Source organism: Clostridioides mangenotii TR (genome assembly GCF_000498755.1).
Classification (GTDB): domain Bacteria; phylum Bacillota; class Clostridia; order Peptostreptococcales; family Peptostreptococcaceae; genus Metaclostridioides; species Metaclostridioides mangenotii_A.
Window position 1 is genome coordinate 1 of record NZ_AXUS01000014.1, and the last position, 92,434, is coordinate 92,434.

A 92,434-nucleotide genomic window follows, 5' to 3' on the forward strand; every position below is an offset into this window, starting at 1 on the left:
TCATCACGTATTAGTAAACCTTTCGGTATGTTATCCGTGTGTACAGGGTAGGTTACCCACGCGTTACTCACCCGTCCGCCGCTCTCCCCCGAAGGGTTCGCTCGACTTGCATGTGTTAGGCACGCCGCCAGCGTTCATCCTGAGCCAGGATCAAACTCTCAATAATAATTTGACCTGCTCAGATACTATCGTTATCTTTAATATCTGGCTTTATATGGTTTGTTTCTTGTTTTCTTATAAATTAACCTACTGTTTAATTTTCAATGTTCTTTTATACTCTTTAAGTCTTTCTTTTGTGTTTTGTTTGCGTCTCTTTCGAAGACAAGTATTACTATATCAAAATCTAAAATCTAAGTCAATACTTTTTTAAAAAATAATTAAAAAAGGTTATAATTTCGTTATTGAAACCCCCAAATACACACAATATCAGTATAACCTTTTAATAAATATTTAATATTTTTGAGTATATTTTTATTTTGCTATTTTCTCCATATAGTAATTTGCCGCCGTTTGATCGCTTCTAACGCGAACTTTAGCTTTCTTTTTAACGTTGACACTGCTATTAAATATATTTATTGCATCTTTACAGATAAAAACCAAAACGTCCAGTACCAAAAAACTTATACATAAAAAGCATAATAGATTAACAATTTGAAACATATCCGTTCCTCCACCCAATATATTATTTATTATGTATAAACAATTCTTATAATTATTCCAACTTCCTTTACAAAAATTCCTTCAAATAGCATCACAATAAAATGACATCTTCTAAAATTTTTCAGTATAAAGTCACAACCCCCAAAAACACATATCAATTTATAGGACATGTTGTTTAATTGTAAAGTAAAATATAACATGAATACAGCACTAATATATTGCGAATAAAAAAAGGCGCCTACATATCTGCGTATTATCAAACAGTATAGGAGCCTTTATTAAAAATTATCTACAATCATTGTAAAATATTATAATCATTATATAAACAACAATACTAATGAAAACTCTATTTTATAATGGTTTATTTTTTACTTTTCATCGTCGTTGTCATTGTCATTATTGTCTATTGGTTTCATAGTTGGGAATAACAATACATCTCTTATAGATGGAGAATTAGTAAGTAGCATTACAACTCTATCTATACCTACTCCAAGTCCTCCTGTAGGTGGTAGACCTACTTCAAGAGCGTTTAGGAAATCTTCATCAGTTTCAAATGCCTCATCGTCCCCTAGCTCTCTCTTTCTCTCTTGATCCATAAATCTCTCTCTTTGATCTATTGGGTCATTTAGCTCAGAGAAAGCATTCGCTAGTTCCCATTTGTTAGCGAAAGCTTCAAATCTGTCTGTTCTTCTTGGATCTTCTGCATTTCTCTTAGAAAGCGGAGATACTTCAACTGGATGGTGAGTTATGAATGTAGGTTGGATTAATTTATCTTCACCAAATTCCTCGAAGAAAGCATTTATAATCTCTCCTCTTCTCATACCAGGTGTTATTTCTATACCTTTTTCTTTTGCAACTGATAAAGCTTCTTCGTCAGTATTTATAGTAGAAAAATCTACTCCAGTGTACATTTTAACACAGTCTTCCATTGTCATTCTCTTCCAAGGAGGAGTAAAGTCTATTTCAGTTCCTTGATAGTTTATTACCATACTACCTGTAGTCTCTTTAGCCATATGGGAAATTAAATTCTCTGTTATGTCCATCATATCTGTATAATCACCATATGCTTGGTATAATTCCATAGCAGTATACTCAGGGTTATGCTTTATAGACATCCCTTCATTTCTAAACATCCTACCCATTTCGTAAACTTTATCAAACCCACCAACTATTAATCTCTTTAAATAAAGCTCATTAGCTATTCTTAAGTACATTGGTATATCCAAAGTATTGTGGTGAGTAACGAAAGGCTTAGCATTTGCTCCACCAGCTATAGTGTTTAGGATAGGAGTTTCAACTTCTAAGAACCCTCTCTCGTCTAAGAAACTTCTAAGCGCTTTTAAAGCCTTAGTTCTAGATAAGAATGCTTGCTTAACTTCTGGATTTACTATTAAATCCACATATCTTTGTCTATATCTAAGCTCATGATCCTTTAGTCCATGGTATTTTTCTGGTAGAATTTGCAGTGATTTACTAAGTAATACTACATTTTTTGCTTTTATAGATATTTCACCCTTTTGAGTTCTAAATATATCTCCTTCAATACCAATAATATCTCCAATATCATACTTTTTAAAATAATCGTAGTCTTCTTCGCCTATATTATCTTTTCTGACATAAGATTGAATCCTACCATTTTGGTCTTGTATATCGATAAATCCAGCTTTTCCTTGGATTCTTTTGCTCATAATACGACCTGCTATTTTCGCAGTTTGACCTTCTAACTCGTCAAAGTTGTCTTTTATTTCGTTTGAAAAATGAGTTCTATCATATCTAGTCTCTTTAAATGGATCTCTACCATTGTCTTGTAACTCACTTAATTTATCTCTTCTAACTTGAAGAACTTCACTAAGGTTCTCTTTTACTTCTGATTCTCCATTGTTTTGTCCATTGTTATTCATTTCGTACCTCCAATTTATCTTATTTATCTTTTGATATCTAAAATTTCGAACTTAATAACTCCATCAGGAACTTGAACTTCGACTGTTTCGCCAACACTTCTTCCTAACAAAGCTTGCCCAACTGGAGATTCGTTTGATATTTTTCCATCATAAGGATCTGCCTCAGCTGAACCAACTATAGCGTATTCTATATCTTCATCAAACTCTAAATCTTTTAGCTTGATTATAGAACCTATAGTTACAACGCTAAGATCTATGTTGCTTTCATCTATTATTACAGCTTTTCTAAGCATGTTTTCTAACTTAACTATTCTTTCCTCTAATTGTGCTTGTTCATTTTTAGCTTCATCGTACTCAGCATTCTCAGATAAATCTCCGAATGAAATCGCTACTTTTATTCTTTCAGCAACTTCTTTTCTTTTAGTAACCTTTAAGTACTCTAACTCATCTTCTAGCTTATGATATCCTTCTTCCGTCAATAATGTTTCTTTAACATCTATCATCATTTCCACATCCCTTTCGCATACTTTTAGGAAAATCCTAATTTATTTTAAATAGTTATAATCTTTTATAATTTATTCGCTATATTATAAGTCACTCTTATTTTTATGTCAAGGAATCCTCTAAATAGCGCTGTAGTTTCAATACTACATCATCATAAGATTCTATCTTATTTATTTCGTCTCTGAGTCTCGCTGAATTTTTAAGCCCTTTTAAATACCAAGCGATGTGTTTTCTCATTTCTCTAACAGCTACATACTCACCATCTTCTTCAAGTGCTAAGTTTAGATGTTTAATCGCTGTATTTATTTTTTCTAATGCGCTTGGCTCTGGAATGGCTATACCATTATCTAAATAACTATTAATTTGACTAAAAATCCACGGGTTACCCTGAGAACCCCTACCTATCATTATAGCATCACAACCTGTTTTGTCTAACATTTTTATTGCAGATTTTATATCAAAAACATCCCCATTACCTATCACGGGGACTTTGACTGCTTCTTTGACCTGTTTTATTATATCCCAGTCAGCAGCCCCTGAATAGTACTGTTCCCTCGTTCTACCGTGGACTGCAATTGCAGATATACCTGCATCTTCTGCTATTTTCGCTATTTCAAGTGCATTTATGCTATTGTCGTCCCATCCTTTTCTAATTTTAAGAGTCACTGGTTTAATTGAATTTTTGACTACTGCTTTCAAGACTTCTCCAGCTAGCTTTGGATTTCTCATAAGCGCTGACCCATCTCCATTTTTTATTACTTTAGGAGCTGGACATCCCATATTTATGTCCAAAATTTCATTTGGGTATTCATTTAGTATATCTGCAGCTCTACCCATATAGTTTGGATCTGATCCAAAATTTGCACAGATACTGGATGTTCCTCTTCTCTAATATTCAGCATTTTTTTGGTTTTTTCATCATCATAACACAGAGCTTTAGCGTTTATCATCTCTGTGTACAGTAAATCGCATCCTTTTTCTTTGCATATAAGTCTAAAAGCAAGGTCCGTAACTCCAGCCATAGGAGCTAAAAACACTCTCCCTCCAAGCTCAACATTTCCTATTTTCATATTTATCTCCTTACTACTGTATTCACATTATTGCAATTTAATTATAAATAATCTTAAACAGGGAACTAGATATTATCCAATTCCCTGTTTCTCTATTCTTTATTTTTTCGTAAATTAGTCTTAATCCTTCTAGTGTTAATAACGAATCTACATAATCTATACTATCGGTTTCAGATGCAATTAGATTTGCAAGACCTCCTGTAGCTATTACTTTTATATCCGGATGATTTAACTCTTTTTTCATCATATCGATGATTTTGTCAACTAGTCCAACATAACCGTAAATTATGCCAGATTGCATAGCTGCAACAGTATTTTTACAAATTGTAGCTCCTGATTTAATAAGCTCTACTCTAGGCAACTTTGATGCTCGTTGGAAAAGCGCCTCACTAGATATCTTTATACCTGGTGCAATAGTTCCACCTAAATACTCATTATTTTCTGATATTGCACAAAATGTAGTCGCTGTACCGAAATCAACTAGTATAAAAGGTGATACATACTTTTCTATCCCTGCGACAGCATTTACTATTCTATCTGCACCAACTTGTTTTGGGTTGTCATATTTTATATTTAACCCAGTCTTAACCCCTGGTCCAACTACAAGAGGTTTTTTGTTGCAGTATTTGAAGCAAAAATTTTCTAATGAGTGCATAACATTTGGAACTACAGAAGATATTATTATATCTTCTACTTTCTTTATATCCAAACCATCTCTCTCAAATAAACTACTTATAAGTATTCCGTACTCATCGGATGTCTTTTCTTTATCTGTATTGATTCTCCAATTTTTTATCAACTTTTTACCTTTGAAGACACCTAAACCCATGTTTGTATTTCCAATATCAAATACTAGAAGCATATGTCACTAACCTTCTTTCCTTTTTTTAAATGCAACAGCAATTGAGGAAACAACTAAAGCCGCAACTACAGCTTCTGGTATTCCATTGGTCACAGCAAGTCCAAATAAAACTTTACCTCCAGAACCGCTTAGACCTAATGCATGCATATATTTATCAGCATACAAAAGATATACAAGTCCTAATACTCCACAAGTGTTGATCAAAGATCCAATTAGACCTGTCACGAACCCTGATAAGTATACCTTTTTTGTAGCTTTTAAAATCAACTTGTACACATAATAAGACAGGACTCCCATAAGTACTCTAGGAACTAATGCTACTATCGGATTCATAAATACGAAAGACACTATTGTGGGCGCTGTTATAGCTCTAATCAAACTCGTCACTCCAAAAATAAGTCCTATAGCAGCTCCAACTATTGGACCTTCTACAATAGCTCCTATGATAACTGGTAAATGCATTATTGTGGCATTTACTGGACCTATAGGTATAAATCCTAAGGGCGTCATAGATAACATTATAGATACTGCCGATAATAACCCTATAACCGTCATCTGTCTTAAATTAATCTTGTTCCTTGTTGATACATTTGTATTCATTTTTAAATACACCTCCGTTTCAGCTCTGTAAAGATGCCGAACTATTTTTGAACCTTATTGAATTTATCTTCTAAAACGTTGTCTTTAGTCAAGCTTTTAGAATTCTAAAATGCTAGCTAGACAAAACAATTTTATCAATTCAATATTTCGTTGTCAATAATTTTATAAAAATAGGTTATTTGTTCAAATTGAATCATAATTCTAAATTTATTTTATTTTTAATTAATTTTACCTAATTTATCATTTATTTTTAATTTTAATTTTAGTATTTTTATATGCTTATTTATTCTTTAAATCTCTGTAAGACTCTAGTCCTCCTAAACTTTTTGCATTTTTAACAGCATTTACTATACTTTTTTCCACTACTTCTACTGCTAGAGATCCTACAAGTGTGACATCCGCTTCAATTTTTCCTGTAGACATTGTAAAAATAGTATCTCCATCATGTTGTGTATGAATAGGAAAGATTGCTCTAGCATATCCATCATGAGCCATCTGTGATACCTTTTTACATTCAGCTTTAGTAAATATTGCATTAGTTGCTACAACACCAATTGTAGTGTTATCTATACTAAATCCTCCACTAGAAACACCTTTTTTCATCAATTCATAGCTATTTAATTTTGTTTTCTTGTCATCATCTAAAACTCCAGCTATAATATTTCCGCCTTCATAAATATCACCAAAAGCATTTACTGCAACCATAGCCGAAACAACTAGGCCATTATCCAACTTTATTGAGTGGCTTCCAATTCCGCCCTTCATTGAAAACTCTTGTCCACGTGATTTTCCCACAGTCGCACCACATCCTGCACCGTAGTTACCTTGTTTTAATTCTTTGCTCGTCGCCACTTTACACGCTTTGTACCCCATTTTCTTGTCAGGCCTACATTTAGAATCTCCAACGCTTAAATCGAATAAAACTGCACCAACAACTATAGGCACTTTCGTAATTCCAACATCAAATCCAATGCCATGTTCTTCTAAATAGTTGCTTACTCCACAAGAAGCTTCAAGCCCAAATGATGAACCTCCAGATAAAACTACTGCATGTACCTTCTGTACCATATTGATAGGATCTAATAGATCCGTTTCTCTGGTGCCTGGAGCAGATCCTCTAACATCTACTCCACAAGTAGCTCCTTCTTCACACAGAACGACTGTACAGCCTGTCAAACCTTTTTCATCTTCTACCTGTCCAACTTTTAACCCTTCTACATCGAGAATATTGTTATACATATCCGCCTTCTCCTCTCACAGAAACTTCTCCAGAATTAACTTCAGTAATGCTTCCATCTTCATCTTGAACTAAAAGATTACCATCTTCGTTTATATCAAGGCATATTTTTAACTTTCTTACACCGCTTTCTATTATATAAACATTCTTACCAATTATAGCTGAGAATCGTCTGTTTAAAGCTAAGGTTTCATGTTTATCACAGGCATTGACATAGTTTTTATAAATTTTTTCAAATTCTTCTAATATATTTAAAATAATAATTTCTCTATCTATTTTATATCCCTCTTTTAAAATTGATGTAGCTTTAGCTGATATTTCTTTATCAAAATTTAAAGTATTAACATTTATACCCATTCCAAGTACAATATAGCTTACACTCTCATTTTCTGCAGATAGCTCAGTCAATATACCACATATTTTTTTATTATTTAATGTAATATCATTAGGCCATTTTATAAGAGCTTCTAATCCCAAACTGTTCAACGATTTTGCAACTGCGGCTCCAGCTACTAATGTCAAAAATGGTGCATTTTGTATTTTGATTTCAGGCTTTAATATTATAGTCATCCAGATTCCTTCACCGAAATTTGAAGTCCAATTTTTACCTAATCTACCTTTTCCAGCAGTTTGTTCTTCACTAATAATTAAAGTTCCATGTGTATTTTCTTTTGCAATTTTCTTTGCATACAAATTTGTTGAGTTCACGGTATCCAAGTACAATATGTTTTGTCCAATAAAATCTGTACCTATGTTATTTTTTATCCTTTTAATATCCAACTAAATCCACCACCAATTCTTGTTAAGTCTACTAAAATTCTAATATAAGTTACTCTAAAAAACAAATAAAAAAAGAGTTACATCATAGCGAACTTTAAACCGCCTTTGATATAACTCTTTATAATCTTAATACACTTGACCTAATCGTCTTTATTTGAATCATCATCTTTAACTGATTCATCACTCTTTTTAAATTCGATTACATTTTTTGATTTATTTTCTTCTTTAAGATTTTCTACATCGCTTGTATCTACTGTAGTAGCTTCTTCACCACTGCCTAGAGACAATTCTTTGTTGAAAGCCTTTAAGAATTGATCTGCATCAAGAGTTTCGTAAAGTAGTAAAGCCTTGGCTACATACTCTAGTCTATCCATATTATCTAGTAATATTTTTTTAGTCATTCCATATGCTTCATCTACAATCTCTTTTACTTCTTTGTCTATTTCAAAAGCAACAGACTCAGAGTAGTGTCTAGTACTTGAGAAACTGTTTCCTAAGAATACTTCATCTTGACTGTCAAATGACATAGGTCCAAGCTTAGTGCTCATACCGTATTTAGTAACCATACCTCTTGCAGTTGCAGTTACTCTCTCCAAGTCATTAGAAGCTCCTGTCGAAATATCTTTTAGTATCAACTCTTCAGAAACTCTTCCTCCAAGTAAAACTACTATGTTTTCTTCCATCTCATTCTTAGTTGCGTAGAATTTGTCTTCTACAGGTAATTGCATGGTGAATCCACCAGCCATACCTCTTGGAACTATAGTAACTTGATGAACAGGGCTTACGTTTTCTTGTACATGTGCACATATTGCATGACCTGCTTCATGGTAAGCTGTAAGTCTTCTTTCCTTTTCACTTATTACTCTAGACTTCTTGGCTGTACCTGCAATAACTTTTGTTATAGCCTCTTCTATAGTTTCCATCTTTATTTTCTTTTCTCTTTTTCTAGCAGTTAATATTGCTGCTTCATTCATAAGATTCTCTATATCCGCTGGAGTAAATCCAGGTGTTCTTCTAGCTAGCACATCCATCTTCACAGATTCATCAAGAGGCTTGTTTCTAGAGTGAACCTTGAATATAGCTTCTCTACCTTTTACATCAGGCGTACCAACTACAACCTGTCTATCAAATCTACCAGGTCTAAGTAACGCCGGGTCAAGAATGTCTGGTCTATTTGTAGCAGCCATAATTATTATTCCTTGATTCACACCAAAACCATCCATCTCGACTAACAATTGGTTAAGAGTTTGCTCTCTCTCGTCGTGTCCACCGCCAAGGCCAGCACCTCTTTTTCTACCAACCGCATCTATCTCATCGATAAATATTATAGCCGGTGAACTCTTCTTAGCTTGATCAAATAAATCTCTAACCCTTGAAGCCCCAACTCCAACAAACATTTCAACGAAGTCTGAACCACTTATACTGAAGAATGGTACTCCTGCTTCTCCAGCAACAGCTTTTGATAAGTATGTCTTACCTGTACCTGGAGGTCCAACCATAAGCATTCCCTTTGGAATTCTGGCTCCAAGCTCAATATATTTTTTTGGATTCTTTAAGAAATCGACAACCTCTTGTAAATCCTCTTTTTCTTCTTCTAGTCCAGCTACATCTTTAAATCTGACTCTCGTCTTTTCATCATCTTTATGAACTTTGGCTTTTGATTTACCAAAACTCATAACTTTTCCGCCACCGCCTTGAGACTGGTTCATAAATACAAACCAAAGCACAACCATAAGGAAAAGTATTAACATAGTCGGTAACATTTCAACAAACCATGGTGTTGTCGGACGAGGCTCCCCAGTAAGTTTTAATGTTCCTGCCTCTGCCTGGTCTAATACCTCATCGGCAAGTTTATCACCCATAACTTCTGTTGGAACATATGATTTAAACTTATAACGTTTTTCTTTAACGCCTTTAGCAGTTTTCTCATTTTTTTCATTTACTATCTTTCCTTCTTTATCTGCTTTTATTACTTTATTTTTGTCATCTAGTTTAACTCTTTCACCTTCGACTTGAGTTCCACTAATAAATTTAATTTCTCTTATTTGCCCTTTTGTCAGCTCACTGTAAACTGTAGAAAATTTTAGATTCTCTACATCTTCTTGTGGCTTATTATAAAGCTGTGCAACCCCAATTATAACTACGAAGATAATTATATAGAATCCAAACCCTTTAAGCTTCTTATCCAATATAGAAGTCCTCCTCTCACTGTTGTTTTTTCTATAAATTGTTAAAAGTAATTTTTAAGACTTCTCGTGTATTCTCATCAACTTTATAATCTTCACTGAGCCTATAATCACCTACACACATAACACCATTTTCATCTAGAACTATAGGTATCCTACATCTATCTTCCTTAGGTATTTTTAAATCTATGAACAAATCTTTAATTTTTTTACTACCTACGGCTAGTTTTACTTTATCACCTTGTTTTCTATTCCTAATTACTACCCCTCCCTTTACCTTGTTAAAATCAAATCCTTTAGAATTTTTTCCAAGCCTCATGCTTTTATATCTTTCAATACTGATAATTTCTGTCTGAACAACTTTATTTATCTCTTTTATTTTAATAAAGCCATTGTAAGGAACATTGTAACAAAACTCTACTTCATCAGTTACAAGTTCTTTATCTGTTAGTATTATACTATCTTTTTTCCTATATGCAAACATACCTCTTGGAAGTATTATCATTTTATCTATTTTAGAATTACTCTCTAGAGACATAACATCGTCAATATGTACTTGATCGATAAAGTTAGTATCACCTAGAACTTTTTTTATACCATATCTAATTACTCTAGATTTCATTGCATTTTGGAGTTTTGAATAAATCTGTATATCTATTTCTATGCCGTATTCGCTCTCTCCATGCTCTAAAACATCATTAAATACATTTTGCGCTTCACATTCTATAAAATCGCTGTCGCTTTTTAAGTTTTTACCCATTCTAACTATAGACTCTACTATATTAGAATTGAAGTTTTCCTTCATATAAGGCAATAATTCTAACCTGATTTTATTTCTAGTATATATGCTTTCTAAATTTGTCTGGTCTATGCGCGGATTTAAATTGTGCTCTTCACAGTAATTTTCTATCTCATCTCTGCTTAAATCGAGTATCGGTCTAATTAAACAACCATCTCGCATATACTCTATACCTCTTAAGCCTTGAAGTCCTGTGCCCCTCATCATACGCATTAGAATAGTCTCTGCTTGGTCATTCATGTTGTGACCTAGAGCTATTTTGTCTGCTTGAGTTTTTTCTCTTATTTCGTAGAACATTTCATAGCGTTTTCTTCTAGCTCCATCTTCCAAAGATATTCCATTATCTTCGCAGTATTTTGGTATATCAATTGATTTCACAAAAAAAATAATGCCTAATTCCTCGCATAATTGAGATACAAATAAAGCATCCCTTTGAGCTTCTAAACCCCTTATTTGGTGGTTTAAATGGGCTGCATATATTTCTATATCTAATTCTTCTTTTAATCTATTTAAAACGTGCAATAGACACACTGAATCAGGTCCACCAGAAATGCCTAAAACAATCTTATCACCTTTTTTAATTAAATTGTGATTTTTTATTGTATTCATAACTTTTTCAAATACCATATCAATCCCTCTTATACTTAGTTTTTATTAACTTAAAGTATGTTTTCTATAAAAAACTCTTAAATCCTTGTTTTTTAAGATTTTTAAAGTTTTATATAAATACAATAATACCAAATAAATTAATTAATAGGTAGTTTTTTAACTACCTTTATAAAATTTCTCAAAATAATTAGAGCAATTAAGCTTTAAAAATCTTTATATTTATATCATTTACTCCAGAGAATAAATCTTGTATCTCAATATTATAATTTATATTTACTTGTATACTATTGTCTTCATTAAATGCTATCGACAAGGAATTAGTCTTAACTTCCATGAAAAACACACCTTGTGGAGTTTTGTATTTAGTAGTAGTTAAAACACCTTCATTGAATGTCATAAGCGAATTAACATGTCCAAATTTCTTTATACTTATCTCGCCTTCTTTAATTTTTATTGTGTTAGTGACTTCAAACCCTTCATCTGCTTCTTTATAGATTACATATACCCCGTCTTTTTTATAGTATATCTTGCCTGAAGTCTTTAATCTAATAATATCTACTTCATTATCTCCGATTTCTTGTCTCGTACTAATATCTATATTTACATTCAAAATACTTTCCTCCAAATATTTACATGACAAATTAGTATTTTTGTATTTCTACTTTGTTTACATCTGTTATCTCTTTTTTCAAGAATTCATTTGCTATTGATGAAAACTTCTCTGGTATATCAGATACATAGTATTCATACTTTACATCTTCCCCGTTTCCATGGTTTAAGTCACCTTGATCCTCTAGTACTTTTTTTAAATCCATTGCTGTTTCTTTTGCCGGATTTACTAATTTTATATCCATGCCTAATTCTTCCCCAATAGTTCTTTTAAGTATTGGGTAGTGTGTGCATCCCAACACAAGGCAATCTATATCTTGATCCTTTAATTCTTTTAGGTATCTCTTTGCAGTAAGTTTAGCTACATCTGTATTTGCCCAACCTTCTTCTGCAAGAGGAACAAATAGAGTACATGCTTTGTCTACTATTTTTATATCTTTATTCAACTTTGCTATTTCTTTATTGTATGCCTTTGACCTTATTGTACCTTCAGTCCCGATTATTCCCACTATATTATTTTCAGTAGTATTTGTAGCTGTTCTAGCACCGGCTTCAATTACTCCTAGTATTGGAATATCATAATGCTCTTGAGCTTCTATTAAAGATCTCGCTGTAGCTGTATTACACGCTATTACAATAGCCTTTACATCCTTACTTCTAAGGAAGTTTATAGCTTGAAATGTATATTTCATAACAGTTTCTTTAGATCTCGTTCCATATGGTACTCTTGCCGTATCTCCAAAGTAAACTATATTTTCATTTGGCAATATCTTTGTTATCTCTTTTAAAACCGTCAATCCCCCTAGTCCCGAGTCAAATACTCCTACAGGTCTATCACTCATTCACTACACCCACTTTGCTTTTACATTATGTTTTCCATTTATATTTTTTTAGATATTTATTTTTGTATTTAGTGATATATTATATTGATATTCTAATTTATTATCGTTTCTTATAAAATTATTACCTAAATGATAATTATAGATTATTTTGACAAAAAAATAAAGGAGCTATCCTTAAATAGAAAAAATTTTCTAAAAAAGATAGCACATAATTTACTTCCTTATTTTTATTTATATTTTTTATTATTTATCTAAAGAATAAAGAGTCTATGAATCAATACTTAAAATAGCAAAATAGGTATCTATTCTGTCTACTTGGGTTTTACTTTTATTTCATAAAATAAATTTAAAATGATTTTTCTATTTTTTCCATTATTTCAACAATCTTAAATTTCATCTTAGTTTTACCTACACTATCTCTATCTTTTTGTGTTATAAGCTTATACTCATCATCAGTTAATACACTTCTAAGCTTCTCATCCGTCTCCTTATCTATAACTCCATTTTCCTCATCTACAAAACATAGTGGTGGAAACATCACACACCACCAATTTTTACCCTCACCTTTTCCAATCACAACTTTTAATGCCTTATACTCTCCCGCTGGTAATACCATGTTAGAATACTGTTTTGTAGGGAATTTACTGTATGTAATACCTACCTTCACATTGTAGTCATAGTCATTTTCAACTATAACTTTATTGCTTATATTCGTTAAGTTCTCGTACTCGCTTTTTATTATTTTTTCACTTTCTTCTATGCTTTTAGATTTTTCTAGTTTAGGTTGAAGGTATGATATTATCTCATCTCTAACCTTTAGTTTAAGCGCTTGATCTTCATCAGAATCGCTATTTGCTATTACATGGAATCTGATCAACTTTTCCTTGTAGTTTTTAGATATATTATTTATTTTAAGAGCTTCACCACTTATAGTAACGGTCATTATTGTTATAACTGATACTAATCCAAGTATTAAAACTACTAATCTCATCTTTCTTATCTTCATCAAACTGCCCCCTTTATGATTTTACTATCTTGGAGTATAACCAGAAGCAGCTGAATTATTCATATTTTAATTCGACTTTGTCAGTTAATTTATAATTAAAAGAAATAATACATATAATAAAGAAGAACCTGATTAAGAGTTTAGATGCTTTAAAACTCAAGTAATAGTCAATATTCTTAAAATTGTTGGTATAAAAATTATAATGAACTTATTCTTGGTTTAAGAAATCAACTGCAAATTGCGAATGAAGCGCTGCACCATATTTTAAAAAGACCTCGTCAACTTTGAACTTCTCATGGTGAGGTGGATAAATACATCCCTTCTCAACATTTTTCGAGCCTAGCCAAGCTGTTACTCCCTTTGCATACTCTAAGTAAAAAGACATGTCTTCTGATGCCATCAGCTTATTAAATTCAACCACCCTATCTTCACCGAATAACTCAAAAGAAGATCCTCTTGCAACATCTGCAAGTACTTCATCGTTGTATACACTTAATGCACTTTCTTCTATTTTTACATCTACCTTTAATTCATAAGCATCTGCAATTGCCTTGGCATGTCTTTTTATTGCTTCATGAGCTCTGGTTCTAGCTTCTCTTTCAAATGATCTCATCGATATATCTAGTTCTGTGTACTTAGCTATTATATTTGCTTTTGTGCCTCCATTAAATTTTCCTACCGACACAACTATAGGTTCTTGAGCATTTACATTTTTAGTAATAATTCCTTGAATATCTGTGACAAACATAGCTGCTGGGTGTATTGTATCTTTTGCTAGATGTGGAGTTGATCCATGACCTGATACCCCTTCGAATTTCACGTATATAGTATCACATCCCGCTTGTATATATCCTTTATTTATGGCTAATTTTCCTACTTCTATTTCCGGATAATTGTGTATTCCAAAACATGCGTCTACACCTTTCATCCAACCATCTGCTATTATTCTCTTGGCTCCTTCAAAAGTTTCTTCAGCTTCTTGGAAGAAGAACCTAACTTCTCCTTTTATCTGATCCTTCATCTCTGATAAAAGTTTTACAGCACCCATCAACATTGAAGCATGCGCATCATGACCACAAGCGTGCATTCTTCCATCCACATTTGATTTAAAATCCACATCTGATTCCTCTTGCATTGGGAGTGCGTCTATATCCGCTCTAAGCACTACTGTTTTACCTGGCTTATCGCCCTTTATCCATGCTACAACAGACGTTCTGCCAGCTTTCTTATACTCGACACCTATTTTTTTTAATTCTTCAATTATTCTTACTTGTGTTCTAACCTCTTGACCACTTAATTCAGGATTTTCGTGAAGATCTCTCCTAAATGCTATTATATAATCTTCAATTCCTATTGCCCTACTTAGTATATCCGACATATTAATACTCCTTTCTTAATTGTATTTTCTATTTTCACTTATCTTACTTGAATTTTTATACAATAAAGTACTAACTTCTATATTGAATAAATGTTAGTACTTTATTGTTGCTGTTTGTTAGATTTATTTTTGGTTAAGGAAGTCTAATGCATATTGAACATGTAGTGCTGAGCCGTATTTTAAGAAATCTTCATCAACTTTAAATTTTTCATGATGAGGAGGATAAACACAGTCTTTAGCTTTATTGCCTGAACCGATCCATGCAAATACTCCTTTTGCATGTTCAAAATAGAACGACATATCTTCTGATCCCATAAGTTTTGGCATGTCATCAAGACAGTCATCTCCAAATACTTCATGAGCTGATTTTCTAGCTAGTACAGTTAAACCGTCATCATTGTATACACTTAATGTACTTGGTATTATCTCTATATCAACTTTTATTTCGTATGCCTCTGCTATTGCTTTAGCATGTCTTTGTAAAGCTTTAAGGACTAAATCTCTTACGTCTTTATTGAAATACCTTAATGATATATCGAGTTCTGTATATTTCGCTATTATATTTGCTTTTGTACCTCCTGAAAATTTACCTACTGATATTACTATCGGCTCTTGAGCATTTACATTTTTAGTAACTATACCTTGTATATCTGTAACAAACATTGCTGCTGGATGTATTGTATCTTTTGCTAGATGTGGAGTCGATCCATGTCCTGAAACACCTTCAAATTTAATGTGTATAGTATCACATCCTGCAGATATATACCCAGGATTAATAACTATTTTGCCTATTTCAACATCTGGATAGTTGTGCATTCCAAAGCAACCGTCTACACCTTCCATCCCACCATCTGCTATTATTAATTTTGCTCCTTCAAATGTCTCCTCTGCTTCTTGGAAGAAAAATCTTACTTCACCATTTATTTGATCTTTCATTACCGATAAAAGCTTTACTGCCCCAAGTAGCATAGCTGTATGTGTATCATGACCACAAGCATGCATTAAACCTTGTTTAGTTGACGCATATTCAACACCTGATTCTTCTAATACTGGAAGAGCATCTATATCTCCCCTAAGCATTACAGTTTTACCTGGCTTGTCACCTTTTATCCACGCTATAATTGAAGTTCTTCCTGCTTTTCTATATTCTACCCCAAGTTTTTCTAATTCTTCGATTATTCTTGCTTGTGTTCTAACCTCTTGACCACTTAACTCTGGATTTTCGTGCATTTCCCTTCTAAAAGATACAATATAATCTTCAATCCCTTTTGATTTATCTAGTATATTTGACATAATATCACCTTATCCCTTATATATATTTTTCGCTTTTGTCTCTGTTGCAAATAATGCAAACACAAATGATACTAAAACTGCTATTACCGGAACAATAAATGCCCCTCTATATGAAGCTGCAAGGTCTAAACCTTTAGCTAAATTTGCATCAACAAATTTACCACAAATTACTGGCAGTATTGCTGCAAAGAAGAATCCACAAACATTAACTATCGACATTGACATTCCCGCTAGCTTTGGATCGTTAACTTCTTTACCAAGCGACCAGCAAATAACTCCTATTGATCCTGCTACACCTATCATTATTGAAGCTGCTGTTACTAACCATAATGGTAAGTTTGAACCCATAAACACTAGAATAGCCCAACCGATTATTCCTGTTGCTGAAAGCACCAACATAGGTATCCTTCTATTTTGCATTGTATCTGAGATCTTACCAACTAATAAACATGCTACTCCTGAACCCAATAGAGATAGAGAAACTATATTTGCCGCTGCTGTTTTAGTTATATCAAATGCTTCCATTAAGTATGGAACACCAAACGTACCTGAAAATAATAACGTTGAACCATTTATCGTTCCAAATGCTACTGCTGGGAACCAAACTTTAGGGTTTTTAATTATTTCAAATAATTGTTGCATTATACTTTCCGATTGCTCTGTAGGAGCTGATTGAACTGGATTTACTTCTGGTAGACCTTTTTCACTAGGAGTATTCTTGATGAATACCATCACTAGAAAAGCAAGAGCTACAGATATAACGCCCATCGATAAAAATGAAGCCCTCCAACCTACTAAACCTACTATTATTAAAAGTGGTGTCTGTGCAAGTAATCCACCTAAACTTCCTATAAAACTTGTAACTCCACTCATTGTAGCGAAATCTTTTGATGGGAACCAGTTAGCTTGTATCTTAAGTATTGATAAGAATACAACTGATACCCCTAGCCCAACAAGAAGTCTACTTAGGTACGCAAACATTATAGTACCTGAGAACGAAAATAATATTGAACCAACAGCGGCTACAATACTACCGGCTATAACTGTTTTTTAGGTCCTAAATAATCGACTAAAATCCCTGTAGGCACTTGCATAAATGTATATGCGTAGAAGTACATTGCACCTAAATTTGCTATTTGCGTTGCAGTCATCCCAAACGACTGTTCTAAATCTCCAACTATAACTCCAACTGACATTCTATGGAAGAATACTGTAAGATAAATAACTACTAATATACCCCATACTACCCACCTATACGAACTTGCCTTAGATTCATTTGCTATAATACCGTTTTCTTTCAACATTTTTTTCGCCCCTTTCGAATATTTATTTTGCAATTTATAATTTAATTTATAAATAGTTTAATTTATTCTGAAAAATCTTTCATCGTTCTTTGATAACAAATAAAACCTGTTTTTTTGTATCTATAGGACATATGAATTTTAATATTGCCGAGCATAACCGAACATTAACAAACTTATCAGAAAAAATAGATCGTACAGTTGCTTTTAGAAATAAATATTGAAAACAAAAAAAGCCAGGTTAATTTCCCAGCTTTAAATAAACTATTGAATTTTTTAAAATCAAGCTAATCAAACAACTGATATATTCTAACTGCCAATAACAGGTTCATTTTAGATTCTGAATTATTTAAATCATCTTCCATCAATTCACAAATTTTCTTATATCTATACTTCATTGTATTGTAATGTACAAACATATCTTTAGCTGAATTTTTTAAATTCCAATCATTATCTATAATACACAAGAGAGTCTTTAAAAGCTCTGAATTATAATTTTTATCGTGTTCTAAGATAGCAGATAATTTTTCTTTATAAAATTCTTTCGTCTCTTCATTTTTATAAATTGTATATAAAAGTCTGTACACCCCTAGCTTATCGTATAAAATAGTAGCATCATGGCCTTTGTGAATTATCCTACCTATCTTTATCGACAAACTAGCTTCTTTATAGCTTTTATGCGTTTCCATTACATCGGCCTTTGTGCTTCCAAACCCTACTGTTGCAGTGAACTTATGTTTGCTGGCAATAGCTACTCTTAAATCATCACCCAACTTTTTTAAATACTTATCTAAATCATTTTCTTTCTTTTCGCCTAACTGTATCACAAATACAATGCTATCACTGAATTTAACATATGCTGTGTCATTGTACATTATTTTCATAAAGTCGATACAAGTCTGCAGTATTTTTTTACTTTCATTCTCAATTCTATCGATATATGATCTATTTTCGAGCTTTATATACTCATCTTTAAAATCATCTATATCCACGACCATTGTACATATATCCCCTGAAAAATTCCATCCGTATATTGATGCCCTACTTTTAATCTCGTCTTTAAACTTGATATTATTCATAATAAGATCTTGTACGAATTCATTTTTGTGTCTCTCTTTTATCTGCATACTTGATATCTTTTTTTGGATATCTAGTATTATCGCTGTATTGACATGTGTCAACGCATTGTTTGCATCACTATTTATGATAAACCCATTATCATTTAAAAATATGATGTACCCATACGTCTCATTATTCACACCAATTCTATAATGATCGTATTTCTCAAGTATTGATTTTATATTAAATTTTTTTATACTTTCGTACAAATGATTCTTGTTATTAGAAAAATACATCTTTTGGAAATGTAAATCGTAGTAGAGTACATCTTCCTTCAGCAAACCAGCCAATACATCTATTATCACTTGCATTCCTTCATTGTTTATAACTATATTAGAAAACTTATTGTTTATTTCTTCTGATATCTTAAGTGATTCTGATTGGTGGTCTATTATTTGTATAAGGACAGGGTTTATTACATCTATAAATGCAAACCTTATGGGCACATTAATTATTGGAAAGTTTAATTCGTTTGCGACTTGCTTAACTTCGTCTGGTAAAACTTTTATAAATCTAGATAGTTTCAAAAACATCGATGACATCCCGTTATTGTGTAATTTTCTAATTGTATTTGCAAACAGATCTGGATTTACTTTAAATATATATCCACTACACAATACTATTTCATTGCCTGTTGTCCATGGAAACGGATCAGGTGCATCCATAACTGTTATAGATTTTACAATTCTGTCCAATCCCTTTTCTCCAGCAATAACCTCCATACCTTCAAACTGTGGGTTATTTAAAATATCTCTTACAGTCGTTTTCTCTCCCAAAATACTCCTCCTTAATATAAGTTTATACAATTCTAGTATTTGAATAAAAGAAAAAGAAGGTTTCCCTTCTTATAATTCTACGCTTTTGAGTGTTGCATTATTAATTATATACTCTTCGCTATTTTTAATATGATTTAACGCATATTTTTCAGCTTCTGTGACATCGCCTTCTATTATCGCTTTTATCAATTTTTCATGTTCGTCAGCTATTCTAAGCGACATATCATAGTCACTCATATAGGACAATCTAAATTTATATTCTTTTTCCCAAATAATCTTAGTCGTCTTAGTTAGAGATTTATTGTTTGCTATATTAAATATGAAGTGGTGAAGCTCTATGTCAATTTCCGAGATTGTCACCATATCATTCTTGTTTCCTTTTTCACTGAGTTTTTTAAATTTTTTTAAAATCTGTTTTAAATTTTCAATATCTTTTTCATTTCTCTTTTTAGCTGCCAATTTTGCCGCTAAACTCTCTAAAGTTGCCCTCACTTCTAGCACATCTAGAATCTCTTTTAAAGACATATTGGTTACATACGCACCTTTTCTAGGCAACATCACTACTAAGTCCTCAAGTTCCAGTTTTCTTATAGCCTCTCTTACAGGCGTCCTGCTCACTCCTAAACCTTCTGCCAATTGTATTTCCATTAGTCTTTGACCCGGTTTTAATCTCCCTGTTAAAATTGATTCTCTTAAATTTTCAAATACTACATCTCTCAATGGTCTATAGTTGTTCAAATCTAGCTTAAGCAAGTTATACATTGATTTCAACCCCTTTATCACTATTATTAGTAAAATATACTTGTTCATACCTTTTCAATAGTTCCAGTTTACAGTTCAATGCATCCTCTTCATTTTTAAATATCCCAAAAACTGTAGGACCACTACCACTCATCAAAGTTCCTAAAGCATTGGCATCCATAATAATACGCTCAATTTTTTTTATTTGTCTATGCTTCTTTGATGTTACACTTTCTAATACATTTACCATGTTTTTAGATACGGATTCTAGATCTTCTTCTTCAAGTTTATTTAGCAAAAACTTTGTATTAGGTCTTGACTTTATAACTTCCATATTTAAATCTTGGTATACATCTTTTGTAGATACAAATATATTCGGTTTGCAGACCACGATGTTTGTCCCATTTGGAAGACCCTTTATATCAGTCAACTCTTCTCCTATATTTTGAGCAAGAGCCGGTCTTCCAGATATACAAAACGGTACATCAGCACCCAATTTAACCCCTATATTTTTAAGTTCAGTTTCTGTTAGGTTTAGATTCCATAAATTGTTGAGTCCTACTAACACTGCTGCTGCATTAGAACTTCCTCCAGCCAGACCTGCCGCTATAGGAATATTTTTTTCTATATATATTTCTAAACCTTTAGAAATACCAAACTCATTTTTAAACAATTCTGCAGCTTTATAAGCTATATTACGTCTATCTAAAGGCATATTTGAGCTATTGCTTTTGATTTTTATGCTATTATTATCTATTTCTTTTATTTTGATAATATCGTACAAATCTATCGACTGCATGATCATCTCTACTAAAGAGTATCCATCTTCTCTTTTTCCTACAACATCTATAGATAAATTTATCTTAGCCCTACTCTTTAATTGTATAAACCCCATAACTGCCTCCTGTATCATGAATACAAATTCAATTTGTTATATATTAATTATACTATAAAATATCCGTATTCTTCATTACCTTTTAAAGATTTTCAAAAAAACCGCTTTTTATGCAGAATTTTGTAATTTTTACATTTAGGTATAATTAAAATTGAAATAAAAATAAAGGGTAGAAAATATGAAGTACACTTCATATTTTCTACCCTTTTAATAAATCATAAATTTTATAGTTTTAGCTTTTCGCTCGATTGAGAGCAGTTCATTATTCTGAGACAATCCCCTAGTAAAACTATTCTTCTTATAGTTTACTACAGATTATACTATATATATCATCTACCCTAGCATAGCAACTTTCTTTTCAAGTATCAGGCATTTACCCTCTTGAATTGGCTCTTCTAGGCTAATCTCATTTAAATCTGCTATTTCGCTTTCAGTCGTGTTGTACTTTTTAGCTATGTTCCAGAAAGTATCTCCTTTTTTACACATATACACGATTATACTTGGAGCATTTGACAAGTCGTATGGACCTTGATCTTCCCCTTTTACTATAAAGCTCTCTGTATTTTTATCTAAGGCTTCTGTAACCCTTTTAAGTCTTATTGTTAAGTCTATTTGGTCTCTATTTAAATCGGCATCTATCTTATCGATTGTCGCAGTATTAAACACACTAGATACATCTGTCATATTTTCTATTGCCATGTCGTGTTCAAAAGGAATTTCTTCGCTTATTTTGTATACCATTTTTAATCCTTCAACTGGTATATACAGAATGTCGAGTTTTATTATTCCTTGTATAAAGCTTTTATTTTCTTCTACAAATGAATTTTCTATAGATGTTGTACAGCACACACTAACTAGATCTTTTATCTGTATGTCGTCGTTATCATTTCTAAGCGTCTCTCTAACTGTAAATGTATCTTCAAAGTTGCTTAAGACTTTGTTTAATTTAATTGGTCTCTGATCAAACTTAATCATTGTATGTGGAGAATACGCATCTTGTAATACCTCTCTTGTTACTTCATCGGTTACTTTTACTTTGCAAAGGGCAGTACAGTCTATTTCAAGCACTCCATTAGTACTGTCTGAACTCTGTCTAAAGTTGTGACTAAAGTCGGACATTGTAAGTAAAACTTCCTCTTTCATTCCATCGCTAACTCCAGCCATCTCTACAAATTGAGTAAAATCTATGCCTATTCTATCAAGTTCAACTAACTCGCCTTCATAAGTGCTTGCTAGAGGGTTTATTTCTAATACTCCACCTACAATGACTTTGTTGTCTGTTACTCTGCTTTCTTTTACTCTAATACAAGGGTTTAAGCTTATAATTGATTGTATTTCATCAGTATTTATATTTATAGTATCCCTTATCGAACTTTCAGACTGTTCAAGACCCACAATATCTTGGAATTTTATTTCTTTTCTGTGCTTTTGTATGCCTTCTACTTGAGCGACATCTTTTACTATGTCTAGTGCCTGCTTTTCAAATAAGCTACCTCTAACATTCATAAGAGCTCCTATTTTAAGCTTTCTTTCATTCATAATAGTACAATCCATATGCTCGACCTCTGGGAAAATCATGTGATCCATATTGTGAAGCACATTGTCCTTTTCTACGACTTCATTTATATCTATCTTTCCATCTACATTTGATACAGTCTTTTTATCATCAGCTATGTAAATAACATTGTAGTTAAAGCTTCCTCTAAAAAGTACCTTTCCATCAGTTGCCTCTACCTTTCTAAACGATATGTACCCTTCTGTTTTGACAATTTCATAAACATCCATTTTTTTATCTGGCACAACTGTTTCCGCTTCAATAAAAGTTTGGAATTTCCCAAAGTCTATTCTATTATCAAGTTTGATTACATCTTTAATAAGTTCCATAGTTTACCCCCCTAATACAAAAATAAAATATCACACTATATTTATATTAAAAGGACAACAAAAAATTACACCTATTTAAAATAGGTGTAATTTTTAACTTATCTGTAAATTATCTTGATCTCTGTATACTTGCAATTTAACATTAGATGTCAATAGGTCCGAATAACTGTATGATACCCTTGGGTATCCATTACTTTCATCATCCAATTTTATAACAAACACGCTTGGATATACTTTCTCAAGTATACCTTCTTTAGTAATAATCTGCTTTCTTCCTTTATTGGCCTTCAATAAAATTTTCTTGCCAATGTGTCTTTCTAAGCTCATTCTGATCTTATCCAGAGTTTGAACAGTAGCCACAAAATCACCTTCTTTAACGTTTATATGTTTACATAATATCATAAATAAACATACTTGTCAAATCCATAAACAATAATTTTATATTTTTTTGAAATAAAAGTCAATACTTTTTCAAAATTTTATTAAATTATTGTGATTTTTTTACTAAATCATCGTTTTTGGCATGGCCCATCTAAATTTTCCTCTAGTTTCTGATCCTCCTACTCCCTTTACTCCTGTGACAGTTTGATCTATTACTTCTTCTATAGGAACTACCACATCGATTCTAGAACAAGCTATTTTTTCAACAATAAAAACAGGGTCTAACGCGTGTATCATTATTCTTCCAGGAGAACTCGCATAGTTAGCCCCTGCTCCTATTATTTTTTCATAATTTGATTGGCAAGCGCCCGCAAAGATAACCAAGCTATCTAAATTAGGTTGCCATTTCCTCGCTTCTTTTACTGCCTTTATAAAATTAAGTGAATTTCTATAGTTGTTTATATTCTCTATATTACCTCTCTTAAGCGTCATAGAGTCGTGACCAGTTACTACAAGTATATCTGGATTATACTTCTCTAGCAGCCCTCTAACCTCTTTATATTGATTAGATTCTGGAATTGCTACTCCAGCAGCTGGAATTCCCAATTCTGCGTATACATCAAGACATATATTTAAATACTCCTTATCACCATCGATTTGGAGAACTTTTCCCGGTATACCATATGCGTTAGAATTAGATTGAAGTTTAGGGAGAGCTCTTGTCATCTTCTTTTCTCTATCTCTAGCCTTTTTTACTGATCTGGTTAGCCTAGTCTCGACTTCTTTATCTATTAATATCTCCCTCAAATCAGGAGCTGTAACCGATACTAAATCATCTAATTTAGCGTCTGCTATTATTCTAAATGCAACCCCCTTTAAAATAGCTATTTTATCCCCTGTTTCGTCTAAACCAAAAGATACTATTTTGAAGATTATATCTTTATTATATGATTCTCTAGCTACAACGTCTCCTATCTTCATAGTAAATAAACCTCCAATAAATTATTCTTAGTCTATACTATGTTTAATGCAAAGATTTGTTTACAGCTACTCCTTTTACTCTTTATAAAACATCCTTGATTACTCTAAGTACATTTTTATTGTAAATTTTCTCTATTTGGTCGTCTGAGAAGCCTTCTTTTTTTAATGGATCGTACAATTTATACATTTCAGATACATCTTTTATTTCTACGTTTGATTCTATACCATCAAAATCAGATCCAATTGCTATTACATCAATTCCTCCGACATTGTATATATGTTTAATATGATTTACCATATATTCAATCTTACTTTCAATTCCGTTAGCATCACTCAAAAACGAATGGAAGAAGTTTATTCCTGTCACCCCTCCACTATCAGCAAGTATTTTAATCATATTATCACTCAGATTTCTAGTATGATTAGTAACTTTCCTAGAGTTTGAATGAGTAGCTATAAATGGTTTTTTAGATAACTCAGCTACTTCATAAAAACCTCCATCCGATATATGTGAAACATCAATAAGCATACCGTACTCATTCATTTTACAAACAACTTCTCTCCCAAAATCAGTAAGTCCTTTATCTCTGTATTTTGCATCATTGTGAGGGTAACAAATTTCATTTTTATGATTCCAGCTAAGAGTCATCATCCTCACACCTAAATCGTAAAACTTTTTAAGATTTACAATATTTCCTACCAATACAGCCCCTTCTTCTATAGACAATAGTGCCGTAACTTTTCCATCTACTTTATTTTTCATTATTTCATCGTAGTTTGTAGCTATTTTTATAATATCCTTATTTTTATCCATTTCGTTATGAAACTTTTTTGCCATCCTCATACAGTATTCGTATGGATTTTTTATTTCATCAATATCTACATAAAGTGCAAAAGTTTGGGCTAAACAATTGCCTTTTACTAGTTTTTCAATATCTACATGAAAATTATTTGATCTAAGTCCGTATTTTTCTATATCTTCCATAAGTTTTGAGACTGTATCGCAGTGTAAGTCTATGAACTTCATAATTGATTTCCCCCACTTCTCTCAAATGTTTTTATTAATTCTCTAAGGCAATTCTCAAACTTGCTATTATCTGCTTCTTTTCTCTTCTTAGGGTTAGAGGTTCTAAACCCTCCTCTTCTTGCTGTACTATTTAAATGCCTTTCAAATAACATTTGATCTATATTATCTAATGTATATAAAAATCCATTTTGATGTATGACAAAAGCTTTTTTTGCTAGAGCCATAGATGCCAATCCGTAATCTTGAGTCACCAGTACATCATTTCCTTTAAGCTTGTTAACAATTGCAAAATCAACCGAATCTGCTCCTTTGTCTACCACTACAACTTTACTGTATCCATCGTTGATCTCATGTGTTGTATCTGTAAACATATATACTTCTAATCCAAACTCTTTTGCTACTTTAACTACCTCTTTTTTAACTGGGCAGGCATCTGCGTCTACAAAAATTACCATAATCTCTCCAATCTATACTTCTAATTTAAAAAACTATCTCACCATAATTCTATATTTAAAATTATATTGAGATAGTTTCAGTTGACAATATTAAAATTTTATGCAAAATAGCTATTACTTACCACAACATTTTTTGTATTTCTTCCCACTTCCGCACGTACATGGATCGTTTCTTCCTATTTTTTCTTCTTTAACTACAGTCTTAGATTTTTTGTAGTCTTTGATAACTTGTTTTCTATGATCTAATGAAAGGATATCATCCCAACCTGGAAGCCCGTATAGCCAATGAGCTTCTACGTTTACCATATTAAAGAATAGTTTTTCCCATTCTATTTTTAAAGATATTTCAGAGTCACCTTCTACATTCTCTAATACTATCTCTTCTTTTAAACTTTCACTTATTCCATCTATGAATCCCATAAAGTATTCATTTGATGTATTAAATTTTTCAGCAAGTTCACTTACCTTACCTTCTACAACATCCATTTTTTCATTTAAAATTTCGTTATATATACTAGCCTCAATTTTTAAATATTCTTCCCAAAATTTAACTTCGGCGTCTTGGCTATCATGATTATCACTTAAATCATTCCAAGATTCAAATAAACTCATAAGTTTTCCTCCTAAATTACCTTATATTTATACATTATATTTTGATTTATTTTACAAAATTTCTGTATTGGCTTTATTAACTATTACATTATATCATAATTAAACAATTCTTTTAACACCTTAATAGCATAGTTTTGATCTATAAAGAAAGGACTTGTAGCTACAGTTATAACAGAAGCTTTAGCTATATATCCTTTTATTTTACTTATCTTAAAATCGTAGTCAATATAGTTCATATCTTCTGAAAATATATCGAGATCAATATCCAGTACAAATTCACCACTTATGTCTAGATCAAATCCGTACAAGCTATCTATTATTATAGCTTCTGAAAACAAATTGAATTCTAGCGCCGGTTTAATAAAGCTACCTACATTTAACACTTCATTTGTATATCTAAATACATCATCTATATCTTCTATATTTACGTTATAATTTTCGGGAACTCGAGTATCTTTATGTTGGTCTACATGTACTAATTTACACCCTTTTGCAAATGCTCCTGATAAATAGCTCTTTATCCAGAAATAAAACGCATGGTTATGGTTATCAAATATATATATTTTTTGCCTTCATAAATATATTCCACTAAATTTTTAAGTCCTTTGCAAAGCAATTCTTTCCCGCATTCAACTTCATCAAAGCATACTTCATCACCTAGTACAACATCGTTTAAACCACCTTTTATAAGTTTTGGCACATATATTTTTTTATTTTTTCTTTTATTAAATGAAAATTTATTGTTACCTATGGGCTTATCTATATAAAAACCAGTGTATCTATCCATAAACAATTCACCCCTCTTATTTTATCTACTATAGTATACAATCTTTTTTATATTATTTAAATATATATGATTTAATATTAAAGCATAAAATAATCACCTATAAGTAATCCTAACCAATGCAAATTCATTTATAACTATAACTAATAATGGGGATGAACTAAAAATTTTAGATCATCCCCATTATATTGTATACACAATAAATTAATTATGTTTTATATTAAGTTAACTTTTATGCTTCTTTTGTGCTGTCTTTTTTATTCATTTTTATAAGTGTGTAAGTCGAGAATATCCCTACAAATGCACAAACTACTGAAAGTATGAATATATAAGTGTATCCAGTTTGTCCGTACTTATCTAGCCAGTTACCTGCTATTGTATAGTAGAACGCATCTGGAGAAAATCCTAAGAATGATGCAAATCCAACTATAGCACCTGTAGTTTCAATAGGTATATTTGATTCAGATACTGTAGCAAAGTATATCCCTCTTGCACCAAATAGTATAACACTAAGTATTACCATGTTGATTACTGCTATCCACATGAACGATGAACTCTTTGGTATTACTAGGAATGCTGCTGTACTTACAGCCATTAATAAGAACCCTACAAATAATACCTTTATTGAAGATCCTACTTTATCAGTTACTATACCAGTAATAGGAGAAGCCCCATTTTTATAACATAAGTTCTGATTATAGATAATGCAGAAACTACAGTTAAGGGCATAACATAAACTTCTGATAAGTAAGGACTTAAGTATGTCAAACTTGAGAATACTAAATAAACTGAGAATATTGTCAATCCTATTAACCAAGCTTTTGGCATAGCTATTACTTTTAAGAATGATGATATACTCATTCCACCATCTGATTTCTCTGTTTCTTTAACATCTTCGATTAAGAAGTACAGTATTATTCCGCACACTATTGAAGATATTGAATATAGCCAAACAACGTATTTAAAACCTACTGTTATAGTAGCGAACTTGCCAAAGAAGTAAAGTCCTATAAATGATATTAATGTTCCAGCTATACCAGATAAACCTTCATAGAATCCAAACAGCCTTCCTTGCTCTGACTCATCTCCAAGCATTCTTATAACTTTAACTGAAGCTGGGAAAAATGTCATTATTGTAGTGAATCCCCATAAAACAAATATTACAACTAACATGCTGTAAGATGGGAATGTTGCAAAGTAGAATCCTAATAATCCCGATATAACAAGTGAAAGCGTGATAAGTTTTTTAACTGAGAATTTATCTGCAAACCAGCCACCTACGAAATATGATACCATAGCTACCATACCGTAAGTACTAAGTAAGTTACCTATTTGAGTATGACTAAGCGATAATGCTTGTTGCATCGGATCGTAAAATGCCGACTTCATATATGGCAAACTGTACATTGCAGTCATACCAAATGCCAAGATGAAAATAATTGAAAATCGTTTAATATTGCTCTTTTTTCCATTGTTTATCTCCTAATAATATTTAGTATCAGTGGATATTTACCTTTGCTTTTACGAGTAGGTATCCATTAATTATCTTTAAATTTATTTTATTTTTCCAATAGATTGTACAAAGTCATTTATTATATCTTTAGATGATTCAAGCCCTAAGGCTATTCGAATAAGGTTTTCTCCATCCATTTGAACAAGCGTATGCTCTTCACCTAAACTTGTAGCTATAGTACATACTTCTAGTGAATTCATTAATTTTCTACTAGCTTGATCTCTAGTAAGTCCGTTTATTCCGTCTTTTAATTTAAACGAAACAACCCCGCCTCCAAGACCGTTCATTTGAGTTTGGCATAAATCATGTTGAGGATGTGATTTTAGGGCTGGATATTTAACTGTCTCAACGTTTTCATTGCTATCTAGGAATTCAGCTACTGCTAAAGCATTTTCACAATGTTTTTTAATTCTCATATCTAGAGTCTTCATTCCTCTTAATATCAACCAGGCATTTAGTGGAGACATTGAAGCTCCTGTGAAACAACATAGGCTTGGCCATCTTACAAGGTCTATTAATTCTTTTGAACCAACAACAGATCCGCCTAACGCATCACCATGACCATTCATATATTTTGTTAAACTGTGTATTACTAAATCAGCTCCTAAATCTAACGGTCTTTGAATTATAGGAGTTCCAAAAGTACTATCTACTATTAATAAACTCTTATTTTCATGTGCTATATCAGCAACCGCTTTTATATCTACTAAATCTAAAGATGGATTTAAAGGAGTTTCTATATAAACTATTTTAGTGTTTGCCTTTAGCTCATCCTTTATGTTTTGAGGATTTATAGCATCTACAAATGTAACCTCTACACCAAATTTAGCTAGTAACTCACTCATAAATAATTTAGTGTGTGAAAATATACCATTAGAACTTATTATATGGTCCCCACTTTTAACTAAAGCTAGTAAAGTAGATGTTATTGCACCCATACCAGATGTACTTGAGATAGCGCTTTCTGCATTGTCAAGCATGGCTAATTTAGCTTCTAATTCTGTTAAAGTAGGATTGCATTCTCTAGAATATACATAGCCCCAATTCATGCATAACTCTTCAAAGTGCTCAACCGATTTAGCTGCGAAAGTAGCAGTTTGGTAAATCGGAGAAGCTAAAGATCCTGTTGTTGGATCTGGTTCGTGACCCCAATGAATTATTTTTGTTTCTAGCTCATGATTTTTATTCATACTCATTTCCATTCCTCCATACTATTAATAAATATCGTTTTCACAATTAGTATTTCTTAACTTTTTTATAAAATCCATTTTTCAAAAAAATACCATATTATAAAAACTTATTCTGCAAATGATTTTATTCATTCGACATATAAATACTTTTTTCTCCTGTGTTATAATTTATTATAAACTCTATAGTTACTATAGAGTCAATCTCTTTTTTGTATAATATTTTTATAATCTAATGGTATTTTTATATTTTTTCCCATAATATGTATTAAAACACTATATTGACAATAGAGTTCTTAATTCTAGACAAAATTTAAGACAGTACAGGTTGTTTAATCCATATCATCGGATGTCTACATTATTTTAATTTACCTTCATACTGTCTTATTTACATTTATGATAATTAAATTTTATTTTTTATTCTATAACCCCAACTCCCCAAGTTCCACAAATATCAGGGGATATGGTTTCCATTACAGAATTATCACTTCCTCTAATAACTGAAATATCTCCCGAACTATAATTAGCAACATATATTATGTTTCTATGAACATCTAAGGCTATGTCATAAGGTGCTACCCCTACCCTAATAGATCTTATAACTTCATCCGACGCCCCATCAATAACCGATACTGTTCCGCTTGTAGCATTTGAAACATAGACAAGATTAGTAGCTGGATTTACTCTTAAAAACTGGGGTCTTTTATCAACTACAACTTTATCTATAATTTTATTGCTCTCTCCGTCTAACACTGTAACATAATCTGTACTAGATGAATTGTACCCAATGTATAATTTATTGTTATTAGGATTCACAGCAATTCCCGATGGAGCTGAGTCTACATCTACATATTCAATTACCGAATTTGTAATCCCATCAATAACAGTAATATTATTGGATCCATTGTTTGAAATATATATTGTGTTTGTATTTAAATTTATATCTATTTTAGCTTGCAAGCTTGCTTTCGGAGTCTTAATATTCTTTATTACTTTATTAGTTATCCCATCTATAACAGATACAAATCTCGAACCTCTATTAGCTACATATACAAGATTTGTATTGGGATTTACTCTTACAAAGAAAGGTGAGTCTCCAACATCGATTTTTTTTACAACTTTATTGCTCTTTGAATCAATTACTAACACATTATTTCCGGTAATATTTGCAACATAAACTAACTTAGTATAATTGTTTACATCAATACCTCTGACATCTGATGAAACTTTTATTTTTTCGATTATATTGTGGTTTTCGCCATCTATTACTGAAATAACTCCTTTAGATGACTCTATTCCAAGTCCAGAAATATAAATATTGCCTCTTTCACTTTTACACTCATTCTCAATATCACACTTCAATTCGCAATCATTCATTGATAACAACCTCCTATCGAAGTAACCAAATAAATATTTAACTAATATTTATTTTATGTAAAGTGATTATATATGTTCTTACTAAGATCGGCTGTAAATTATTAAACTTGGCATTTCAAAAACTGAATAAATATAGTTGATTAATAAAGACTGCTTCAAAAAATAAAAAAGGGGGTATCTCTATTTCCGAGATGCTCCCTTTTTTATAAGTTTATACTAGACATCTAGTATCTATTTCTCTCTTTTTAACCTGTATTTGTATTTCGGTTAATAAATCATCCTTATCACTGACAGATAAAGGATCTATTATTGGAATTTCATAAATATAATCCTCTACAGGTATTCTCTTGTACTCTACGTAATCTACAAGTTTTTTTATAGGTTCATAGTTTTCACTGTAGTCTCCTTTATATGTCATACAAATAAAGTCTCCAGAAGAAATCTCTGAAATGTACTTTTGTGATTTTTCATTAAATAAATCTCTTTCAACTGTCACAAAGCTGTTTTCATAATTTACTCTCTCTTCTTTTAGAAAATTATCTATAGAGATAAGCCCACTAACTCCTCCGTAAAAAACTGATATATTTTCTTCTAAAATATTAGCGATCTGTCTTCTCGACAGCTCTAATGTTTCTTCGTGAGTAAGCCCTTCTTCATAGTTGATAGATAGAATGCTTCTTTTAGTCATATGTTTTCTTACAATTTTACCGACTTCATCGGATTTAAAACCTTTTTCGATAGTATCCTTTTTAGAACTTAAAACTTTCTTAATAAGCTCTAACTCTTTTATTTTATCTTCAACCATTCCTATTTTACTATTTAGTAGTTTAAGTATTTCTTCATTGCTGTTGTCTAGATTTATCTTAATCTCTTTAAGCGACATCCCAAGATATTTTAAATACTTAATCAAATCAAGCTGTGAGAATTGATCTATAGAATAATACCTATAACCACTATCGTAATCGACATGTACTGGTTTAAATAAGTCTATTTGATCGTAGTATCTAAGTGTCTGAATGCTAATCTTATGAAGTCTTGCCATTTCGCCTATAGAAAAGTATTTACTCATGTGATCCACCCTCAATCATTTTAAAATAAATTCCATGGATACTCATTAGGTTCTAAAGATTCAAATTCCATCTTTTCTTTAGTAGTAGGGTGAACTATCTCTATCTTTTGTGACCATAATGCCAACTGTTGCCCCACTTTATTGACCTCTTGTCCATATCTCTGATCGCCAAATAGCGGATGCTTTCTGCTAGCAAACTGTACTCTGATTTGATGTGATCTTCCAGTTTTTAGATCTATTTCTACAAAACTTAAATTATATTTGCTAGATAATAATTCAAAGCTTAGTTCTGCGTTTTTGGCTTCTTTATGATCTTTATTTACAACACTGACCATATTTGTCTTTTTATTTTTATATAAAAAATCTTTGTATATATCATTTTCCTTGTTAAAACAGCCATGCACGACAGCCCTATAAGTCTTTTTAAATGTTTTATTTCTCACTTGCTCCGATAACCTCGAAGCCGCTTTAGAGGTCTTGGCAAACACCATTACCCCTCCAACCGGTCTATCAAGTCTGTGAACAAGCCCAACAAAAACATTGCCTGGCTTGTTATATTTATCTTTCAAATATTTTTTAAGTAAATTTACCATATCTTTATCATTAGTCTGATCAGACTGAGAAAGTATGTTTACTGGTTTTTCTACTACTAAAAGATGGTTGTCTTCGTATATAACTTTTACCACTATACACTCTCCCATCTTCCAAATATTCCACACGGCAATGTTTTTCCGTCTCTAGATGCCGGTATTCCAAGCTCTCCGCCGTATATTTTACCACCCTTTACTTGCTTCCCTACAGTTGTAGATAACACATTTTCAAGAACTATAGGAGAAAAACCTGTAGTATAAGAGTTTATTAAGAAAAACAGAGGATCATCAGAAAGAACTCCCATGCAAAGCTCAACAAAACTAAATAATTTCTCCTCTATTTGCCAAACTTCACCTTTTGGACCACGCCCGTAAGAAGGAGGATCCATTATTATAGCATCGTACTTCTTACCTCTTCTAATCTCTCTTTCAACAAATTTTACCACATCATCTACTATAAATCTAACTGGTCTAGATTTAAGTCCAGTTAACTCTATATTGTCTTTAGCCCAGTTTACCATTCCCTTGGCAGCATCGACATGACAAACTTCAGCTCCTGCATATGAGCATGCAACTGTAGCCCCACCTGTATAGGCAAATAGGTTTAATACCTTAATCGGTCTATTTGCTCCTTTGATCTTTTCCATCATCCAATCCCAGTTTGCCGCTTGCTCTGGGAAAAGACCTGTATGTTTAAATCCAGTCGGCTTTATATGGAACTTTAAAGCTTTGTAATTTATAGTCCATTGCTCAGGATACTTCTTTTTATGTTCCCATTCTCCCCCACCTTTATTACTTCTGTGGTAGTGCCCATGAGGGTTTTTCCATAGAGCCCACTCAGTTTCCATAGGCCAAACTACTTGAGGATCTGGTCTTCTAAGCACATACTGTCCCCAACGTTCAAGCTTTTCTCCATTTCCCATATCTATAAGTTCATAATCTTTCCATTTATCTGCAAGTAATAACATTTCTTCCTCCTGTATAGTACATCTAATATTCAGTATTATACCATAATTTTATACGATTTATGTTCTTTTTATTAACACAATTGCATCTTAATTCATACTCTATTATATCTTAAATTTATGTAGAGAGGAGCATTTGCATGATAAATAATCGCGCCACTGGAAATTGTAGCCATAATATTTTGTACGTCAGATTTAATGAAGACTTCGGAAGGGAAGGTTTCTTTTCCTTTGACATGCAGTATCCATCATTGTTTAATATTGCAGGTCAGCCAAATGCAGGAAATCCAGCAGTTTTAAGAAATGTCAGTAGTGCTATAGAAAAATCTGTAAATTACTACAAAGAATCTATTTCAAGGGAGGCTGCTAATTTTAATAAAGTTGCTGAAGATAATTCACAAAGTCCAACACGTTTTGATGTGACTTCTACTTATGCAATAACTTTTAATATGAATTCAGTCCTAAGCTGTATACTTGATTTAAAAGGTCAAGCGCTTTCTATCGGTATTTTGTATAATACTCTAAGCAATTACAATGTCGATCTAATTACAGGGAGGGAGCTTACTCTAGCAGATGTTTTTAACACGAATGTAGATTATATAAATCTTGTATCTGAGTACATAAAATCTACAATTACCGAAAATGTAAGTTGGTATTATGCACTTGATGATTTTAAAATCCCTGCAGAACAAGCATTTTATTTAACGTTTGACGGTGTGGTGATCTACTTTGGGGTCGATGAAATAGCACCAAAAGAATTAGGCATACCTAAGTTTAAAATGAAATATGCCGATTTTGCAACCGATATAAATCCTCGACTATTCTGTGCTTTTTAAATTTTAGTAATCAAATATTTACTTAAATAATAGTGTAAATAAAAAACTGGAAAAACTTTATCGGATATTTCAGCATAATTTGCTCTTTTTTCGATAAACGTATTTCCAGTTTTACTTTTTTATTATTTTCTATTGTTTTCAACTCTAATATTCTATCTAACTTTGTATATTATCTAACCCTTAATAATATCTAGGTATATATAGCATCTAGCCTATTATTATTTTATTCGCCTAAGTTATAAACTTTTAACTTATCTTCATCTATCTTTTCTTTTCTTACCCCTACCATAGCTTTTAGAGTATCTAGAGACGTCATTACTTCTGTTGAGAACTCAATTGCTGTTCTTCTTATCTTAAATCCATCTCTCGTTGAATCATTACCTTTTGTAGGTGTATTTATTACTATGTCTACTTGTTTGTTTCTTATTACATCTAGGATATTTGGTCTAGCCTCTTCAACTCTATTAACTGTTTCAGCTTCTATACCATGAGCTCTTAGACTGTTTGCAGTACCTTCTGTAGCTACAAATGTATATCCAAGATCCCTCATGTCTTTAGCTATATTTATAAACTCATTTTTGTCGTTATCGTTTATAGTTGCTAGAACAACTCCTCTTTCATCTGACATGTGTTTTCCAGCTGCTATAAAACCTTTGTAAAGGGCTTCTTCTAGATTTTCTCCTACTCCAAGAACTTCTCCTGTAGATTTCATCTCAGGTCCAAGACTTACTTCAACCTTAGATAACTTCGACATAGAGAATACTGGAACTTTTACAGATACTAATTTTGGTTCTTTATATATTCCTGTACCGTAGCCTATATCTTTTAATTTTTCACCTAACATACATTTAGTAGCTATATCTATAATTGGAACATTACTAACTTTACTGATGTATGGAACTGTTCTACTCGCTCTAGGATTCACTTCTATTATATATAATTCACCGTGGAATTCTATAAACTGTATGTTTACCATCCCTATTACATTTAGATCAATTGCTATTTTCTTAGTATAATCTAGTATTTTCGCCTTTATTTCATCAGATATATTTTGACTTGGGTACATTGTAATACTGTCTCCAGAGTGAACTCCCGCTCTCTCTAAGTGCTCCATTATTCCTGGTATAAGTATATCTTCTTGATCACATATTGCGTCTACTTCTATCTCTCTACCAGTTAGATATTTATCTATTAGCACAGGGTTTTTTCTGTCTCTATTAAATGCATCTTCCAAATACTGAACTAATTTATCTTGGTTGTAAGTTATCTCCATACCCTGACCCCCAAGTACATAAGAAGGTCTAACTAGCACTGGGTATTTAAGCTCATTTGCAACTTCAATACCTTCTGCTACAGTCCAAACACCTTTTCCCTTTGGTCTATTTATATCCAACCTTTCAAGAAGTTCATCAAATTTTTCTCTGTCTTCTGCTGCATCTATATCTTTAAAATCTGTACCAAGTATCTTTATATTTTTCTCATTTAAGAACTTTGCAAGCTTTATTGCAGTCTGACCTCCAAATTGAAGTATTACTCCCTCTGGATTTTCTTTTTCTATTATATTTAGTACTTCTTCCTCTGTTAACGGTTCAAAGTATAGTTTGTCTGAAGTGTCAAAATCTGTACTTACTGTCTCTGGATTGTTATTTATTATTATAGTCTCAATCCCTTGTCTTCTAAGAGATTTGATACAGTGAACTGAGCAGTAATCAAACTCAATTCCTTGCCCTATTCTTATTGGCCCTGACCCAAGTACTATTACTTTCTTTTTGTCGCTAACTTCTACCTCATCGTATTGCTCGTAAGTTGAGTAGTAGTATGGTGAAAGCGCATCAAACTCTCCTCCACATGTATCAACCATCTTATACGCTGGTTCTATACTGTAAAGTTTTCTAAGTTCGTAAAGTCTCGCTGGGCTTATTTTCATTAAATCTGAAATCCCCTTATCCGAGAATCCTTTTTTCTTTAACTCAAGTAGGTAATCTTTATCTAAATTTTCTATTTTAAGTTCCTTTAATTTCTCTTCTTGCTCCACTATCCATTTAAATTTATTTATAAACCATTTGTCTACACCAGTTATCTCTTCTATCATCTCTAGCTTATATCCTCTTCTAATCATCTCAGCTAGATCAAAGAGTCTCTCATCATCTGGAACAACAACCCTTTGTTTTAATTCTTCTATAGTTCTCTCTTCAGAAACTCTGTGAACTAATGAATATTTACCAGTTTCAAGGGATCTTATTCCCTTTAATATAGCAGCTTCAAAGTTGCTACCTATACTCATTATTTCACCAGTCGCCATCATCTTAGTTCCAAGCTTTCTATTTGCATGTCTAAATTTATCAAATGGCCACTTTGGTATCTTTACTACTACATAGTCTAAAGTCGGTTCGAAACATGCGTAAGTCTTCTTAGTTACTGCATTTTCTATTTCATCCAATGTGTAACCGAGCGCAATTTTTGCAGAAACTTTTGCTATCGGATAACCTGTGGCTTTTGATGCAAGCGCTGACGATCTACTTACTCTAGGATTAATTTCTATTATCGCATACTCTAAACTGTGTGGATTAAGCGCTATTTGAACATTACATCCACCTTTTACTTCTACAGCATTTATTATATCTATTGATGCTTTTCTAAGTAATTGGTACTCTTCATCGCTTAAAGTTTGACTAGGAGCCACAACTATACTATCTCCAGTATGAACTCCTACTGGGTCTACGTTCTCCATATTACAAACTGTTATACAGTTTCCATTTCCATCTCTGACTACTTCGTACTCTATTTCTTTCCACCCTTTTATACTCTTCTCTAGAAGTACTTGTCCTACTGGGCTTAATTGAAGTCCGTGTTGAAGTATCTCTCTCAGTTCTTCTTCAGTATCTGCGATTCCTCCACCAGTTCCTCCTAATGTATAAGCTGGTCTAACTACTACCGGATATCCTATCTTATCGGCAAATTTTATACCAGATTCTAAATCAGTAACAATATCACTGATTACTACTGGTTGCTTTATTTCTTTCATCATCTCTCTGAATAAGTCTCTATCTTCACCTTTTTTGATAGATTCCACTGATGTTCCTAAAACTTTTACATTATATTTTTCTAGTATTCCTTTATCGTGTAGCTCAACTGCAAGGTTAAGGCCTGTTTGTCCACCCATTCCTGCAAGTAGACTGTCTGGCTTTTCTTTTTCTATTATCTTTTCTATAAATTCTACTGTTAATGGCTCTATATATATTTTATCCGCTACTTCTTTGTCAGTCATTATAGTAGCAGGGTTACTATTTATAAGTACAACTTCTACACCTTCTTCTTTCAAAGCTTGGCAAGCTTGTGTTCCCGAGTAGTCAAACTCTGCTGCTTGCCCTATTATAATAGGTCCTGAACCTAGTACTAAAGTCTTTTTCACATCTTTTAATTTAGGCATAATTATATCTCCTCGCATAACAAATTTTAATCGGTCCTAACTCAAATTTCATTTAAGTCCATCGCTTCTTTATCTATACTTATATCCGAGCTTTTATCTGTATACTATTATATCAGGTCTAAAAACTTGTCAAATATATAGTCGTTGTCTTTAGGCCCTGGGCAAGCTTCTGGGTGATACTGCACGCTGTATATTGGGAGTTCTTCATGTCTCATTCCTTCTACAGTATTGTCATTTAAATTTATCTGTGTTACTTTCACCTGTTTAGGAACATCTGAAACATAGTATCCGTGATTTTGAGATGTAATAAATACTTTTTCCTCTTCCAAATCTTTTACCGGATGGTTACCACCTCTATGTCCAAACTTAAGTTTAGATGTCTTTCCTCCAAGTGCCAGTGCTAATAATTGGTGCCCTAAACATATACCAGCGATTGGTTTTTTGCCTATTAATTCTTTTATATTTTCTATTACACCCTCTAAATCTTCAGGATCTCCAGGCCCATTTGATAAAAATATTAGATCTGGATTTAAATCTATTATTTTTTGAGGTTTTGTCAAAGCTGGAAATACAGTTATATCGCAATCTCGTTTTTCAAATGATCTAATTATATTTCTCTTTACTCCAAAATCCATTATCGCAACTTTTTTACCCGAACCGCTTATATGCTCAACTTCTTTTCTAGTAACTGTATTTACTGCTTCTGTATTTGAATACTGCTCTAATTTATGTTCTATATCTTCCAGCTCATTGTGTTCTAGAGTTATTATACCCTTCATACTTCCGTTATTTCTAAGTATCTTTGTAAGTGCTCTAGTATCTATTCCTTCTAATCCTATAACTTTATTTTGTTTTAGGTATGTCTCTATATCCATTTCACATCTAAAGTTGTTTGGGAAGTCACATTTTTCTCTAACAATAAGTCCCTTAACATGAACCCCTGATGACTCAACTGATTCTAAGTTTATCCCATAATTACCTATAAGTGGGTAAGTCATCGTTACTATTTGTCCATAGTAAGAAGGATCTGTCAATACTTCACCATAACCTGTCATTGAAGTGTTAAAAACTACTTCTCCTACACTATCCTTTAAGTATCCAAATGCTTTACCTTCAAATACTGTTCCATCTTGTAAAATTAATCTTGCCTTCACATTAACTACCTCCTAAGCATTTTCTATTTGTCTTACTATGTTAATAGCTGATTCCTTTGGGTTTTCTGACTTAGTTATAGGTCTTCCAACCACTAAATAATGAGCTCCTCTTCTTATTGCATCTTCTGGAGTAACAACTCTCTTTTGATCCCCTACTTCAGCTGCCTTTGGTCTTATTCCCGGGCAAACTGTTATAAAATCTTCTCCACAAGCTTCTACAATCTTATCTACTTCTTGTGCTGAGCATACTACTCCATCAATTCCAGCTTCTTTAGCTAACTTCGCTCTCTTAATAGCTAATTCCTCTGTTCCTAAGTTACATCCTATATCTTTTAAATCTTGGTCGCTAAGTGAAGTAAGAACTGTTACTCCAACTATTATAGGTTTTTCTATATTTAATTTTTCAGCTTCTTCTTTTGCTGCTTTAGCACACTGTCTCATTCCTTCTAGGTCAGATACGTGAATTGTCATCATCCATACCTTGTCTCTAACCCCTGCTCTAACAGCACTTTGCATAGTGTTAGGTATATCGTGAAACTTAAGGTCTAAGAATATTTTTTTATTTTTCTCTTTTAAATAGTCTACAACTCTACCTCTAGTAGTTAGATATTGCTCAAGCCCTACTTTAAATATATCTACACTGTCCTCTAAACTGTCTATCATATTTTTAGCTATATCGAAGTCGTCAGTGTCAATTGCAGCTATAAGTTTTTCTTTACCATTTACCATTTCATTTCCTCCTAAACTATAAAGCCTAATCCTCATAATAAAAAATCCTCCTACCAAAGAGGTAGAAGGATTCATCTGCATTCTAAATTCCACATAAGTGTGGTATGAGATATCTTTCCCAGTCTCTCTGGACTAGTTTAAAAGACTTTATGTATTTATTTTTATTATCGATAGTAGTTAATCAACTTATCTGCTTAGCCTCTCTGGACTTAGAAAATTTATTGATTTAAATTATGATAGTTTAATTCCTATATCGATAGTTAATATTTTATTTGATCTTCTAATTATTAAACCACTTATTGCTCTTTCTGTCAATAAATCTTTTAATTTTTAACTTTAAATCAACATTATGATACATTCCGTTTGCTATAATATTGTTTTTAATCTTTCTTATAAGAAAAATTTATCTCATACTCAATCTTAGGAATGTATTTGGAGTTATTAAAGGATCGATTTTTTGTTGTCTTCTTCAGTAAATTATAAGTATTAAAAATAGACTATACTTTAATAGTCTATTTTTATATTATTTTGGTGCATTATAATTATTTTTTTATATTTACGTACAGCGTCCGATCAAAGTGTGTTGAATCTTAGAATTTCTTAGAGATAAGGTCAACTGTATTTTCATGATTAAATTTTGTATTTAATATTATATTTTTAATACTTTGGGGTAAATCAACATCCAAGGCATCTGTATACACGTTTGCATCAACTATTATTCCATCTTTGACTAAAAGATCAATGTCTACTCCGCCCCATGTAAATCGTTTTGAAATTTGATAATTAAATTCAGGTGAAGATCCGAAATTCCATTCCCAGCTTTCGTAAGTATTCATTAGTTTGTATATATCAGCTAATCTTATATGATCATCTTTAATAACTTTTTCGTCAACCATAAAAACTGATGAATTATTGCCCAATGATGAGAATGTATTTATTAAATCAGTTTTTAAACTCTCAGTTGTAATTTCACTATTGAGCTTATTTATATTTATTACTCTAGAGTTTACTGAATCAATTCCTTTAGATTTTAACTTATTTTCAGAAACAGTTAATATACGGCTCAATTTTTCTATATTAACATCAACTAATAAAGTACCGTGGTGACACAGTATATCGTTCTCAACAAAGAATGCATTTCCTGAGATCTTATTGCCATTTACTAAAATATCATTTTTTCCACAGAATTCAGCTTTAATCTCATTTAATGATAGTGCCTCAATAATAATTTTTATATTATCTTTTAATTTGCCTTCACAATAATCTGAAATAAATGTAAAGTTCAAATTCCCTTTATCATGAAAAACAGCTCCCCCTCCAGAAAGTCTTCTTACTAGCTTCCCTTTTTGGAGATTCAGTTCTTTTATATTACATTCCTTCCAAGGATTTTGGTTTATGCCTATAACTACAGTATTCTGATTCTGCCACAAGAATAAAATATCATCTTGGTGCGAATGATGCTTAACCAGGTACTCTTCAAATGCTAAATTAAAATATGGATTATAACTATTTGATATATATATTTTATGCAAAATGAATTGCCTCCCCAGTTATACCCAAGATAGCTTCATTGATAGACTCCGCTGTAGTTGGATGAGCAAATACAGTTTTGTTCAGTGTTCTGTAATCAGTCTTATTTTCAATAAAATGAGTGAAATTTGAAATTAGATCTGTGGCTCCAGGACCAATCACAGCAGCGCCCAAGATAACGTGATCTTCTTCACAATAAAGAACTTTTACAAACCCTTTACCTTCACCCTGACTTAGAGCCTTGCCGTTTGCAGCAAATGGGAACTTACTTATTTTATAAGGAATCTCACCCTTCTTAGCTTCTTTCTCGCTAAGCCCGACTACACCAATTTCTGGAGATAAGAATACTGCACTAGGAATAGCTGTATAATCCATAACACTTGTTTTACCCATACAATTTTCTGCCGCAACAATTCCTTGATGGCTGGCCACATGAGCAAGTTGTATTTTATTTGTAATATCTCCGATTGCATAGATAGATGGATTTGTAGTAACCATACTACTATTTACTTCTATTCCATTCTTTCTCTCATTTAACTCTACATCAAGTTCATCTAAATCAATAGAAGATAAATTAGGTTTTCTCCCAACTGACATTAAAACAGTATCACTAATTACAAAGTGCTTATTATCATCTTTTGAAAAAGCTACTACTGTTTCATCATCTTCGGACATAAATATTTCTTCTACCTTTGAATTTGTACAAATTTTAATACCACGTTGATTGCATTCATCTACAACTATATCTATTATATCGTTATCAAGACTGGATAAGATATTATCCATATACTCTACTACCGTTACTTTACAACCATATGAATTAAAAATAAATGCAAATTCCATTCCTATAACTCCACCACCAATAACAGTAAGGGTCTTAGGTATACTGTTAAGGTCTAGAATCTCTTCATTGGTTAAAACTGATTGTAGATCTGAACCTGGAACATTTAATTTTGCAGGTGATGAACCTGTCGCTATAATTATATTTTTAGCTTTAATAGTAGCGTCTATTTTATTGTTATTAACAGTTATAATATCTTTTGAAACCTTTGCTTCACCTTCGATATACTTTACCTGCCAGTGCCCTAAAAGATGTTTTATACCACCAGTTAAGTTTGAAACTACTTCATTTTTTCTTTCTACAATTTTATCTAATTGTATATCTAATTGATTAGTTTTTATTCCAAATTCAGAACACTTTTTCATTTCATCATAAAGGTGTGCACTTTTGACAAAGCTTTTTGTCGGTATACAACCATAATTTAAACATGTTCCACCAAGCTTGTCCTTTTCAATTAGCACAACACTAGCCCCTAATTGAGCAGCACGAATTGCTGAAACATATCCACCTGGTCCTCCACCAATGATTGCAATATCACAAACAATATCTTCTTTCTTAGGTTTTGCTAAACCAAAGTTATATTTAACATTAGATTGTGCCGGCTCTTTATTAACTTTTTCCCCTTCAATTTCTGCTATAGCTTCACCAATTTTGATATTCTGACCTTCCTCTATCAGAACATTTAGTATCGTTCCTTCATATTGTGATTTCACTAGAAAGTTTCCTTTTGCAGATTCAGCGTTAAAAAGTCCATAGCCCTCTTGAATTTGCTGTCCTTGCTTTATTAAGATTTTGCCAACTTTTGCATTTTTATCCTCGCCAGATAATTTATTTAGTATAATATTTGTCATATCATTCTCCTTAATAAAGAGGTTAAGTTAGATATCCTCTTCCCCGATTTAAATACATTTTATTTATTTGAAATCGTTTTCAAACTCGTTAATGCAATCCTTTAATATTGTTACTGAATATGCCATAGAAGGCCCTCCACCAAAAGCCACTGAAACCATAGCTGCTTCTATAATTTCTTCTTTAGTAGCCCCTGCTTCAAACGCTTTGTAAGAATGGTAAACTATACAGTATTCACATCTATTATAACAAGCGATTCCAACACTAATAAGTTCTTTTGTTTTAAGATCCATCGCATTTGGTTCATACGCAGAACCTAATAATCCCATAAATGCTCCAACCATCTGCTCGTTTGTTTCACCAAGGGCTCCAATCCCACCTACAAAATCATTTAGCATCTCTCTAACATTCTTCGCCATTTCATTACCTCCTAATATTTTTATTATTTTTAAAATACTTTAATTAAATATTGATTGCTATACTAATTATTAGTATAGCAATCAATATTTTTAATGTCAATAAAAAAAGAAATGATATAATTATTATCATTTCTTAATATTATTTGACATTTTATCTAAAACTCTATAAAAAGTTACTAGTTCTTCCTCTGTTATATCCTCTAAAAGTAAATCACTAAAATATTTTCCTTCAGGCAATAATATCTCAATCTTATTTCGACCATCGTTAGTCAGCTCAAGAAATTTTACACGTTTATCTTTTGGATTTTCAACCCGATTAATTAATCCATCTCTCTCCATCCTATCTACAAGTCTAGCAAGAGAAGAATCTTTTATGTTCATCAAAGTAGCTAATTCCTTTTGGCTTATAGATTTGTTTTCTTCATTCAAAAAATATAAAGCAATCCATTGTATTCTAGTTGATCCTTTAGCTTCTAAGCGTCTATTGAAATCTTCTGAAACAAACTTCATTGTTGTATTAGTTATAAATCCAATACATTCAGACAGATTAAATTTCATTATTATCATTCCTTCCATATACATCATTTTGGTGAGTTTTTTTGATTAGTTAAATTTACATAGGTCTATGATGCTTAACAAAGTTTACAGCTATTTAGTTGATTCTATATATTATATAATACATTACTAAGAAATATTTATGTAGATATTTTAGAATTATTCAATTAATAAATCATCGATAGTTTGATTATGAAATCTTTTAATTCCTTTATTTAAATTTAATCTGCCTCTGTAACTGTATAGCGTAAAATAGTTTTCATCTTTAATAGGTCCGCTTTACGGGGATCAGATAGGTATATTTCTCTATGTTGAGTTCTATTTCTAACTAAGTTATTACTCTTCATAAAATCCTCTATCTTTTCAAAACTAGCAAGTTCATCATCTTAGAAACTAATATCATCTAGTAAAGGAGAAGGCTTTTTCTTTTTTGTAATTTCAAGTGCCTTCTCAAACACTTCCTCAGATGCGAACTTGTGCTTTCTCCTTTCATGTTTTATCCTTATTATCTCACCTAAAGTGTATAATATGACATATATATGTCTAGTTTAATTTTTATATCTTAAACACCTCTGAATATAAAAAAACAGACAATTAATTATTTAAATTTAATGTGTAAAATATAAATAATTAATTACCTGTTAAGTATGCGTAATCTTTTGTATCTTACCGACCTTTATCTTTACTTCCAGCCTCTATACCCTCTTCACCAGATTCTAAATTAACGCCTGATGTTTTAATACTAATAAAGTACTCCTTACCCCTTCTATCCTTATGCTCTGCTTTTTCATAAATAACGTTTACTTCATGGTATTTACAGGCAATATCAAAATGCCTTAGAGCAGCTCCCACGCTTATCTTAGACATTTCCTCTAAATGTTGCTTTTGTTTTTTTTCACATAAGTGCACCAATTCGCCCTCTTTATAAAAAAACCAGGGCTGACAATTATTTATAGATGGAGCTCTTCTAGCCATCTCCAATATACAATCCCACTCAGAACTCCCTTTAAAGCCTTTCGTTATATCCTTAAGCGATTTTCTATCTGGGTTTGCATCTCTTCTCCTAAATAGTTCCTCTCCTTTAGCAGGATATCCAAATGCGATTATTACGTAAGGTGATTCATCTATTTCTTCTTCTTCTTCTTCAAAAAAGTCTATCTGAGAATCCTCTCTATCGCTTTTCTCTTCGCTATCTATTATATCTTTCATATCTTCTTTATCTAAATTGCTTTCTATGTAACACGTCCCTATTCCCAAAGATGTAAGCTGAAGAACAACACTTTCAATTGCAAAGCCAATATTTTGTAAATAGTCAGTACCTTTGTCAGATGACACAACTATATAATGAGGAGCTTTTACCTTACACTCCTTCCCCATTAAAAAGTGTATAATGTGGCCTCTATCTACAACATTAGCTTTTATATTCAAATCCTCATTGAGGTATGTTATATTCTTACATATTCTCTTGATATCTTCTATCATAGGTTGTTTAACTTTTTTTACAGAATACTTTTCTACAGTTTTTCTATAAAAAATCGCTTCGTATAACTCCACCTATATCCCTCCTAATAAAATCTTCCATATTCTATTCTATAATAACTATGTATTTCATGTATCCTTTTAAATAGCTGGTATTACCGTTTTATAAAATATATAAATGTCAGCTAATGTCAGTTTGTGTTAGTTATCCACAACCCACAAGAATAATTTTATCATATTTATACCTAATTTAAAATAGAATTAAGGGCTATACTGAAACCATTTTTATTAGTATATAGGAATTTTTATTTTAATAAAAAAAGAGTTAGATATTATTTTTATCTAACTCCTCTTTTTTTCCTCGAATTACCATATTTTTTATCTAAATTGAAGGATGTATTACATGTTCTTTTCATAGGGTTTATTTGTGATAATTCTGTGTCAACCAGTCATATTCCTCGTTAAACTGCATAATGCCCGAATCTATATATAAGTTTTTTTCATCGTTTCTTTTTTACTTCTTGTCTCTTATAATTCTTAATATACAATATTTTAAAATCATAAAAAGAGACCTTAAGCAATTATTGCTTGTAGGTCCCTTTAAATATTATAAATTATTCTATTTTAAGATAAAATTTAAAACTATTTTTTAATACCTTGATATTCCCAAAGCTGAATTTGAAATCAGTTTAATAAACTGAGTCTTACATATAAAACTCTATATATTATTTTAAAATCCTTCATTTTTTAACAAAATTCTTCTAATCAAAATATTATTACAGTATGGATAATAAGTAGTCGATCTTAAGCATAAAAAGGGCACTTAAGTTATTTAAACCAACTAGCTCTAATTATTGTATTTTTTATTGCTAAATAATATCTTTTGCATTATTCTTTACTTTGTAGTGTGGGAAATTATATGTCATGACAACAAAACTTGGTAAAAGAGTTGACAATAAAACTTGGCATGTTATAATAAACTTAACAAGTATACTTGGCAAATAATAGGAGGTCTTTCTATGGATAAACAAGAAATCTTAAATAAGAGTCGTAATTCAAGTACTGATGAAGGGTTTGAATATTTTGAGAATAAAGGACTAAGAATAGGATATACTGCGTTCTACTTTGTAGCTATTTTCATTATTATATTTAAAAATTATATTGGCGAAGAAAGCGATTCTATATTTACATTATTATGGATATTTTTTTCAGTTGGCTCTATTTCTAAATTTAAGTTCACGCATAAAAAGATTTATCTATTCGGTTCTATAATTTCTTTAATACTTATGATTTATTCTTTTGTTAATTTTATTTTAGGATCATTGGGTTAAGCATATGAATGAAGAATTAGTATTAAAAAATCATTTAAAAGAAGTTCGAGCAGAAAAGAAATTGTCTCAAACTCAATTAGCAGAGATGGTCGGCGTGTCAAGAAATACTATTAGTTCTATAGAAACAGGTCAATTCAACCCAACAGCAAAGTTAGCACTTATTTTGTGTATTGCTTTAGATAAAAAATTTGAAGAATTATTCTATTTTGGAGAATAGTAAAATATTTGTTAAAATAATTAAAAGAAACAAAAGAAGACCTGAATTAGTTTTCGGGTCTTCTTTATTTATACACTCTTTAGATGCTTTAAAACTGGTTGCATTAATTCACTTTGCCTTTTTCATAATATCTTTTCTTCGATAAATGTAATAATAATACGTATATAATTTATGTATAACACTATTAACGTCTTTATTATCTAAATTTATATATCTAATATTACAAATACTTTTATTAAATTCTTTATCAGCAAAACTCTTTCTATATTCTAAAGGAGTGCAGTTATATTCTTTCTTAAAAACCTTATAAAAGTAACTGGTACTAGAGAAGCCATTAATTAGAGCTATCTCTGTCATATTTTTATCGCTGTGTAAAATCATAATTGTTGCTTTTTCCAATCTTATTTTATTTAAATAATTTTGAAACGACATCCCAATATTATCTTTAATGCAATGGGACATAAAATGATAATTAAGATTGAATTCATTTGCTACTACGCTTAATGTAATATCGGTATTATATTTTTCTTTAATATAGTTTGTAATATTGTCAATTCTATTATCTTTTCGAACTTCAAAATACTTTGATCCTCTTTTAACCTCAAAATTATTATATAAATATTCTCCTATTAAACAAAGATAACTACAGGCTTTTAACTCAAAACCATTCTCTCCTTTTACTAAAACCAATAATAAATTAGAAATTAAATTTCTCGCTTTATCATAAATATACTTATTATTATCATTCTCATAAATAGAGTTACATTTAAAATAGATATAATTATAGCTGGGGAGATAGTTTATTAATACTTTTGCATTAATTTTAATAGATATATATTTGTTTTTACTTAAACTCATAATTGAATGTGTTTCATTCCCGTTTATTAATATAAAATCATCTTCTTTGAGAATGCTTGCTTCTTTTCTAATATTCACTTTTAAACTTCCTTCTATAACTAAAAAAATAAACTCTAGTTCTTCATGACAGTGAATGCTGCAACAGCTATCTTTATGAAAAACTACATCAATTGGAAAAGTATTCTGGTCTATTTTGTTAATAAATTTATCATCGATTACGACCCACTCCTTGTTATTCATTAAGAATAATAATTTGCGATCTATAGATTCGTCTTTATTTGCAACATTAATATATATTAAGGATTTCGTTGTTAAATTAAAAATACCCATTGCTATTAAATATGAAACGAATAAACAGTAAAATATATTAGTTAAATATTTCCATGAACTACATTTTAACTATAATGAATACTTTAATCATACTTATAATTAAATTACATCTCCACTATTCTATTTTCCAACCACTCAATTATTGTATTAACATTGGTTTAATTCCTTTTTTATCGAATATCTCCATACTATCACCATTCTATGAGTAGTATGATCAATGATGTAATATTAGCTTAATTTTATTAATGTGTCCTAAATGTTAATTAGAGCATATATCTATAGTAAAACATTTAGGAGGTCCATTATGAATGAAGACAATTACCCAAGTCCTATTCAATTAGAAAATGCAATATACACAATAGGAAATTCTGTGGAATCCGAGGAGATAATTAATAGATATTACCAATGGTTAATTGACAATATTCCAGAGTCTGAACTTACTCCAGGACAGAATGATCGAATAAGGAATATCCTTGAAACTATACAACAAGATAAGATTAATCATAATAGAATTTTAAAAAATATATATTATGAACTTACAGGTAATGTTGTAACTATAGTAGAAAAAGAATTTGCTGAACCTAAAGACTTTAAAATGGAAATTATGTATGAATATATCAGAGCCTTAGAGGGAATCCAGAAATACAGACTCGTTATGTTCGGAATGCCTAATCTTAGTTATAGAGACTTAATTTATATCATTATATCTGACGAAATAAGGCATGCAAGTTTATATAATTATATTACAGCAAGCTTGAATAATTTAGTTTAGCTCCATATTCTGTTTCTAAAAAGCCAGATGATATTACGTCATTTGGCTTTATTTTTATCTCTAAACATTGGTTTGATTCCTTTTTCATCACTATCACACCTTAGGGATAGCATGGTCAATTATGATTAATTTTAAGCATAAAAAAGAACTAGACTACTTATACACTAACAGCACCAGAACCAGGTTTACCTTCTAATCCATGTCCACCGTGTATTGCTCTAGTTTGTCAAGCCTCTCTGAACTAGCCCCCCTTTATGTTAAATTCTTTTGGGATCTAAGCTCTGATAGAGTTTTTAAATCTTTCACTAATATCAACTTCTTTTTGCTTTCATATTGTGAACTTAATTATACTCTACTCGCTTTGTGTTAGCAAGCCAATATATTTTTCCACACTTTGAGAGCATATGTATTTTAGCTCACTAAATGTGATATACTTATTTTAAAAAAAGAAATGGGTGATCAATATGTTGGGTAAAAAAATATCTTATCTTAGGAAAAAAAGAAAACTAAGCCAAAGAGAATTAGCTAAGGATTTAAATATCGGGAATAGTACACTTGCAATGTATGAATTAGAAAAACGAGAACCAGACTTTGATACATTGCAAAAGATTGCAGATTATTTTGATGTATCTACTGATTATCTTCTAGGAAGAACAGATATAAAAAAATCAGAATTAGAAAATGAAGATGAAGAAAAAGACATAGAAAAGGCGATAGATGAATTACTGCAACAAGAGGGGCTTATGTTATGCGGTGATGAATTAGATGATGAAGCGTTATTACTACTAAGAGATTCTATACGAACTACTATTAAACTAATGCGTGCTAATAAAAAGTAATCCTGGGGGTGGATATGTGAGAGATATTAAAAATCTTGTTTGAAATTTTATAAATATCTATAAAACAACTAATGTCTATGAATTATGCTCACAATTAAATATCCGAATTTATAAAAGCCATTTAAAAATATAAAAGGAAGGATATTTTTTAAATATTTCTGAGGGTATCTCTATAGTTATTGATTATGATTTGGATGAGCATGAGGAAAGATGTGTGATAGCTCATGAACTTGGACATGTAATGTTACATCGAAGTTCATATATATGTTACTTGAAAAATTACACATATTCAGATACTAATAAATTAGAAAATGAAGCTAATGAGTTTGCATCGGAATTACTTATTACAGATGGAGAGATAAAGGAAGCATTAGAAAAACAATTTTCTATGTAGCAGATAGCGTGCTACTTCGAAGTTCCTTTGGAGCTTATAGAATATAAATTTAATCATAAAATATAAGTGATTATTGAAAATCATTAAATAAAGATTAACAGGAGTAGCAAACACTACTCTTTTATATATAAATTTAAACAAACATATATTCTGCAAGGAGGGAAGATTTTATGAATGTAAAATCTTGTTTTATAAGGAAAAGAGGTCAAAGATATTGTGTAGTAGTTGAATACCTAGATAATGAGACTGGCATATATAAACAGAAAATAGATGAATCTTTTATTTTTAAAAAAGAAGCTGAAAATCATCTAATTGAAGTCAGATATTACATAAATAATAATAAATATAAGAAGCAAACAGATATGACATTTGTGGAAAGATGTGTTTTGTATGTAGAAAATGCTAAAAATCGTATAGAACATAGCACTTTAATTAATTACAATTCCTATATTAAAAACCATGTAAAACCTTATTTTAATGATTTTAAACTAGTTGATATAACTCCAACATATTTACAAACCTTTGTTGACTACATTTATAATAAACATACCAAGGGTTGTGCAAGCCAATACGTAACGTTTACAATGGTTGTATTAAAAGAAGCGTTTCGTTTAAATGAAATACCTAATAATGTCTGCGATTATGTAAAAAGGCCTGTTATTAACTCGAATGACGATTACAAATTGTCTAAGGGAGAAACTGTTTATCGAAATGACATAAATCCATACATAGAAGAAGAAGCTAAATTCGTATTAAAAAAAATACACACTAGTGTTGTGGAATTACCAGTGACATTGATATTAATTCTCGGGCTAAGAAAGACAGAAGCAACGGGACTCGCTTGGGATTGCATAGATTTTGAGAATAATAAAATAGTAATAAAAAGAAGGTTGGTATACGAAAACTATAACGGATTTGTTTTTGGACCTACAAAAAATAAAAAAAGAAGGGCTTTGAAAGCTCCAAAATATTTAATGGATTTATTAAAAAATGAAAAGATAAGACAGAATAAATTAAAACTAAATGGATTATTAAAAAATGAATTAAATCTTGTATGCTTAAACTCTGCATTAAAACCATTCCATCCTTCTAGTGTAAATGACGCATATAAATCATTTTGCAAGAAAAATAATATAAGAGAAATAAAAGTTCATGATTTAAGACATACTAATGCAAGTATCTTAGTTGCATCTGGAACAAACTTTAAAACTATTTCTGAAAGATTAGGTCACAGTGATATAAAAATAACTCTTAATCGATATTCGCATCTTTTAGATTCAATGGATGAAGAGGCTAATAACAATCTCGAGAATATATTGTTTAAATAAATGTCAGTTAATATGTCAGCTAATATGTAAAATGTCAGGCAAATGTCAGCTATTTCTATAAACCCCTTTATCATATAAAAGAGCATTCTCATATTGGAAACATACGAATACAATTATAGATTATTATGTGTAGTTATTATATTCTATAATAATTAGACATAATTATCACGATAATTTGTATTTTTTAAAGGTTTTTTATAAATAATTATTTATGGGTATAAAATCATATATTATGTTCCAAAATTTAACTAGTGGTATAATATATATAGATTACTTTTTTGAGGAGGTAAAGAGATGGATTTTGAAAGAAATTTACAGAAATACGCAGAACTATCAATAAAAGTTGGAGTTAATATACAACAAGATCAAGACTTACTTATAAGATCACCTATAGAATGTGCAGAATTCGTTAGACTTGCAGTTAAAGAAGCTTATAAATGCGGGGCTAAAAATGTACACGTTGAGTGGTCAGATGAAGAGACTGCTCTTATCAAGTACTTAAACGCTCCGGAAGAAGTCTTTAACGAATTTCCTAAGTGGGTAGCAGATCAATATACAGATATAGCAAAACGCGGTGGCGCATTTCTATCAGTATATGCTCAAGACCCAGATTTACTTAAAGATGTAGATCCTCAGAGAGTTGCAAATTACCAGAAAGCTTCTGGAGCAGCCTTAAAAGAATGGCGTTCTTACACACTTACAGATAAGTGTAAATGGAGTATAGTTTCTATACCTACAAAAGCATGGTCAAAGAAAGTTTTTCCTGGAGTATCTGAAAATGAGGCAATAGACAAAATGTGGGATGCTATATTTAAGTGCACTAGGGTTGATGGTCAAGATCCTATCAAGGCTTGGGAAGAACACAATAAAAATCTTAAAGTCAGAATGGACTTCTTAAACAGTAAGAACTTTAAAAAATTAGAGTATAAATCACCAAAAACTGAACTTATAATTGAACTTCCAGACAATCATATTTGGCTTAGTGGAGCTTCTAAAGACCCTAATGGCGTGGACTTCAATCCAAATATTCCTACTGAGGAGATCTTTGGTATGCCTCATAAACACAAAGTAAATGGTACTGTTTACAGCACTAAACCTCTAGTATACGGTGGTAATGTAATAGACGACTTTTCAATTACTTTTAAAAACGGTAAAATCATTGATTTTACAGCAGAAAAAGGACTTGAGACCCTTACTAAATTAATCGAGACAGATGAGGGTTCTCATTATCTAGGAGAGGTCGCTTTAGTTCCATACGATTCACCTATATCTAATAGCAATATAGTATTTTTCAACACTCTTTACGATGAAAATGCCTCTTGCCATTTAGCAATAGGGTCAGCATACAAAACTTGTATGAAAGGCGGAGATCAAATCAAAGAAGAGGACTCAGACAAATACGGAATCAATGAAAGTATAACTCACGTAGACTTTATGGTTGGTTCAGCCGAATTAGATATAGTGGGAACAACTGAAAGCGGAGATCAAATACAAATATTCAAAGACGGAAACTGGGCTTTCTAAATATACAGATAGTACATTTTATATTTTATAATAGATAAAGTATAAAACATCCTTTATATGAAATACAAAAACGTTCTATTGAACCCGTTTTTTGTAATTAATTTTCAACTAAAGTTTCAACTTCCGATCCTTCTTTTGACACATTCTTAGAGATATTTCCACATATAAATATTGCAATTCCAATCCATATACTTATAAATCCAGATAACTGTGCAATTGAGAATATCTCTTTAAACAGAAATACTGCCGAAATGAGCATAAGAGTAGGACTTACATACTGAATAAACCCTAAAGCTATATAAGAAACCCTTTTAGCTGCTATTGAGAATAATAAAAGCGGTATAACCGTTACAATACCCGTTCCTATAATAGTAAGTATAATTCCCAAATCAAAACTTATAAATCCAGTTGAAGAATAAAATGCTAAATAGCAAAGTGCAAAAGGAGCGAGAATAAATGTTTCCATAAATAAACTTGTCGATGAAGATATATCTACTTTCTTTTTTGTTAAACCGTACAAACTAAAAGTTACAGCAAGCAATATTGCCGTCCAAGGAAATTTTCCTGTACTGATAGATAATATAATGACTCCTATTACTGCAAATATACATGCTATAATTGCTGGCTTTGTAATCTTTTCATTTAGAATTATTACTGCAATAATTACGTTTACAAGCGGATTCATATAATATCCCAAACTAGCATCGATTACATTTCCAGAAGAAACCGAGGTTATAAACAACAGCCAGTTCATAGAAATAAACAATGCCCCTAAAGACATATACATAAGTTTAGTTTTATTGTGAAGGATATCTTTTATCTCAAAACTAGTCTCTTTTATCTTACCAAGTGCGATGAGCGCTAAAAATATAAATAAACTTGAAAAAAGTATTCTATATGCCAATACTTCTTTTGAATCAATATGCTGCAGAATTTTCCAATAAAATGGAAGTATACCCCAAGCTATATATGCTATAAAACCATATAGGTAACCTTTGTTATCTTTATTCATGATACTACCTCTTTCTGTATACATTATTTTGATCTTTTACAAATTGTCCTTATCCAATTCTACTCTATAAATTCTCCTTTGCTATCTCAACAGCTGACTTCGCATCTTTAGAATAAAAATCTGCACCGATTTCTTTTGCATAGTTTTCTGTTAAAACAGCTCCTCCAACGAACACTTTTGTATCGATATTATTTTCCCTTAAATATTTAATCGTATCTTCCATACTTTGAACAGTTGTAGTCATAAGAGCACTTAGACCTACTAATTTTACATTATGCTCCGATGCTACTCTTACAACTTCCTCAATAGGAACATCTTTTCCTAAATCTATAACCTCATATCCATAGTTTTCAAGCATTATCTTTACGATATTTTTTCCTATATCATGTATATCACCTTTAACTGTTGCAACTATTATCTTTCCTTTAGTTACTGTCTCTATATTTTTTTTAAGAGATATAGATTTTATGATGCTCAATGAATTTTTCACGGCTTCGGCAGATTGTATAAGTTGTGGTAAGAACATTTCCCCCGTATCAAACTTTTTTCCTACTTTATCTAGCGCTGGTATTAGTATATTATCTATTATATAATCCCCGTTGTTAGTCTCAAGAAGTCTTAATGTTTCCTTTTCAGCCTCATCTTTTAGACCTCTCTGAACTATTGTATCTAATGAAATCTCTGCGGAAGTGTTATTTTCTACTTTTGGCATTTCAACATTTACATTGCTGTATTTATCTATGTAGTCTACACTTCCTTTATCTATATTGTACAAAACTCTAAATGAGTCTATTGCTTCCATCATACTAGTCGCATTAGGATTTATTATAGCTAGGTCTAACCCTGCTCCTAAAGCTAGTGTTAAAAATGCAGTATTTATTGCTTTCCTGTTAGGAAGTCCAAATGAAATATTTGATACTCCTAAAATAGTTTTAGCTCCAAGTTTTTTAACTTCTGTAAGAGCCGTCAAAGTCTCAGCAGCTTCTTCTTGTTGTGCTGATACAGTAAGAGATAGACAGTCTATAAATATATCTTCTCTCTTTATTCCGTATTCCTCTGCTCTTGATATAATCTTCTTAGCTATTTTCAATCTTCCCTCTGCGCTGCTAGGTATTCCATTTTCATCTAAGCTAGACCAACTACGCCCGCTCCATACTTCTTAACTATAGGTAAGATACTTTCTAGAGATTCATCTTTTCCGTTTACCGAATTTACTATTGCTCTACCATTATAGTATCTAAGACCCGCTTCTAGTACCTCAGGGTCTGAGGAATCTATAAGCAACGGTATATCTATTACTGCTTGGATTTCTTTTATAAATTTTATCATTACCCTTTTTTCATCTATACCTGGAAGACCCACATTTATATCTAATATTTGAGCTCCAGAGCTAGCCTGCTCTAATGCTAGGTTGATTGCGTATTCAGCGCTTTCTTTTTTTATAGACTCTTGAAGTAATTTTTTACCAGTAGGATTTATTCTTTCTCCAACAACTATCGGAGCACTTATCTCTAAGTTCTGAGAATAAGAACAGACTCTGCTCTTGAATTCATTATCCAATACAACCTTTTTTAATGAAGGTAAATTGTCAGAAATTTCTTTTATAAATTCTGGATTTGTACCACAACAACCGCCAACTATACTTACACCCATCTCCACAAATTTTTTAACTCCATCAAAAAATTCTTCAGGTGTAATATCGTATACAGTTGCTCCATCTGCAACTTTTGGAAGTCCTGCATTTGCCTGAACCATAACTGGTATTGATGAGAGTTTTGTAATCTTTTCTACGATCGGAACAAGTTGTATAGGACCCAATGAACAGTTGACACCTATTGCATCAACGCCAAGTCCTTCTACTGCAACAACCATACTTTCAGGAAGACATCCTGTAAAACTTCGTCCACCTTCATCAAATGTCATTGTACAAAATATTGGAAGGCTTGTGTTTTCCTTAACTGCAAGAACAGCAGCCCTCACTTCTCCCAAGTCCATCATAGTCTCTATTACAACTAAATCTGCTCCGGCTTTTTCACCCTCGATTGCTTGTCTTTTAAATATCTCATAAGCTCTATCAAAGCTTAGCGTCCCCATTGGCTCGAGCATCTCACCTATTGGCCCTATATCTAGTGCAATATATCTTGGCTTTGTATTATCCTTGGGAAGTCTATTTATCGCTTTTTGGGCAACACTTACAGCATTATCTATAATCATTTCTACAGTGTACTCACCCGTCAATTTTAATTCATTACATCCAAAAGTATTAGTCAAAATTACATTTGATCCCGAATTTAAATAACTAAAATGAATATCTGAAAGTTTTTCTGGATTTTGATATCCAAATATTTCAGGATTTTCCCCCAGTTTTAATCCTTTTTGTTGAAGCATAGTCCCCATTGCTCCGTCAAACAGTAATATATTATTCTTTATATACTCTAATATTTGCACAGCCCCCATCCTCTCTTTTATAGACACAAGTGTCTCTATTCTGACAATTACTACAAGATTTCTTTACTTCTTTATTATTATATTTTAATTCGCTTACCCCCATAATTGCAACAACTGATTTTCTAGGTATCATAATTCCGTTATCATTTATAGTGACCCCAATATTTCTTTGAGCACTCAAAACATCTAAGATACCTTTATTATTTTCTATTCCCAAATCTCCATATCCAGGACTGTACCTCATAGTAGTTGTTTTCTGCTCCTTTTTTAATCCATTATTAACAGACTCTTGAACTCTGTTGCAAATTTCCTCAATTGCAGTGGTTGCACATGAGTCTATGATGATACTTTTAGTTAGATCAGAATAAGAATATTTTCTTGTGAGTCTCTCTATTTCAACACCTAAAGTAGATGCCATAACAAATACTCTATCACAATCTTTTAATAGCTTGTAAATATCTTGGCTACTGTAGATTAAATTTGTGTTTTTTAATTTTATTGTACCTTCTTCGCCGCTATCTAAAATACATGAAGAGTATATAAACCTTGGATTTATCGTGCTCAATGTTAACTCCACGCATTCATCTATAGTGTTTTTTAAATCATCCTCAATATTTTGGCCTTTATACTGTAGATATCTTAGTACTTCATTTTTATCAATCTCGATATCTTTAATTACATCGTTATTCGTAAATTCATTAAAAACACTCTCCATGTAGATCTCCTCCTCCTGATTTAAAAATCATTTATTATAAGTAAACTATATATATTGTCAAAAAACAATTTATTTCCCAAGAAATACTTAATATATCTTTGTAAATGACAAAGATATCTAACTATTAGATATTTCTTGGGAAATAAAGTAGAAAAAAGTAGTTATGAAACATATATTTTTAAAATATCAAAATAAAATATTAGCTAATTTTTCAACACTTTCGGCTATATAATTAGGTTTAGAATCTTCGATCTCATCCAAGTCTCCATAGCCGTACAGCACCCCTATTGAGTCAATTCCAATATTATTTGCACCGACAATATCATATTTTCTATCACCCACCATGACGATAGATGTTTTATCAGATTCTAAATAATCATTTATTGCAAATCTTATTACCTCTTCTTTGTCAGATCTTGTACCATCCAAGTTACTTCCTACTATATTGTCAAAATACTTATATATGCTGAAATTATGCAATATTTTTTCTGCGAATACAGTTGGTTTTGAAGTTGCTAAAACTATTTTTTTATCATTAACATGTAGTTCTCTGATTAAAGCTTCAATTCCTGGGTATATTTTATTTTCATATAAACCCTTTTCTTTAAAGTACTCTCTAAATTTTTCAACAGCTTTGATAACTTTTTCATCATCAAATCCATACTCTGATTTAAAAGTATCGTGAAGTGGTGGACCTATAAATTTAACTAAGTTTTTCCTATCTTCTTCGATTCCAAAGCTTTTTAGTGAGTATTGAATTGATTTTGTAATACCTTCTTTAGGATCTGTTAAAGTTCCATCTAGATCAAATAAAATTATATCGAATTTTGTTTTGATAATAATCTCCTCCTCAAGTAAAAATTGTATGTAGGGTAGCACAAATAAAGGCACAAATAAAGATTTTTTTATTTTTTATTAAATTTGTTAATCATACATTATACATGATTATTGTGAAATATACTCGTTTTATTGTTCAATGATGTATTTCATCACATATCCTTCCATTCATACCAAAAGTATTATATAATTAAACTAATTAGGGGATATATATATAATTGTATACAAAAAAACACATTAGTTAACTATCTAATGTACTTAGAAAGGATTTGTAGAGATATGCTAGAAGTTTTTTTATGTGATGATACCAAAAGTATTGTTGAAAAATATAAAAATATCTTATTAAATATTTCTAAAGAAAAGGATATCAAGTTAAATATTACTACTTTTAGTAGTGCAGAACAACTTTTATTCGATTTAGAAGGTAAAGATTGTTATGCAGACATAATTTTTTTAGATATCTTAATGGGAAAAATGAATGGGATAGAGCTAGCAAAAGTTTTACGCTCTAGGGGTTGCAAATCTGAGATTATATTTCTAACTACAAGTGTAGAGTATGTCTTTGATTCATTTGATACGCTTCCTTTTAACTATATTGTTAAGGATAAGGTGACACCAGGAAAATTTGAAGAGGTATTTTTAAAAGCTGCTGCTACTATAGACAGCAAGAAAACAGACATATTTGTATGTGGGTCTGGATCTGTGGTTAAAAAGATTCCACTCGATGATATTCTATTTTTCGAAGTAAGGAATCGTATTACAACTGTATACTATGGTGATTCTTTTTTCAATTTTTATTCCTCGATGGATAAAATAGAGTCTTCTCTAGAAGAAAAACACTTTGTAAGAACACATAGATCTTTCTTAGTTAACCTTAAAAATATTGATAAGATAGAGAAAAACAATATATTTATGTCAAATGGAGATTCTGTTCCATTGAGTCTTTCAAATGCAAAAAATGTAAAAAATATTTTTTCAAAATACTTAACTGAATCTATGTATAAAATAACAAACAGATAAAACGGTATACCGTTTCATCTGTTTTATTTAGTATTCAATCTATTTATTTTTTGTAGTTAATTATTTAATGATTATTCTACAGTTATAGCTGAAACTGGACATCCCTCTTCAGCGTCTTTAGCACACTCTTCAAACTCTGCTGGTATTTCACCTTCAATTGCTTGAGAATGACCTTCATCACTCATACTAAATACATCTGGACATGTTCCTATACATGCTCCACAAGCTATACATACATCTGGGTCTACTACTGCTTTCATAATTAATACCTCCATAAATTTCATATTTATCTCTATTATACCTGAAGTTTGATATTTTAAACAATTATTTTTTCGGAAATCTAGTTATACTTTTCATTAAATTATATACTGCATTCAATATATTGCAGTTCATTTAAATACAATTTTAAAATTTATATTTAAATGAATTTATATCTGTCTTTTTATAATTAACAATTGAAAGTTTAAGGAGGATATCGCAAAACAATTTAAAAATTGCCTTTGAGATATCCTCCTCTTGATTTTCCAGTTTAAATTTTGCTTGCCTAACTATTACTTTCTAATGTCTCCTATGTTTATCCTTCTTTTTTCGTTATTTTAATTAAAAAACTTTTTCTTTCTCTTCTTGCTTATTAATTTTTTTGCCTTGTTGTCTATCTTGTCTTAAATACGTCTATTTCATCATAATACATTAACATTCTATTGACACTTGAGCCAGTTTTGAAAACTCACCTATTTTAAACATAATAGTCCTCCAATATATAGCGTTATATTTAGTAAAGTTAAGATTATTTTATACTTCAATAGATTAAACTAAGAGTTATCTTTTACAAAATCAACCTCTATTCTGGTATAATTAAATTAAAATGATAGAAGGGAATGATATGATGTACAAATGTTCAATATGTGGTTATATCTATGATGAAAAAGAACAAGGAAAATTATTTTCAGACTTATCAGACGACTGGAAGTGCCCAGTATGCACCGGACCTAAGTTTTTATTTGAGGAAGTTGAGGGAAACAACAACAGTAATCAAGAACCTAATAAATCCAAATCGACTGATAATTCTATTAAAAATGAAGGTTCTGAATCCCTAGACTATCTAGGAGAATTCACTAGAGCCAATGACGATGTCGAAAAACACATGGATATAATTCACGAAATGGCCAAAACTGGTGCTCCAGTTATAGCTCCTATGAAGACGCAATTACCTATAATCTCTTGGGATGATATCCTTATCCTAGGGGCACAGCTGAATCCTTTTCCGCTTAATGAGCACGATGAGGTAAAAACACAGACTACTATCGGTAAAAAAGCAAGAAAACCAATGGTTATAGAAAGTCCTGTATACGTTACACATATGTCCTTTGGGGCATTATCTAAAGAATTAAAAATTTCTCTAGCACGAGGAGCTGCAGCAAACAAAACGGCTATGTGTAGTGGTGAAGGAGGAATTCTTCCTGAAGAGATGCAAGAATCGTACAAATATATATTTGAATATGTACCAAACAAGTACAGTGTTACAGATGAAAATCTAAAAAATTCGGATGCAATAGAAATTAAAATCGGGCAGGGAACAAAGCCTGGTATGGGAGGTCACCTTCCAGCGGAGAAAGTCACTGAAGAAATCTCAAAAGTAAGAAATAAACCTTTGGGCCATGATATAATAAGTCCTTCTAAATTTGAAGAGGTAAATTCAAAAGAAGATCTTAAAGGGATGGTCGACATGCTTAGAGAAAGATCTGATGGCCGTCCTATAGGCATAAAAATTGCGGCTGGTCATATAGAGAAAGATCTAGATTTTATAGCTTATGCAAATCCAGATTTTATAACTATAGATGGACGTGGTGGAGCTACAGGAGCAAGTCCAAAACTGTTAAAAGATGCCACTACTATTCCAACGCTATTTGCACTTCACAGAGCTAGAAAATACTTAGATAAAAACAATTTAGATATAGATTTAGTTATGACTGGTGGATTAAGAGTTGCCTCTGATTTCGCAAAAGCCATAGCTATGGGAGCAGATGCAGTTGCTATCGGAAGCGCTGCAATGATGGCCGCAGCTTGCCAACAATACCGTATTTGTGGAAGTGGTAAATGTCCAGTTGGTTGTGCTACTCAAGATGAAGAACTCAGAAAAAGACTCGATGTGGATAAGAGTGCAAAGAGAGTATTTAACTATTTACATGCGAGCTTAGAAGATCTAAAATCCTTTGCAAGAATTACTGGTCACGAGAATATCCACGATCTTAGCATTAGCGATCTGTGCACTGCTAACTCTGAGATATCCGACCATACAGATATTCCTCACGTTTAGAAATTAGGTTAAATTAATAGTAAAAGAAGCCTCACCAAAAGTTTTAGATATCTTACAAAACTTTGACGAGGCTTCTTTTACTTCTTTCTATAATCCGTACTCTTTAACTAAATTTGAAAAATGGTGTCCATATATACTATTAGCTTTTGTATCACACACAAGTACTAAATAAAAATTCTTCTTTATTGGAAACATTATATGAATGTATGATTTATCTACATTTTCATATAGATGCTCAATATAAGTATTTTCGTATTCACTTTCTTTTATATACTTATCTATAAATAATTGAAACATATACTCATCGATATCGCTTAAAATTCCATCGTCTAAAGTTTCAATTTCATTCATAGGCCTAACAAACGTTGCTCTAAACTCTTCACTAGTCAATTTTTTCATTGTCTTTATCAATCCTTATCTTAAAATATTTTTAATACTATATTTCTTTTTAACTATAAACTATAATATTGTGGAATGTACACTTTAGATACCCAAAGTTTTCATAGGTATGTTCAACATTTGCAGTGAATCTTATGCAACATCCCTTCTCTAAAACAACTTCTTTATCGTATAAAGTCATTTTTAAAGCACCCTCTGTCACTAATATATACTCCTCTACCCCATCGTCGTGCTTAGGAGATTTATGCGTACAATCTTTATCTAAATCAATAACAAGTATTTCAAAATTCTTTTTACTATCGTATGGAAATACTGGATAAATCCTCATTTTATCACTATTTTCAGATATATAACTTATTTTACTTGCATCTACAATCTCATAATCACAAATCTGCTTTTCTATAAATGAGGAAAAAGGGACTTTTAAACCAGTAGATATCTTCCAAAGTGTAGATACTGTTGGGTTTGTTTTGCCGTTTTCTATTTGTCCCAGCATAGATTTACTTACACCTGTTAAGTTTGATACTTCATCTAGACTCATTTTTTTATTGCTTCGTATTCTATTTAAGTTCTCACCAATAACCATATTTAAATCTTCCAAGCTATATTTCACCTCTTTGTATAGTATATTGCATAATTATATCATATATTGTATTATATTACTTGTGACCAAATTACAGCTATTAATTTTAAGCCATATATCATATTATAACAGGAGGACATTAAATGAAAAAGGCACTATTTTATGGTATAGCATCATCCTTGTTTTTTGCATTTACTTTTGTGCTAAATAGAAGCATGAATCTTTCAGGTGGAAACTGGATGTGGAGCGCATCTCTTAGATATATTTTTATGCTTCCACTCTTATACATAATGCTTTTAAATAACAGAGGGATTAAAAATGTATTAAAATCGATAAAGAGCACCCCGAGACCATGGATAATATGGAGTACAATTGGTTTTGGACTTTTTTATGCACCTTTAACTTTCGCTTCTGATTATGGGCAGTCATGGTTAGTTGCAGGATGTTGGCAGCTGACTATAGTTGCAGGTATCTTACTAACGCCTATGTTTGGAGAAAAAATTCCTCTAAAAGGTCTAGCAATGTCATTTGTAATACTAGCAGGTGTATTTTTAATACAATATGAGCAAGCATCTGATGTAGATATTAAACAAATATTTTCGACTATAATACCAATAGTAATTGCGGCTTTTGCTTACCCACTGGGAAATAGAAAAATGATGCAGATCTGCAAAAACGATCTAACCACTACTGAAAGAGTATTTGGAATGACACTGTGCAGTATGCCATTTTGGATTGTACTTGCATGTTTTGCACTAGATAAAAGTGGACTTCCTAGCATCAACCAAGTTTCACAATCTTTTGTTATCGCTATATTCTCTGGCCTTATAGCTACAATACTGTTTTTTAAAGCAACGGAACTCGTTAAAGACAACGCTCACCAACTTGCAATAATTGAGGCAACTCAATCAGGAGAAGTTGTATTCACTCTACTAGGAGAGGTTTTGATACTCGGAGGAATTTTACCTGCCTTAAAAGGATTTGCAGGTCTAGCTTTAATCATAGTAGGAATGATATTGAACAGCTTGGTAGCTTCTAACTCAAATAAAGATGTTTTAGCAGATATTGAATCTCAAAACAGTGCTACAGCTTAAATACTCTATTTTTATATATGAGATATTTAAAGATATTGATTTCTAAATGCAGAATATAAAATAAGATGCCCATGATCGGATATTGTATCCAATTCTAGGCATCTTATTTTTAATTTACAAATCAAGAACTCAATTATAAGCAAACTATTAAAGTTATTTTGTATCTCTAATCTATCTATATTTTCTTTACAAATTCCGACTTTAACTTCATAGCTCCGATTCCATCTATCTTACAGTCTATATCGTGATCGCCGTCTATAAGTCTTATATTCTTAACTTTAGTACCCATCTTAACAACAAGTGAGCTACCTTTAACCTTTAGATCTTTTATAACAGTAACTGTGTCTCCATCATTAAGTTCGTTTCCATTTGAATCCTTAAATACCTTTACATCGCTCTCTTCGTCAATGCTATCTTTAGACCACTCGTGTCCGCATTCTGGACATACAAAAAGATTCCCATCATCGTAAGTATATTCCGAAGTACACTTCGGGCAATTTGGTAATTTTTCCATTTTGAAATCCTCCACTATTTAATTTGTTTATTCCACTAATATTTATACTGCCATATACAGACTATAAAGACAAGACCCATCTTTCACTGCTTTATTTCTTAAATCATAAAACTTTATCTATTGTTTTAGCATCGATATACTATTGGATGAAGCTCTACTTCTTTATCTTGATTTATAAACAAGTAAAATAATTTTCTAATTTAATGAAGGCACTTATTAAATAAATATTGCAATGTTGCTAAAAATCCTGAGGTTCGCATGCAACTAACCTCAGGATTTTTACATTTTTTGCTATCCTATTAAACCTCTATATTTAATCTCTTTTGCCTTAGAAATAGAAATATTTATTGCATGTCCTGCAAAATAATCTGGCGAACAAGTTATATATAAATCAGCTATATCCACCTCGAATTTTTCATCCATGTATATAGCTATGCTGTCCAGCCCCAAAGACTTTTTAAAACTATCTTTAGATACTGGCACAGTAACCTTTTGATCATCTTCTATTATATAAGTATTCTCTTCACCTTCACTAGGCTTCGCCGAAGATACCCAATCATCGACCAAGTCTGCAATTTCACCTTCTGTAACACCATTTTCAATTATCTCATAGTTACTTTTAATCCAATTTAAACGTTTATTTATTGAATTGGTTACTTTGTCTATTTCAGATGTACTCAACTGACCAATAGGCTTTATAAAGTCCACTATATACAGTACTACTTTGTTGGAAATCGGGTCTAAATCGAAATCCATTATTTCTATATCATCCCCATCAGGCATTTCTGCTATATAATTTTTTATATTCAATTCCTTCATTTATTTCTCCTTATTTTTGTCTAATTTTAATTTGTTTTAAAATCTTTATATTTTTTATACCAAATAGCAGTATGTTAATCTAATAATTTTAACCTATTTTATTAAGTCTAACATATTTACACTTTGTATACACAAATAAAATGAATTAGCCAAAAATATAAATAACAAAAATAAAACAAGGTTATTTATTGTATTATTTAAATTATTATACACAAATGAAATAATGCTATTGATTATTCTACATTTATTGGCTATTATTGTAATTAGATGAACTTGTTAATAAATTAATAAGTTTAAAGTAATTATATATGCTCACTAGTCAATTTGCTTACAAATGGTGATGAATTATGATTACCACAGTAAGAATTGCCTTTTGATAAATCAAAAAAAAGGAGATTATCTAAAATGGAATTTAATAATGTTAAACTAGTAAAAGCTGCAAATGTGTATTTTGATGGAAAGGTAACAAGTAGAACATTTTATATGGAAAATGGAGAAAGAAAAACTTTAGGTTTCATGATTACCGGAGAGTATAAATTTAATACTGATGCTGAAGAGTTGATGGAAGTTCTTGGTGGAGAAATGGCCATCAAATTGCCAAATGAATCAGAATTCTCTACTTATAAAACAGGTGATTCTTTTGTAGTCCCTGCCAATTCTAGTTTTGATGTAATTGTAAAAACTTATGCCGATTATTGCTGTTCTTATAAATAGGCTTAATTTTTGCAAATTATCGCTTTAATTAGTTCTAAAGAAAAGATGGAAATATATTTGTTTGTATAATATAAAAATGCTCCCTTCATGCCAAAAGTTTTTTTATTTTAACTGTTTAATATAAAGGGAGCATATATTAGTGTATCCTCATCACATTTGCTTAATCTTATCACTATAATATGTTCTTCAAAATCATCGCTAATCTATTTGGTAGTTTATTTAAATCCAATATATCTAAAAAACACTCTTCTCCATAGACTCATTTTATTACTTCTTTATCCTGTTCAATAGCGGCTGCAAAGAAAGTGATTCCTTCTCTTGTATATTCCGATACTATATTTTTCATATCTTCCTCTGCATTCTAGTTGAATTGTTGCTAAGCTAATTCAGATTGTTTAAATTTCTTCTACATTTTCGAATTTTTCTTTCCAAAACCCAATCAACACTTTTAGGTCCTCAGTATAGTCTGTTTTAGATTCATCTTTATCGTATTCCAATATTTCAAGTACTTTTATCTCAAAATCTTTTTCCGTATTTTCTTTCCACTCTTTTTGAAGTTCTCTATTTTTATGACCTCCAGCATTCAACTTAAATCTCTCCCCATTTAAAGTTCCTTTTAAATCCTGATTATAGCCTAGATATACTTTTCCCGTTTTTAAAGACTTAATCATATAAACACCCATCTCAGACTTCATTTCTTTATATTTTAATAATAATTCTTTTTTCCTATTTTTATCTATCATTTCATCACCTCATTAATATGTTTTTTTGTTTTACTATTACATAATTATGGTTTATATAATATATTATTTTAAATACTATGTCAAGTTAATAGTTTATTTTACTAATATATTAGCTTCTATTGGTTCAAAGATATTTTTAAGATTTAAATTCTATAGATTTAGATCTTAAAATAATACTTCTCATAAAAATAGAACGTATCAGGTTTTCAATCCCTATACGCTCCACATATTATGATGTCTTCTTCTAATCTACCCGGATATATACAACCTCCTTGTTTTTCATTTTTCAGATTCTTTATTCTGCTACTTATTATTGAAGTTTAGAATTTATCATCTCTTAATATATTTATATACTTTATAACTTCGAACTATCGTAAAGCTCAAATCTGTACTCTTGATTTGTGATATTATCTATTCTTCCCGCCTCAACTTTTTCTAAAAACATCTCTAGCGGCCTCACAAACATTCCATACGGCGGGTAAAGCGCTTGATACGATACCAACACTTCCTCAGTTTCTGTATGTGTAACTATATGATGTACGTAGTATAATTTCCCTTTAAAATGTCTGTATGGTCTTTGTATCTCTATCTCTCTATTCATAAATATTATCCTTTCATTATAATTCTTGGAATAATAACATCTTGCTTAACATGAATTCCTTTCGTAGGTATGGTTCTTCATTTACTATCAGCTGTATTTATTATGTTAGATGCGGAAACAGCAGCTAATTAATCTACGAATTATAATTAATATAGTATTATAATATTTTAAAAGAAGAGGTGAACCTAACAGATTCACCTCTTCTTTTAAAATAAATCCAACTTCATTTCATATTTGCTACCAAACTCATAAAATCCCAAACTAGTCAAAAACGCATGTGATGATAAGTTCTCATCATCTATATTTGTAACTCTAATATTATCTGATCTTGTTTCCTTTACTAAGTCATTTAATATACTTCTACCAATTCCTCTTCCTCTATACTCAGTATCTACAGCCAACTGAGGTATATCTCCTGATTTTATATCGATTACTCCATATCCTACAATTTTATCATCATTTAGTACTGTTGATATTTTAAACAATTCTTTCACTGATGCTATTGAATCATTGGAATTTTGCCATGATGGAATTCCATCCCAAAACTCCTTAATATAATTCCAATCATCAAAAGTCATATATCTTGTTTCCACATTGTGATCACTTGTTGTGGAGTCGTATTCATTCTTAGCTATTTCATAACATGTAAATTCTCTAATCGCTTCAAATCCTCGATTTCTATAAACTTCTATCGCTCTAGGATTATTCTTTAAAACCTCGAGAATATACTGTCTTATATTCCTTTCTCTTAGTATATCTTCATTGTATCTAAGCATTTTATTCGATATGCCTTTACCTCTATACTCACTTATAATTCCCTTACCTAAATCATAAGCGGTCCATTTTCTATCTATTTTTCTTATGCCATTCAATACAAATCCAATTAAGTCATTGCCATCAAATACCCCCACAGATATTTCAGGGTCGTATCCTTTTCTCGATATCATTTGATCAAATTTATTTATAGACATTTGCATATCTATTTGGTAGTCAGAAAAAGCTTTATTAAATGTTTCATGTAAAGTTTCTAAACTTGCATTCTTCAATGTCTTGTATCTCACTTACAGACATCTCCCTTCTATTTATATCAACAATTTATATAGTACCAGTTCGTTTCTAAACTTCTGAACCTTGTGTCTAAATTATAATACTTATGTTACGCATGAGACAAGGTAGGAAATCTTAAAAATTTATTTTCAAATGGATTGTACTTCCCTTTCTTTATAAAAAGCGTTGTGTCTTCCTCTGTTAGCAAATCCATATTGTAACCGGAAGTATCCTTTGGTATAAATCCTAATACTACTTTCTCAATTTCACTATTTGCTATTACATTAATAATAATATCAAGTTTTACTTCATCTGGGCTAAATAATTCATGTAAATATAGTGTATCCTCTTCAAAATCACAAATGACTGCTGTATTGTAATCTTCTAAATAATAAATATCATTCTTCTTAAAATACGTACAGTGAAACATTATTAGAGATGGATTATTTATCATTGATACCGATGAAAATATTCTCGTATTACAGACCAAATTGTATAAAATAGCTCTGTCTTTATCATTATCCATATTTAATTTCCTTATATTTGTATTTCTCATCGATTCTGTTGAATTATCTTCTTTGCCTTTTCTTAATGAATACACGTATTCATCTATTTTAGTAAATCCGAACTTTGGATAGAAATCTAAAACACTATCATTGGCGAAAAGATAAATTAAATCACAATTATTCTCCCATTCTTTTAATACAGCCTCTAATAATGTCCTACTAAATCCTTGACCCTGGAAATCTCTATCTGTCATAACAGTTCCTATTTGTATAAATCTTTTTTGTTCTCCATAAAAATCAAAGTCAATAATATTTACCGATACATTTGCAACTATTTGATCTTCACACAATATAGAATATGGTATATACCTTTCTCCCCAATGCCCATCATTGTACCATTGTTCAAAGTTAAATCCATAAGTCTTCTCTGTCAATTTATTAAAACTATCCCTTGATGCTGATTCATTCTTATAATCACATTTATAAGGATATTTTTTATTATTTATTAATAAATATCCATCCATAGTTTAATCTCCTTTTATTAATATTTTTACTTATTAATTTATAAAGCTCTCCATGGTCTCAATATCACGATTTTTACTCTATCACTATAAAAATTTTATGTAAATTATCTCCCGAGAAATAGATTAGTCAACCTTATGATACCTTATTATATTTTAGTATTCAAGAATATCTCCTACTACTACTAATGCTAATCCCATAATATCCCACATTAAAAGAGAGCAATATCACAATCTGCAATATGGCTCTTAATCACTTAATTAAATCGTATAGAGGTCTTTTTCTATGTATTCTAAAAACTATCGGTTTTGTTAAAAATCCTCTACTTTTTAGGTTCTGCTATTACCCATTGTTGTATTGCGTGATCGTCAGGAAGTATATTTCTATCTTGCCACATATAGAAAAATCTCTCAGCCGGATATGTATAATAACCATCTTGATCATGATCTGAAGTATCATAAGCATCTGCAAATATTATAACATCATCACCGAAATCATCCGTTCCCATAGTATCGTAACCTATGATATCTTGCCAGTGGCCTGCCCAATCAATCCATTCAATCATTATCGGTGTTTGATTCTTTAAATTTTTGATAACCCAACTCTTGAACTCTTCCGGATCAGTAAAACTGTATCCATCTTTATCCGCTTCTGTTAAGCTTGATGCTACATTCCAACCTTTTTGATCAAAGAATTTTACCATCCCTGCTGTAGATGTTCCATACTCACCTTTTTCATTTGCTTCACCAGGGTTTTCTTTGTTATTTCCATTTATATCTTGATTGCACTGCATAATATCAGCTATTTTTAGCTCTTCATAGCTCTTTTCACCGTAATGTTCTAAGACCATAAGCGCTGAAACAGGCCCACATGTATACTCTGTAGTTTGTTGATATGTCTTAAACTCTGGAATTATTGTAAGATTTTCATCAGATTTCATACTATATACATCTAACTGTTTAAAGTAAGGTGAATCATTGTGATTTCCTCCACCTGCATAAGATGAAGCGCCCGAAGATGTCGTGTCATACCCCTTTGGAAAGGCTATAGTATTCTCTACCTTAACATTACCTTTTTCTTCTTTCTTTGTATAGGCTTCTTTATTACTACATCCTACAACACTTGCACCAATAACTAATGATAGTGCTAAAGTAACTATTTTTTCATCTCACTACCTCATTTCTTAGTTTTATAATACCAAGTATATCATGATTTCTTGCTTTGTAAACAATATTTTGATTATTCTATTTTACGATCACCTCATGTATACTCCTTATCTACAAGGTTTTAACGTTTTTTATAAAAAATACTTACTTATACTAAACTATTTAGTTAGTTTAGTATAAGTAAGTATTTTTATAAACTGTATATGTTTTTTATTACATATTTTTTAAAAGTATTTTTTTCCAACGTATACTATATTTTACATATTTTTCTTTCTAATAAATATTTATTTTTCGCTAAATTTCTATATATATTTTTCGATTTGAAAATAAAAAATTGCAACTAAGAGCTTTTTTATTTTTCAAATAAAAAAAAGACCCATACTTGGATCTCTTTTCTAAATGATCGATGTCTATATTATAATATAGTTATGTTATCTGCTTGAGGACCTCTTGCACCCTCAACTATATTAAAACTTACTTTTTGACCTTCTTCTAATGATTTAAATCCATCAGTTTGTATAGCTGAGAAATGTGCGAATACATCATCTCCACCTTCTACTGATATGAATCCAAATCCTTTGTCATTATTAAACCATTTTACTATTCCGTTAGTCATTCTAACTTCTCCTATTAACCTATTCAAAAAAATTTTTGATTTATTGTAGTTTATCTACTTAATAAAGTATAACTCTTTTTTGACATAGTAGCTAGTATTATTTTTATTATTTTTAAAATATTTTATTTTACTGGCTATTTATCCCATATAATGTATGCTTAATTCGTAAATATTTCGGTTTTAAATTCTACTTTTCTAGATGTTCTGTTCTGTATCCAATTTCTTTATTTGCCATTTTATAAGCTTCATTTATCATGTCTTCTCTCGACATCGCAGTTCCTAATAAGTTGTCCATACTTAATTGATTTCTATTGCTAAAGTACTTATCTAGCAATGAATTTTCTATATATACTTCATCCCCTAATATTTCTTCGTGAAGTATATGGTTACTATGAATCCTTCTTCTCTAAGTATCCTCCCCATCAGAACGCTTCTATGGCACCTTATAGGCTCTTGCATTGCTCCTAATAGCACAATCCTATAACCCATCTCGCATCCGTTTCTAAGCCGTTTAATTCCGTTTAAAAAGACATCTTCTTTTAGTACTTTTTCAAAGTCTGCGTATCCTTCAAGTGTATAACTTGCTGGATCTATACGTTTAGCCCCAAATTCTTTTCCCATGTATATGTACGTATATCCAGATTTCTTAAGGTTTTTATGGAAATCCTCTTTATTGTACTGTACATTGTATTTTGAGTACGGTGTCTCTCTTATATCTACTATGCAATCTATATTGTATTTCTTTATCATCTCTAGCAATTTATCGTACGGATAGTTTGAATGGCCTATTGTATATATTTCCATTTAATCACCTATCTCATTTTCACATACATAGTTCAATTATAAAGTTTTTTAATTATATAAACTTTCTTGTTAAAACTTTTTAATTATCGATGTATCTATTGAATCTTTTCTATTTTTTTATTTTTGAATACAATTAATTTACTTAATATAAAGTTAATAATAATAACCACTATATTTGTTATTACTTTTACTATAAAATCATTTATTAGCAACAAGTTTATCATTACAAACATTAATGAAAGTTCAATTAATCCTGATAATACTCTGCAGCTCATAAATGACAACATTTCTTTTATAACATACTTATATTCAATAGATTTACTTTCAAAAACATAGAACTTATTTGTTATATATGCAAATATTACTGCCACAAACCAAGCTATTATATTCGAAATGTAATAATTAATACCTAAAATCCTTGTGCAAAAAGCATAAGTCGCTATATTAATTATAGTTGTAAGGACTCCACATATCAAATAAAGTATTGTTTCCTTGTATCTTTGAAATATCTCCATCATACACTCCTAATTCATTTTTCATCTATCATGATATAGTAACACTTCTATATACAATTTTACAAGTTGCAAAATTAATAACTAAAATAATATATCCCTCACGTTAAAAACTCCTGAAATTTTCCTTATCGTACTTCTTTTATAAATTTTGTCTATTGTAAATAAAACCTAAAAGCATTCAATATAAAGCAGAGTAAATATATTTGGATTTCTTTATATGATTAATTCCTTTTCCATCAATTTTCTACCTAATATTATATTATCAAATTGGATTTTTACACAATTTTTAAATTAAAATATTTTCCTAAAATCTTATATTTTACATTTCATTTCTAGGTACCTGTTCTTTAGTTGCATTTGTCCTGTTTTGCCAAGTTTGTTATAATATTTGAGTAAATTTATTCGGGAGGATATATATGAAAAAACTACTTAGCAAGGCAAGGCAAGCTATAAAAGACTTCGATATGATACAAGAAAACGACAAAATTGCTGTTGGATTATCTGGTGGAAAAGATAGTTTAACATTACTTCATATTTTAAAAAATTACCAAAGATTTTCCCCGCAGAAATTTGAATTAATAGCAATTACTTTAAATCCAGGGGCGTAGACAACTCTCCCCTCTATAAACTATGTGAAGATCTAGAAATTCCATTTTATGAAATTCAAACGGATATAAAGGAAATTGTCTTTGATATAAGAAAAGAAAAAAATCCATGTTCTCTCTGTGCGAATTTAAGACGTGGAGCCTTAAATGACAATGCTAAAAAGCTTGGTTGTACTAAAATAGCTCTAGGACATCATAAAGATGATGCCATTGAAACTTTCATGATGTCTATGCTCTATGAAGGAAGAGTTAGTTGTTTTTCTCCCAAAACGCACCTAGACAGACAGGATATTACAATAATAAGACCTATGATTTATATAAATGAATACATGACAAAGAAAGCAGCTAAAGATTATAACTACCAAATCATCAAAAATCCATGCCCCGCTGACGGTAAAACAAACAGGCAAAATATAAAGGAATTAGTTGAGAGTCTTAATAGAGAAATCCCGGGGTCAAAGAAGAACTTGTTTGGAGCATTGAATAACTCTGATAAATTATTTATTTGGGATAAAGAGAATATAAAATAATCATAAATTTATCCATCAAAACATAATAGAAGATAGAACTCCATTTTATTTGGACAATCTATCTTCTTCTCTGTTATTTGTAATATTACTCGAATTCAATCTATTATTTATTTGATTTTACCCTATTAATAAAACGTCACCATAATTTTAAAATAATAATGAAAGGCTGTATATTAGCCCTTCATCATTGATTTAATTATTTGATTTTATGTTTACCCACGCATCGTCATATAGTCTTTTGATATCTTTAGTGAAATCAACATAGATTTCACATCGATCCATTATTTCTTTAGGCATATATGCGTTCAGATTATTTCTAACTTCTTCTGGTTGCTCTAATCTTGCTTCTTTGTTTGGAGTTGTATAGCCTATTTCATCAGCTATTCTAAGTGCGCTTTTCTTATCACTTACAAAGTTTATGAATTTTTCAGCCCCTTCAATATTTTTGGCATTATGAGGTATACATAAACTATCAATCCAGAAGTTTGCCCCTTCCTTAGGTACTACATAAACTAAATTAGGATTTTCATCTTGGAGATTTAACCCTTCACCAGACCAGATCATATTTATATCGGATTCCCCTGCTGGAATCATTGTAGTTCCGTTATCAACGCCATAAATTGGATCTACTAATTTTCTTTGATTTAATAAAAGCTCTTTAGCTTCTTCAATTTCTTTTGGGTTAGTTGAATTTATAGAATATCCCAATTTTTTTAAAGTGGCTCCCATAGTATCTCTATAAGTATCAAACATGAATATTTTATTTTTATATTTTTCATCCCATAGTATATCCCAACTATCCACTTCTTCTGTTACTACATCTTTATTATAAATAATGCCTATTGTTCCAAACATGTAAGGAACTGAATATTTATTTCCTGGATCAATTTCTAAATTTAAGTACTCATTATCCATTTGCGATATATTTGGTATATTTACCTTATCTAGCTCTTTAACTAGATTTTTTTCAATCATTCTTGGAATCAAGGCATCAGATATTAAAACAACATCATATTTTACCCCTCCGCTACTAACCTTCTGATACATTGTTTCCATATCATCAAAGGTTTCAATATTAACTTTTATACCATACTCTTTCTCAAATTCTTTTACGCTTTCTTTATCTATGTTTTCTCCATAGTTTAAGAAATTTATTTCTTCAGAAGTCTTCTTGCTACATCCTACTAATAAGAAACACACTATTGCGATGCAAATTGACAAGCTCAATAATTTAATTATTTTTTTCATACTACAAATTCCTTTCGTTTTTGTACAATTGTTCTAATACCTCAAGTTAGTGTAGGTAAATCTATATATTTTATAGTTTCATTCCCTAACCCTCTACTTAGGATATACTCTCTCAAATTATATTACAAGATTAAATTTTTCATAATTTACTCTGTTGAAAATGAAGGATAGAAAATTTGTATTACTTCGCAAGATTTTCTTCTACCAATCCTAAAGTAGTTATTACATATCAATTATAAATATTTATTAAATTGAATTTCCATTTTTATCATCCCGATACAATTTATTATTTAATCGTTCACTTCTTAGATAAACAAATTTAAAATAAACAAACCGCACTAATAAATAGTGCGGTTAAATATAAAGTGAGTAATTTAAATTTTTTTATTTTACCTTTTGTATTTTATAACATCAAAATCGTACTTATCTATTTTTTATCCATGTATTAATTTTTTCCTTCTTATCTTTTGAAAAATCGCTGTATACTTCATCCCTTAGCCAAAGTAAATTCTTTTTTCTTAAATAATTTCTCATTTGCTCCTCTGCTTCCCACATAACTACCTTTATCAGACATGGATCTCCATTGTTACATGAATTGGAATCTTTTTGTTCCTCATTAAACAATTGATTGTTCTTCCTTATTTCTTTGCATTGAAACAAGTAAGAAGTACCTTCTACCGCCTCAACCACGTCCCAAAACGATATATTTTCAGGTTCTTTTGCAAGTTCATATCCACCCTTAACTCCAGGAACAGATCTTACTATGCCTTGTTTGCGAAGTTTTGTAAAAATTTTAGATAAATAAGTTTCGGAAACCTGATGAAGATTAGCTAATTCTTTAATTCCTATAGATGTCCCTTTTGGTAAATCCAAAATATAAAAAAGTGAATGTAATGCATACTCAATTCCAATACTAAATTGCATATTTATTTTATCTTATAAAAATGAAACATATCATTTTTATAATTTCCTTTCTTAAATATTAATGATACCTAATAGATTAACCTAGGGTTTATATCAAGTCAAGTACGTCAATTTAATATTTTATTGACAGTTAAATAAATTAATGTTAGTCTAATTATAGATAAAATTTATCTATAATATCTTTTATATTAAGGAGAAACTATTATGTTTAATGAAAAATTTAAAGAGGTTTTAAACCATGAAGGAGCACTATCTATAACTACTTGGTCAAATAATAATGCAAATGTAACAAATACTTGGAATAGTTATACACATATTTCTAATGATGTCCTTCTAATTCCTGCAGCCGGAATGACTAGTACACAGAAGGATATATTAGTTAATAATAAAATTAAACTTACATTAGGTTCTAAGGAAGTCGAGGGAACAATTGGTATGGGAGCTGGTTTTTATTTAGAGGGAACTGCTAGATTTTTAGATGATGGAGATGAATACAATATGATGAAAACTAAATTTCCATTTTTAAAAAGAGTACTTGAGGTTACTCCTATCATAGTAAAACAAACTATATAGATTCTATTTTCATTATATTTTGTATTAATGCCTATTTATTAAATAATTATGTCAAGTCAAGTTAAGTATTTTTACAATTTTTTACTTTAAGTTAAAACAAAAATAGTTAAGTTATAATATAATATTTTAACTTAACTATTTTTATTTATAAATCCTTTTGTCTAACTAATGGGGTTAAATTATCTTTCTTATTTCGAAAATTTTAAATTGCCATAATCTATTTCATTAAAAGACATAAAGATAGACTTCCTTTTGTCTATTCAGTCTATCCTTCATAATTAAATATTTTACAACATCTATATCTTATTTGTAGTTATTTGCTATCGATCTTTCGTTTTCATACACTCATAAATTAAACTATATATTCCCTATTATATCTAATTCTCTTACATTCCATTTAACAAACAATATAAGTCCAATGTTTATAATAGCTGCTATACCTAAGATTACTCCTATTGGTATTCCCAAATCTATTACTTGTCCAAATAATACCTGCCCTGGTGCAACACTTATTGTTGCTACTGCTGTTGAAAAAGCTGATACTCTTCCTAGCATATCTGCTGGCACTTCTTTTTGTATAAAAGTCAAGGTTAACACGTTAGATAATGCTAAAGATAGCATTATTACCATACCGCTAAATGCAAATATTCCAGCTAAAGCATAATTATTTAACTTTATAAATCCTAATGTAGACATTAGCATAACCCCTACTATCATAGGAAAATATGTATAATGAACATTTTTCATAGAGAACATATTTGGTTTTATACTTATCCAAGCACCTCCTAATATCATACCTAGAATACATATACCTTCTACTATTCCATAAACCTGCGAAGGTAATCCAAGTAATATGTTTATAAAGTATGGTGCAACTATTGATAATATTGGTACTGAAAAAATATTACAAAAAGCGTAGGAAGCTATAATTCCGAGTATAATTTTATTTTCATTTTTTAAGTAATCAAAACTATTTTTCATATCCACAAATGATTTTCTTATAAAGCCTATTGATAATAATTTTTCTTTATAACAAGAGTTTACTTTTTCTTTTTTAATCACATCTGGAATGTCTAAGAACAACTCAATTATTGCCGATATTAAGAAACTTATTGCATTTATAACTACTATTAGCTTTATTCCTAGTAAGCCATAAAGAATTCCTGCAAGTATAGGTCCTAAAAAGTTTACAAATGATCCTACCTGATTTATTATTCCATTTGCTGTAGTAAGTTTATCTTCATCTACTATTTGTGGGATTGAAGAAACTACTGCTGGCCCATATAAAGTAGCACATATTGATAGTACGAACATAACTGTCGCAGCTATTAACTCATGATCTCTTCCATTTAGAAGTATAAATGCATAACACCCAATTATTATAAAACACACTAGATCTAAATATACCATTATTTTTTTTCTATTCATATTATCTGAAAGTATACCCGCAATTGGTGCAAATATAATATAAGGTATCGTCGATATCGCTAAGATGTTAGCAAAAACTGCTGTACTTCCTGTGAATTCTAATAAATATAAGGCCATACTAAACCTTTGAATTGCATTTCCAAAAAGCGAAATTACCTGCCCTATTACTATTATTATAAAGTTTTTATTTCTCATGCACCCTCCCTGAAAATTTCGTATTCAGTACATACTGGATACTCTCCACTTTCACTTGGTTTAAGTCTAGCGTCTATTCCATATATTTTTTTCAGAGTTTCTTTATTAATTACATCTATTGGTTTACCCTCGCAAATAATCTTCCCTTTTTTAAGACCTATTATATTATCTGCAAATCTGCAAGCATTGTTAAGCTCATGAAGAACTATAACTACTGTAATATTTTTTTCTTTGTTAAGCTTTTGAAGTACTTCTAATACCTCAAGCTGATAAGACATATCTAAATAAGTTGTTGGCTCATCAAGCATTATAATATCTGTTTCTTGAGCTAATATCATGGCAATCCATGCTCTTTGTCTTTGTCCACCAGATAAATTTTCAACTTCCCTGTTTGCAAATTCTATAAGACCAGTTTCTTCTATTACCCAGTCAATAACTTCTTTGTCATGATTATTAAGTCCACCTATAATTTTTTGATGAGGAAATCTTCCATAAGCTACAAGCTCTCTTACTGTAAGTCCACTTGGACAAACTGGACCTTGTGGAAGAAAAGCAACTTCTTTTGCTATGCTTTTTTCCTTTATTTTCTTTATATTTTTATTATTTATAAAAATATCTCCATTTTTAGGTTTATTAATTCTTGCTATAGTTTTAAGCAAAGTTGATTTTCCACATCCATTAGCTCCTATTATTATACTTACTTTACCCTTTGGTATGGATAAATTCATATCTTCAATTATAGTATTGTTTTCATATGCCACTGATAAGTTCCTTACACTAATAGCTTCCATAATTATTTCTCCTTCATCATTAAATAAATAAAATATGGTACTCCAAATATTGATACTGTTATACCAACAGGTATTTCAATTGGAGAAAATAAATTTCTTGAAACTGCATCTGCAAAAAGAATTATTATAACACTTATTATTGCTGATATTATAATAAATTTTTTATGGTATGGTCCTACTAACCTTTTTGCAATATGAGGAGATATAAGCCCTAAAAAACCAATATTTCCTGCAAAAGCTGTTGCTGTTCCAGCTAATATAACTGCATAGCTTAGAAACTTTTTTCTTTCTCTTTCTAAATTTAATCCTAAAGATATAGAAAGTTCATCTGAAAGATTTAAAACATCTAGCTTTTTATTGTTTAATAAAACTAATATAAACATTACAACTACTATTGGAATAATTACATTTGCATAGCTCCATCCAGATCCCCAAAGGCTTCCTGAAGTCCATACTAATACTCTATTGTAATCTGCAGTACCACCTCTAAAAGTAAAGAATGTAATAAAGGCGTTAAGCCTGCATTTAATCCAATTCCTATTAACAAAAGTCTCTTAGGTCTTATTCCTTTTCTACTAGATAATATATAAATAATAAAGGAAGCAACTCCTGCTCCTACTATTGCCATAAATGGTAATACAAAAATTGAAAATTGCCCGAGTTCACTATAATAATTTGCAGTTTGATATTTAATAAATATTATTGCTGCTACTGCCGCTCCAGCATTTATACCTATTATTCCTGTATCTGCTAAATCATTTTTAGTTACAGTTTGAAGAATTGATCCTGCTGTTGATAAGGCAATCGCTACAAAAACTCCAACTAAAAGTCTTGGTAATCTAATATTTATAACTGCTGTATTTTGGAGCTTAGTTCCATTTCCTAAAAGAGTATTTAAAACCTCTAAAGGAAAAACCTTATAAGTACCCCAACATAGTGTAAAACCAAAGGAGATAATTAACATAGCTATTAAAACTAATAAAACTATTTTTAATCTTTTTTTCTTCATTATCCTCTCTCCTTCCTGGCTACTGCTATGAAAAATGGTATTCCTATTAATGCTGTAAACACGCCAATTGGAGTTTCATAAGGATCAAATAACATTCTTGCTGCAATATCTGCATAAGTTAAAAGAACTGCTCCAAGTAAAAATGCACATGGGATATTTTTTCTATAGTCTTCCCCCAGAATTTTTCTAACTATTTGAGGAACTATAAGCCCAACGAAAGCTATATTTTTACCTACTGCTACTGCAGCTGCACACATTGGTATCATAAGCATAAGTGCAGTAAATCTTATTTTTTCTGGATTTTCTCCAAGTCCGATAGCAACATCATCTCCAAGATTTAATATATTTATCTTTGATGATAAAAACATTGCTATAATAAGTCCTATAACTCCTACTATAAATACTAATTTAAAATCTGACCAACTTGCATTTCTAAACCCGCCAGATACCCAAAACCCTATCATTTGAGTCTGATTTGATAATAATCCTATAACAGTAGTAAGTGAAATGAAAAATGTACTCATAGCAGTCCCTGCTAGAAGTATCTTTGCAATAGAATTATTATTTGCTTTTTTTGATATAAAACCTAAGACTATAATTCCTGTAATTAGCGCCCCGATAAAAGATGCTACCATTACGTTTTTAGTATTTATTGCAATTCCCGCAGCATAAAAAATAGCTATTACTAAAGTTGCTCCTTGGCTAACACCTAATATGGATGGTTCAGCTATAGGATTTCTTGTAACTCCTTGAATCATAGCACCTGTTACTCCTAAAATACCTCCTGTTAATAATACAGAAAGTGCCCTTGGAATACGAACATCCCTAACTAACATAAGCTCTAAAGTCTCACTATAATTAAATATACTATCCCAAATATCAGTAAAATTAATATGGACGGATCCTAGCCTTATTGCTAGAATCAGTCCCCCTATTAAAAGTAACGAACTAAAAATTACAAATGTTATAGTAAGATTATTACTTTGCTTCATTTAACATTTCACCTATTTCATTTATTAATAATCCTCTTCCTATTGGGCTATATCCTTGATTAAAGTATGGTGATGAATCTAATGTTACAACCTTACCTTCTTTAACTGCAGGCAAGTTATTCCAAATCGCATTACCTTTAAGTTGAGCCAAATCTTCTTTTGTTGCCATTAAGAATATATAATCCGTTTTTATTGATGCCAAACCTTCATAAGTTACGACTGGAAGGCTTATATCACTTTGATCCGGCATACCTTCTGGTTTTGTAAGCCCCATATCCTCATATAAAACGCTACCGAAACCAGCTCCATCGAATACATAAAATTGTCCACCACTTGCTAAGAATGATAGATATTTTGTATCATTACCATATTTTTCTTTAACCTTATCTCCAGCAGTTTTAGCTTTTGATTCATAATCTGTTAACCATTGATTTGCTTTATCTTCTTTATTAAATACCTTTGCAAATGCTTTAACATCATCTTTCCAGTTTAAAGCTTCTAATTTAACCATAACTGTTGGAGCAATTTCGCTTAATTGGTCATACATTTTTTCTTGAACTGTTGATATGACTATTAAATCTGGTTCTAAGTTCATAACTGCTTCTACATCCATAGTATCTTGCATGCTATAGCCTAAAATTTCTGCCCCTTTTAATGTTTCCTCTAAATATGAAGGGAACTTAGTGTAATCATAAGCATCACTGTTAGCTGTCCCTACAACCTTATATCCTAAAATTGATAAAATATCACTATTACCACTTAGATCTACTATTCTTTGAGGCTCTGCTGGAATTTCAACTTCTCCTTTTACATCTGTAACTTTTATAGTATTTTTTTCTGCTTTATCATTGCCCGAGCCACCATTAGAACTACAACCAACAAGCATTAAAGCAGTCATACAAGAAACTACTAATATTTTAAATAACTTTCCCTTCATAATATACCTCCATATATTCTTTAATAATATTTATTTACTATTTCATTCGTTGTAATTGTATATGATTTTCATTATCGCTTCAATCTTTGCATCTAATTTAATAATTTTATCATCTTTTATGATAATTTTTGTTATAATAAATATATTATCTTAATAAATAGTATGTACAAATTTAAATATATAATGAGAACGAGGAGTAGGCTATGATTTCTAAAACAACAAAAGAATTTCAACGTGAAGTCTTAGACAAAATGACTTTTACAGCTCACCCGATGGAGAACTATACACTATATAAAAACGAAGATAAATCCGCCCTTGGATATTTTATTAAATATAGTAGAGAGGGCTACTATGACTTTGGAGTTGGTGATTATTCAATAGCATCAAACTTTACTCTTTCCTTTGAACATAAAGAAGAACTAATGCGTTTTGGTACTGTATATACAGGTGAAACTGCATTTAAAATCGAGAATAATCCGGTTTCTTCTTTTACTCCCTCTTCATTTTTCGTGGTTGAAAAAGGGATAAAAGGCAAGCAAGCATGGAAGAAAGGTCAGCACTTTCACGGAGCAGAAATAACAATTTATAAAAAATACTTTGATGAAATAATAAAACCAAACTTTTCAAATGCTATAAACTTAGATAGCTTTATAAGCAATTATACGTATCGCTATCTACCTCTTGAAATAACTTCTATCATTCAAGGACTTAGAAGTTTGGCTGAGGTTAATCTTTTAAATCCTATATATTTGGAAAGTAAGATCTTAGAATCTATAGCTTTACTTTCAAATGAAATATACTCATCACCTGAAAATGCTTTTTCTAATCAATTAAATTATGGTGATATTAAGATAGGAAAAAATAGATATATTACTTTAACTGCATCAGATGCTAATGCAATACAAAAAGCTTATGATATCTTAACAAAAGAAGCTTGCAACCCACCAACTATTAAAAACTTAAGTAAAATGGTATTTTTAAATGAACAAAAACTAAAAGCAGGTTTTTCAGCAAAATATCATATGTCTATTGGCGAATACACTACCTCTATTAGAATGGCAATCGCTGAAAACCTACTTTCTACAACAGATTTAAGTATAAATGAAATAGCTAATGCAGTTGGCTATAATTATAGTGGAAACTTCGTGAAAATGTTTAAAAAGATGCACGGGAAAACTCCACTGGCTTTTAGGAAAATTAAAAGGTAAGAAACACAACTTTTCACTTTGAATAGTTGTGTTTTTTATAATTATAGTTTATTATCTTTTAATATTTTACTAGTAACGTTAGCTTTAAATTCAATAATAGACAAGTCGTTTAAGAAATCAAGATTAGACTTGAAACGTATGGGCTTGTACCTATATACTTAGTGTAGATGTCTTTTTTTATAAATAATAAATAGATTTGATAACAACTTGAAAGTATTTGAAAAATGATTAGAAAGGAGTGCCTACAATACGATTTTTGTGTTGAGATTGGCAGAGGATGTTTTGTAGATTTACAATTTTAAATTTACGATATCTTTAAAAGACATAATGAAGATTATAATTTCACCGGCTAAAAAGATGAATGTTGATACTGATGGCGTGGCTAGTAATTCTATACCGGTTTATTTTGAGCAAGCGGGGGTATTGAGAAATTATCTGAGAGATTTGAACTTTTCTGAGCTTAAATCTTTGCTCTCATGCAATGATAAGATTGCAGAGTTAAATTTTTATAGATTCCAAAATATGGATTTGGTAGATGGCCTGACTCCTGCTCTTCTTGCATATGAAGGCATTCAATATCAATATATGGCTCCACATGTGTTTACTGATACTCAATGGGATTATGTAGAAGAAAACCTAAGGATTTTATCAGGGTTTTATGGTATTTTAAAGCCTCTCGACGGAATTGTGCCTTATAGACTGGAAATGTAAGCTAAATTAAAAAGCGACTTCTGTAAGAATTTATACAATTTTTGGGGTGACAAACTATATAAAGATTTAGTACATAATGATGATTTTATTCTCAACTTAGCATCAAAAGAATACAGTAAGACAATAGAACCTTACTTAGATGAAAAGGTTACGTTAATTTCCTGTACATTTGGCACTATGGTAAATGATAAAATCAAAGTAAAGGCTACAGAAGCCAAAATGGCTCGTGGAGAAATGGTTCGCTATCTGGCTGAAAACAATATAACTGAAATCAATAAAATCAAAGGATTCCAAAGTTTAAATTTTCAATATAGCGAGGAATTTTCAACAGATTCAGAGCTTGTATTTTAAAATATGTGGAGAAATAGATAATTATAAATTTCAGGTAAATAATATTAATGTTTTTAATATTATTTACTAATAAAAAGCGATAGCCTAAACAGCTATCGCATTTTTAAAACCCACTAAAATGGTTTCTTTATTATTTAGGAGGATTTCCTTGCTAAATGTTAAAGTACTTTATAACTTATAAGAACTATAAAGGGGGTAGATTTAGTGTTATGAAAATAAAAGCTTTTACATTAAACTCATTTGCAAAATCCATTGAGGGAGGAAATCCTGCCGCAGTCGTGTTTAATGCTGATGACCTTTCAGAAAATGTTATGAAAAAGATTGCAGGTATAATTGGTTTTAGTGAGACTGCCTATGTAATGGAGTCAGACCTTGCGGATTTCAAGGTGAGATTTTTTACCCCTACTGAAGAAGTAGATCTTTGCGGACACGCTACAGTAGGAGTTTATTACTTATTATTGAGTCTAGGTATAATAAAGCCAGGTATATATACACAGGAAACTAAGGCAGGAATTTTAAATATAGAGATAAAGGAAGATATGTCAATCGTAATGAATCAGACTCTTCCAACCTTTTACGAAACAATTTGCAAAGAAGAAATTGCAGATTCCTTGAATATTGCTGTAGCTGAAATAGATGAAAATTTACCAGTGCAAATAGTATCTACTGGTCTAAGAGATATCATTGTTCCTATCAAAAATATAGAAATATTAAGATCGATAAAACCAGATTTTGAAAAGGTAGCAGAAATTAGCAAAAAATATAATGCTGTTGGTTATCATATTTTTACACTAAAGTCACTTAGTGATTCAGATGCCCACTGTAGAAATTTGGCACCACTTTACGGAATACCAGAAGAGTCTGCAACTGGTACATCCAATGGAGCTCTTGCATGTTATCTTTTTAAGTATGATAAAATCAACCCTAACAATACTGAGTATATAGTTATTGAACAAGGTTATTCAATGGAAAAACCTTCAGAAATAATTGTTTCCTTAGCAATCCAAAATAAAGAGGTTGTTGAGGTGCTGGTAGGTGGAAAAGCATTAAATATTTCTGAAATTGAAGTTGAAATATAAATGCCAAGGTTCTGGTTCAAAGATTAAAGGAGATTAGTCATATCTTTAAAGAGTAGTTGATAAAATCCTGCATATCCAAATACTTTATCTGAACTAATTAATGAACATATACTTAATAAAGATATCAAACTTAGACAGACCAAATATCTAAATAACATAATTGAGCAGGATCATAGATTTATTAAAAAGAAAGTTCGAAGAATGTTAGGTTTTAAATCTTTAGAAACTGAAAACAGAACTATGGTAGGTATTAAAATTATGAATATGTTAAGAAAAGGACAGGTCAACTTTAAAATTACTCTGTCCTTTTTTAAGTTGAATTTATAAATAATATTATGGGTCGTTAATAATAAAAACCGTATCACTTACTTGTGATACGGTTCTCCGTTACACCTCCAAAGGAGGTCGTTTTTCTATTCATGTATGTATTTACCATACTTATCCCTAAGTTTTTTAAAATCTTCATCTTTAAATAATTAATATAAAAATTATTTACACTTTTAAATCCTACCTCACTTGTTTTACCTAAACTAGTTACTATATATTTTTGAGTGTATGTTTGTTTATCATACAGATATTTACAATCATATAAAACATATTATTTTTGTATGACATCCCATTGACGATATTTTTTACAAATAATATCTCATTTTTATAATCAAATGAATCTTTAAAATTTCTAAGGCTCTAATTTTGTTTTATATTCAGTTTAACATTTTAATAATTACTCATAAAGATTTTCTATCTACTTATTAAATATTTCCCTTAATAAGGATAATAAGAATATGGATACTGTAATAATGATAATGCTATTAAGGCAGCAAGTGGAAAAGATCTACGTCTAAAGCGTCTAAATCTTCTAGGATGACCAAATTGTCGTTGTAGATTATGTTGATTATCTGATGATTCTTGATCCATTACATCCTCACCAACCAAAACAATAACACGATCTGGTTCTACACTTTCAATAATCCCGTCAAATACACATCCATCTTTCATTTTAAGAATAATGTGATAACTCATTAACCTTTTACATTCATCATATAAATTCTGTACGTTTATATCATTATTATTTCTTTCTAAGTACATTTTTAACCAACTCCTCTCTTTTACCATAATATTAAGTTATAGAAATAGTGTTCATCTTTTAATGTATAATTCGTTACAAAAAATTCTACAAATAATTTATATACATTTTTTTCATAATATAATTTCCTTTATATTTGTTTAAAGTTTTTATTATACTAATATATATTGATATGGTTAATTTTAAAAAATACTCTTAATTTAAGAATTCTCTTATTTCATCTCCTTGATTAACAAAAGAATGCCCTTCATCATGAATAAGATTCATATTAGTATGTACAATCTTCACCTTTAAAACTGGCTTATAGAAAGCAAAAATAGTGAAGAAGTCTAATTAACTCCTTCACTAATAATCTCATTTGTGTATTCTAGTATAACTCTTTTCAATATTACATTTTTAAAAGTATTATTAATAATTATTTACAATAAAAGTTATATAAGATCGAATTTTCTTATTTTTACTTTTAGAATCACTTCAGGAATAGAAATTTTTAAACTACTAGCTTTTCAATCATAATTAACATAATAATATATCGAAATTCAAAAAAATACTATTCAATAATGTAAGCACTAACAATTTCACCATAGTAAGCTGTATGGAAATCTCTGTTTGCTCCATGGAATGATCCATCTACATCTTGAGGATAACATGCCTTTAAATTTTCTTCTGTAATCTCATTCTTGTCTTGTTTTTGTTTATATATAACCTTACATTCAAGTGTTAATGGAAATTCTTTTATTCCTGGAACTGAAATACTTTTAGGTTCTTCAAGTGATAAATTTAGTTCAGTAATTTTATCAGTAGTACGACCTGATTTCGTTCCACATACACCTAATATTTTTCTATTAAATTCACCAAATGGTATATTTACAGTAAATTCAGGATTTTTTTCAAGTTGATGTTTTGTAAAACGATTCTCTCTTACAAAAATTGTAAAAATAAGTTTCCCCCATTCAATTCCAAGGGTCCCCCATGAAATAGTCATAGGGTTAACTTTATCTTCTACCTTTGTTGTTACCAAAACACCAGTTTTAACAGCTTTCATAATTTCATTAGCATAATCAAATACTTCTATTTCTTTCTTCATAATATTATTCTCCTTCAAATTTTATTATACTATTTCATTTTTATGCTTTATAATCTTTATCTTTGCACTCATTTATTAAGACCGATTCTCTAAATGACATAGTCCAAAATATTCTATGTTAGTATCATTTAAAATTGCATTCATTGCATTCCGCTTCTTCAAGCAGTCTAAAAACATTTATACATCCTTCACTAGTTTATCCATATATCTCAAAAACCTCAGAATTAATTTTATTAATACAGAATAATCTTTCCCATCTATCTTTCTAATTTCATGATATATTTAAATAATATTGTACCAACTCCATATTTAGCAAACTCTTCATATATCTTAGATTTTAATCTGTCATATACATTCACTCTCAATCTTGTACTTTGTATATGCTTATTATATAATCAATTAAGTTAATAAAAAAGTACGCACTTTTTTGTTAACTAGTAACCAAAAGGAGAGTATTATATGTCAGAGGAGAATATTGTAAATATCAAACCATTTGCATATGCCATTTCATTAATTGAAGGAAAATGGAAAATGCATATACTATTCTGGTTATGGAAAAAAGATACTATGCGTTATGGTGAATTAAGAAAAGCTTTAGAGTCTGTTTCACACAAAATGTTAAGCAATCAGTTGAAAGAGTTAGAATCAGATGGATTAATTACACGTACTGAATATCCTCAAGTTCCACCAAAGGTAGAATACAGTTTAACAGAAACCGGACATTCACTTATGCCTGTCTTACAGATACTTTGTAATTGGGGACATGAACATTTTGAAGAATACTAAAAAGCCCGTTAAAGCAAACTAATTCCTTGCTCTAACCGGCTTTACTCTCTTCCATACTATTTTAATAGTAGTTCTTTGAATCGAAATAATAGTAGTTGCTTATTCCTTCTCAACTCACAATTTCTCTTCTTTAAATATTATAAGATGAAGCGATACAGCTGGGGGGAAAGATGTGCTTTATCCGTAATTTATCCCACTCGAATTCCGTTGAAATCACTCTGAAGTGTAAGTAAAATTAACGCCTGGTTTCATCTCCCATATCAGAAATTGTTTTACGACATATTTTAAATTTTAATGCTATTTCTTTTAATCTTTCCTGTCACTCTCTTTCCATAAACTTCTCCTGGCAATTATTAATAGCTGAGATTAGCTGCCTCTTCACTAAATGCTTTATAATTCATCTATAAAATATCCTGACATAAAAATCAATTAAGTTGACTTTGTTAAAATTCTGTTGTAATATATGGAATATATTCCGTCAAATTGACTAATATTGCTTTTATTATTAAGCATACAGAGTTAATTAAAAATCGAATAATGGTTGCAATAAACTGCCTATTTTAACCATTCGTATGACAACATAAGTTTAACAAACAGGAGGAAAGAAAATGGCAACAACTTTGTTTATAAAGGCAAAAAATCAACCAGCAATTAAGACCATATGTGTGAAATTATATGAAAATTTTTTAGTTAGCTATATATTTATAAAATGAAATATTTTTCTCCTTTTAATTATCAGAAAATTAATTTAAAAGAAATTATATTTTTAAATTATTCATTACAAGATTTGAGCTTTAGATTTATATTAAGGAGGAAATATTAATGTTTCAATTTTCAAAAGAACTAGAAATGATGGTACTAAATTTAGATATTATTCAAAGTATTGCATTTACTACTGCTGTGCTTTTAATAGGATCTTTTATAAAAGATAAAATTTACATATTAAATAAATACTGTATACCAGCACCAGTTGTAGGAGGATTTTCTTTTGCAATAATCGCATTTATATTAAGGCAGACAGGAGTAATTGCTATAGTATTTGATACAACTTTACAAGATATATTAATGAAAGCCTTCTTTACAACGGTTGGATTTACTGCAAGTCTGAAAGTTTTAAAGAAAGGTGGAGCACAAGTAATCAAGTTTTTAATTGTTGCTGTAATATTGATATTATCTCAAAATATAGTAGGAGTTTTATCTGCTAAGGCAATCGGTGTGAACCCACTATTGGGATTGATTGCAGGTTCTGTTTCTATGACAGGTGGCCATGGAGCTTCTGGTGCATTTGCGCCTCTTATGGAATCAAACGGGCTTGAAGGTGCTCTTAGTGTAGCTATGGCTTGTGCTACATTTGGATTAGTATCTGGAAGTATTATAGGTGGCCCTCTTGCAAATAGATTAGTTCAAAAGTTTAAACTTCAGCCTGAAGAAATAGAAGTTAAAGAAGAAGTAATATCAACAAATACACATGGCGAAGTATCATATAGTGAGATATCTATAAAAAAACTTTCAGAAAGTAAATTGACAAGTTCAGTTATACAAATAATTATAGCTATGGGGATTGGAACTATAGGAACAAGCTTATTTTCAAATATAGGTATAACAATGCCGTCTTATATAAGTACTATGATAGTAGCTGCAATTATGAGAAATATTTCAGATGCAAAAGAAATATGGACAATTTCAGTCAATGAATTAGAAAGCCTAGGTTCAATATCCTTATCATTATTTTTATCAATGGCTATGTGTAGCTTAAAGTTATGGGAGCTTGTAGACCTAGCTATACCTATATTAATACTACTAACTTTACAAATATTATTAATGATACTATTTGCTTACTTTATTACATTCAGGGTTATGGGAAAAGATTACACAGCAGCAGTACTTGCAGCAGGTCATTGCGGATTTGGTCTAGGAGCTACTCCAAATGGAATATCAAATATGGAGTCTGTAACCTCTAAATATGGTCCAGCACCTAATGCATTTTTCATATTACCACTAGTAGGAGCATTATTTATAGAATTTTTGAACTCAGCAATTATAACGACCTTTATGAATCTATTATAAATACAATTATTTTAAAAAAATACCGTATACGATGTAATAGTATGTATATAGGGATAATGTATTTTAGATAGGAGTATCCTTATTCAAATATATATAACAACTCACGATAGTAACTATCGTGAGTTTAATTTTTTTAATGATATATAATAGTATCCAATCATAATCTAACTCTTCTAAGATATTGTCTAATTCTTTCTCCATCCTTAAAATACTCACTAATTAAATTTATTTGTAACACTATGCTTTCATTTTCAAGTCACTCTTTATAGTAGATTAAATTATGATGGGTTGTTTCCAAATTATAAGATTTATATCAAACTGGAGTTAATACGTTTTGCTTGCCACACTTGATAATAAAGATAACCTAAAAGTTTTTAATATAAGTGATACACTTGGGATGTAAACATATCTATTTAGATAGACTAGTTTATGTCTTAATTAATTGGTAATATTATCACTTTTGAATATTAAACATATAATATTTCATTAGTTATTATATATTAAAATAGTACCTTTAACCTCTTGGATGAATATTATAGTAACTATATAAATATTAGAGATGATAAATTTTATATTTTGCTCTATTACCTTTTATTGCATGCATTTAACTATTTATTTATATTAATTAGGAGGAAGGTTATAAAATGAAAAAAAAATTATACAATTTTTTTAATAGTACAAAAAAAATAGCTAATAAATATAGACAATTTCCTTTTGAAATCGAAGTTATAGCTGAAAATTTATATGTTCCATGGGCTATAGATATAAGCGATGAAGGTGATTTATATTTTACTGAGCGTTCTGGTTCAATTAGAGTTATTGAAAATGGTAAGCTTAATCCACAACCACTCATAACACTTCGTACACCCTTTATAAATCAAGGCGAAGGCGGTTTGATGGGCATTGCCCTTGACCCAAATTTTTCACAGAACAATTACCTTTATGTTATGCATTCATATACAGAAGATAATCAAATTTATAACAGAGTTATCAGATTAGTAAAAAACGACAACATGGCATCTATTGACCGAGTTCTTCTAGATAAAATTCCTGGAGGTCAAATACATAATGGGGGAAGAATAAAGATTGGACCGGATCAAAACTTATATATAACAACAGGAGATGCAGGTAATTCTGCATTGTCACAAGATACAACAAGTACAGCTGGAAAAATACTACGAATACAATTAGATGGAAGTATCCCTGAAGATAACCCAATTATTAATTCACCTATTTATAGCTTGGGCCATAGGAATCCCCAAGGCTTAGCATGGAATTCAAAAAATGTGTTATATGCATCAGATCATGGACAGTCAGCGCATGATGAGATTAATATAATAAAACCAGGTGCTAATTATGGTTGGCCACTAGTTCAAGGGGATGAAGAATCCTCGGTAGTTGCGACACAAAAACCTTTGATACACAGTGGAGAAGAAACATGGGCACCATCTGGTATTGCTTCGTAACTCAAGGACCATGGCAAGATAATTTACTAGTTGCAAATTTAAGAGGACAGCAACTACTGGATATTTCTCTAAATGGTAATGGTACGTCAGTGAAGAATATAGAATTTTGGTTAAAGAATGAGTATGGGCGTTTGCGAGAGGTTATACAGAGCAAGGATGGATCAATTTATATAACAACAAGTAATAGAGATGGAAGAGGTAATCCTGATTTAACTGATGATAGAATTATCCGCCTAATTCCGAAATAAAATTAATTATAAATTATATTTGTTATGTTAAAAACCGTATCACTTATTTGTGATATGGTTCTCCGTATCGTGGTTAAGGAAATTTTCAATAATTGTTTAATTATTAGAAATCATTAATTTATGAAAATAAAAAGCACTCTAGACTTATAAAAAGAGAAAAAAGATAGGTTGCCTTTTTGTTTAGGCAACCTATACTCCATTAAATAACTTATAACATCACTATTTATTTGTAGATCTATACTATCAAACTCTCATTCTTTTTTGTAGTATTTTTAATACTAAAAAGTGTATCAGTTTTTTCCTCAGCTCGATTATACTTTACTCATAAATACTTCTTTAAACTTGTCCATTATGAACTTAACTATTTATATTCATTCACAGTAAAGAATAATTGATGCTTTCCTGATACATCATGTTCACATTCTTTACCTTTTAAAATTTTATCATTTGCTAAAACTACTTTTTCATCTAATCCATCTTCTTGATTCTTATCACATGCAAAACCATCAATCCATATAACTGGTTTTAATTCATCAGCATATATCTTTGTTACATCTACTGTTAAAATTGGGTCGTCTAGGCCTCTGCTGTACCTTTTGATACTTCTATTCCTCCAAGTTTATTTCCACTTACATCTACTTCTCCTTTTAATGTTACTTCAGATCCATTTACAAGTATTCCACCATCTGCTCCTTTTGATGATATATTATTT

The 92,434-nt window shown here is 30.7% G+C and carries 90 protein-coding genes, 1 rRNA gene and 5 pseudogenes; 23 read left to right on the plus strand and 73 right to left on the minus strand.

The annotated features are described in order from the left end of the window. The 35 genes and pseudogenes from T473_RS0108255 to T473_RS0108415 form a co-directional block, all read right to left on the minus strand. Nucleotides 1–166, minus strand: a 16S ribosomal RNA gene (locus tag T473_RS0108255); the annotation flags it as partial. A gap of 305 nt (nucleotides 167–471) precedes the next feature. Then, nucleotides 472–660, minus strand: coding sequence for a hypothetical protein (locus tag T473_RS0108260; RefSeq protein WP_024621487.1), 189 nt, complete (start codon nucleotides 658–660; stop codon nucleotides 472–474). 368 nt (nucleotides 661–1,028) lie between these two features. Beyond that, nucleotides 1,029–2,561 carry a lysine--tRNA ligase gene (lysS, locus tag T473_RS0108265; RefSeq protein WP_024621488.1) on the minus strand — a complete coding sequence of 511 codons (1,533 nt, stop codon included), beginning with the start codon at nucleotides 2,559–2,561 and terminating at the stop codon, nucleotides 1,029–1,031. Nucleotides 2,562–2,584: 23 nt separating this feature from the next. Next, nucleotides 2,585–3,064 carry a transcription elongation factor GreA gene (gene greA, locus T473_RS0108270; RefSeq protein ID WP_024621489.1) on the minus strand — a complete coding sequence of 160 codons (480 nt, stop codon included), beginning with the start codon at nucleotides 3,062–3,064 and terminating at the stop codon, nucleotides 2,585–2,587. 103 nt (nucleotides 3,065–3,167) lie between these two features. Beyond that, nucleotides 3,168–4,135, minus strand: a pseudogene (gene dusB, locus T473_RS16505) (tRNA dihydrouridine synthase DusB). 37 nt (nucleotides 4,136–4,172) lie between these two features. After that, entirely contained in the window at nucleotides 4,173–4,997 is an 825-nt protein-coding gene (locus T473_RS0108280) for a type III pantothenate kinase (protein WP_024621490.1), read from the minus strand. Between the two features lie 6 nt (nucleotides 4,998–5,003). Next, the gene (locus tag T473_RS0108285) at nucleotides 5,004–5,597 is read right to left on the minus strand and encodes an ECF transporter S component (protein ID WP_024621491.1); all 594 of its coding nucleotides are present in this window, start codon (nucleotides 5,595–5,597) and stop codon (nucleotides 5,004–5,006) included. Nucleotides 5,598–5,876: 279 nt separating this feature from the next. Further along, nucleotides 5,877–6,836, minus strand: a complete 960-nt coding sequence (locus T473_RS0108290) for a P1 family peptidase (protein WP_024621492.1) — start codon at nucleotides 6,834–6,836, stop codon at nucleotides 5,877–5,879. After that, nucleotides 6,829–7,614, minus strand: coding sequence for a biotin--[acetyl-CoA-carboxylase] ligase (locus T473_RS0108295; RefSeq protein ID WP_024621493.1), 786 nt, complete (start codon nucleotides 7,612–7,614; stop codon nucleotides 6,829–6,831). The genes T473_RS0108290 and T473_RS0108295 overlap by 8 nt, the downstream gene beginning before the upstream one ends. Before the next feature lie 140 nt (nucleotides 7,615–7,754). Beyond that, nucleotides 7,755–9,803: an ATP-dependent zinc metalloprotease FtsH gene (gene ftsH, locus T473_RS0108300; RefSeq protein ID WP_024621494.1), complete on the minus strand. Its 2,049-nt coding sequence runs from the start codon at nucleotides 9,801–9,803 to the stop codon at nucleotides 7,755–7,757. Nucleotides 9,804–9,834: 31 nt separating this feature from the next. Beyond that, nucleotides 9,835–11,226, minus strand: a complete 1,392-nt coding sequence (tilS, locus tag T473_RS0108305; RefSeq protein WP_024621495.1) for a tRNA lysidine(34) synthetase TilS — start codon at nucleotides 11,224–11,226, stop codon at nucleotides 9,835–9,837. 178 nt (nucleotides 11,227–11,404) lie between these two features. Further along, the gene (locus T473_RS0108310; protein WP_024621496.1) at nucleotides 11,405–11,818 is read right to left on the minus strand and encodes a YwiB family protein; all 414 of its coding nucleotides are present in this window, start codon (nucleotides 11,816–11,818) and stop codon (nucleotides 11,405–11,407) included. Nucleotides 11,819–11,849: 31 nt separating this feature from the next. Beyond that, entirely contained in the window at nucleotides 11,850–12,659 is an 810-nt protein-coding gene (gene murI / locus T473_RS0108315) for a glutamate racemase (protein WP_024621497.1), read from the minus strand. 346 nt (nucleotides 12,660–13,005) lie between these two features. Further along, entirely contained in the window at nucleotides 13,006–13,665 is a 660-nt protein-coding gene (spoIIR, locus tag T473_RS0108320) for a stage II sporulation protein R (RefSeq protein WP_024621498.1), read from the minus strand. 208 nt (nucleotides 13,666–13,873) lie between these two features. Next, nucleotides 13,874–15,043 (minus strand): amidohydrolase, encoded by a 1,170-nt coding sequence (locus tag T473_RS0108325; protein ID WP_024621499.1) that lies wholly within the window; start codon nucleotides 15,041–15,043, stop codon nucleotides 13,874–13,876. Between the two features lie 123 nt (nucleotides 15,044–15,166). Further along, nucleotides 15,167–16,336 (minus strand): amidohydrolase, encoded by a 1,170-nt coding sequence (locus T473_RS0108330; RefSeq protein ID WP_024621500.1) that lies wholly within the window; start codon nucleotides 16,334–16,336, stop codon nucleotides 15,167–15,169. Nucleotides 16,337–16,345: 9 nt separating this feature from the next. Next, a complete protein-coding gene (locus T473_RS16510) occupies nucleotides 16,346–17,377 on the minus strand; it encodes an MFS transporter (RefSeq protein ID WP_077173595.1) in 1,032 nt (343 codons plus the stop codon). After that, the gene (locus tag T473_RS18070; protein ID WP_051365893.1) at nucleotides 17,374–17,640 is read right to left on the minus strand and encodes an MFS transporter; all 267 of its coding nucleotides are present in this window, start codon (nucleotides 17,638–17,640) and stop codon (nucleotides 17,374–17,376) included. The genes T473_RS16510 and T473_RS18070 overlap by 4 nt, the downstream gene beginning before the upstream one ends. 284 nt (nucleotides 17,641–17,924) lie before the next feature. Then, nucleotides 17,925–19,532: a PucR family transcriptional regulator gene (locus T473_RS0108340; protein ID WP_024621501.1), complete on the minus strand. Its 1,608-nt coding sequence runs from the start codon at nucleotides 19,530–19,532 to the stop codon at nucleotides 17,925–17,927. A 69-nt stretch (nucleotides 19,533–19,601) separates the two neighbouring features. After that, on the minus strand, nucleotides 19,602–20,294 hold the full coding sequence (locus T473_RS0108345) for a GntR family transcriptional regulator (RefSeq protein WP_024621502.1): 693 nt from the start codon (nucleotides 20,292–20,294) through the stop codon (nucleotides 19,602–19,604). Continuing rightward, on the minus strand, nucleotides 20,287–21,168 hold the full coding sequence (ispE, locus tag T473_RS0108350) for a 4-(cytidine 5'-diphospho)-2-C-methyl-D-erythritol kinase (RefSeq protein WP_024621503.1): 882 nt from the start codon (nucleotides 21,166–21,168) through the stop codon (nucleotides 20,287–20,289). Before ispE ends, T473_RS0108345 begins: the two co-directional genes overlap by 8 nt. Nucleotides 21,169–21,501: 333 nt before the next feature. Then, a complete protein-coding gene (locus tag T473_RS0108355) occupies nucleotides 21,502–23,052 on the minus strand; it encodes a DUF3794 and LysM peptidoglycan-binding domain-containing protein (RefSeq protein WP_024621504.1) in 1,551 nt (516 codons plus the stop codon). 93 nt (nucleotides 23,053–23,145) lie between these two features. After that, complete coding sequence (locus tag T473_RS0108360; RefSeq protein WP_024621505.1) at nucleotides 23,146–23,412, minus strand: Veg family protein; 267 nt, start codon at nucleotides 23,410–23,412, stop codon at nucleotides 23,146–23,148. A gap of 144 nt (nucleotides 23,413–23,556) precedes the next feature. Further along, entirely contained in the window at nucleotides 23,557–24,414 is an 858-nt protein-coding gene (gene yabG, locus T473_RS0108365) for a sporulation peptidase YabG (RefSeq protein ID WP_024621506.1), read from the minus strand. An 82-nt stretch (nucleotides 24,415–24,496) separates the two neighbouring features. Further along, a complete protein-coding gene (locus T473_RS0108370; RefSeq protein WP_024621507.1) occupies nucleotides 24,497–25,441 on the minus strand; it encodes a dipeptidase in 945 nt (314 codons plus the stop codon). Next, nucleotides 25,438–25,896 (minus strand): YaiI/YqxD family protein, encoded by a 459-nt coding sequence (locus T473_RS0108375; protein ID WP_024621508.1) that lies wholly within the window; start codon nucleotides 25,894–25,896, stop codon nucleotides 25,438–25,440. Before T473_RS0108375 ends, T473_RS0108370 begins: the two co-directional genes overlap by 4 nt. Nucleotides 25,897–26,010: 114 nt before the next feature. Continuing rightward, nucleotides 26,011–26,508, minus strand: a complete 498-nt coding sequence (locus tag T473_RS0108380; RefSeq protein ID WP_024621509.1) for an SEC-C metal-binding domain-containing protein — start codon at nucleotides 26,506–26,508, stop codon at nucleotides 26,011–26,013. Nucleotides 26,509–26,591: 83 nt separating this feature from the next. Then, nucleotides 26,592–27,295 (minus strand): annotated as a pseudogene (locus tag T473_RS16515) (peptide arginase family protein). 229 nt (nucleotides 27,296–27,524) lie between these two features. Beyond that, nucleotides 27,525–27,887 (minus strand): MFS transporter, encoded by a 363-nt coding sequence (locus T473_RS19125; protein ID WP_242825892.1) that lies wholly within the window; start codon nucleotides 27,885–27,887, stop codon nucleotides 27,525–27,527. Between the two features lie 53 nt (nucleotides 27,888–27,940). Next, nucleotides 27,941–28,699 carry an MFS transporter gene (locus tag T473_RS19130; RefSeq protein ID WP_242825893.1) on the minus strand — a complete coding sequence of 253 codons (759 nt, stop codon included), beginning with the start codon at nucleotides 28,697–28,699 and terminating at the stop codon, nucleotides 27,941–27,943. 147 nt (nucleotides 28,700–28,846) lie between these two features. Beyond that, a complete protein-coding gene (locus T473_RS0108395) occupies nucleotides 28,847–30,001 on the minus strand; it encodes a trans-sulfuration enzyme family protein (protein WP_024621510.1) in 1,155 nt (384 codons plus the stop codon). 408 nt (nucleotides 30,002–30,409) lie between these two features. Further along, nucleotides 30,410–31,369: a beta-propeller fold lactonase family protein gene (locus tag T473_RS0108400; protein ID WP_024621511.1), complete on the minus strand. Its 960-nt coding sequence runs from the start codon at nucleotides 31,367–31,369 to the stop codon at nucleotides 30,410–30,412. A 211-nt stretch (nucleotides 31,370–31,580) separates the two neighbouring features. Beyond that, on the minus strand, nucleotides 31,581–32,438 hold the full coding sequence (locus tag T473_RS0108405) for a MerR family transcriptional regulator (protein WP_024621512.1): 858 nt from the start codon (nucleotides 32,436–32,438) through the stop codon (nucleotides 31,581–31,583). Between the two features lie 20 nt (nucleotides 32,439–32,458). Continuing rightward, a complete protein-coding gene (locus T473_RS0108410; RefSeq protein ID WP_024621513.1) occupies nucleotides 32,459–33,124 on the minus strand; it encodes an RluA family pseudouridine synthase in 666 nt (221 codons plus the stop codon). Then, nucleotides 33,124–33,996: a class I SAM-dependent methyltransferase gene (locus T473_RS0108415; RefSeq protein WP_024621514.1), complete on the minus strand. Its 873-nt coding sequence runs from the start codon at nucleotides 33,994–33,996 to the stop codon at nucleotides 33,124–33,126. Before T473_RS0108415 ends, T473_RS0108410 begins: the two co-directional genes overlap by 1 nt. Before the next feature lie 137 nt (nucleotides 33,997–34,133). Here T473_RS0108415 and T473_RS0108420 point away from each other — a divergent pair, with 137 nt between their 5' ends. Further along, nucleotides 34,134–34,829 carry an RsiV family protein gene (locus T473_RS0108420; protein ID WP_024621515.1) on the plus strand — a complete coding sequence of 232 codons (696 nt, stop codon included), beginning with the start codon at nucleotides 34,134–34,136 and terminating at the stop codon, nucleotides 34,827–34,829. A gap of 223 nt (nucleotides 34,830–35,052) precedes the next feature. On the opposite strand, the gene carB is transcribed toward T473_RS0108420, so the two are convergent. From carB to T473_RS0108465, 9 genes are all read right to left on the minus strand, one after another. Then, nucleotides 35,053–38,259 (minus strand): carbamoyl-phosphate synthase large subunit, encoded by a 3,207-nt coding sequence (gene carB / locus T473_RS0108425; protein ID WP_024621516.1) that lies wholly within the window; start codon nucleotides 38,257–38,259, stop codon nucleotides 35,053–35,055. A 107-nt stretch (nucleotides 38,260–38,366) separates the two neighbouring features. Next, the gene (gene carA / locus T473_RS0108430; protein ID WP_024621517.1) at nucleotides 38,367–39,413 is read right to left on the minus strand and encodes a glutamine-hydrolyzing carbamoyl-phosphate synthase small subunit; all 1,047 of its coding nucleotides are present in this window, start codon (nucleotides 39,411–39,413) and stop codon (nucleotides 38,367–38,369) included. A 12-nt stretch (nucleotides 39,414–39,425) separates the two neighbouring features. Next, the gene (gene pyrF / locus T473_RS0108435) at nucleotides 39,426–40,142 is read right to left on the minus strand and encodes an orotidine-5'-phosphate decarboxylase (RefSeq protein WP_024621518.1); all 717 of its coding nucleotides are present in this window, start codon (nucleotides 40,140–40,142) and stop codon (nucleotides 39,426–39,428) included. A 590-nt stretch (nucleotides 40,143–40,732) separates the two neighbouring features. After that, the gene (locus tag T473_RS0108440) at nucleotides 40,733–41,674 is read right to left on the minus strand and encodes a lipoate--protein ligase (RefSeq protein WP_161627548.1); all 942 of its coding nucleotides are present in this window, start codon (nucleotides 41,672–41,674) and stop codon (nucleotides 40,733–40,735) included. Beyond that, nucleotides 41,667–43,364 carry a dihydrolipoyl dehydrogenase gene (gene lpdA, locus T473_RS0108445; RefSeq protein WP_024621520.1) on the minus strand — a complete coding sequence of 566 codons (1,698 nt, stop codon included), beginning with the start codon at nucleotides 43,362–43,364 and terminating at the stop codon, nucleotides 41,667–41,669. The genes T473_RS0108440 and lpdA overlap by 8 nt, the downstream gene beginning before the upstream one ends. A 63-nt stretch (nucleotides 43,365–43,427) precedes the next feature. Then, the gene (locus T473_RS0108450) at nucleotides 43,428–43,781 is read right to left on the minus strand and encodes a carboxymuconolactone decarboxylase family protein (RefSeq protein WP_024621521.1); all 354 of its coding nucleotides are present in this window, start codon (nucleotides 43,779–43,781) and stop codon (nucleotides 43,428–43,430) included. Nucleotides 43,782–43,907: 126 nt separating this feature from the next. After that, the gene (locus tag T473_RS0108455; protein WP_024621522.1) at nucleotides 43,908–44,339 is read right to left on the minus strand and encodes a MarR family winged helix-turn-helix transcriptional regulator; all 432 of its coding nucleotides are present in this window, start codon (nucleotides 44,337–44,339) and stop codon (nucleotides 43,908–43,910) included. Nucleotides 44,340–44,557: 218 nt separating this feature from the next. Further along, nucleotides 44,558–44,683, minus strand: coding sequence for a hypothetical protein (locus tag T473_RS19135; protein WP_242825894.1), 126 nt, complete (start codon nucleotides 44,681–44,683; stop codon nucleotides 44,558–44,560). Between the two features lie 319 nt (nucleotides 44,684–45,002). Continuing rightward, the gene (locus T473_RS0108465; protein WP_024621523.1) at nucleotides 45,003–45,890 is read right to left on the minus strand and encodes a nitroreductase family protein; all 888 of its coding nucleotides are present in this window, start codon (nucleotides 45,888–45,890) and stop codon (nucleotides 45,003–45,005) included. Nucleotides 45,891–46,834: 944 nt separating this feature from the next. Here T473_RS0108465 and T473_RS0108470 point away from each other — a divergent pair. Further along, the gene (locus T473_RS0108470) at nucleotides 46,835–47,146 is read left to right on the plus strand and encodes a DUF6442 family protein (protein ID WP_024621524.1); all 312 of its coding nucleotides are present in this window, start codon (nucleotides 46,835–46,837) and stop codon (nucleotides 47,144–47,146) included. Between the two features lie 4 nt (nucleotides 47,147–47,150). Next, entirely contained in the window at nucleotides 47,151–47,363 is a 213-nt protein-coding gene (locus T473_RS0108475; RefSeq protein WP_024621525.1) for a helix-turn-helix transcriptional regulator, read from the plus strand. Between the two features lie 108 nt (nucleotides 47,364–47,471). On the opposite strand, the gene T473_RS0108480 is transcribed toward T473_RS0108475, so the two are convergent. Continuing rightward, nucleotides 47,472–48,299: a helix-turn-helix transcriptional regulator gene (locus T473_RS0108480; protein WP_242825895.1), complete on the minus strand. Its 828-nt coding sequence runs from the start codon at nucleotides 48,297–48,299 to the stop codon at nucleotides 47,472–47,474. 556 nt (nucleotides 48,300–48,855) lie between these two features. Between T473_RS0108480 and T473_RS0108485 the strand changes: the two genes are divergently transcribed. From T473_RS0108485 to T473_RS0108510, 5 genes are all read left to right on the plus strand, one after another. Next, the gene (locus T473_RS0108485) at nucleotides 48,856–49,323 is read left to right on the plus strand and encodes a ferritin-like domain-containing protein (RefSeq protein WP_024621527.1); all 468 of its coding nucleotides are present in this window, start codon (nucleotides 48,856–48,858) and stop codon (nucleotides 49,321–49,323) included. Between the two features lie 464 nt (nucleotides 49,324–49,787). Continuing rightward, nucleotides 49,788–50,162, plus strand: a complete 375-nt coding sequence (locus T473_RS0108495) for a helix-turn-helix domain-containing protein (protein WP_024621528.1) — start codon at nucleotides 49,788–49,790, stop codon at nucleotides 50,160–50,162. Between the two features lie 178 nt (nucleotides 50,163–50,340). Beyond that, nucleotides 50,341–50,556, plus strand: a complete 216-nt coding sequence (locus T473_RS17250) for an ImmA/IrrE family metallo-endopeptidase (protein WP_278246357.1) — start codon at nucleotides 50,341–50,343, stop codon at nucleotides 50,554–50,556. A 170-nt stretch (nucleotides 50,557–50,726) separates the two neighbouring features. Continuing rightward, nucleotides 50,727–51,884, plus strand: coding sequence for a site-specific integrase (locus tag T473_RS0108505; RefSeq protein ID WP_024621529.1), 1,158 nt, complete (start codon nucleotides 50,727–50,729; stop codon nucleotides 51,882–51,884). A gap of 294 nt (nucleotides 51,885–52,178) precedes the next feature. Continuing rightward, a complete protein-coding gene (locus tag T473_RS0108510; protein ID WP_024621530.1) occupies nucleotides 52,179–53,408 on the plus strand; it encodes an aminopeptidase in 1,230 nt (409 codons plus the stop codon). 97 nt (nucleotides 53,409–53,505) lie between these two features. On the opposite strand, the gene rarD is transcribed toward T473_RS0108510, so the two are convergent. The 5 genes from rarD to T473_RS0108530 form a co-directional block, all read right to left on the minus strand. Beyond that, nucleotides 53,506–54,420, minus strand: coding sequence for an EamA family transporter RarD (rarD, locus tag T473_RS0108515; protein WP_024621531.1), 915 nt, complete (start codon nucleotides 54,418–54,420; stop codon nucleotides 53,506–53,508). Nucleotides 54,421–54,484: 64 nt separating this feature from the next. Continuing rightward, nucleotides 54,485–55,510: a cobalamin-dependent protein gene (locus T473_RS19745; RefSeq protein ID WP_330369437.1), complete on the minus strand. Its 1,026-nt coding sequence runs from the start codon at nucleotides 55,508–55,510 to the stop codon at nucleotides 54,485–54,487. Between the two features lie 35 nt (nucleotides 55,511–55,545). After that, entirely contained in the window at nucleotides 55,546–56,868 is a 1,323-nt protein-coding gene (locus tag T473_RS19750) for a homocysteine S-methyltransferase family protein (protein ID WP_330369438.1), read from the minus strand. Beyond that, nucleotides 56,840–57,583 carry a vitamin B12 dependent-methionine synthase activation domain-containing protein gene (locus tag T473_RS0108525; protein WP_029791655.1) on the minus strand — a complete coding sequence of 248 codons (744 nt, stop codon included), beginning with the start codon at nucleotides 57,581–57,583 and terminating at the stop codon, nucleotides 56,840–56,842. Before T473_RS0108525 ends, T473_RS19750 begins: the two co-directional genes overlap by 29 nt. Nucleotides 57,584–57,769: 186 nt before the next feature. Continuing rightward, nucleotides 57,770–58,462 carry an HAD family hydrolase gene (locus T473_RS0108530; protein ID WP_330369439.1) on the minus strand — a complete coding sequence of 231 codons (693 nt, stop codon included), beginning with the start codon at nucleotides 58,460–58,462 and terminating at the stop codon, nucleotides 57,770–57,772. Nucleotides 58,463–58,699: 237 nt separating this feature from the next. Between T473_RS0108530 and T473_RS0108535 the strand changes: the two genes are divergently transcribed. Next, the gene (locus T473_RS0108535; protein WP_024621534.1) at nucleotides 58,700–59,440 is read left to right on the plus strand and encodes a LytR/AlgR family response regulator transcription factor; all 741 of its coding nucleotides are present in this window, start codon (nucleotides 58,700–58,702) and stop codon (nucleotides 59,438–59,440) included. 71 nt (nucleotides 59,441–59,511) lie between these two features. Here T473_RS0108535 and T473_RS0108540 read toward each other — a convergent pair whose 3' ends face one another. Then, complete coding sequence (locus T473_RS0108540; RefSeq protein ID WP_024621535.1) at nucleotides 59,512–59,700, minus strand: ferredoxin; 189 nt, start codon at nucleotides 59,698–59,700, stop codon at nucleotides 59,512–59,514. Nucleotides 59,701–60,323: 623 nt separating this feature from the next. On the opposite strand from T473_RS0108540, the gene T473_RS0108545 reads away from it, so the two are divergent. Then, a complete protein-coding gene (locus T473_RS0108545; RefSeq protein ID WP_024621536.1) occupies nucleotides 60,324–61,757 on the plus strand; it encodes a glutamate synthase-related protein in 1,434 nt (477 codons plus the stop codon). A gap of 87 nt (nucleotides 61,758–61,844) precedes the next feature. Here the strand turns inward: T473_RS0108545 and T473_RS0108550 are convergent, their stop codons facing one another. After that, a complete protein-coding gene (locus tag T473_RS0108550; protein WP_024621537.1) occupies nucleotides 61,845–62,156 on the minus strand; it encodes a hypothetical protein in 312 nt (103 codons plus the stop codon). Between the two features lie 49 nt (nucleotides 62,157–62,205). Further along, nucleotides 62,206–62,757 carry a helix-turn-helix domain-containing protein gene (locus T473_RS0108555; RefSeq protein ID WP_024621538.1) on the minus strand — a complete coding sequence of 184 codons (552 nt, stop codon included), beginning with the start codon at nucleotides 62,755–62,757 and terminating at the stop codon, nucleotides 62,206–62,208. 125 nt (nucleotides 62,758–62,882) lie between these two features. Here T473_RS0108555 and T473_RS0108560 point away from each other — a divergent pair, with 125 nt between their 5' ends. Beyond that, on the plus strand, nucleotides 62,883–63,833 hold the full coding sequence (locus T473_RS0108560; RefSeq protein ID WP_024621539.1) for a DMT family transporter: 951 nt from the start codon (nucleotides 62,883–62,885) through the stop codon (nucleotides 63,831–63,833). 175 nt (nucleotides 63,834–64,008) lie between these two features. On the opposite strand, the gene T473_RS0108565 is transcribed toward T473_RS0108560, so the two are convergent. Together T473_RS0108565 and T473_RS0108570 are read right to left on the minus strand one after the other, a co-directional pair. Continuing rightward, the gene (locus tag T473_RS0108565; protein WP_024621540.1) at nucleotides 64,009–64,347 is read right to left on the minus strand and encodes a zinc ribbon domain-containing protein YjdM; all 339 of its coding nucleotides are present in this window, start codon (nucleotides 64,345–64,347) and stop codon (nucleotides 64,009–64,011) included. Between the two features lie 291 nt (nucleotides 64,348–64,638). Further along, complete coding sequence (locus T473_RS0108570; RefSeq protein ID WP_024621541.1) at nucleotides 64,639–65,166, minus strand: DUF2262 domain-containing protein; 528 nt, start codon at nucleotides 65,164–65,166, stop codon at nucleotides 64,639–64,641. Nucleotides 65,167–65,571: 405 nt separating this feature from the next. Between T473_RS0108570 and ppnP the strand changes: the two genes are divergently transcribed. Next, nucleotides 65,572–65,880: a pyrimidine/purine nucleoside phosphorylase gene (gene ppnP, locus T473_RS0108575; RefSeq protein ID WP_024621542.1), complete on the plus strand. Its 309-nt coding sequence runs from the start codon at nucleotides 65,572–65,574 to the stop codon at nucleotides 65,878–65,880. 395 nt (nucleotides 65,881–66,275) lie between these two features. On the opposite strand, the gene T473_RS0108585 is transcribed toward ppnP, so the two are convergent. From T473_RS0108585 to T473_RS0108620, 9 genes are all read right to left on the minus strand, one after another. Further along, complete coding sequence (locus tag T473_RS0108585; RefSeq protein WP_024621543.1) at nucleotides 66,276–66,623, minus strand: GIY-YIG nuclease family protein; 348 nt, start codon at nucleotides 66,621–66,623, stop codon at nucleotides 66,276–66,278. 355 nt (nucleotides 66,624–66,978) lie between these two features. Further along, a complete protein-coding gene (locus tag T473_RS0108590) occupies nucleotides 66,979–67,224 on the minus strand; it encodes a DUF1653 domain-containing protein (protein WP_024621544.1) in 246 nt (81 codons plus the stop codon). 206 nt (nucleotides 67,225–67,430) lie between these two features. Beyond that, nucleotides 67,431–68,285: a GNAT family N-acetyltransferase gene (locus T473_RS0108595; protein WP_024621545.1), complete on the minus strand. Its 855-nt coding sequence runs from the start codon at nucleotides 68,283–68,285 to the stop codon at nucleotides 67,431–67,433. Nucleotides 68,286–68,380: 95 nt separating this feature from the next. Then, entirely contained in the window at nucleotides 68,381–69,301 is a 921-nt protein-coding gene (locus T473_RS0108600) for a GNAT family N-acetyltransferase (protein ID WP_024621546.1), read from the minus strand. A 320-nt stretch (nucleotides 69,302–69,621) separates the two neighbouring features. Beyond that, a complete protein-coding gene (locus T473_RS0108605) occupies nucleotides 69,622–70,239 on the minus strand; it encodes a C39 family peptidase (RefSeq protein WP_024621547.1) in 618 nt (205 codons plus the stop codon). A 641-nt stretch (nucleotides 70,240–70,880) separates the two neighbouring features. After that, on the minus strand, nucleotides 70,881–71,081 hold the full coding sequence (locus T473_RS0108610; protein WP_024621548.1) for a cold-shock protein: 201 nt from the start codon (nucleotides 71,079–71,081) through the stop codon (nucleotides 70,881–70,883). A 187-nt stretch (nucleotides 71,082–71,268) separates the two neighbouring features. After that, nucleotides 71,269–71,415: a hypothetical protein gene (locus T473_RS19755; RefSeq protein WP_330369440.1), complete on the minus strand. Its 147-nt coding sequence runs from the start codon at nucleotides 71,413–71,415 to the stop codon at nucleotides 71,269–71,271. A 26-nt stretch (nucleotides 71,416–71,441) separates the two neighbouring features. Next, the gene (locus T473_RS16540; RefSeq protein ID WP_330369441.1) at nucleotides 71,442–71,885 is read right to left on the minus strand and encodes a DUF488 domain-containing protein; all 444 of its coding nucleotides are present in this window, start codon (nucleotides 71,883–71,885) and stop codon (nucleotides 71,442–71,444) included. Nucleotides 71,886–71,980: 95 nt separating this feature from the next. Then, entirely contained in the window at nucleotides 71,981–72,400 is a 420-nt protein-coding gene (locus T473_RS0108620) for a GtrA family protein (protein ID WP_024621549.1), read from the minus strand. A 416-nt stretch (nucleotides 72,401–72,816) separates the two neighbouring features. Here T473_RS0108620 and T473_RS19760 point away from each other — a divergent pair, with 416 nt between their 5' ends. Further along, nucleotides 72,817–73,008 (plus strand): adenine nucleotide alpha hydrolase family protein, encoded by a 192-nt coding sequence (locus T473_RS19760; protein WP_330369442.1) that lies wholly within the window; start codon nucleotides 72,817–72,819, stop codon nucleotides 73,006–73,008. Between the two features lie 65 nt (nucleotides 73,009–73,073). Beyond that, nucleotides 73,074–73,535: a tRNA 2-thiocytidine biosynthesis TtcA family protein gene (locus tag T473_RS16545; RefSeq protein WP_334291442.1), complete on the plus strand. Its 462-nt coding sequence runs from the start codon at nucleotides 73,074–73,076 to the stop codon at nucleotides 73,533–73,535. A 192-nt stretch (nucleotides 73,536–73,727) separates the two neighbouring features. Here the strand turns inward: T473_RS16545 and T473_RS0108630 are convergent, their stop codons facing one another. Next, the gene (locus tag T473_RS0108630; protein ID WP_024621550.1) at nucleotides 73,728–74,783 is read right to left on the minus strand and encodes an ABC transporter substrate-binding protein; all 1,056 of its coding nucleotides are present in this window, start codon (nucleotides 74,781–74,783) and stop codon (nucleotides 73,728–73,730) included. Between the two features lie 423 nt (nucleotides 74,784–75,206). After that, on the minus strand, nucleotides 75,207–75,707 hold the full coding sequence (locus T473_RS0108635; protein WP_024621551.1) for an RrF2 family transcriptional regulator: 501 nt from the start codon (nucleotides 75,705–75,707) through the stop codon (nucleotides 75,207–75,209). 204 nt (nucleotides 75,708–75,911) lie between these two features. On the opposite strand from T473_RS0108635, the gene T473_RS0108640 reads away from it, so the two are divergent. Next, nucleotides 75,912–76,280: a pyridoxamine 5'-phosphate oxidase family protein gene (locus T473_RS0108640; protein ID WP_024621552.1), complete on the plus strand. Its 369-nt coding sequence runs from the start codon at nucleotides 75,912–75,914 to the stop codon at nucleotides 76,278–76,280. A gap of 357 nt (nucleotides 76,281–76,637) precedes the next feature. Here the strand turns inward: T473_RS0108640 and T473_RS0108645 are convergent, their stop codons facing one another. The 5 genes and pseudogenes from T473_RS0108645 to T473_RS0108665 all read right to left on the minus strand — a co-directional run bounded on the left by T473_RS0108645 (nucleotide 76,638) and on the right by T473_RS0108665 (nucleotide 81,632). After that, nucleotides 76,638–77,903, minus strand: coding sequence for an MFS transporter (locus T473_RS0108645; protein WP_024621553.1), 1,266 nt, complete (start codon nucleotides 77,901–77,903; stop codon nucleotides 76,638–76,640). Beyond that, nucleotides 77,900–78,694, minus strand: a complete 795-nt coding sequence (locus T473_RS0108650) for an ABC transporter ATP-binding protein (RefSeq protein WP_024621554.1) — start codon at nucleotides 78,692–78,694, stop codon at nucleotides 77,900–77,902. The genes T473_RS0108645 and T473_RS0108650 overlap by 4 nt, the downstream gene beginning before the upstream one ends. A gap of 2 nt (nucleotides 78,695–78,696) precedes the next feature. Continuing rightward, nucleotides 78,697–79,703 (minus strand): annotated as a pseudogene (locus T473_RS20125) (FecCD family ABC transporter permease). Then, nucleotides 79,703–80,695 (minus strand): FecCD family ABC transporter permease, encoded by a 993-nt coding sequence (locus T473_RS0108660; RefSeq protein WP_024621555.1) that lies wholly within the window; start codon nucleotides 80,693–80,695, stop codon nucleotides 79,703–79,705. The pseudogene T473_RS20125 and the gene T473_RS0108660 overlap by 1 nt, the downstream one beginning before the upstream one ends. After that, nucleotides 80,682–81,632: an iron-hydroxamate ABC transporter substrate-binding protein gene (locus tag T473_RS0108665; protein ID WP_024621556.1), complete on the minus strand. Its 951-nt coding sequence runs from the start codon at nucleotides 81,630–81,632 to the stop codon at nucleotides 80,682–80,684. Before T473_RS0108665 ends, T473_RS0108660 begins: the two co-directional genes overlap by 14 nt. A 203-nt stretch (nucleotides 81,633–81,835) precedes the next feature. On the opposite strand from T473_RS0108665, the gene T473_RS0108670 reads away from it, so the two are divergent. From T473_RS0108670 to T473_RS20130, 4 genes and pseudogenes are all read left to right on the plus strand, one after another. Next, nucleotides 81,836–82,840: a helix-turn-helix domain-containing protein gene (locus T473_RS0108670; protein WP_024621557.1), complete on the plus strand. Its 1,005-nt coding sequence runs from the start codon at nucleotides 81,836–81,838 to the stop codon at nucleotides 82,838–82,840. Nucleotides 82,841–83,167: 327 nt separating this feature from the next. Next, nucleotides 83,168–83,902 (plus strand): annotated as a pseudogene (yaaA, locus tag T473_RS16555) (peroxide stress protein YaaA). Between the two features lie 155 nt (nucleotides 83,903–84,057). Continuing rightward, nucleotides 84,058–84,981, plus strand: a complete 924-nt coding sequence (locus T473_RS0108680; RefSeq protein WP_330369444.1) for a PhzF family phenazine biosynthesis protein — start codon at nucleotides 84,058–84,060, stop codon at nucleotides 84,979–84,981. A 78-nt stretch (nucleotides 84,982–85,059) separates the two neighbouring features. Then, a pseudogene (locus T473_RS20130) lies at nucleotides 85,060–85,308 on the plus strand (DDE-type integrase/transposase/recombinase); the annotation flags it as partial. A 438-nt stretch (nucleotides 85,309–85,746) separates the two neighbouring features. On the opposite strand, the gene T473_RS0108685 reads toward T473_RS20130, so the two are convergent. Further along, nucleotides 85,747–86,070 (minus strand): hypothetical protein, encoded by a 324-nt coding sequence (locus T473_RS0108685; protein ID WP_024621559.1) that lies wholly within the window; start codon nucleotides 86,068–86,070, stop codon nucleotides 85,747–85,749. Nucleotides 86,071–86,618: 548 nt separating this feature from the next. Beyond that, nucleotides 86,619–87,155 (minus strand): flavin reductase family protein, encoded by a 537-nt coding sequence (locus T473_RS0108690; protein WP_024621560.1) that lies wholly within the window; start codon nucleotides 87,153–87,155, stop codon nucleotides 86,619–86,621. A 459-nt stretch (nucleotides 87,156–87,614) separates the two neighbouring features. On the opposite strand from T473_RS0108690, the gene T473_RS0108695 reads away from it, so the two are divergent. The 4 genes from T473_RS0108695 to T473_RS19775 all read left to right on the plus strand — a co-directional run bounded on the left by T473_RS0108695 (nucleotide 87,615) and on the right by T473_RS19775 (nucleotide 91,722). After that, complete coding sequence (locus T473_RS0108695) at nucleotides 87,615–87,941, plus strand: winged helix-turn-helix transcriptional regulator (protein ID WP_024621561.1); 327 nt, start codon at nucleotides 87,615–87,617, stop codon at nucleotides 87,939–87,941. Between the two features lie 822 nt (nucleotides 87,942–88,763). Beyond that, on the plus strand, nucleotides 88,764–90,008 hold the full coding sequence (gene gltS / locus T473_RS0108705) for a sodium/glutamate symporter (RefSeq protein ID WP_330369445.1): 1,245 nt from the start codon (nucleotides 88,764–88,766) through the stop codon (nucleotides 90,006–90,008). Nucleotides 90,009–90,652: 644 nt separating this feature from the next. After that, complete coding sequence (locus T473_RS16560; protein WP_330369446.1) at nucleotides 90,653–91,474, plus strand: PQQ-dependent sugar dehydrogenase; 822 nt, start codon at nucleotides 90,653–90,655, stop codon at nucleotides 91,472–91,474. After that, the gene (locus T473_RS19775) at nucleotides 91,447–91,722 is read left to right on the plus strand and encodes a PQQ-dependent sugar dehydrogenase (RefSeq protein WP_330369447.1); all 276 of its coding nucleotides are present in this window, start codon (nucleotides 91,447–91,449) and stop codon (nucleotides 91,720–91,722) included. The genes T473_RS16560 and T473_RS19775 overlap by 28 nt, the downstream gene beginning before the upstream one ends. The last annotated feature ends 712 nt before the right edge of the window (nucleotides 91,723–92,434 follow it).

Excerpts from the sequence above, each read along its gene's own strand:
- T473_RS0108260 (WP_024621487.1), bottom strand. The coding sequence starts at position 660 with ATGTTTCAAATTGTTAATCTATTATGCTTTTTATGTATAAGTTTTTTG.
- lysS (WP_024621488.1), bottom strand. The coding sequence starts at position 2,561 with ATGAATAACAATGGACAAAACAATGGAGAATCAGAAGTAAAAGAGAAC.
- greA (WP_024621489.1), bottom strand. The coding sequence starts at position 3,064 with ATGATAGATGTTAAAGAAACATTATTGACGGAAGAAGGATATCATAAG.
- T473_RS0108280 (WP_024621490.1), bottom strand. The coding sequence starts at position 4,997 with ATGCTTCTAGTATTTGATATTGGAAATACAAACATGGGTTTAGGTGTC.
- T473_RS0108285 (WP_024621491.1), bottom strand. The coding sequence starts at position 5,597 with ATGAATACAAATGTATCAACAAGGAACAAGATTAATTTAAGACAGATG.
- T473_RS0108290 (WP_024621492.1), bottom strand. The coding sequence starts at position 6,836 with ATGTATAACAATATTCTCGATGTAGAAGGGTTAAAAGTTGGACAGGTA.
- tilS (WP_024621495.1), bottom strand. The coding sequence starts at position 11,226 with ATGGTATTTGAAAAAGTTATGAATACAATAAAAAATCACAATTTAATT.
- murI (WP_024621497.1), bottom strand. The coding sequence starts at position 12,659 with ATGAGTGATAGACCTGTAGGAGTATTTGACTCGGGACTAGGGGGATTG.
- spoIIR (WP_024621498.1), bottom strand. The coding sequence starts at position 13,665 with ATGAAGATAAGAAAGATGAGATTAGTAGTTTTAATACTTGGATTAGTA.
- T473_RS0108325 (WP_024621499.1), bottom strand. The coding sequence starts at position 15,043 with ATGTCGGATATACTAAGTAGGGCAATAGGAATTGAAGATTATATAATA.
- T473_RS0108330 (WP_024621500.1), bottom strand. The coding sequence starts at position 16,336 with ATGTCAAATATACTAGATAAATCAAAAGGGATTGAAGATTATATTGTA.
- T473_RS18070 (WP_051365893.1), bottom strand. The coding sequence starts at position 17,640 with ATGTTGAAAGAAAACGGTATTATAGCAAATGAATCTAAGGCAAGTTCG.
- T473_RS0108345 (WP_024621502.1), bottom strand. The coding sequence starts at position 20,294 with ATGTATAACTTGCTTAAGCTAGATTTGAACAACTATAGACCATTGAGA.
- ispE (WP_024621503.1), bottom strand. The coding sequence starts at position 21,168 with ATGGGGTTTATACAATTAAAGAGTAGGGCTAAGATAAATTTATCTATA.
- T473_RS0108355 (WP_024621504.1), bottom strand. The coding sequence starts at position 23,052 with ATGGAACTTATTAAAGATGTAATCAAACTTGATAATAGAATAGACTTT.
- yabG (WP_024621506.1), bottom strand. The coding sequence starts at position 24,414 with ATGAAGATAGGAGACGTTGTAGCTAGAGAATCATATAATAAAGATATA.
- T473_RS0108370 (WP_024621507.1), bottom strand. The coding sequence starts at position 25,441 with ATGAAGTTCATAGACTTACACTGCGATACAGTCTCAAAACTTATGGAA.
- T473_RS0108375 (WP_024621508.1), bottom strand. The coding sequence starts at position 25,896 with ATGGTAATTTTTGTAGACGCAGATGCCTGCCCAGTTAAAAAAGAGGTA.
- T473_RS0108380 (WP_024621509.1), bottom strand. The coding sequence starts at position 26,508 with ATGAGTTTATTTGAATCTTGGAATGATTTAAGTGATAATCATGATAGC.
- T473_RS19125 (WP_242825892.1), bottom strand. The coding sequence starts at position 27,887 with ATGGCTGTAAGTACAGCAGCATTCCTAGTAATACCAAAGAGTTCATCG.
- T473_RS19130 (WP_242825893.1), bottom strand. The coding sequence starts at position 28,699 with ATGTACAGTTTGCCATATATGAAGTCGGCATTTTACGATCCGATGCAA.
- T473_RS0108395 (WP_024621510.1), bottom strand. The coding sequence starts at position 30,001 with ATGAGTATGAATAAAAATCATGAGCTAGAAACAAAAATAATTCATTGG.
- T473_RS0108400 (WP_024621511.1), bottom strand. The coding sequence starts at position 31,369 with ATGAATGATTGCGAATTGAAGTGTGATATTGAGAATGAGTGTAAAAGT.
- T473_RS0108405 (WP_024621512.1), bottom strand. The coding sequence starts at position 32,438 with ATGAGTAAATACTTTTCTATAGGCGAAATGGCAAGACTTCATAAGATT.
- T473_RS0108415 (WP_024621514.1), bottom strand. The coding sequence starts at position 33,996 with ATGTTATTACTTGCAGATAAATGGAAAGATTATGAACTTATAGATATG.
- T473_RS0108420 (WP_024621515.1), top strand. The coding sequence starts at position 34,134 with ATGATAAATAATCGCGCCACTGGAAATTGTAGCCATAATATTTTGTAC.
- carB (WP_024621516.1), bottom strand. The coding sequence starts at position 38,259 with ATGCCTAAATTAAAAGATGTGAAAAAGACTTTAGTACTAGGTTCAGGA.
- pyrF (WP_024621518.1), bottom strand. The coding sequence starts at position 40,142 with ATGGTAAATGGTAAAGAAAAACTTATAGCTGCAATTGACACTGACGAC.
- lpdA (WP_024621520.1), bottom strand. The coding sequence starts at position 43,364 with ATGACAAATATTATACTAAATAAATTATCTGGCGAGGATAAAAATGCA.
- T473_RS0108450 (WP_024621521.1), bottom strand. The coding sequence starts at position 43,781 with ATGGCGAAGAATGTTAGAGAGATGCTAAATGATTTTGTAGGTGGGATT.
- T473_RS0108455 (WP_024621522.1), bottom strand. The coding sequence starts at position 44,339 with ATGAAATTTAATCTGTCTGAATGTATTGGATTTATAACTAATACAACA.
- T473_RS19135 (WP_242825894.1), bottom strand. The coding sequence starts at position 44,683 with ATGAAGAGTAATAACTTAGTTAGAAATAGAACTCAACATAGAGAAATA.
- T473_RS0108470 (WP_024621524.1), top strand. The coding sequence starts at position 46,835 with ATGGATAAACAAGAAATCTTAAATAAGAGTCGTAATTCAAGTACTGAT.
- T473_RS0108475 (WP_024621525.1), top strand. The coding sequence starts at position 47,151 with ATGAATGAAGAATTAGTATTAAAAAATCATTTAAAAGAAGTTCGAGCA.
- T473_RS0108485 (WP_024621527.1), top strand. The coding sequence starts at position 48,856 with ATGAATGAAGACAATTACCCAAGTCCTATTCAATTAGAAAATGCAATA.
- T473_RS0108495 (WP_024621528.1), top strand. The coding sequence starts at position 49,788 with ATGTTGGGTAAAAAAATATCTTATCTTAGGAAAAAAAGAAAACTAAGC.
- T473_RS0108505 (WP_024621529.1), top strand. The coding sequence starts at position 50,727 with ATGAATGTAAAATCTTGTTTTATAAGGAAAAGAGGTCAAAGATATTGT.
- T473_RS0108510 (WP_024621530.1), top strand. The coding sequence starts at position 52,179 with ATGGATTTTGAAAGAAATTTACAGAAATACGCAGAACTATCAATAAAA.
- rarD (WP_024621531.1), bottom strand. The coding sequence starts at position 54,420 with ATGAATAAAGATAACAAAGGTTACCTATATGGTTTTATAGCATATATA.
- T473_RS0108525 (WP_029791655.1), bottom strand. The coding sequence starts at position 57,583 with ATGGAGAGTGTTTTTAATGAATTTACGAATAACGATGTAATTAAAGAT.
- T473_RS0108535 (WP_024621534.1), top strand. The coding sequence starts at position 58,700 with ATGCTAGAAGTTTTTTTATGTGATGATACCAAAAGTATTGTTGAAAAA.
- T473_RS0108540 (WP_024621535.1), bottom strand. The coding sequence starts at position 59,700 with ATGAAAGCAGTAGTAGACCCAGATGTATGTATAGCTTGTGGAGCATGT.
- T473_RS0108545 (WP_024621536.1), top strand. The coding sequence starts at position 60,324 with ATGATGTACAAATGTTCAATATGTGGTTATATCTATGATGAAAAAGAA.
- T473_RS0108550 (WP_024621537.1), bottom strand. The coding sequence starts at position 62,156 with ATGAAAAAATTGACTAGTGAAGAGTTTAGAGCAACGTTTGTTAGGCCT.
- T473_RS0108560 (WP_024621539.1), top strand. The coding sequence starts at position 62,883 with ATGAAAAAGGCACTATTTTATGGTATAGCATCATCCTTGTTTTTTGCA.
- T473_RS0108565 (WP_024621540.1), bottom strand. The coding sequence starts at position 64,347 with ATGGAAAAATTACCAAATTGCCCGAAGTGTACTTCGGAATATACTTAC.
- T473_RS0108570 (WP_024621541.1), bottom strand. The coding sequence starts at position 65,166 with ATGAAGGAATTGAATATAAAAAATTATATAGCAGAAATGCCTGATGGG.
- ppnP (WP_024621542.1), top strand. The coding sequence starts at position 65,572 with ATGGAATTTAATAATGTTAAACTAGTAAAAGCTGCAAATGTGTATTTT.
- T473_RS0108585 (WP_024621543.1), bottom strand. The coding sequence starts at position 66,623 with ATGATAGATAAAAATAGGAAAAAAGAATTATTATTAAAATATAAAGAA.
- T473_RS0108590 (WP_024621544.1), bottom strand. The coding sequence starts at position 67,224 with ATGAATAGAGAGATAGAGATACAAAGACCATACAGACATTTTAAAGGG.
- T473_RS0108600 (WP_024621546.1), bottom strand. The coding sequence starts at position 69,301 with ATGGATGGATATTTATTAATAAATAATAAAAAATATCCTTATAAATGT.
- T473_RS0108605 (WP_024621547.1), bottom strand. The coding sequence starts at position 70,239 with ATGAAATCTGATGAAAATCTTACAATAATTCCAGAGTTTAAGACATAT.
- T473_RS0108610 (WP_024621548.1), bottom strand. The coding sequence starts at position 71,081 with ATGACTAACGGAATAGTAAAATGGTTTAATAATGACAAAGGATTTGGA.
- T473_RS16540 (WP_330369441.1), bottom strand. The coding sequence starts at position 71,885 with ATGGAAATATATACAATAGGCCATTCAAACTATCCGTACGATAAATTG.
- T473_RS0108620 (WP_024621549.1), bottom strand. The coding sequence starts at position 72,400 with ATGGAGATATTTCAAAGATACAAGGAAACAATACTTTATTTGATATGT.
- T473_RS19760 (WP_330369442.1), top strand. The coding sequence starts at position 72,817 with ATGAAAAAACTACTTAGCAAGGCAAGGCAAGCTATAAAAGACTTCGAT.
- T473_RS0108630 (WP_024621550.1), bottom strand. The coding sequence starts at position 74,783 with ATGAAAAAAATAATTAAATTATTGAGCTTGTCAATTTGCATCGCAATA.
- T473_RS0108635 (WP_024621551.1), bottom strand. The coding sequence starts at position 75,707 with ATGCAATTTAGTATTGGAATTGAGTATGCATTACATTCACTTTTTTAT.
- T473_RS0108640 (WP_024621552.1), top strand. The coding sequence starts at position 75,912 with ATGTTTAATGAAAAATTTAAAGAGGTTTTAAACCATGAAGGAGCACTA.
- T473_RS0108645 (WP_024621553.1), bottom strand. The coding sequence starts at position 77,903 with ATGAGAAATAAAAACTTTATAATAATAGTAATAGGGCAGGTAATTTCG.
- T473_RS0108650 (WP_024621554.1), bottom strand. The coding sequence starts at position 78,694 with ATGGAAGCTATTAGTGTAAGGAACTTATCAGTGGCATATGAAAACAAT.
- T473_RS0108660 (WP_024621555.1), bottom strand. The coding sequence starts at position 80,695 with ATGAAGCAAAGTAATAATCTTACTATAACATTTGTAATTTTTAGTTCG.
- T473_RS0108665 (WP_024621556.1), bottom strand. The coding sequence starts at position 81,632 with ATGAAGGGAAAGTTATTTAAAATATTAGTAGTTTCTTGTATGACTGCT.
- T473_RS0108670 (WP_024621557.1), top strand. The coding sequence starts at position 81,836 with ATGATTTCTAAAACAACAAAAGAATTTCAACGTGAAGTCTTAGACAAA.
- T473_RS0108680 (WP_330369444.1), top strand. The coding sequence starts at position 84,058 with ATGTTAAAGTACTTTATAACTTATAAGAACTATAAAGGGGGTAGATTT.
- T473_RS0108685 (WP_024621559.1), bottom strand. The coding sequence starts at position 86,070 with ATGTACTTAGAAAGAAATAATAATGATATAAACGTACAGAATTTATAT.
- T473_RS0108690 (WP_024621560.1), bottom strand. The coding sequence starts at position 87,155 with ATGAAGAAAGAAATAGAAGTATTTGATTATGCTAATGAAATTATGAAA.
- T473_RS0108695 (WP_024621561.1), top strand. The coding sequence starts at position 87,615 with ATGTCAGAGGAGAATATTGTAAATATCAAACCATTTGCATATGCCATT.
- gltS (WP_330369445.1), top strand. The coding sequence starts at position 88,764 with ATGTTTCAATTTTCAAAAGAACTAGAAATGATGGTACTAAATTTAGAT.
- T473_RS16560 (WP_330369446.1), top strand. The coding sequence starts at position 90,653 with ATGAAAAAAAAATTATACAATTTTTTTAATAGTACAAAAAAAATAGCT.
- T473_RS19775 (WP_330369447.1), top strand. The coding sequence starts at position 91,447 with ATGGGCACCATCTGGTATTGCTTCGTAACTCAAGGACCATGGCAAGAT.